This window comes from Bifidobacterium thermophilum, from assembly GCF_037482445.1.
GTDB lineage: Bacteria > Actinomycetota > Actinomycetes > Actinomycetales > Bifidobacteriaceae > Bifidobacterium > Bifidobacterium thermophilum_B.
On record NZ_JBBHLY010000012.1, the window covers coordinates 115,344 to 230,686 of the forward strand.

The 115,343-nt window shown below is 61.0% G+C and carries 82 protein-coding genes, 1 tRNA gene and 1 pseudogene (2 of these 84 cut by a window edge); 24 read left to right on the forward strand and 60 right to left on the reverse strand.

Annotated elements, in window-relative coordinates:
- From gltB to lepA, 4 genes are all read right to left on the reverse strand, one after another.
- On the reverse strand, positions 1-1,556 hold the 5' portion of the coding sequence (gltB, locus tag WD012_RS07540; RefSeq protein WP_339563133.1) for a glutamate synthase large subunit. It extends 3,016 nt beyond the left edge of the window; the window shows 1,556 of its 4,572 coding nt (coding positions 1-1,556); its start codon is at positions 1,554-1,556; its stop codon lies off the left edge, out of view.
- A gap of 179 nt (positions 1,557-1,735) precedes the next feature.
- Positions 1,736-2,347, reverse strand: coding sequence for a sugar O-acetyltransferase (locus WD012_RS07545; protein ID WP_339563134.1), 612 nt, complete (start codon positions 2,345-2,347; stop codon positions 1,736-1,738).
- A gap of 86 nt (positions 2,348-2,433) precedes the next feature.
- Complete coding sequence (hemW, locus tag WD012_RS07550) at positions 2,434-3,792, reverse strand: radical SAM family heme chaperone HemW (protein WP_339563135.1); 1,359 nt, start codon at positions 3,790-3,792, stop codon at positions 2,434-2,436.
- A 26-nt stretch (positions 3,793-3,818) separates the two neighbouring features.
- Positions 3,819-5,699: a translation elongation factor 4 gene (gene lepA / locus WD012_RS07555; protein ID WP_339563136.1), complete on the reverse strand. Its 1,881-nt coding sequence runs from the start codon at positions 5,697-5,699 to the stop codon at positions 3,819-3,821.
- 246 nt (positions 5,700-5,945) lie between these two features.
- On the opposite strand from lepA, the gene rpsT reads away from it, so the two are divergent.
- Positions 5,946-6,206, forward strand: coding sequence for a 30S ribosomal protein S20 (gene rpsT / locus WD012_RS07560; protein WP_339563137.1), 261 nt, complete (start codon positions 5,946-5,948; stop codon positions 6,204-6,206).
- A 209-nt stretch (positions 6,207-6,415) separates the two neighbouring features.
- Here rpsT and WD012_RS07565 read toward each other — a convergent pair whose 3' ends face one another.
- From WD012_RS07565 to WD012_RS07575, 3 genes are all read right to left on the reverse strand, one after another.
- Positions 6,416-7,138, reverse strand: a complete 723-nt coding sequence (locus WD012_RS07565) for a trimeric intracellular cation channel family protein (protein WP_339563138.1) — start codon at positions 7,136-7,138, stop codon at positions 6,416-6,418.
- 142 nt (positions 7,139-7,280) lie between these two features.
- Positions 7,281-8,408, reverse strand: a complete 1,128-nt coding sequence (locus WD012_RS07570; protein ID WP_339563139.1) for a branched-chain amino acid aminotransferase — start codon at positions 8,406-8,408, stop codon at positions 7,281-7,283.
- A gap of 211 nt (positions 8,409-8,619) precedes the next feature.
- On the reverse strand, positions 8,620-9,255 hold the full coding sequence (locus WD012_RS07575) for a 50S ribosomal protein L25/general stress protein Ctc (protein WP_339563140.1): 636 nt from the start codon (positions 9,253-9,255) through the stop codon (positions 8,620-8,622).
- A gap of 319 nt (positions 9,256-9,574) precedes the next feature.
- Here WD012_RS07575 and WD012_RS07580 point away from each other — a divergent pair, with 319 nt between their 5' ends.
- Complete coding sequence (locus WD012_RS07580; protein WP_339563141.1) at positions 9,575-10,585, forward strand: alpha/beta hydrolase; 1,011 nt, start codon at positions 9,575-9,577, stop codon at positions 10,583-10,585.
- Between the two features lie 325 nt (positions 10,586-10,910).
- Here WD012_RS07580 and WD012_RS07585 read toward each other — a convergent pair whose 3' ends face one another.
- Genes WD012_RS07585 through WD012_RS07595 form a run of 3 tightly spaced genes read right to left on the reverse strand, consistent with a single transcriptional unit; the run spans position 10,911 to position 13,808 of the window.
- Complete coding sequence (locus tag WD012_RS07585) at positions 10,911-12,320, reverse strand: NAD(P)(+) transhydrogenase (Re/Si-specific) subunit beta (protein ID WP_339563142.1); 1,410 nt, start codon at positions 12,318-12,320, stop codon at positions 10,911-10,913.
- A complete protein-coding gene (locus WD012_RS07590) occupies positions 12,317-12,640 on the reverse strand; it encodes an NAD(P) transhydrogenase subunit alpha part 2 (protein WP_339563143.1) in 324 nt (107 codons plus the stop codon). The genes WD012_RS07585 and WD012_RS07590 overlap by 4 nt, the downstream gene beginning before the upstream one ends.
- A gap of 1 nt (position 12,641) precedes the next feature.
- Positions 12,642-13,808 carry a Rossmann-fold NAD(P)-binding domain-containing protein gene (locus WD012_RS07595; RefSeq protein WP_339563144.1) on the reverse strand — a complete coding sequence of 389 codons (1,167 nt, stop codon included), beginning with the start codon at positions 13,806-13,808 and terminating at the stop codon, positions 12,642-12,644.
- A 200-nt stretch (positions 13,809-14,008) separates the two neighbouring features.
- Between WD012_RS07595 and WD012_RS07600 the strand changes: the two genes are divergently transcribed.
- Positions 14,009-16,051 (forward strand): AMP-dependent synthetase/ligase, encoded by a 2,043-nt coding sequence (locus WD012_RS07600; RefSeq protein ID WP_339563145.1) that lies wholly within the window; start codon positions 14,009-14,011, stop codon positions 16,049-16,051.
- 92 nt (positions 16,052-16,143) lie between these two features.
- Here the strand turns inward: WD012_RS07600 and era are convergent, their stop codons facing one another.
- The 7 genes from era to WD012_RS07635 form a co-directional block, all read right to left on the reverse strand.
- Positions 16,144-17,127 (reverse strand): GTPase Era, encoded by a 984-nt coding sequence (era, locus tag WD012_RS07605; RefSeq protein ID WP_339563146.1) that lies wholly within the window; start codon positions 17,125-17,127, stop codon positions 16,144-16,146.
- Positions 17,124-18,584, reverse strand: a complete 1,461-nt coding sequence (locus WD012_RS07610) for a hemolysin family protein (protein WP_339563147.1) — start codon at positions 18,582-18,584, stop codon at positions 17,124-17,126. The genes era and WD012_RS07610 overlap by 4 nt, the downstream gene beginning before the upstream one ends.
- A 72-nt stretch (positions 18,585-18,656) precedes the next feature.
- Positions 18,657-19,214, reverse strand: coding sequence for an rRNA maturation RNase YbeY (ybeY, locus tag WD012_RS07615; RefSeq protein WP_339563148.1), 558 nt, complete (start codon positions 19,212-19,214; stop codon positions 18,657-18,659).
- Positions 19,211-20,383 carry a PhoH family protein gene (locus WD012_RS07620; RefSeq protein WP_339563149.1) on the reverse strand — a complete coding sequence of 391 codons (1,173 nt, stop codon included), beginning with the start codon at positions 20,381-20,383 and terminating at the stop codon, positions 19,211-19,213. Before WD012_RS07620 ends, ybeY begins: the two co-directional genes overlap by 4 nt.
- Before the next feature lie 12 nt (positions 20,384-20,395).
- Entirely contained in the window at positions 20,396-20,734 is a 339-nt protein-coding gene (locus WD012_RS07625) for a histidine triad nucleotide-binding protein (RefSeq protein ID WP_339563150.1), read from the reverse strand.
- An 84-nt stretch (positions 20,735-20,818) separates the two neighbouring features.
- Positions 20,819-22,348 (reverse strand): hypothetical protein, encoded by a 1,530-nt coding sequence (locus WD012_RS07630; RefSeq protein WP_339563151.1) that lies wholly within the window; start codon positions 22,346-22,348, stop codon positions 20,819-20,821.
- 1,220 nt (positions 22,349-23,568) lie between these two features.
- Positions 23,569-23,656, reverse strand: a tRNA-Leu gene (locus tag WD012_RS07635).
- A 190-nt stretch (positions 23,657-23,846) separates the two neighbouring features.
- Between WD012_RS07635 and WD012_RS07640 the strand changes: the two genes are divergently transcribed.
- Together WD012_RS07640 and WD012_RS07645 are read left to right on the forward strand one after the other, a co-directional pair.
- Positions 23,847-24,644 (forward strand): 16S rRNA (uracil(1498)-N(3))-methyltransferase, encoded by a 798-nt coding sequence (locus WD012_RS07640; RefSeq protein WP_339563152.1) that lies wholly within the window; start codon positions 23,847-23,849, stop codon positions 24,642-24,644.
- Positions 24,645-24,773: 129 nt separating this feature from the next.
- Positions 24,774-25,643: a TrmH family RNA methyltransferase gene (locus tag WD012_RS07645; RefSeq protein ID WP_339563153.1), complete on the forward strand. Its 870-nt coding sequence runs from the start codon at positions 24,774-24,776 to the stop codon at positions 25,641-25,643.
- Between the two features lie 114 nt (positions 25,644-25,757).
- Here the strand turns inward: WD012_RS07645 and WD012_RS07650 are convergent, their stop codons facing one another.
- The 18 genes from WD012_RS07650 to WD012_RS07735 all read right to left on the reverse strand — a co-directional run bounded on the left by WD012_RS07650 (position 25,758) and on the right by WD012_RS07735 (position 51,018).
- Positions 25,758-26,372: a metal-sulfur cluster assembly factor gene (locus WD012_RS07650; protein WP_339563154.1), complete on the reverse strand. Its 615-nt coding sequence runs from the start codon at positions 26,370-26,372 to the stop codon at positions 25,758-25,760.
- 16 nt (positions 26,373-26,388) lie between these two features.
- Positions 26,389-26,988, reverse strand: coding sequence for a Fe-S cluster assembly sulfur transfer protein SufU (gene sufU, locus WD012_RS07655; RefSeq protein ID WP_339563155.1), 600 nt, complete (start codon positions 26,986-26,988; stop codon positions 26,389-26,391).
- Between the two features lie 128 nt (positions 26,989-27,116).
- Entirely contained in the window at positions 27,117-28,394 is a 1,278-nt protein-coding gene (locus WD012_RS07660; RefSeq protein WP_339563156.1) for a cysteine desulfurase, read from the reverse strand.
- Between the two features lie 24 nt (positions 28,395-28,418).
- A complete protein-coding gene (sufC, locus tag WD012_RS07665; protein ID WP_015450498.1) occupies positions 28,419-29,198 on the reverse strand; it encodes a Fe-S cluster assembly ATPase SufC in 780 nt (259 codons plus the stop codon).
- A 1-nt stretch (position 29,199) separates the two neighbouring features.
- Positions 29,200-30,459, reverse strand: coding sequence for a Fe-S cluster assembly protein SufD (sufD, locus tag WD012_RS07670; RefSeq protein WP_339563239.1), 1,260 nt, complete (start codon positions 30,457-30,459; stop codon positions 29,200-29,202).
- Positions 30,460-30,486: 27 nt separating this feature from the next.
- Positions 30,487-31,941: a Fe-S cluster assembly protein SufB gene (sufB, locus tag WD012_RS07675; RefSeq protein ID WP_422614387.1), complete on the reverse strand. Its 1,455-nt coding sequence runs from the start codon at positions 31,939-31,941 to the stop codon at positions 30,487-30,489.
- Between the two features lie 257 nt (positions 31,942-32,198).
- A complete protein-coding gene (locus tag WD012_RS07680) occupies positions 32,199-33,866 on the reverse strand; it encodes a CTP synthase (protein WP_339563158.1) in 1,668 nt (555 codons plus the stop codon).
- 261 nt (positions 33,867-34,127) lie between these two features.
- Complete coding sequence (locus WD012_RS07685; RefSeq protein ID WP_339563159.1) at positions 34,128-35,657, reverse strand: alpha-amylase; 1,530 nt, start codon at positions 35,655-35,657, stop codon at positions 34,128-34,130.
- A gap of 205 nt (positions 35,658-35,862) precedes the next feature.
- Positions 35,863-41,046 (reverse strand): type I pullulanase, encoded by a 5,184-nt coding sequence (pulA, locus tag WD012_RS07690; RefSeq protein WP_339563160.1) that lies wholly within the window; start codon positions 41,044-41,046, stop codon positions 35,863-35,865.
- A 380-nt stretch (positions 41,047-41,426) separates the two neighbouring features.
- Positions 41,427-41,876: a type II 3-dehydroquinate dehydratase gene (locus tag WD012_RS07695; RefSeq protein ID WP_339563161.1), complete on the reverse strand. Its 450-nt coding sequence runs from the start codon at positions 41,874-41,876 to the stop codon at positions 41,427-41,429.
- Positions 41,877-41,927: 51 nt separating this feature from the next.
- Positions 41,928-43,592, reverse strand: a complete 1,665-nt coding sequence (locus WD012_RS07700) for a bifunctional shikimate kinase/3-dehydroquinate synthase (protein WP_339563162.1) — start codon at positions 43,590-43,592, stop codon at positions 41,928-41,930.
- Positions 43,593-43,711: 119 nt separating this feature from the next.
- Positions 43,712-44,899: a chorismate synthase gene (aroC, locus tag WD012_RS07705; protein WP_339563163.1), complete on the reverse strand. Its 1,188-nt coding sequence runs from the start codon at positions 44,897-44,899 to the stop codon at positions 43,712-43,714.
- A gap of 131 nt (positions 44,900-45,030) precedes the next feature.
- Positions 45,031-46,239 carry an endolytic transglycosylase MltG gene (gene mltG, locus WD012_RS07710; protein WP_339563164.1) on the reverse strand — a complete coding sequence of 403 codons (1,209 nt, stop codon included), beginning with the start codon at positions 46,237-46,239 and terminating at the stop codon, positions 45,031-45,033.
- Positions 46,229-46,765: a Holliday junction resolvase RuvX gene (ruvX, locus tag WD012_RS07715; RefSeq protein ID WP_339563165.1), complete on the reverse strand. Its 537-nt coding sequence runs from the start codon at positions 46,763-46,765 to the stop codon at positions 46,229-46,231. Before ruvX ends, mltG begins: the two co-directional genes overlap by 11 nt.
- A gap of 8 nt (positions 46,766-46,773) precedes the next feature.
- Positions 46,774-49,449 (reverse strand): alanine--tRNA ligase, encoded by a 2,676-nt coding sequence (gene alaS / locus WD012_RS07720; RefSeq protein WP_339563166.1) that lies wholly within the window; start codon positions 49,447-49,449, stop codon positions 46,774-46,776.
- A 98-nt stretch (positions 49,450-49,547) separates the two neighbouring features.
- Positions 49,548-49,784, reverse strand: a complete 237-nt coding sequence (locus WD012_RS07725; protein ID WP_339563167.1) for a hypothetical protein — start codon at positions 49,782-49,784, stop codon at positions 49,548-49,550.
- On the reverse strand, positions 49,781-50,227 hold the full coding sequence (locus WD012_RS07730) for a DUF948 domain-containing protein (protein WP_339563168.1): 447 nt from the start codon (positions 50,225-50,227) through the stop codon (positions 49,781-49,783). The genes WD012_RS07725 and WD012_RS07730 overlap by 4 nt, the downstream gene beginning before the upstream one ends.
- 116 nt (positions 50,228-50,343) lie before the next feature.
- Positions 50,344-51,018, reverse strand: a complete 675-nt coding sequence (locus WD012_RS07735; protein ID WP_339563169.1) for a histidine phosphatase family protein — start codon at positions 51,016-51,018, stop codon at positions 50,344-50,346.
- Between the two features lie 120 nt (positions 51,019-51,138).
- Between WD012_RS07735 and WD012_RS07740 the strand changes: the two genes are divergently transcribed.
- Entirely contained in the window at positions 51,139-53,292 is a 2,154-nt protein-coding gene (locus WD012_RS07740; protein WP_339563170.1) for an acyltransferase family protein, read from the forward strand.
- Positions 53,293-53,369: 77 nt separating this feature from the next.
- Positions 53,370-53,735 (forward strand): phage holin family protein, encoded by a 366-nt coding sequence (locus WD012_RS07745; protein WP_339563240.1) that lies wholly within the window; start codon positions 53,370-53,372, stop codon positions 53,733-53,735.
- Between the two features lie 56 nt (positions 53,736-53,791).
- Here the strand turns inward: WD012_RS07745 and WD012_RS07750 are convergent, their stop codons facing one another.
- The 6 genes from WD012_RS07750 to WD012_RS07775 all read right to left on the reverse strand — a co-directional run bounded on the left by WD012_RS07750 (position 53,792) and on the right by WD012_RS07775 (position 62,675).
- Positions 53,792-56,311 (reverse strand): excinuclease ABC subunit UvrA, encoded by a 2,520-nt coding sequence (locus WD012_RS07750; RefSeq protein ID WP_339563171.1) that lies wholly within the window; start codon positions 56,309-56,311, stop codon positions 53,792-53,794.
- A 142-nt stretch (positions 56,312-56,453) separates the two neighbouring features.
- Positions 56,454-57,080: a 30S ribosomal protein S4 gene (rpsD, locus tag WD012_RS07755; protein ID WP_339563172.1), complete on the reverse strand. Its 627-nt coding sequence runs from the start codon at positions 57,078-57,080 to the stop codon at positions 56,454-56,456.
- 194 nt (positions 57,081-57,274) lie between these two features.
- A complete protein-coding gene (locus WD012_RS07760) occupies positions 57,275-57,922 on the reverse strand; it encodes a DedA family protein (RefSeq protein WP_339563173.1) in 648 nt (215 codons plus the stop codon).
- A 54-nt stretch (positions 57,923-57,976) separates the two neighbouring features.
- Entirely contained in the window at positions 57,977-59,092 is a 1,116-nt protein-coding gene (locus WD012_RS07765) for a sensor histidine kinase (protein ID WP_339563174.1), read from the reverse strand.
- A gap of 48 nt (positions 59,093-59,140) precedes the next feature.
- Positions 59,141-59,833, reverse strand: a complete 693-nt coding sequence (locus tag WD012_RS07770) for a response regulator transcription factor (RefSeq protein WP_339563175.1) — start codon at positions 59,831-59,833, stop codon at positions 59,141-59,143.
- Positions 59,834-59,975: 142 nt separating this feature from the next.
- Positions 59,976-62,675, reverse strand: a complete 2,700-nt coding sequence (locus WD012_RS07775; RefSeq protein ID WP_422614383.1) for a UvrD-helicase domain-containing protein — start codon at positions 62,673-62,675, stop codon at positions 59,976-59,978.
- A gap of 235 nt (positions 62,676-62,910) precedes the next feature.
- Between WD012_RS07775 and WD012_RS07780 the strand changes: the two genes are divergently transcribed.
- From WD012_RS07780 to WD012_RS07795, 4 genes are all read left to right on the forward strand, one after another.
- A complete protein-coding gene (locus WD012_RS07780; RefSeq protein ID WP_339563177.1) occupies positions 62,911-63,495 on the forward strand; it encodes a xanthine phosphoribosyltransferase in 585 nt (194 codons plus the stop codon).
- Positions 63,496-63,559: 64 nt separating this feature from the next.
- Positions 63,560-65,086 (forward strand): nucleobase:cation symporter-2 family protein, encoded by a 1,527-nt coding sequence (locus WD012_RS07785; protein WP_339563178.1) that lies wholly within the window; start codon positions 63,560-63,562, stop codon positions 65,084-65,086.
- A 70-nt stretch (positions 65,087-65,156) separates the two neighbouring features.
- On the forward strand, positions 65,157-67,256 hold the full coding sequence (locus tag WD012_RS07790) for a cation:proton antiporter (protein ID WP_339563179.1): 2,100 nt from the start codon (positions 65,157-65,159) through the stop codon (positions 67,254-67,256).
- 73 nt (positions 67,257-67,329) lie between these two features.
- The gene (locus WD012_RS07795) at positions 67,330-68,853 is read left to right on the forward strand and encodes an ATP-binding protein (protein ID WP_422614384.1); all 1,524 of its coding nucleotides are present in this window, start codon (positions 67,330-67,332) and stop codon (positions 68,851-68,853) included.
- A gap of 424 nt (positions 68,854-69,277) precedes the next feature.
- On the opposite strand, the gene WD012_RS07800 is transcribed toward WD012_RS07795, so the two are convergent.
- The 3 genes from WD012_RS07800 to WD012_RS07810 form a co-directional block, all read right to left on the reverse strand.
- Positions 69,278-71,683 (reverse strand): DEAD/DEAH box helicase, encoded by a 2,406-nt coding sequence (locus WD012_RS07800; RefSeq protein ID WP_339563181.1) that lies wholly within the window; start codon positions 71,681-71,683, stop codon positions 69,278-69,280.
- 101 nt (positions 71,684-71,784) lie between these two features.
- The gene (locus WD012_RS07805) at positions 71,785-73,194 is read right to left on the reverse strand and encodes an ATP-binding protein (RefSeq protein ID WP_339563182.1); all 1,410 of its coding nucleotides are present in this window, start codon (positions 73,192-73,194) and stop codon (positions 71,785-71,787) included.
- A 35-nt stretch (positions 73,195-73,229) separates the two neighbouring features.
- On the reverse strand, positions 73,230-75,800 hold the full coding sequence (locus tag WD012_RS07810; RefSeq protein WP_339563183.1) for a TerB N-terminal domain-containing protein: 2,571 nt from the start codon (positions 75,798-75,800) through the stop codon (positions 73,230-73,232).
- Positions 75,801-75,885: 85 nt separating this feature from the next.
- Here WD012_RS07810 and WD012_RS07815 point away from each other — a divergent pair, with 85 nt between their 5' ends.
- A complete protein-coding gene (locus WD012_RS07815; RefSeq protein ID WP_339563184.1) occupies positions 75,886-76,695 on the forward strand; it encodes a carbon-nitrogen hydrolase family protein in 810 nt (269 codons plus the stop codon).
- Between the two features lie 143 nt (positions 76,696-76,838).
- Here WD012_RS07815 and WD012_RS07820 read toward each other — a convergent pair whose 3' ends face one another.
- The 5 genes from WD012_RS07820 to WD012_RS07840 all read right to left on the reverse strand — a co-directional run bounded on the left by WD012_RS07820 (position 76,839) and on the right by WD012_RS07840 (position 81,492).
- Positions 76,839-77,249, reverse strand: coding sequence for an arsenate reductase ArsC (locus WD012_RS07820; RefSeq protein ID WP_339563185.1), 411 nt, complete (start codon positions 77,247-77,249; stop codon positions 76,839-76,841).
- Between the two features lie 157 nt (positions 77,250-77,406).
- Positions 77,407-77,937: a GNAT family N-acetyltransferase gene (locus tag WD012_RS07825; RefSeq protein ID WP_339563241.1), complete on the reverse strand. Its 531-nt coding sequence runs from the start codon at positions 77,935-77,937 to the stop codon at positions 77,407-77,409.
- 43 nt (positions 77,938-77,980) lie between these two features.
- Entirely contained in the window at positions 77,981-79,264 is a 1,284-nt protein-coding gene (locus WD012_RS07830) for an ABC transporter permease (RefSeq protein ID WP_339563186.1), read from the reverse strand.
- Entirely contained in the window at positions 79,251-80,531 is a 1,281-nt protein-coding gene (locus WD012_RS07835) for an ABC transporter permease (protein ID WP_339563187.1), read from the reverse strand. Before WD012_RS07835 ends, WD012_RS07830 begins: the two co-directional genes overlap by 14 nt.
- A 10-nt stretch (positions 80,532-80,541) precedes the next feature.
- Positions 80,542-81,492 carry an ABC transporter ATP-binding protein gene (locus WD012_RS07840; protein WP_339563188.1) on the reverse strand — a complete coding sequence of 317 codons (951 nt, stop codon included), beginning with the start codon at positions 81,490-81,492 and terminating at the stop codon, positions 80,542-80,544.
- A gap of 190 nt (positions 81,493-81,682) precedes the next feature.
- Between WD012_RS07840 and WD012_RS07845 the strand changes: the two are divergent.
- Positions 81,683-82,231 (forward strand): annotated as a pseudogene (locus WD012_RS07845) (DNA-3-methyladenine glycosylase); the annotation flags it as partial.
- Between the two features lie 216 nt (positions 82,232-82,447).
- Positions 82,448-82,876 carry a DUF488 domain-containing protein gene (locus WD012_RS07850; RefSeq protein WP_339563242.1) on the forward strand — a complete coding sequence of 143 codons (429 nt, stop codon included), beginning with the start codon at positions 82,448-82,450 and terminating at the stop codon, positions 82,874-82,876.
- A gap of 32 nt (positions 82,877-82,908) precedes the next feature.
- Here WD012_RS07850 and WD012_RS07855 read toward each other — a convergent pair whose 3' ends face one another.
- From WD012_RS07855 to WD012_RS07865, 3 genes are all read right to left on the reverse strand, one after another.
- Positions 82,909-83,283, reverse strand: coding sequence for a hypothetical protein (locus WD012_RS07855; RefSeq protein WP_339563189.1), 375 nt, complete (start codon positions 83,281-83,283; stop codon positions 82,909-82,911).
- A complete protein-coding gene (feoB, locus tag WD012_RS07860; RefSeq protein ID WP_339563243.1) occupies positions 83,284-85,251 on the reverse strand; it encodes a ferrous iron transport protein B in 1,968 nt (655 codons plus the stop codon).
- Between the two features lie 263 nt (positions 85,252-85,514).
- Positions 85,515-86,066, reverse strand: a complete 552-nt coding sequence (locus tag WD012_RS07865; protein WP_339563190.1) for a FeoA family protein — start codon at positions 86,064-86,066, stop codon at positions 85,515-85,517.
- A gap of 167 nt (positions 86,067-86,233) precedes the next feature.
- Here WD012_RS07865 and WD012_RS07870 point away from each other — a divergent pair, with 167 nt between their 5' ends.
- The 3 genes from WD012_RS07870 to WD012_RS07880 all read left to right on the forward strand — a co-directional run bounded on the left by WD012_RS07870 (position 86,234) and on the right by WD012_RS07880 (position 89,223).
- Positions 86,234-86,953, forward strand: a complete 720-nt coding sequence (locus WD012_RS07870; RefSeq protein WP_339563191.1) for an NAD-dependent epimerase/dehydratase family protein — start codon at positions 86,234-86,236, stop codon at positions 86,951-86,953.
- Between the two features lie 8 nt (positions 86,954-86,961).
- Complete coding sequence (locus WD012_RS07875; RefSeq protein ID WP_339563192.1) at positions 86,962-87,474, forward strand: RrF2 family transcriptional regulator; 513 nt, start codon at positions 86,962-86,964, stop codon at positions 87,472-87,474.
- 198 nt (positions 87,475-87,672) lie between these two features.
- Positions 87,673-89,223, forward strand: coding sequence for an MFS transporter (locus WD012_RS07880; RefSeq protein WP_339563193.1), 1,551 nt, complete (start codon positions 87,673-87,675; stop codon positions 89,221-89,223).
- Positions 89,224-90,142: 919 nt separating this feature from the next.
- Here WD012_RS07880 and WD012_RS07885 read toward each other — a convergent pair.
- A complete protein-coding gene (locus tag WD012_RS07885; protein WP_339563194.1) occupies positions 90,143-91,900 on the reverse strand; it encodes an ATP-binding cassette domain-containing protein in 1,758 nt (585 codons plus the stop codon).
- Between the two features lie 480 nt (positions 91,901-92,380).
- Here WD012_RS07885 and WD012_RS07890 point away from each other — a divergent pair, with 480 nt between their 5' ends.
- The gene (locus WD012_RS07890; RefSeq protein ID WP_339563195.1) at positions 92,381-94,504 is read left to right on the forward strand and encodes a DUF262 domain-containing protein; all 2,124 of its coding nucleotides are present in this window, start codon (positions 92,381-92,383) and stop codon (positions 94,502-94,504) included.
- A 127-nt stretch (positions 94,505-94,631) separates the two neighbouring features.
- Here the strand turns inward: WD012_RS07890 and WD012_RS07895 are convergent, their stop codons facing one another.
- Positions 94,632-97,946, reverse strand: coding sequence for a DNA/RNA helicase domain-containing protein (locus tag WD012_RS07895; protein ID WP_339563196.1), 3,315 nt, complete (start codon positions 97,944-97,946; stop codon positions 94,632-94,634).
- 245 nt (positions 97,947-98,191) lie between these two features.
- Here WD012_RS07895 and WD012_RS07900 point away from each other — a divergent pair, with 245 nt between their 5' ends.
- Together WD012_RS07900 and WD012_RS07905 are read left to right on the forward strand one after the other, a co-directional pair.
- Complete coding sequence (locus WD012_RS07900) at positions 98,192-99,370, forward strand: ImmA/IrrE family metallo-endopeptidase (RefSeq protein ID WP_339563197.1); 1,179 nt, start codon at positions 98,192-98,194, stop codon at positions 99,368-99,370.
- Complete coding sequence (locus WD012_RS07905) at positions 99,367-99,924, forward strand: DUF4411 family protein (protein ID WP_339563198.1); 558 nt, start codon at positions 99,367-99,369, stop codon at positions 99,922-99,924. The genes WD012_RS07900 and WD012_RS07905 overlap by 4 nt, the downstream gene beginning before the upstream one ends.
- Before the next feature lie 683 nt (positions 99,925-100,607).
- Here WD012_RS07905 and WD012_RS07910 read toward each other — a convergent pair.
- The 3 genes from WD012_RS07910 to guaA form a co-directional block, all read right to left on the reverse strand.
- Entirely contained in the window at positions 100,608-101,510 is a 903-nt protein-coding gene (locus WD012_RS07910; RefSeq protein ID WP_339563199.1) for a tetratricopeptide repeat protein, read from the reverse strand.
- A 320-nt stretch (positions 101,511-101,830) separates the two neighbouring features.
- Complete coding sequence (locus WD012_RS07915; RefSeq protein ID WP_339563200.1) at positions 101,831-103,213, reverse strand: amidase family protein; 1,383 nt, start codon at positions 103,211-103,213, stop codon at positions 101,831-101,833.
- 535 nt (positions 103,214-103,748) lie between these two features.
- Positions 103,749-105,311, reverse strand: a complete 1,563-nt coding sequence (gene guaA, locus WD012_RS07920) for a glutamine-hydrolyzing GMP synthase (protein ID WP_339563201.1) — start codon at positions 105,309-105,311, stop codon at positions 103,749-103,751.
- A gap of 1,149 nt (positions 105,312-106,460) precedes the next feature.
- Here guaA and WD012_RS07925 point away from each other — a divergent pair.
- Positions 106,461-108,938: a phosphoketolase gene (locus WD012_RS07925; RefSeq protein WP_339563202.1), complete on the forward strand. Its 2,478-nt coding sequence runs from the start codon at positions 106,461-106,463 to the stop codon at positions 108,936-108,938.
- A gap of 360 nt (positions 108,939-109,298) precedes the next feature.
- On the opposite strand, the gene WD012_RS07930 is transcribed toward WD012_RS07925, so the two are convergent.
- Together WD012_RS07930 and WD012_RS07935 are read right to left on the reverse strand one after the other, a co-directional pair.
- Positions 109,299-109,535 carry a hypothetical protein gene (locus WD012_RS07930; protein ID WP_339563203.1) on the reverse strand — a complete coding sequence of 79 codons (237 nt, stop codon included), beginning with the start codon at positions 109,533-109,535 and terminating at the stop codon, positions 109,299-109,301.
- Positions 109,536-109,783: 248 nt separating this feature from the next.
- Complete coding sequence (locus WD012_RS07935; RefSeq protein ID WP_339563204.1) at positions 109,784-109,921, reverse strand: hypothetical protein; 138 nt, start codon at positions 109,919-109,921, stop codon at positions 109,784-109,786.
- Positions 109,922-110,128: 207 nt separating this feature from the next.
- Between WD012_RS07935 and WD012_RS07940 the strand changes: the two genes are divergently transcribed.
- From WD012_RS07940 to WD012_RS07950, 3 genes are all read left to right on the forward strand, one after another.
- A complete protein-coding gene (locus WD012_RS07940) occupies positions 110,129-110,938 on the forward strand; it encodes a hypothetical protein (RefSeq protein ID WP_339563205.1) in 810 nt (269 codons plus the stop codon).
- Positions 110,939-111,072: 134 nt separating this feature from the next.
- Positions 111,073-112,758 (forward strand): phosphate acetyltransferase, encoded by a 1,686-nt coding sequence (pta, locus tag WD012_RS07945; RefSeq protein ID WP_339563206.1) that lies wholly within the window; start codon positions 111,073-111,075, stop codon positions 112,756-112,758.
- Between the two features lie 172 nt (positions 112,759-112,930).
- On the forward strand, positions 112,931-114,160 hold the full coding sequence (locus WD012_RS07950; RefSeq protein WP_339563207.1) for an acetate/propionate family kinase: 1,230 nt from the start codon (positions 112,931-112,933) through the stop codon (positions 114,158-114,160).
- Between the two features lie 226 nt (positions 114,161-114,386).
- Here the strand turns inward: WD012_RS07950 and aroA are convergent, their stop codons facing one another.
- Positions 114,387-115,343, reverse strand: the 3' portion of a protein-coding gene (gene aroA, locus WD012_RS07955) for a 3-phosphoshikimate 1-carboxyvinyltransferase (protein ID WP_339563208.1). The gene runs 444 nt beyond the window's last position; only the last 957 of its 1,401 coding nucleotides appear in the window; its start codon lies off the right edge, out of view; it ends in the stop codon at positions 114,387-114,389.

The following is a 115,343-nucleotide window of genomic DNA, read 5'->3' on the forward strand; positions in this document are numbered from 1 at the left end:
TGGGCGAATTTCTGGGTGAAATAGTCGAACAGCATACGGCTGCGCTTTGACAGCACGGCCGGCGGGGTGTCTGACCCCATGGAGCCCAAAGGTTCCTTGCCGGTGTTCGCCATAGGCGCGAGCAGAAGCTTCAGGTCCTCTTCGGTGTAGCCGAAAGCACGCTGGCGGCGCTGCACGGACTGGCCGAAGTGGCTGACGTGCTCGCGTACCGGCAGTTCGCTCATCTCGATCGAATTGCCTTCAATCCATGCGCGGTACGGGTGCTGCGAGGCGAGTTCATGCTTGATCTCGGCATCGGGGATGATCCGGCCTTCCTTGGTGTCGACCAGAAACATCTTGCCAGGTTCGAGACGGCCCTTGGCGACAATGTGCTCCTGGCCGATCTCGGGCACGACGCCTGCTTCCGAGGCCAGCACGAGATAGCCGTCATCCGTGACCTGCCAACGTCCCGGGCGGAACCCGTTGCGGTCAAGCTGGGCGCCCACCAGCGTGCCGTCGGTGAAGACGATGTCGGCAGGGCCGTCCCAAGGCTCGATCAGCGTGTTGTTGTACTCGTAGAACGCCTTGACATCGGGGTCGAGCGTATCGTCGTTCTCCCATGCCGGGGGCAGCATCATGAGCAGCGCATGCGGAAGGCTGCGGCCGGCGAGATGGAGCAGTTCCAGGCACTCGTCGAAGGTGCCGGAATCGGAATACCCCGGCGTGGCGATCGGCAGCAGCGGCTTGAACTCGCCGAGCAGTTCGGAGCTCAGACGGCCCTCGCGCGCGGACAGCCAATTGCGGTTGCCCTGGATGGTGTTGATTTCGCCGTTGTGGGCAATCAGGCGGAACGGCTGGGCCAGCGGCCAGCTCGGGAACGTGTTCGTGGAGAAGCGCGAATGCACGACGGCGATGGTCGTCTTCATGCGTTCGTCAAGCAGATCGGGGAAGAAGCTCGTCAGCTGCATGGTGGTGAGCATGCCCTTGTACGTGATGGTACGGGCGGAAAGCGAGGCGAAATAGATGCCGACCTCATGCTCGACACGTTTGCGGATACGGAACGTCTTGCGGTCAAGCTCGATGCCGGCGAGCCTGCCTGCCGGATCCGCGACAACCAGGGTCTTGAACGACGGCATCGAGGCCAGCGCCTGCAGGCCGAGCCCATCGGGCTTCGTCGGGACGACGCGCCATGCGAGGACTTCGAGCCCCTCCTCATTCACGATGTTGGCGATAGCCTGTTCCTGCTGCCCCGACGTGGCGATATCACGGTCAAGAAAAGCGATACCCGCCGCATAATGCCCGGCCTCGGGCAGTTCCATACCCGTTGTCGCGCGCATGAACGCATCCGGCATGGCCATGAGGATACCGGCGCCATCACCGGTATTCTCCTCGGCGCCGACCGCACCGCGATGATTGAGGTTGACCAGTACTTCGATGGCATCGTCGACGATCTTGCGTTCCGGACGCTTGTTCAACGTGGTGACCATGCCGACACCGCAGGCATCATGCTCTTGGGAAGGGTCGTACATGCCTTCCGGGCGATGAACCGTCAAATCTAGCGGGGCTTTGAACGTCACCGAAATCACCTCTCTTCAGGCAGGCTTTTGCCTGCGGCCAATACACTGCGTTTATAGGGTACAGCGCATGCCGCCCAAACATCACCGCATGTCCATATAACGGAGTTGAGCGCAAAAGTCAAGACCATGACTGCAATCCGACCGGCGGGACACGGATATGTACGTGTCCCGCCGGCGTGTCAGTAGTCTGTCACATCGAAACGGCGGTCCTTGAAATAATAGTCCCGGTCGTCTTCGGTGATCGCGCGTACGACGTGGCACGGATTGCCGACGGCGATGCAGTTGGCGGGAATGTCCTTGGTCACTACGCTGCCTGCCCCGATTACGACGTTGTCCCCGATGGTCACCCCGGGCAGTACCACGGTATTGCCGCCCAGCCAGACATTGTCACCGATGGTGACGGGGATCCCGTACTCATATCCGGAGTTGCGGCTCGCCGGGTGCACCGGATGGCCCGCCGTATAGATGGAGACGTTCGGCGCGATAAACACATGCGATCCGATGGTCACCGCCCCGACATCGAGAATGGTGAGATTGAAGTTGGCGTAGAAGTCGTCGCCGACCGTGATGTTCCAGCCATAATCGCAGTGGAAGGGCGGTTCAAGCCAGGCACGCGCGCCGACATGGACGAACAGCTCCTCCAACAGCCGCGGTACTCCCTCTGGCTGGAGATCAGGGGCCATGGTGTTGAGCTTATGGAGTTTTCGTTTGCACTCCTGATGCGCCTCGGGCAATCCATCAAGCCAGGCCTTGTAAGGCAGTCCTGCAAGCATACGCTCTCGCTGGTCCATGTCTCCTCCATTCCATCGAATGTGCGTCTGTGCGAAACCGGTATCGCCATGCTAGCTTCCTTGCAGTAAGGACATGCCCACAGCGTTCACGGCAGATAATCGAAGAGACGCTCGATGATGACATCGTTGAGCAATCGTCCCCGCAGCGTGGGCACCGCACGGGCCTGACGGGGTTCATGTGCGTTGCCGCCGGGTCTTGCCCCATACAGGGTCAGCAGTCCTTCGGCTTCAAGCCGGTGCCAGGCGTCCGCCGGAATCACCCCGTCGAAGCGGGAGGTGTCCAGCCCCTCGCGCAGACGCAGCCCGAGCATGAGCGTCTCCTCCATATCCGCGCGTGCCGAGATTCCCTCCGCGCCTTGCCATGGCACGCAGCCGGCCTGGAGCGATTGCGCCCACGCCCTGGGATGCAGGATATCCCACGCCCGTATGCCGACTGCCGAATTGCCCGCTTCGAATACCGCGTTCGCCTGCGCAAGCCCGTTTCCGGCTGTGTCGGCAGGCGCCACGCCGGCTGCAGCGGTTTTCCGGAACCCGGCATCGGCGTTGGAACGGCGGGTGGCGGATAGGGATGGTCCGTTTTCGCCCTTGACGGTGACGCCATGACGTAGCCCGTAGTGGGAGTGGGCCCCGGGTCCTATGCCCGCCCAATCCGCATTGCGCCAGTAACCGAGGTTATGCCTTGATTCATAGCCGGGGCGCGCCCAGTTGCTGATTTCGTACCAGGCCAGACCAGCTGATGACAGCCGTTCGGCGGCCATCTCGTATTTTGCGGCTTCATCATCGTCATCCGGACGCGGCAGTCTGCCCGATGCAATCAGACGGCCCATTTTGGTGTGCGGGGCGACGGTCAGCGCGTAGGCGGAAATATGGTTCACCCCAAGCGATACCGCGGCGTCGAGTGAGGCGGACCAATCCTCAAGGCTCTCCCCCGGCGCACCGTAAATGAGATCGACACTGGAGCGCATGCCGTTGTCGTCGGCTGCACGGATGCCGGCCTCGACATTCGCCGGGGTATGACGGCGATCCAATGTGCGCAGGACATGCGGGACCGCGGATTGCATGCCGAAGGAGATACGGTTGAATCCGCCTTGTGCCAGTTCGGCGATATAGGCATCGTCAACGGTATCAGGATTCGCCTCGGTGGTGATTTCCGCATCGTCTTGCAATCCCCAGATCCGTTGTACCGCCTGCAGCATGGCGACCAGATCACCGGAGGGCAGGATCGTCGGGGTCCCGCCTCCGAAGAACACCGAGCTTGCCGCGGGTTCCTCGACGCCGTGCTCCCGCTGCCATCGGGCGACCGATTCCATCTCGCGGATCGCCATGCCGGCGTACCGCTCGCGTGACGCACCGGCACCGAGATCCAAGGCCGTATACGTGTTGAAATCGCAGTATCCGCATCTGCGCAGGCAGAACGGCACATGGATGTACACCTCGAAGGTCATAGGGCCAGCCTCAGATGGATCGGGATTCAGTTGTCGGCCTTCTGGGCCGCGCGGATCTTGTCCTTCGTATCGCGGTCCGTGCCCGCCTCGCCGGTGGAAAGCGCCGCGATGAAGGCCTCCTGCGGGACTTCGACATGGCCGAGCATCTTCATGCGCTTCTTGCCCGCCTTCTGCTTCTCGAGCAGCTTGCGCTTGCGCGTGATGTCGCCGCCATAGCATTTGGCGAGCACATCCTTGCGCAGGGCGCGGATATTCTCGCGGGCGATGATCCGCGATCCGATCGCCGCCTGGATCGGGATCTCGAACTGCTGGCGCGGGATGAGCTCGCGTAGCTTCTTGGTCATCATGACACCGTACGAATATGCCTTGTCGCGGTGTACGATCGCGCTGAACGCATCGACCTTCTCCCCCTGGATCAGGATGTCCACCTTGACAAGGTCGGCCGCCTGCTCGCCATCCTCATGGTAGTCGAGTGAGGCATACCCCTTGGTACGGCTTTTCAGCTGGTCGAAGAAGTCGAACACGATTTCCGCGAGCGGGATCCGGTAGTGCATCTCCACACGTTCGGGGCTGAGGTATTCCATATCGCCCATTTCGCCACGATGCTCCTGGCACAGGTCCATGACCGAGCCGATGAACTCCTTCGGCGTGATGATGTCGGCGGCGACCATCGGTTCGACGATCCTCTTGATTTTGCCTTCAGGGAACTCGCTCGGATTGGTGACATGGTGGACGGACCCGTCTTCCGCAGTCACCTCATAGGGTACGCTCGGGGCGGTGGAGATCAGGTCGAGCCCGAATTCGCGTTCAAGGCGCTCCGAGACGATTTCCATGTGGAGCAGGCCGAGGAAACCGCATCGGAACCCGAAGCCCAATGCCACCGAGGTCTCCGGCTCATACACCAGTGCGGCATCGTTGAGCTTGAGCTTGTCCAGCGCATCACGCAGTTCCGGGAACTGTGCGTTGTCGATCGGGAACAGGCCCGCATACACCATCGGTTTCGGATCGCGGTAGCCGGGCAGCGGTTCGGTAGCCGGGCGGATTGCAGAGGTGATGGTGTCACCCACTTTCGATTGGCTGACGTCCTTGGCCCCGGTGATCACATACCCGACCTCGCCGGCGCCCAATGCCTTGGTGGGTGTCATGTCGGGGCTGATGACGCCGATTTCGATGGGATCGTGCGTCATGCCGATTCCCATCATGTGCAGTTTCTCGCGGGACTTGAGCTCGCCGTCGACCATGCGGATGTAGGTGACAATACCGCGATAGGAGTCGTAGACGGAGTCGAAGATCAGCGCGCGTGCCGGCGCTTGCGGGTCGCCGTGCGGCGCGGGGATATCCATGACGATGGTGTCCAGCAGATCCGCGACACCCTCCCCTGTCTTGCCGGACACGCGCAGCACGTCCTGGGGCTTGCATCCGATGAGTCCAGCGATCTCCTCGGCGTGCTTGTCGGGCTCTGCGCTCGGCAGGTCGATCTTGTTGAGCACGGGAATGATGGTCAGGTCATGATCGATCGCCATATAGAGGTTCGACAGGGTTTGCGCCTCGATACCCTGTGTCGCGTCGACCAGCAGCACCGCGCCTTCGCATGCGGCAAGCGCACGGGAGACCTCATAGGTGAAATCCACATGCCCGGGGGTGTCGATCATGCCGAGTGTATATTCGGTGCCGTCCACGGTCCACGGCACCCGCACCGCCTGCGATTTGATGGTGATGCCCCGTTCCTGTTCGATATCCATGCGGTCGAGGAACCGGTCGCGCATCTCACGCTGCGGGACGATCCCCGACAGCTGGAGGATTCTGTCGGCCACGGTGGATTTGCCGTGGTCGATATGGGCGATGATGCAGAAGTTGCGAATCAGCGACTGATCGGTAAAGCCGGGCTTGTTCTTCGGTTCAATCACTGAAAGTTCTCCTTCCCGGCGCCTGTCGCGCCGGCATTTGTCGACTGGTGTTGCCTTTTTGCCGATGCCTTGTCGCCGTTGCGGCGGTGTGCCGGCATCCTATTTGTCCTAGTCTACCGACTGTACCCGGCAAACGCATCTGCCTGCGTCATATGATACGCGCGTGCCGCCGGTCGCAAGTTATCCCGGTTCCGTGGTATCATAATCGCTCGTATGTCCTTATAGCAACCGTCGTTTGGAGTTACATTGGCAAACATCAAGTCGCAGAAGAAGCGCGTCCTGACCAACGAGAAGGCGCACAAGCGCAACGTGTCGGTGAAGTCCGGCCTCAAGACAGTCGTCCGTCGCACCCGTGAGGCTATCGCCGCGGGCGACAAGGCCGCCGCCGAAGAAGCGTACAAGCTCGCCGCCCAGAAGCTCGACAAGGCCGCGGGTGCCGGCGTGATCCACAAGAACCAGGCTGCGAACCGCAAGTCCGGTCTTGCCCGCGCCATCAACGCGATGTGATTTGGCTGCATGCCGCATCCGCCCGTGATGCGGCATGCATATGAGCCGGCAATCTCCGGTTCCACACGATGAGGGCCCCATGCTGTTCGATGCATGGGGCCCTCATCGTTCGCAGCTCGTATCATGTCGAATATGATGATGAAACGAGAGCATCATCCTCTGCTCTGCAAGTCGTGCCCGTCTCGCGGTGCCGCCTACCCGGCAGCCAATCAATTGCGGTCGACGCCGTCGTCTTGCCCATGCCGCCGGTGGATGGGCGAGACGATATCCACCGGCTTGTCGCGGGGCACTGCGCCCGGCAGCTTGATGTCGAACCGGACAGACAGCACGCGCATCAGGACGACCACGATGACAATGGCGATATCGAAGATGATTTCGCCTTGATAGGGAATAATCCCCCGGCCTTCGAGACGGTATGATACGACAGTCAGCATGCACCCGACCAAAGACGGGAACGCATACCAATGCCGGTCACGCACCGCCATCGGCACCTCATTGAGCAGCATGTCGCGTATCAGACCGCCCGCCAACGCGGTGAACATCCCAAGGAACACGGCGGTCATCCCGCTTGTGCCGTACATGAGCGCCTTCTGCGTCCCATTGACCGCGAACAACCCGAGCGCCAACGCATCGAGTACCAGCATGGACCATTTGAGCCGGTTCACTTCGGGATGGATGACCGCCACAATCAGTCCCGCGGCAAGGCAGGTCAGCACCATGGCCCGGTCCGAGATGCCGACAGGCGGTAGTGCACCGAGGATCACGTCACGGACGATACCGCCGCCAAGGGCGGTGAGCCATGCTGTCAGCACGATTGCAAACAGATCATAGCCCTTGCGAATGGCAGCGAGTCCTCCAAGCAGGCCGCAACAGAATACCGCCACGTATTCGATGCCCATGAAAAAGCCGTTGCTTTCCAATGTGACGGTCATGGTCACCTCTTCATTGCAATCAGTCGGATGCCGCGAGCGTGGTTACGGCATGTTCAAGTCGTACGTATACCAGAACAGGGCGACCCCCGAAGGGATCGCCCTGTTCTTCATGGCTTGTCGGCGTTGTCAATGAGAACGCGAATCAGCACACCTTCCACATCCAGTTGTGCGGATCTTCGATCTCACCGAGCTGGATGCCGAGCAGCTGGTTGCGCAGCTTCATGGTCAGCTCGCCCGAACCGCCATCGGCGACGGTCACATCGATCTTGTCGGACTTGAAGCGACCGATCGGCGTGATGATGGCCGCGGTGCCACAGGCGAACACCTCGGTGACCTCACCGGACTTGATGTCCTCGACCAGCTGGTCGAACTTGATCATGCCCTCGACCACATCATGGCCGTCATCCTGCGCCAGCTGGATGAGCGAGCGGCGGGTGACGCCAGGCAGAATGTTGCCGGTGAGCGACGGGGTCTCGAGGTGTCCGTCCTTGTGCACGATGAACATGTTCATGCCGCCGAGCTCCTCAAGGTAGGTCTTGGTCGCGGCATCGACGAAGCACACCTGCTCGCAGCCGTTCTTGATGCCCGTGTACTCGCCGAGCAGCGAGGCGGCGTAGTTGCCGCCGCACTTGGCGAAACCGGTGCCGCCGGGGCCGACGCGGAACCACTTGTCTTCGATCCAGATGCTCACCGGCTTCACGCCACCCGGGAAGTACGGGCCCGACGGGGAAGCGATTACGCAATAATCGACCTCCTTCGGCGCGCGCACACCGAGGAACGGCTCGGAGGCGAACATGAACGGACGCATGTACAGGGTGTACTCGCGGCGGGTCGGCACCCAGTTGGCATCACGACGGACCAGTGCCGCAACGGAACCGAGGAAATCGTCGACCGGGAGCTCAGGCAGGTACAGGCGCTTGGCGGAATTCTGGAAACGCTCGGCGTTCGCGTCAGGGCGGAACAGCCAGATCGAGCCATCGGCATGATGGTAGGCCTTCAGGCCTTCGAAGCATTCCTGTGCGTAATGCAGCACCGAGGCGCCTGGATCCATCTTCAACGGGCCATACGGTTCGACACGGCGATCGGACCAGCCTTCGCCTGCGGTCCACGTCATATGGGCCATGTTATCGGAGAAAATCTGGCCGAAAGCCGGCTTGTCGATCAGCTCCTGACGCTTGGCGTCCGAAGCCGGGTGATCGTTCGGCAGGACGGTGAATTCGTCGGCGAGCTTGTTCAGTTGCGCTGGATCATGATGTGATTGTTCAGTCATAGTAACTTCTTCTTGAATCAACCGTTATCACGGCTTTGCGTGTAATGCGCTGGCGCTTCTGGCGCCGGCTCTGGCATTTACTTTCGCACACGTCGGCGACGAGCATGCTTGAAAGTTCACAATATGAAAAAGCGGGGGCCGCCGATGTGGCAGACCCCCGCCTTATGTCACGGGAGGACGCGAATCACGCCGTCGTGCCTCTCCCCCACGCTCACTTGGCGTCGGTGGCGGCGTCGGCGGCCGGCGCGGCGTCGGCGGCAGGAGCCGCAGCCTCAGCGGTCTCGGCGGTGGATTCGGTGGCGTCTTCCGGCACCTCGACGGTGACGACAGACTCTTCCGGATCTTCGATGTCAAGCTCGGCGCCTTCCGGCAGGGCGATATCCTTCGCGAACACCTTGGTGCCGTCGGTCATACCGTCGACATTGACCACGATGCGCTCCGGCAGGTTGGAGACGTCGGCACGCACCTTGAGCTCCTGGATGTCGACGAACGCGACGGCGGCGCCCTTCGGCGTGCCCTCGACGAAGACCGGCACCTCGACGTCGATCTTCTCGCCGGCCTTGACCTCATAGAAGTCGACATGCTCGACGATGCGCTTGACAGGATTGCGCTGGACATCCTTGACGACGGCGATCTTGGAATCGTCGCCGAACTTGATGGTGAACAGCGCGTTGGTGTGGCGCAGCGCCAGCGTGGTCTCCTTCATCGGAAGGGTGACGAACACGGGGTCGTTGCCGCCGGCGTAAATCGTCGCCGGAATCTTGTTGGCCACGCGAAGACGTCGGGCGACGCCCTTGCCGAACTGGTCGCGGACTTCGCCTTCGAGGGTGATGGTATTGGTTGCCATGCTGGCTCTCCTTACTGGTTACTTGGTCGTCAGCCGGTCCGGAGGCCCGGGCCGGGTGTTGTTTCGGCGCGCCGACGCGCCGATTCCAAGCACCGGAAGTACTTTGCCATCAGCCGAGTCGATTACGGAGGTCGAACCTCCCTCGCCAAAGCGTGGCGGACAAGTCCGCCAAAGCAACAGATTGTATTATACACCACCGCCGGACGGAACTGCGCCCCGATGGCGGAACGATGGCGGAACCCCGCATCGCCCATTCAATCGGTGCGCCATGGACAGCCATACAATAGAAGGAGCACTGTAAGCGGGAGAAGGAATGCATATGTCTTTACAGACGACGACAACAGTCAGACATATCGGCCAGGGCGCCGCCGCCTCCATGGCTGCGGTCGGCACGGCCACGCTCGCCCTCGGCGGGCTGGCATACCGTTTTGCCTGCGATACCCGCTCCCCCCTGTTCGTCAAGAACAGCAAACGCGCCAACGAGGAAATCAGCGGACAGCTCCTGCAGAGCAATGATGCCGAGCAGCGTGCAGGCTCACGGTGGTTCGACGACACCCGACAATCCCTGACCACGTACAGCGAAGACGGGTTTCGTCTGCACGCATGGGTTCTGGATCCCGATTGCGCCCACCCGCGCCCGCACACGTATGCGATATGTTGCCACGGGTTTTGCGGCGAGCCCCGGGAGATGGCAAAATACGCCTTGCGATACGCGAGGATGGGATGCACGGTGATCATTCCCGCCATGCGCGCCCATGAACGAAGCCAAGGAAGATACGTGGGGCTCGGATGCCTCGACCGGCGTGATGTGATGTGCTGGGTCAATGTGATTGTACGTGCCGATCCTGACGCCTCCATCATCCTCCATGGCAATTCGATGGGCGCTGCCGCCGTGATGCTTGCGGCCGGTGAAGCCGATCTGCCTCGGCAGGTCGCCGCAGTCGTGGAAGACAGCGGATATGCGAGCGTCGACGACCAGTTGCGCTTTGTGGCGAAGACCATGCTGAACATGCCCCGCGTCATCGGGTTGCAGACCGTGGCCGCCATGAACTTCTCCGCGCGCATCCATACGGGATCGGACTTTCGCGCCGGAGATTGCCTGGCGGCGGCCCGTCGTATGCCCATCCCGCTGCTATGCATCCACGGCCTGGATGACACGATGGTGCCCCATGAGTTTATGGACAGAATTGCATCGGCGTACCGGGGGCCATTGTGCAGGACACTGGGCGTGCGCGGGGCAGGGCACACCCTGGCGGCGAGTACCGCGCCTGACGGGTATTGGCGCACTGTCTCACGGTTCCTGCAAACGGCGTTCGCCATGCACGCGTGACCCGCACCGGGGACGGGAGACAGGGCGCAAAGGAACGGCGGCGATTGCTGGCCTCGCTTTTGAATGAGGCCCGCAATCGCCGCCATATCACACACACGAACCGGCTTTTGGCCAGCCTATGTGGGCATCAGCTTGGAATGTTGTACATGCATATCTGAACTGCTGCAAAGCATACATGCTGCGTTCCGCCGCGGTCCCGATATGTCCACAACGTGGCCGTGGTTTTGGAACATGTGCGCCAACCACATCCGTATCACAACGCCGTGGGCCCGGGTCGGCCGTCATGTGCCGACCCGGGCCCACAGGCCCGCATACCCGGCGTATGTCAGGCAAGCAGCTCCTTGACTGCCGCGATAACCGCCTGGAGACCGGCCTTGGCGTCCCCGAACAGCATCTGCGTGTTATCTTCGAAGTAGAGCTCGTTCTCGATACCGGCGTACCCGCGGCCGCGGCCGCGTTTCATGACCACGACATGCTGCGCCTGGTCGACATCGAGGATCGGCATGCCGGATACCGGCGTTCCCGGCCGGCGCGCCGCCGGATTGGTGACATCGTTCGCGCCGACGACCAGGGCGACATTCGCCGAGGGGAACCGCGGATTGATGTCATCGAGGTCGACCAGCTCATCGTACGGAACGTTGGCCTCGGCCAACAGCACATTCATATGTCCAGGCATACGCCCGGCAACGGGATGGATGGCGTAGGAGACCTCCACGCCGTGCGCCTTGAGCAATTCGCCCAGGTCGGCGAGCTCACGCTGCGCCTGCGCCTGCGCCAGACCGAAACCGGGAACGAAGATGACTTTTTCCGCGTAGACCAGCTGTACCGCCACATCGTCCGCGGTGGTCTCCTTCATGGTGCCTTCGGGCCCTTCCTGCGATGATGCGGACGCCGATGCACCCCCGAACCCGCCGGCAAGCACGCTGTGCAGCGGACGGTTCATCGCCTGGGCCATGAGAATGGACAGGGTGACACCCGCCGCACCGACCAGGGCACCGGCGACGATCAGCGCGACATTGTCGATGGCCAGGCCGCTCATCGCGACCGCCGTACCCGTGCACGCGTTCAGCACGGATATGACCACGGGCATATCGGCGCCACCGATGGGAATGACGAATACCAGGCCATACACCAGTGCGAACAGTGTCGTCAGTACCGCCCACAGCAGACGCTGGCTGGGTTGGGCGCACAGCAAGACGAATGATACGACAGTCAATACGATGAACAGCACATTGAGCAGGCCCTTGCCCGGCAGAGTGAACTTTCGCAGGAACTTCACGCCCTGGAGCTTGCCTGCGGCAACCAGGGAACCGGTGAAAGTGACCGATCCGATGACCACGCCGAGGCCTGCGGTGATGAATACGACCAGGCTTGGCGCGGATTGCGGGGTCAGGATATCGTTGAGCGCGACCAACGCGGCTGCACCGCCGCCGACCGTGTTGAATATCGACACGAGCTGCGGCATGTCGGTCATCTTCACCCGCTTTGCGCTCACCACACCCGCCACGGCGCCGATGATGATACCGAGCACCAGCAGGGCGATCGCGATATTCGACCGGTATCCGGTGATGAACAGGTGGATGAAAGCCATGAGCACGGCGATGACCATGCCGGTTGCGGAAACCCGGTTGCCCCGACGGGCGGTCTTCGGCGAATTCATGAAATGCAGGCCGATGACGAACATCACGGCCGACAACAGGTATACGAACCAGGTTACGGTATCGATGGCGTTCACTTGCCGACCTCCTTGTGTTCGTCGTCATCCGTCTTCGACGTCTTGGAGCTCTTGAACATCTCGAGCATGCGGTCGGTGACGACATAGCCGCCGACCACGTTCATCGTGCCCAGGATCGCCGCGAGGAAGACGAATACGTAGGCGAGCGGCGTATCCGCCTGGGCTGCTACGATGACCACGCCGACGATGACGATGCCGTGGATGGAATTCGCGCCGGACATCAGCGGCGTGTGCAAGGTCGCCGGGACCTTGCCGATGACCTCGACGCCGATGAGCAGCGCCAAGACAAACAGGGTGATGGATACAACGAGCGGGTCCATGTCACTCCCCTTTCTTTTCCGATACGTTCGATTCGTCTGATTCGGCCCGGCGACGGCCGGCCACGACCAAGGCGTCGTCGATCTCGTCTCCCGGTGCGGTCTGGAGCCTGCCATTACGCACGAAATGGGACAGCACGTCCGCGACATTCCTCGACAGCAGGTTCGACGCGGTATTCGAGACCTCTGAAGCCAGCGTCGGGGCGCCGATGACGGTAACGCCGCCTTCGGTAACCCGGGTGCCGATTCGCGACCCCTCGACATTGCCTCCCAGTTCACTGGCGGCGCAATCCACGACCACGGCGCCACGGTGCAACGCCGCGACGCCCGCTGCGGTGAGCAACACGGGGGGCTTGCGCCCTGGAACCTTGGCTGTGGTGATGACGATGTCGAACTGCGCGGCCTTCTCATCCACGGCCGCCTGCTGCGCGGCCTGTTCCTGGGCGGTGAGCTGACGGGCATAGCCGCCTTCCCCCTGGCCTCGGGAGAAATCGAGTCCCAGATCAAGGAACTTGGCTCCCAGCGATTCCACTTCGGCCTTTGAAGCGGGGCGCACGTCATACGCGGTGACGACGGCACCGAGTCGGCGGGCGGTGCCAATGGCCTGGAGGCCGGCGATACCGGCGCCGAGCACCAGGACCTTGGCCGGACGAATCGTGCCGGCCGCCGTGGTCATCATCGGCAGGAACGAACGGTATGCGTTCGCCGCGACCAAAGCCGCCTTGTATCCCATCACGGAGTTCTGCGACGTCATCTCATCCATGGATTGCGCGGCGCTCAGCTGCCGCGGCAGACGCTCGATGGCCACGGCGGTCAGGCCGGCAGCCTGGAGCGAACCGATGTATGCGTCATCCGTGAACGAACCGAGCATGCCGATCACCCATTGCCCCGCATGCATCGCGGCGATCAGGTCGGCAGCTGGTCGGGATACGAAACCGAACGCGTCACACCGGGAAAGCAGCGTGGGGCGGTCGGCCACCGTCGCTCCGGCGTGCTCGTAATCGGCATCGGTGTATTGTGATGCGTTCCCGGCATCGTGCTCGACCATGCAGGCCACGCCTTTCTTGCGCAATCTCGCGACCATATCCGGTGTCAGTGCCACGCGTTGTTCTTGTTCCGTTGTCTCGTTGAAGACGCCGAACAGCACGCTGGCTTCTGGTTGTGCAGCCATAGCAGCCCTTTCTAGCTCCATTACTATGTACGCGTACAAGGTACGTGGCTAGTGTACCGTACGCGGGGCGGTCCGCCGATACGATGTCCGGCAATCGGCCGCAAGACGCACCGGGCTACGGCACCGTAAGGTGACGGGACGGATGATTTCGACTACTATCAAAAGGTTGATAGATGTAGCTGAAGGCCAAGGAGCAAGACGTGTCTCTACTGAATTCCGTCAAACAGCAGACGATGAGAATCACTCGGAAGGCGTTGCGCCTTGGAGGGGATTTCACCCATCCCGTCAGCGATGACCAGCCGGGCGACCCTGACTACATTGATGCCCAGGACATCGACGAAAGCGACATGCCGGTCAATCTGCCGAACAGCGCGGAATGGGGCCCCGGATATCCGACCACGACGTTCATCGACCAGAAGACCGGATGCCTGACTTCGACGACGGCGGGCAATCCCCCGCTTGACGACGGGTGGAGCATCTACGACATTTACGCCGACCGCGCCAAGCGCATGGGCGACAAGCCCCTGTACACCTTCAAGGTCAATGGCGAGTGGATTACGAAAACAGCCGACGAGTTCCTCCATGAGGTTCGCGTGACCGCCAAGGGGCTGCTGCACTACGGCCTGAAGAAAGGCGACGGGGTCGCGTTCATGTGCCGTACATCCTACGAATGGGATGTGTTCGACGCCGCGGTGATGGCGTGCGGCGGCGTGCTCGCCACGATCTATGACACTGATTCGGCGGAGCAGATCCGCAATATCGTCGACAACTCCGATGCCAGGTTCCTGGTCGTCCAGACCACCGAGATGCGTGACAAGGCCGACGGGGCGCTCGAGGAATGCCCGACGCTCGAGCAGATCTTCTGCTTCGAGACGGGCGGGCTCTATGAGCTGCAGGCCTATGCGGACGCGGTAAGCGATGAGGAGCTCGACGCGCGTATCGAATCCATCAGCAAGACCGACCTGTGCTCGATCGTCTACACGTCTGGTTCGACCGCGGCGCCCAAGGGTGTCGAGATGACCCATGAGGATTATTGCGCGACCGCCTTGAACCTCCCGGACTATATGCCTGACCTGCTGCACAATCCGAAGAACACGATCCTGCTGTTCCTGCCGCAGGCGCACTCGTTCGCACGCGCCATCAACTACATCTGCGTGGCCAGCCAGCTGCATATCTACATCGCAGAAGGCATCAAGACCATGATCGGCGATTTGCAGGTGTCACGTCCATCGGCGATGATCGTGGTCCCGCGTGTGCTCGAGAAAATCTACAACGCCGCCTCACAGAAAGCCGGTCATGGTGCCAAGGGCGTGATGTTCGCGGCTTCGGTCGTCACCGCGCAGAAGTATATGAAGGAAATCAGCGACCAGGGCAAGGCCTCCACGCTGACCCGCATCGAGCGCACGGCGTACGACCCGCTCGTCTATAAGTCCTTGCGCGAGGTGCTCGGCGGACGCGCCCAATGGATTGTGACCGGCGGAGCGCCGCTCGACCCGGATCTGCTCGCGTTCTTCCGCGGCGCCGGCATCCCCGTATATGAGGGCTATGGGCTGACTGAAACCACGGCGCCATGCGCGTTCAACCCGCTGGGTGTCCCGTTCCATGAGGGATCGGTCGGCATCCCGTTCCCCGGATTCTCGATCCGTCTCGCCAAGGACAACGAGATCCAGGTCAAAGGCGCTTCCGTCTTCCATGCATATCACAAGAACGAGGAGGCGACAGAAACCTCGTTCACCGAGGATGGATGGTATGCGACCGGTGATCTGGGCCACCTGGATGACAATGGTTTCCTGTATATCATCGGCCGCAAGAAGGACCTCATCATCACCGCCGGCGGCAAGAACGTCTCCCCCGGCCCGATCGAGGAGACGATCCAGCGATGCGAATTCGTCTCGCAGGCGCTCGTCCTAGGTGACAAACGGCCGTTCATCTCCGCGCTGATCACCCTCGATGAGGCATCGCTGCGTCCATGGCTCAAGGCGAAGGGACTCAATCCGGACATGACCATGCAGGAAGCCGCCGATAACGCGGTGGTACGCGCCGAAGTCCAGAAGTACGTGGATATGGCCAATGAAGGGGTCTCCCGCGCCGAATCCGTGCGCAAGTTCATTATCCTTCCGGAGGAATTCACGCAGGAGAACGGCCTGCTCACCGCTTCGATGAAGGTCATCAGGCCGAAGGTCATCAAGCGGTATTCGACCCTGCTCAATACGCAGATGTACACCAAGCGCAAGCAGCAGTAATACCGACGAAATGCCGGATTATGGTGGTGGCCCGCACACGGGTATCGTGTGCGGGCCACCACCATATTGATTCGGATTTCCCCGTCAAGCGGTCAGAATCCCAATCGTTCAAGTTTCTTCGGGTCGGATTGCCAGTCCTTGGCGACCTTGACGTGAAGGTCAAGCTTGGCCTTCTGCCCGACAATCCGGTTGACGGGTGTCCGCAGCTTCTTGCGGACCCTGACCAGATGTTCGGCCTTGTGCCCGATGATAATCGGTTTCTGCGAATCGCGCTCCACGTAGATGGACACCAGCACGTGAGCCTTGCCGTCGCTTTCGGAATCGTCCGGATCCGGATATTCGATGTCGTCAACGACGACGGCGAGCGAGTGGGGAAGCTCGTCGTCAAGCTCCTCGAGAAACGCCCCGCGTACCAGTTCGGCGATGGTCGATTCCGGACGTTCCTCGGTGATCTGGTCCGCCGGATACATCTGCGGGCCTTCAGGCATGTTCTCGATAAGCACGTTGCGCACTTCCGTGACATTGTCGTATTCGCGTGCACTTACGGGGACGATATCGGTGAAATCGGCGAATTCGTTGATCTCGATGAGTTTGGCCATGAGCTCCTGGCGATTGAGCTCATCGATTTTGGTCACGATCGCGATGAGCGGGATCTTCCAGGCGAATGACCCGTCCTCGCGTTTCTTCGCGAACTGGGCTCGCAGACGGCTCAGGATCCGCTTGTCGCCCGGTCCTATCTCCTGGTCGGCCGGGAGCAGGAACGCGATCTCATCGGCGTCCGCGAGCGATTCCTCGACGACATCGTTCAAGCGCTGACCGAGGAGCGTACGCGGACGATGGATACCTGGGGTATCGACAAGGACCAACTGGGCATTGTCCGTGGTGACGATACCGCGAATCGCTTTTCGCGTCGTCTCGGGACGGGAGGAGGCGATGGCGATCTGGGTGCCCACCAGCGCATTGATCAACGTCGATTTGCCGACATTGGGGCGTCCTACGACCGCCACGAAGCCGGATCGGTACACCTCATGCCCCTTGACCGGTTGTTGTCCGCTGTTGCTGGCGCTTTCGCTCATGCTGCTCCTTGTTCGTATCTGGTCGTGTCTGTCCCGACGGGTGTCGCGTGTTCCGGCTGCTGCGAACCACGACGTTCCGCCGCCGCATTGCCGGACTGCTGCCCTCCAGTGTCCTCGCTGGGCTCGACGTGTGCAGGCTCCACGACGATGGTTGAGACCTTCTTGCGGCGGCCGGCCGAATCCACTGCGGTCAGCCGCAGCCCGCGTGTCACCGCGGATGCTCCGACGATCGGGACCCTGCCCAGCAGTTTGGTAAGCAGTCCGTACACGGTGTCCACGTCATCCTCGTCGATATCGACTTCGAAAATATCCTCGAGATCGGCAATCGGCGTGCGGGCCGGCATACGCCACGTATGTTCGCCGACCTGGACGGGTTCCCCGTGCTGGGTGCGGTCATGCTCATCCTCCAGTTCGCCGACGATCTGCTCGATGGCGTCCTCGATGGTGACCATGCCGGCGATGCCGCCGTATTCGTCGACGACCACGGCGACATGCTGCCGGGTGCGTTGCATCTCGTGGAACAGGTCATCGACGGGCTTGGATTCCGGGACCAGCATCGGGTCGCGAATGATGCTGTCCACGTTGCGTGTAATCGCATCGGGGTTGAATGCGGTGGCACGTACCGCATCCTTGAGATACGCCATACCGACCAGATCGTCGACGTCCTCCCCGATCACAGGGACACGGGAAAAGCCGGACCTGGAGCAAAGCTGCAGGAAATCACGCAGATCGCGGTTGCGCTCGATGCAGATCATGTCCGTTCTCGGCACCATGATCTCTCTGGTGAGGGTCTCGGACAGGGTCAACACATTGCGCAGCATCTCCGAGACCTCGGGATCGAAGTCATTCGCCTCCACCAGGCGGTCGATAGTCGCCCGGCCTTGTTCCAGCTGAAGTTTCTCCAATTCCTCATCATCGGAAAGCTCCGAGGATTCGTGATGATGCCGTTTGGACACCTTGGCGCCGCCGACCGCCGCGAACGGGGTCAGCGTGACCGCAATCGACACCGCCCGCACATGGCGCAGCATGATGTCGACCGGTTTGACGGCACCGGCGGAACGCGGCCGAACCAGCATGGAGACGGCACCGATCAGGATACCGGCGATCACACCGCTGAGCAGTTGCACCCACAGCTGCCCGCCGCATAACGACACGATGGAGGCGACCAGCACGCCATCGGCGACATTGCACACGATCCTGACGAAGGCGCAAGACCCGGATGTCGCGAATCGATCCGCGATCAGCCCCTGGACCCGATGGATCTTATCGATCTTCTTCATCCGCGAGAACTGGGTGAGTTCCTGGTCGGTCTGGCATTCGAGAATGCGATTGTTCAAACTGGCGCGTGTCACACGCGAGACCGCGCCTTCGGCGGCCGCCATGGACAGTGACAGCCATACCAGCAGCGCCGCGACGATCGCAAGCACCACGATTACCATGATTGTCGTCATATCCATATGGTGTCTCCCCCTCCGAGGGTGTCATCTGCAATCACTGTTCTAGTGTTATATATATCTCATATACAGATGTCACTGGTGTCCACCGTGGCCGGCTGCATGCTCACCTGGATGTTTGGCATCATACTGTGCAAGAAGGTTCTGCGATCCGGCCGGCAATGTCGCAGCCGGCACATCCTTCTGACGAACGGCGAAATACGTGAGCAGCAGCTGGCGTTGCAGACCGAACATCTGCTGCTCCTGTTCCGGGGTGACATGATCATAGCCGAGCAGATGCAGAATGCCGTGAATGGTCAGCAGCATCATCTCCTGCATGGTACTGTGCCCGGCTGCCAGCGCCTGTTGTGCTGCCACCCATGGGCAGATCACGATATCCCCAAGCACGCCTTCCATCTCAGCGGAGCCATCACCAGGGCGCAACTCGTCCATAGGAAAGCTCATCACATCGGTCGGCCCTTCCAGGTTCATCCACCGTTCGTGGAGCTGGGCAATGGGATCGGGGTCGACAAACAGGATGGTCAGGTCGGACTGGATGCTGACGCGCATCTGGCTCATCACCCATACCCCGAGTTGGGAGAAGACCTCCGGATCGATTCGCCACACGGTCTCATTGGTCACGTCAACACTCACGCTTGGTCCTTTCCCATAGCATCCTTGCCGTCATACCGATCATTGACGGTCGCAACGGTACGAGTGGGGCGCTGACGGGCTCCGCGCTCCCCACGGTTACGTTCCGCTGCATGCGCCGTATGCCGGTCATACGCCTGGACGATTTTGCCGACCAGCGCGTGCCGGACCACATCGCCTGTCTCAAGATGGGCGAAGGCGATACCGCGGATGCCGTGCAGAATCTCCTCGATGGTGGCAAGGCCGGAACGCGGGACCGTCAGATCGACCTGTGTGATATCCCCGGTAATCACCATCTTCGTGTTGAAGCCGAGACGGGTGAGGAACATCTTCATCTGCTGCTCGGTGGTGTTCTGCGCCTCGTCCAGAATGACGAACGCGTCATTGAGCGTCCTGCCGCGCATATAGGCGAGCGGGGCCACTTCGATGGTGCCGTCATCCATCAGGCGGTGCAGTTGGTCTCCCCCCAGCATGTCCGAAAGCGCATCGTAGAGCGGGCGTAGGTAGGGATCGACTTTCTCGCTGAGCGTTCCGGGCAGAAACCCGAGATTCTCGCCGGCTTCGACCGCAGGACGGGTCAGGATGATTCGCCTCACCTCGCCATCCTGGAATGCACGGACGGCTTTGGCCACTGCAAGATAGGTCTTGCCGGTGCCGGCCGGCCCGATGGCGAAGGTGATGGTATTCGACTCGATGGTGTTGACATACGCGATCTGTCCGGCGGTTTTCGGCCGTACCGGCACTCCGGCGGCGAACGTGATGACACCGGGGATATGCGCCTTGCGGCGATTATCGGCGTGATGCTCGGCGTCCCCGATGATCGCGTTGCGCGGGAGCGCTGCAGATGCGCCGAATCTGCGGATATCCTCGACACGCTGTGTGCGCGCGCCGTTGCGGAGCACTCGACGGTCCAGCAACCTGCGAACCGTGTCGGCATCCATGGGAGCGGTATACGCTTCATCGATAAGCGTATGCATAATCTCTTCGGCTTGGGCGGCCTGGGCTTCGGTCTGTTTCGATCGTGACATGATGGCGACCCGGTTCCCCCGGACAATAATCGTCAGATCAGGAAACGCCTGTTCGACGACACGGATCACCTCATCGACCGGGCCGAACACCGAGACGGGATCAAGCTCGGGGGGGACCGTCACAACGCGTGTAGTGGTAGCCACGTGCAGGACACCCTATTCCGCGAACTTCTCGCCGGTCAGCACATGGGCGTGCACATGGAACACGGATTGCCCCGCGTCCTCGCCGGTATTGAACACGAGTCGATAGGCACCATGGAAGGCGTCATCGGCGATATGCTGGGCAACCTCGACGATATGGGCGAGTGTCTTGGGGTCAGCCTTGGCGAGTTCGGCGGCATTCGCGTAATGCTTGCGCGGCACGATCAGAACATGCACCTTGGCTTTCGGCGCGATGTCCTTGAACGCGTACACCGTGTCGTCCTCATACACCTTGGTGCTCGGAATTTCCCCCGCAATAATCTTGCAGAACAGGCAATCATCGGACTGGCTCATACACACTCCTTACCGAATGGGTCGCGGGCATACGATTCGTACGTCCACGACCCATCATATTGAGCGGTTCGGATAAGGTCACAATCACGAGACCTTGTAGAAGACGTACTTGAGGAAGTCCTGGTCCTGTGGCGATGGTGTCATGGTGACCGTTGCCAAGATGAGGAACGGCGTATTGTCCTGTGGCTTCTCGGAGGCTTGCAAGGCATCCCAATTGGCATTGAGTGGATCGGGATAGTAATCGAACTCGTACGGTATTACCATGTCGGCACTGATGCAATCAGTGTTCACATGATCAACGGTGCCGTCATCGCGTATGCACCCGAAGTAGGATTCTGGTGCTTGCACCCAGACCCCGCCCATCCCTTCGTCCCTTGCCGAAGTGTTAAGCTGTTCTACTCCGCGAGTATCAGATTCACCACTCGCCTGCATTCTGCCGGCGCTGTCAATGGTCATACAGTAATCGGGTGTTTCGCTCTTTATCTGGCAGTATTTGCCTGCAATCAGACTGAAATTCCCACGGTTGATGGCAGCCGTCACTTGGGCTGGAGTGTAGTTGCCTTTTGCCGTAGATGTTGCATTGGGCTTAGCTGAAGGCGAAGTGGCGTTCCCGCTATCGCTCTTCGAAGTTGATGATGACGATGCGTTCGCCTTCGCACTGGAGCCGGCTTTGGACGATTCGTTGGTATCCCCTTGTTTGATCGTCTTGGCGTCGATTGTGGTGAAGGTATCAAGACGCCGCGAATCGAGCGGATTTTCGACCAGGTAATATGCCGTGGCATCAGAAGGCGCTGGTTTGACGGCAAGGCGATGCTTCTCCCCCAAATATGAGATGAATGGGTTGATGGGGTCGGAGTCTGGCTCGGACGGCAAATCAGAGAAGGCCGCACGACGGGTTTTATACAGGCTCGGGTCACGTGCGACGATGTATGGGATATCGGCGTCGGGTTTGGCTTGCGACTTCGCTTTCTTCATCACGGCGGTATCGAAATACCCTGCGCGTTCAACGGCGGCGATGTCACCTCCCACGGGAACATAGACGTACCAGACATCATCCATCTGATAGCCTTTGCCTCCCGAAGCCGTGCAATCCTCAGTTTCGACGTCAAACCCCCAGTTCCAGCTCTTCCCGGTGCCGCAATATCCCATTTCGAGCTGTCTAACGGTTGTAATGTCAAGTGTGCCGGTATCCCCCATCATCAGGTATGAGGAACCGTCATACGATGTCACAGCGGGATCATAGGCGCAGATTGCCTGATACCATCCGCATGATAGCAAAGGTTGATGCGGAGCTTGGCTTGATGTAACCCTAGTGCACGAATCCCCTGTGCAGCCTTGGGCTTTCTCGTTGCCGATGGTGATGCAGCCGGTGTCGCTGCCCTTATGGCAGTAGGTGCCAGTGGTCGCCTCGATGCCAGATGGGTTGCCGTCATATCCCATGGAATTCGCGGAGCCATCCATATTGACGGTGAACAGGTCATGCGTGGCGCTTGCATTGACGCCGTAATATACCGTGACGGACTGGCCCGCGCTTGCCGCCGAGCCAAGCGCCGGATCGGTCGCCACCACCTTGCCGACATGGTCTTTTGTGGAGTATTTTGCTTTCAACTCCACTGAATCCCTTCGACTCCAATGATTTCTTGACCGTGTCGGGATCCTTGCCATAGTAATCGACGGGGATGCCATCGCCGTCTTGGACAACCGCGACCACAATGCCTTTCGATTTGTTCTTGACTGCGTTGCCATCCTTCGGGTAGGTCGCCAATACAGTACCCGCCTTTTTGGCTGATTTGCCGGAAGCGTCAATGGTCACTGCCTTGTAGGTGACAGGGACATGCATCGAGGCGAGGGTATTGACAACCGTCGAGGCTTTGGATCCGACTGTTCCTTGTGGCACTCCCGGACCTTGTGACGCCTTGATAACGATTGGAGTGTTGCGCCTGACACGCTGCCCCGGCTTGGCATTCGCATATCCAAGGAATCTGCCTGCAGGTTTGCCTGAATACTGCTTACTGACGCGCGTCTTGAATCCTTGATGCTGCAGGGCCTGTGCCATCATCTGCACCGTGACCGCTTGCTGGGAGGATTTGTTGTCCTTGGCGACGGCTGCCGTACTGGGCAACGCCACCGTCTCGTTTTCGTGGATGTGCCGATAGACCAGCAGCCCGCCGACACCTGCCGCAGCAACCAATATGATTGCGAGTACCGCGGCGAGGGCCCGTTTCGAAATTGCAGCAGCTCGCGTCTGCGCTGATGCCGAATTCGTCAGCGTCGGCGCAACGGCTGGCGCGGCGCTCGGCTGTGCGACGGAAGCATCCGGCTGCAGCCGATATCCGCACGCATCGCAGAATCGCCCCTGTTGGTTCTCGGACCCGCATGAAGGACACTTCATGTCTTGACCCCTCTCTCTCAATACAAACGACAGTATCGCATCGCGAAATCACAATTGGATTTACCACGAGACCATCTTCGTAACAGCCCACGAGCATACACGGCACGACGCACATACATTCAGATCACGCAAAGAATCCGGACAACATCATCCAAGCGTGCATAACGATATGCCCTTGTACGAAAGCATTTGTCATCCCATACAAACGAGTTACACCTGGAAGGCGTTTTTTGCGTAGACAGTTTGTGAAGAGACTGTCGCAGGTCAATTCACCGCTGTTTCTGGGGCTATTGGGTTATTGGTCAATAACCCCTATAACCCCACCACTGTTTCTGCCGACGATGAGGTGCCAGTGAACGTCGGCAGAAGCAGGTCGTGACATATGCTGCGGGATTTCTTATTGTGAATAACAAAAAAGGCTTCCTTTCGGAAGCCTTGCTTGTGTCCGGAGCGGGACTTGAACCCGCACGCCCGTTTAAAATAGGCACTAGCACCTCAAGCTAGCGCGTCTACCATTCCGCCACCCGGACATGTGCCTTGAAGCAACAGAAAGAAACTATAGCACGGCTCAAGCCTGACGCAAATCAAACCCCTCTTGGGCGTGTCGTTTTCCTGAGCGGCGACGATACATCCTGTGCCACTTGCGCAATCCAACAGCATGACCACCGCTGCCACACCGCACACAAGCCAGGAACCCGACCCAGTGATAGCCTTGCAACCATGACTGATCCGCTGTTTTTGTTGCACCCCGAATCCGACGACGCCCCGGTGAACACCGACTCGCTGCGTGAAGGATGGAACATCACGCTGCCCAAATCCATCAGACGCCACGCCATCCAAGCCATGCGCCTGCACGACGGCGACACGCTCCAGCTGTCTGACGGCAATGGCCTGCGCATCCACACCACACTAGTCGATGCCGAGCAGGGACAGGCGCAAGTCAGCGCGTTCAGCAAAGAGGAACCGCCTGTCACCCGACTCGCGCTCATCCAGGCGCTCGCAAAAACCGGCCACGACGAGCAGGCCATCGACATGGCCACCCAAATCGGGGTCGATACAGTCATCCCCTGGCAGGCGGATCGCTCCATCGCAAAATGGAAACACGGCCGCAGCGATCGCAAATGGTCGCAGACCATCGATGCTGCAACAGAACAGTCACGCCGGGCATGGCGGCCGCAGCTTGACGATTGCATCTCCAGCAAGCAGCTCGTGGCCATCTGCCGCCGGGCGATGGTATTCGGCGATATCGTCATCGTCCTGCACCAGGATGCAACCGCCAACTGGGAACAGATTGAACAGGCGGTCGCGCATATGGAACAGCGCTGCCTCGAAGACGGCCGCACCCGTACGGTCAATGTCGTCGTGGGGCCAGAAGGCGGAATCAGTGAGCAGGAAGCGCGTCAATTCGCCGATGCGGGGGCCATGTGCACGCTGCTCGGGCATAATATCCTGCGCGCTTCCACCGCAGGGCCGGTCGCCTTGTCGCTGCTGTCACGGGCCATGGGACGATACGCCTGACATCGCCCGACAAGGTGCCCGCATACTATGATGCAATAGAAGAACTGACGCGCCACGCCTTCGGGACACATCCTGACACCACGGCACCCGGCACGACATCACTATCGAGACAAGGGAGATCCTGTTTTCATGCGGCTGATCCATGTGGACAATATCGACGACGAGCGCATCGCCGCCTACACCAATCTCACCGAACTCCAGCTCCGCAACCGCCTTGAACCCGCAAAGGGACTGTTCATCGCCGAATCCCCCAAAGTCATCGACCGTGCGCTCGCAGCCGGCTGTGAACCGATTTCCCTGCTGGTGGAAGAGCCATGGATCGCTGGCATGAGCGACGAGTTCGACTACATCGACCAGCATTGGGGACCGGATATCCCCGTGTATGTAGCCAGCCCCGAGCAACTCAAGCGGCTGACCGGATACCGCCTGCACCGCGGTGCGCTGTCGGCGATGAAACGTTGGCCGCTGCCTAGCGTCGAAGAGGTCTGCCGTGGTGCCCGCCGCATTGCCGTCATGGAAAACATAGTCGACCACACCAATGTCGGGGCTCTGATGCGTTCAGCCGCCGCACTTGACGTGGATGCGGTGCTTGTGACGCCCTCGTGCGGCGATCCGCTCTACCGCAGGGCGGCCCGCGTGTCCATGGGCACAGTGTTTCAGGTGCCGTGGACGCGCATCGGTGGCGATGACACGCATTTCTGGCCGGTTCGCGGCCTCGCCCAGCTCCATGAGCTGGGGTTCACCACGGCGGCCATGGCTTTGGATGACGATTCCATCAGTCTTGACGAGCTTGTCCGTCGGCTCGACAATGATTCAGCGTCCCCTGACCATATCGACAGGCTCGCCTTGATCTTCGGCACGGAAGGCGACGGGTTGTCCCATCGTACGATCTCTCATGCGGATCTCACCGTGAAAATCCCGATGAGCCACGGCGTGGACAGCCTCAATGTGGCGGCTTCCAGCGCGGTCGCGTTCTATGCGACACGGGTGAAGCATTGATACGGCAGCGCGAGCAACCACGGCGATGCTTCCAGCCGCATCATAGGCGGCAAGGAGACATCACCGTGGTTAGCGTGCATATGTGACGGTATTGGCCGCAATCTATCGAGAGAATCAGTACTGCGGCATGGCGTCGAGGTTGAATCCGATGGCCGCCAACTGTTCCCTCCCTTCCGGCGTGATCTTGTCAACGGTCCAGCGCGGCTGCCACGTCCAGTCGATGCGGAACTCCTCCACGAGCCCGGCGAGCGTGCTGGCGCATTCGTCCTCGATGAGTTCCGTCAGCGGGCATGCCGGCGTGGTAAGGGTCATGGTGATGATCGCACGTCCGAGATTGTCGATCTCGATGCCGTACACCAATCCGAGGTCAATGACATCGATGCCGAGTTCAGGGTCGATGACCTGGTGAAGTGCCTCCTTCACATCCGCAGCGGTCGCGCGTCCGATATCGTCCACTGCGACCAACGGGATGTCATCCTCGCTGTCGGCTTCGTCATGCTCGCACTCGGCCTTGCTGTGCTTGCCGCAGGCGCAACGATCATCGTCTGATGCGGCTGCCGTATCGGACGGCTTGTTGTCAGGCGTGTCGTCGGCGTGTGTGCCGAGCGCACCCAACAGCTGCGGGTTGGCCATGACCTTGCGCGCGGCGTTGTCGTTGCCCAAGGCTTGGGACACGGTGTCGAAAATCGTGGATTGTGGTTCGGGTACCAGATTGCCTTGATCTGTCATCTTGCTCCTTATCGGCTCAGTCGGCTTCGCCGGCAGGTGTCTTGTCTTGCGAGGCCAAGGCCTTGGCGACGGCATCTTTCATACCTTCCCAGCCGAGCAACGCACATTTGATACGCATAGGATACTTCGAAACGCCTTGGAACACCACGGCATCCTCAAGCCGTTCGTTCTCGGCGTCATCGGCAAGCCCCTTGCCGCGGGATTCCATGAGCTTGTGGAATGTGGACCCGAGACTCATCGCCTCGTCAACGGTCTTGCCTTCGACCAGATCGGTCATGACGGACAGGCTCGCCTGGGAAATCGAGCAGCCGTGGCCATCCCATTCGAGCTGCTGAATGCGGTGGGGCTCCTGCGCGGAGACCTCGACGCGGATGGTCGCCTCATCGCCGCAGGTCGGATTGAACTGGTGGGATTGCCCGGTCTCGCAGTATTCGTGGTTCTGACGGACACTCGCCTCACCTTGGTCACGCGAGGGCTGCTCGGCCGCGGTGTCGTTCTCTTGGGCCAAATCCGGCGCAAAATGCGCTTTCCCGTGTGGATCGCGAGCCGCTTCGAGAATGACTTCCTGATACATCTGTTCCAAGTCGTCGCCGCTCATGCCGAAATCGTCGCTCATGCCTGTTCCCTACTCTCGTTCAACTGCTTGCGGGGGCATATCATACCCCCGCAAACGCGATAACGCCATACCTTCATGCCGGATACGCCTCAAGCACATATGTCTAGGCGCCCGGGACTGGAAACCGATCAGACCTTGAAGAACGGCCTGACCTTGGATACCGCCTCGACCAACGCCTGTGCATCGTCGACGCTGTTGTACACACCGGTGGACGCGCGGTTGGAGGCATACAGCCCGAAGTGGCGATGCACCGGCTGGGCGCAATGATGGCCGACGCGGATCGCGATGCCCAGCGAATCGATGAACTGGCCGACATCGTGTGGGTGGACACCTTGCACGTCGAACGCCACCGTGCCGATACGGTCGACGTTCTCACGAGGACCGAGGATTCGTACGCCATCGATATCGCCAAGTTTGAGCAGTTCGGCGGCGATGGTCCTCTCATGCGCCTCGATGTTCTCCATGCCGATGGCGCGCATCCAGTCGGCGGCGACGCCGGCGGCCACCACTTGGGCGACCGGCTGGGTACCGGCCTCGAATCGCGCCGGAGGTGCCATGTATTCGGCCGGCTTGTCCATCCATGCCAACTCGACCATGGATCCGCCGAAATTGGCCGGCGGCAGGGCTTCGAGCAGCTCGCGCTTGCCGTACAGGAAGCCCACGCCGGTTGGGCCGTACATCTTGTGGGCGCTCCACGCGGCGAAATCGACATCCATGGCGTGGAAATCGACCTTGAGATGCGGCACCGACTGGCAGGCGTCGAGGATGAACACGGCACCGACCTCATGGGCGCGGCGGACAATCGGCGCGATATCGGTGATGGCGCCCGTGGTGTTGCCCACATGAGTAATCGCGACGACCTTCGTGCGTTCGGTGATGACCTCATCGGCGGTGTCCGAACGGATGCGTCCGTCCTCGGTCAAATCGAACCATTTGAGCGTCGCACCCGTCCGATACGCAAGCTCCTGGAACGGCAGCAGCACCGAATGGTGCTCCGCCTTGGAAACCACGATTTCATCCCCGGGCTTCAAAGCGAACCGCTGGGCCGCCTTGCCTCCGCGACCGAGGCTCGCATTGCCGAAGGCGGCCGCCAACAGGTTGAGCCCTGCGGTCGCGCCTGCGGTGACGACGATTTCCTCCTCGCCTTCCGCGCTGTTGGCGCCGACCAGACGCGCGACCTTGGCGCGCGCCTCCTCGAACGCCAAGGTGCTGCGAGCGGCCAACTCGTGGGCGCCGCGATGGACACCCGCGTTGATGGTGCGGTAGAACTCGCTTTCGGCGTCGATCACGCACTGCGGCTTCTGCGAGGTCGCGGCGGAATCGAGGTATACCAGCGGATGGCCGTGGATCTCCTGGTCAAGAATCGGGAACTGCTGCCGAATCGCAGCGAAATCAACATCTGCCATTTCGATACTTGTCTTTCAGGTTGGTCAGGCCAATGCCGATTCGGTGCTGCCTTCCGGCAGGTATTCGTCGTAGCCGTTCTCCTCAAGCTCGTCCGCCAGCTCCGGGCCTCCGGTCTTGACGAAATGGCCGTCCGCGAAGACATGGACGATGTCGGGCTTGATGTACTTGAGGATACGCGTGTAGTGGGTGACCATGAGGATGCCGAGATCGGTGTTCTCCTTGGCGCGGTTCACGCCTTCGGACACGATACGCAGGGCGTCGACGTCAAGGCCGGAATCGGTTTCGTCGAGGATCGCGAATTTCGGCTTGAGCAGTTCGAGCTGCAGCACTTCGGCGCGCTTCTTCTCGCCGCCGGAGAAGCCTTCGTTGACGGAGCGCATGGCGAACTTTGGGTCCATGCGCAGCCGCTTCATCGCCTCGTTGAGCTCCTTGGTCCACGTGCGGATCGACGGTGCCTTGCCATCCACTTCCGTTTTCGCGGTGCGCAGGAAGTTCGTCATGGACACGCCCGGCACCTCGACCGGGTACTGCATGGCGAGGAACAGGCCTTCCTTGGCGCGTTCGTCAGGCGTCTGCTTGAGAATATCCACGCCGTCGAGCAACGCCTGGCCGGAATCGACCTCGTACTTCGGGTGTCCCGCCAGCGTGTAGGCGAGCGTGGACTTGCCCGAACCGTTGGGGCCCATGATCGCGTGGGTCTCCCCCGAGTGGACAGTCAGATTGACGCCCTTGAGGATCTGCTTGCGGCCTTCCTTGGTTTCCACCGAGGCGTAGAGGTCCTTGATTTCGAGAGTGTGCTGCATATTACTTTTCCTCCAATACGGCTTGCATGGCCGCGTTTTCGCCTCGTGCCAGGCGACGGTCGATCACGTTCATCAGATGCTGCGCGATCACGGGCACGCCGATTTCCTCGACGAGTTCCGCGAAGAATCCCTGGACCACCAGTTTGCGCGCCTCGGTTTCGCTGATACCCCTGGATTCGAGGTAGAACAGCTCCTCGTCATCGAATCGGCCGACGGAGCTGGCATGGCCTGCCCCGATGATATTGCCGTTCTCGATCTCCAGATTCGGCTCGGAATCCGCGATGGCGCCCGGCGTGAGCACCAGATTCCTGTTGAGCTCGTAGGAGTCGGTGCCGGGTGCCGTGGGCTCGATGAGCGCGTTGCCCACCCATGTGGAATGCGCTCCCTTGCCGCTCAACGCGCCCTTGTAGACGACACGGGACTTGCATTCGGGGTAGTTATGCACGACCATCGTCCGGTGCTCGATATGCTCGCCGGGATCGGCGAAATAGATACCGAGCATGTTGAGATCGCCCTGGGCACCGCCGAAATCCTGATCCATGCGGATGCGCACGACGTCACCGCCGAGCGTCACCACGGAATGGCGTAACGAGGCTCCCGCCCCGACACGGATACGATGGTTGCCCACATGCTTGGAGCCCTTGTCCCATTCCTGCACGAAGGTCGTGGAGATATGGGAATCCGCACCTGTCGCGATTTCCACGCCTTCGGCGATATGGGCGAGACCGTCATGCTCGACGATGATATCGCCGTGCGCGCGGTCCTCGGCCTCAATAACCAGATGCACCGCATCAAGCTCGTCACCGCCGCCGTGGATGCGTACGAGCACCGGCGTGTCGATCTCGCCGCGCAACCGTACCACGGTCGCCGTCTTGCCGCTGGCCCATTCGACCGCGGAAACACGGTCATTCGGCATCATCACGGTTCCCGAGGGCTGCTCCCCCATGGCGACCTGCGATACCTCGACATGCGAGGAATCTACGGGATTGCCTTCGGTATCGGTGACTTCGATGCTCGTCTTGCCGCTCGGTTCGAACACATCGAAGAATTCCTCGATGCGCTCGATTGGCGTGTATCGCCAATCCTCCTGCTTGCGTGTCGGCTGCTTGAAGGCGCTCACCTCGAAGGAACGCGGTTCACGGTCCGCGCTCGACGGCATGGCCGCCGGGAATGCATACGGGTCATGCGGGTCGGCCTGCGGGACCTTGATCTCCGTGTCCGTCGGCTGGGTTTGCGATTGTACGTCCTGCACGTTTTGCATTGTGTTCTGCTCTTGTTCTGCCATGGATCAGCCTACCGATCCTTCCATCTGCAATTCGACGAGCCGGTTGAGTTCCAGCGCGTATTCCATGGGCAGCTCGCGGCTGATCGGCTCGACGAAGCCGCGGACGATCATGCCCATGGCCTCCTTCTCTTCGAGACCACGGCTCATGAGGTAGAACAGCTGGTCTTCGGAGACCTTGGAAACAGTAGCCTCATGGGCCATCGACACGTCGTCCTCGCGCACATCGACATGCGGATACGTGTCGGAGCGGGAGAAATCATCCACCAGCAGGGCGTCGCACACGACCGACGAGCTCGAACCTTCGGCGCCATCAACGATCTTGACGAGTCCACGGTAGGCGGAACGGCCGCCGCCGCGGGAAATCGATTTGGCCACGATCGTGGAGCTGGTGTGGGGGGCGAGATGGATCATCTTCGCGCCTGTATCCTGATACTGCCCCTTGCCGGCGAAGCCCAGGGACATGGTGGAAGCTTTGGCATACGGTTCGGCGAGGATGCACGCCGGGTATTTCATGGTGGCCTTGGAACCGATATTGCCATCGACCCATTCCATCGTGCCGCCCTCACGGACATAGGCGCGCTGGGTGACGAGGTTGTACACGTTGTTCGACCAGTTCTGCACCGTGGTGTAGCGCACGCGTGCATGCTTCTCGACGACGATCTCGACGATGGCGGCATGCAGCGAGTCCGTGGAGTAGATCGGCGCGGTGCAGCCCTCGACGTAATGCACGTAGGAGCCTTCGTCCGCGATGATGAGCGTGCGTTCGAACTGGCCCATATTCGGCGTGTTGATGCGGAAATAGGCCTGGAGCGGAATGTCCACATGCACGCCTTTCGGCACGTACACGAACGAGCCACCCGACCAAGCCGCGGTGTTCAAGGCGCCGAACTTGTTATCTTCAGGAGGCACGACCTTGCCGAAATACTTGCGTACCAGATCAGGGTATTCGCGAACGGCGGTATCGGTATCGACGAAGATCACGCCCTGCTTCTTCAGATCGTCGCGGATGGAATTGTAGATGACCTCGGACTCGTACTGCGCCGCGACGCCGGAAACCAGCCGCTTCTTTTCGGCTTCCGGGATGCCGAGCTTGTCGTAGGTGTTGCGGATGTCGTCGGGAAGATCCTCCCAACGCTTCGCCTGTTCCTTGAGCGGTTTGACATAATACTTGAAATCGTCCGCGTTGAACCCGCTCAGATCAACGCCCCACGAGGGCATCGGCTTGTCGACGAAAGCCTTGTAGCCGCGCAGGCGCATATCAAGCATCCATTGCGGCTCATGCTTGTCGGCGGAAATGGCCCTGACGACGTTCTCGTCGATGCCTTTTTTCGCTGCCTCGCCGGCGGCGTCGGAATCATGCCAGCCGTAGTTGTAATCACCGAACTGGCTGATGATCTCGTCGTCCTGTTTGATCTTGTCCTCGTTGACGCGGGAACGGTCAGCCACATACTGGCTCATCTCCACGTCTTCCGCGGCGTTTGGTGTGTGTTCGCTCGCCACCGTACGCTGCCTCCATTCATTCGTTGTTCCAACCGCTAACCTAACAGACCGGGGCGGAAAACACTAGGGGTTGTCCGAACTACGCCTCATGCGAAACCGGATAGTGATATGGACGGGCGTGTCGAAACGAAAGCGCCTGCACATGGTCGTGCAGGCGCTTTCGGCATATGCCAGTCAGCCAAGTCGGCAGTTGGCGCAGTCGGCTATGACTCCGGTCAGTCCTGATCGGCCGCCTGATGGTCCAGGGCCGCCTTGACCAGCCCCGCGAACAGCGGGTGCGGGCGTGTCGGGCGGGACTTGAACTCCGGGTGCGCCTGCGTGCCCACGTAGAACGGGTGGACATCCTGCGGGAGCTCCACGAACTCGGTGAGCTCACCATCCGGGCTTTCGCCGGAAATCCGCAGGCCGCCGTCACGCAGCTGCTGCTTGTAGTTGACGTTGACCTCATAGCGGTGACGATGGCGTTCGGTCACATGGGTGCTGCCGTACAGCTGCGCGACCAGCGAGTCCTCCTCGAGGTTCGCCGGGTAGGAGCCCAGGCGCATGGTGTGGCCCATATCGCCGTGACCGGCGACAATGTCCTTCTGCTCTTCCATCGTGGCGATGACCGGGTTCTTGCAATCCGGCTCGAACTCGGTGGAGTTCGCGTCCTCAAGGCCGAGCACGTCGCGCGCATACTCGATGACCATGGACTGGAGGCCGAGGCACAGGCCGAGCGCCGGCAGACCAGTCTCGCGGGCGAACTTCAGCGCGCCGATCTTGCCTTCGATGCCACGGATGCCGAAACCGCCGGGGATCACGATGCCGTCGACATTGTTGAGCGCCGCCTTCGCGCCTTCCCAGGTCTCGCACAAATCGGCCGCGACCCACTTGACATTGACCTTGGCGTAGTTGGCAAAACCGCCGGCCTTGATTGCCTCGGTGACGGACAGGTAGGCGTCCGGAAGGTCGATGTACTTGCCGACGATTGCGACGTTCACCTCATGCTTGGGGTGGTGGACACGCTCGAGAAGATCCTCCCACTCTGCCCAATCGACATCGTGGAACGGCAGGCCGAGTTCGCGCACGACGTAGGCGTCCAGGCCCTCGTCGAACAGGATCTTCGGCACGTCGTAGATGCTCGGTGCATCCACGCAGTTGACCACGCCCTCGGAGTCGACATCGCACATGAGCGAGATCTTGTCCTTGATGGACTGGTTGAGCGGGCGGTCGGAGCGCAGCACGAGCGCATCCGGGGTGATGCCCAGCTGGCGCAGCATCATGACGGAATGCTGGGTCGGCTTGGTTTTCAGCTCGTGGGCGGCGGAGATGTAGGGCACCAGGGAAACATGCACGAACATGCAGTTCTCCGGGCCGAGTTCGCGGCGCACCTGGCGTGCGGCCTCGAGGAACGGCTGGGATTCGATATCACCGACCGTGCCACCGATTTCGGTGATGATCACGTCGACGTCGTCCGCGGCCTGGGCGCGCATACGGCTTTTGATCTCGTTGGTGATGTGCGGGATCACCTGCACGCACTGGCCCAGATACTCGCCTGCGCGTTCCTTGCGCAGTACGGACTGGTAGATCTGGCCGGTGGTGACGTTCGCCTTCTGGCTGAGGAAGACATCGAGGAAGCGCTCATAGTGGCCGATGTCAAGATCGGTTTCGGCGCCGTCCTCGGTGACATAGACCTCACCGTGCTGGAACGGGTTCATCGTGCCAGGATCGACGTTGATGTAAGGATCGAGTTTCTGCTGAAGGACGCGGATGCCGCGGCTGCGTAGCAGGCGTCCGAGTGAGGAGGCGGTCAGCCCCTTGCCGAGGGAGGAAACCACGCCCCCGGTGACGAAAATATGCTTGGTGACGTGTTCCGATGCATTGCCATGTTGTCTTCTTGCCATGGAACTCCAATCTATCATCTCGTCATGACCCGGCGTGTTTCGTTGAGTCGGCGAGAAAGACAGCTCAGTGAGAATCCCGATTTCTCAACCGTGAGACTAGATTGTGCGAGATGTTGAGAACAAAGTCTGAACATCTCGCATCAGCAGGCGTCTGCCAAGAGAAATTGAGATTCCGCGGCGGAAGCGCCTCTGTCAGCTGGCAGATCCGCGGTAACTGCGAGCCACGAACACCGCGGATCTGCCAGCCGGCAAAGAAATCAGTCAGTTTCCGTACCAATCCGGGTCGGTGGCGTTGCGGGCGGTGGTGCCCTGCCAGGTGGAGGGTGTGGCAGCGATATGGATGGCCACGGCCGAACCGGCGGGCACGGTCACGTTGAGTTTGCCGTCGATGCCGATATGCACCCTCGACGAGCAGTCGCCGCTCGCGTAGACATTGCAGTAGTCGCCGGCGGGCATCGACGTGGCATACGACACGGTGGCGTCGTTCTCGCCGTTGTTGATCACGATGTAGGCCCGGTCGCCGCGGCCGAAGCCGATGACATTATCGCCGTCATCATGCCAGTCGGTCATACGCGCCGACCCGGCGACATTATGCCAGCCGATCATGCCACGAATCGCGGTCCACCGCTGGGTGCATGTCCAATCGGATTCGGTGCCGCATGTGGTGTCCGGGACGGATGTCTTGGTCGCACCGGGGGCGCCGTCATCCGATTTCTCGTATTCGTAGCCGGAGAAGATGTTCGGCATGCTGTACGGGTAGGCGAGCATGAAGGCGTTGGCCAGCAGATAGGAGTTCTCGTCGCGGTATGTCAGGGTCATGCCGTTGCGTTCCGTATCCCAGTTGGTGACGAAAATCGCGGCGTCATCGCTCGGTACCAGATTGCTCGTAATGTCCTTGATTGATTTGGTGCCACCGACCAGTGAATTCGAGAAGAAAGTCTTGAGCTGGTAGGCGTACTGGAATTCGGAAACCTGTCCGGAACGCGTGTAGTTCTTCGGCTGGATGGCTGCGGCTTCATTCACATTGCCGATGACCTCCTGCATCCACCAGATGTCGTCCAGGGAACGTCCGGTCTTCTGCGCCACGAGCTTCTTGATGGCGAGAACGTCCGTGTTGGAGATGTGTTTGACGGCATCCACCCTGAAGCCGGCTACGCCGTAAGTCAAGAGTTTGGCGAAATACGAAGCGAGCGTGTCCCGTACATGGGCGGATGACGTGTCGAGGTCCTGCAATCCGGTGACACGGCAATTCTGCACGTTCTCCTGGTCGGTGTAATTGATGACATCGGTATCGCAGGTATGGAAATCCTTCGCCGTGTACCCGATGGCAGGAAAGTCGCCATCTGCATCGTACGAGCTGCCGCCCGTGCCGGTACCGCTGCCCTGGCCTACGCCGGTGGTGTGGTTGATGACGGCGTCGGCGATGACCCCCACACCCGCGGCCTTGCAGGTGGCGACCATGGATTTGAACTCCTGTTCGGTCCCTTCCTTGGAATTGAGGTTGTAGCTCACCGGCTGGTATGACGTCCACCATTGGGTCCCCTTGATGGATTCCTGCGGCGGGGAGACCTGCACGTACGCGACGCCTTCGGGACCGAGCGTATCGGTGCATTCCTTGGCGACCGATTTCCAGTTGGCCTGGAACATGGTCACGATGACGTCGCTGCGGTAGCTTGCCGGATCGAAATCGGCGGCGATGCCGGTAGGCGTGCGGAATGTCGCTACGGTAAGGCCTGCGCTGACAGCGATGCACAGCACGGCGACCAGTATGGTCCTGATGCGTTGTTTCATGGGTTCCTCCGTTGGATGGGCTGACAGCATTGTATGACGGGCGGCTACGCCATGCAAACGTTCGCATCCGGTGGTGGACGGTGCGTATATCGGGAGCACACACCAGTGCATGACAACGACAACGGGTGACGAACGTTGTCATACGTTCGTCACCCGTTGGTGGAGCCCGCCTGACACGGAGTCAGGCTAGGCATTGTGGGGCAAGTTAGTCACGGGAGGCACCGTGCTTGGCCTTGCGCTCCCCTGCTAGTGACATCGCGCCAGCCAAGGCCAGTGCGAGGCACACGAGGATGGCGCCGGCGACCGAAGCACCCGTCTTCGCGAGGTTCGCGGACGTGTCGGCGGCCTGCGCGGCAGCCTTGTTGCTGTCGGTCTTTGCACCGTTGGCGTTGCCGGAGTTGTTGCCCGGCTCATCCGTGGCGCTCTTCGGCGCGTAGGCGAGCACGGTCGCGGACAATGCGGCGGCGGTGTAGCCATCATCGGTGACTGAAGCGGTCTTCGCCTTGGCGGCATCGGTGGTGACCGAGCCGTCGGCGACGAGCAGCTTGTAGTCGCCCGCGGTCAGGCCGGAAACCTTGGTGTCGGTCTCATTGGCGTTGAGGATGACCACGTATGTGCCGGCATCATCCTTGACCTGATAGGCGACCACACCATCCTTGGCCTCAAGGACCTTGGTGTTCTGCGCAATCTGGTCGTAGCTGGACATACGGAACGCCGCAACCTTCTTGCGCAGGGCGATCAGGCCCTTGACATAGTCGGCGTTCGCGCCGTAGTTCGCGTCATTGAGACGATCCCAATCGATGGCGTTGACCGAGTCGCCGGACTTGTAGCTGTTGCCGTCCCCGTTCTTGGTGCGCAGGAACTCCTGGCCGAGCTGGATCTCGGAGATGCCCTGCGACAGGAACACCGCGGAATCGGCGAGTTCGGCGCGCTTGGTGCGTGTCGCCTCGTCGTCGTTCGGCACCGACTTGACGAGCTTGTCGTACAGCGTCAGATTGTCGTGGATTTCCGCGTACTGGACCACCTGGGAGGCGGTCTGGTAGTGGTCCTGCGCATTGCCGTTCCAGCACGTGGTGGCGCCTTCGCTCGTGTCATACGGGCAGCCGAGCATATTGTGCAGGATCAGCTTCTCCTGGTCCGCCTTGCCGGAAACGAAGCCGGTGTCGGTGTCGGAGAACACGGAGCCCTTGAGACCGTCACGGATCGAATCGTTGAAGAACGAGACAGTCGAACCGGTCTTGGTGCCGTTGAATCCGGTGTTGTCCAGCTCGTAGGCGTTGGGCTGGATGGACATCTTGGACTTGTCCATCGTGGAATTCATATCCCAGCCTTCGCCGACGATGATGATGCCCGGATCGATCTTGTCGAGGGCCGCGCGCACCGCCTTCATGGTTTCGAGATCCTCGAGACCCATGAGGTCGAAGCGGAAGCCGTCGATATTGTAGTTCTTCGCCCAATACGTGACCGAATCGACGATGTACTTGCGCATCATCGCCCGTTCGGAGGCGGTGTCGTTGCCGCAGCCGGAGTTGTTGACCATGGAGCCGTCCGCATTGTACCGGAAGTAGTATCCCGGGACAGTGAGGTTGAACGGGTTCGTCGAGGCGTCGGCCACATGGTTGTAGACCACATCCATGATGACGCGCAGGCCGTTGTTGTGCAGCCCGTTGACCATTTCCTTGGCTTCGACGATTCGCGTGGCGGGATCGCTCGCGTTAGACGAGTACGAGCCTTCCGGCACGTTGTAGTTCTCCGGGTCGTACCCCCAGTTGTAGTTGGAATCATCCAGCGCCTTGGTTTCGTCGACGCTCGCATAGTCGAACATCGGCTGGATCTGCACGTGGGTGATGCCAAGCTGCTTGAGGTAGTCAAGGCCAGTCGCCTTGCCTTGAGAATTCTTGGTACCAGCTTCGACAACACCGAGGTACTTGCCGCGGTTGGCTTCGGACACACCGGAGTTGGCGTTCTTGGTCAGATCGCGGATGTGGGTCTCGGCAATCACCGCGTTGGACGACGAGCCGAAGGACGGCATGCGGTTGAAGTCCTTGATGGACTTCTCCGTGTCGGACAGCACCACGGAACGCTTGCCGTTGACCACAGCCGCGGTCGCATACGGATCCGGCGAATAGTTCACCGTGCCGTCGGCGAAGGTGAGGCGGTACTGGTAGGCGGTATCCTTCAGGTCGCCGTCGATGGCGACGCTCCAGACGCCCTTGTCGCCCTTGGCCATCGGCGAGGTGTACGCCTGGTCGGCGTCCGCACTCGTGTCGGACTTGTAGACGACCAGGTCCACGCCCTTGGCGGTCGGAGCCCACACCTTGAAGGTGGTCTTGCTCTTGGTCCATGTGGCACCAAGATCATCACCGTCGTAGGCGTAGGTCTTGTCGAAATCGTCGGTGCGCACGATGGCACCGGCAACCGCAGTGGCGGAACCGATCTTATCGCCCTTGTCGTTGGTCACGGTCACGGTGTACGCGCCATCGACGGCGAGATCGTCCTTCGTGGTGACGGTCACGGTCGCCTTGTCGGCTTTCACATCGGCAACCTCAACGGTTTTGCCGTTTTCGTCTGTGACAGTCGCGGTCACCTCGCCGGAAGGTTCGCCGCTGAGTTTGGCGGTGATCTTCTTGGCATCGGCGATTTCCGCGCTGCGCACCGAAACGGTCAGGGACGGTTGTGCGGTGTAGACGGTCGGGTCGCCGGCGACCAGCCAGACCTCAGCCTTGCCGGTCTTGGTGGCGGAGTCGAACACCATGGAGTCGACCGGAATGAAGTGGTCTCCGCCATCAGGTTCCTTGACCCAGGCATCGCCACCGTAGCGGCGTAGCAAGCCGATGTCACTGGCTCCAGATGACGTGTCGGTGGGATACTTGTAGTTTTTCAGCGTCCACGTGCTGATTTCACCCCAGTCATCATGACTGGTGAGGTTCTGCTGCGAATTGACGCTGCCGGAACCTGACCACGTCCACAGGTCCCACTGCGGGGTCTTGTTCGTCGTGTCGCCGGCGTTGAAGTACAGGCCGTCGTCTCGGTAGTAGTGCACGGTGATGTCCACGTCATACCCCTTGCAGGAGCTGACGTAGTCGGCCGGGGCGGCGGTGAGCGTCTGCTCGAGGTCCGAGGCGGTACCGTCCACCCAGACCTCGGCGGTGCCGTCGGCAGCGACCTTCACATTGCGGTCGTTCTGGCCGACTTTGTCCCAATCGTCCTTGCCCTTGACGATGACACCGAAATCGGTGTACGTGCCGTCGAAGGTTACATTGGCGACTTCGCCCCAGCAATCGGTGCCGGAGAACTCGATCTGCTGGCCGTCAAGGCTCGCTGAGGTGTTGGAATTCGATCCCCACACCCACAGGGCACGCGCCTTGTCGCCGGCGGGCGCCTTGTAGTGGACGACGAGACGGGTCTTGCCGTCCTCGTGATACGCACGGGGAGCGCCGATAGTGCTGGCGTGGTCGGCGACCGTTTCCTGGATGATGCCCACGGCGGCTTCGTAATTCCCGCCGCCGGTCGGGTTATCCCAGTTGGATCCACCGTCGTTGAACACGTAGCTGATGTTCTTGCCACCCGTGTCGATGGTGTATTTCCAGTAGCCTGTACCGGAATCATACGTCATCGGCTTGTTGGCCGCGGCACTCCAGTCGCCACCGACACCGTAGTAGATGTTCGGCGTCGCATACTTCTCTGTGTTCTTGTAATACACCGTGAGTGTGGTGTCGGTGGGTTTGACGGCCTCGTCCTTGATCTCGACCTTCGGGTCGGATGGGTCGGTGGTCGCCGAGGCTGCCGGGTGACTGGCCTTGGTGGCGCCGCCGTACAGGGCGATCGCCGAACGTGCCGGGATGGTGGTCTTGACCTTGCCGTCGGAAACGGTCACGGTCTGGGAGCAATCCTGTACGGTAAACACATTGCAGTATTCGCCGTCCGGCAGCGTCGTGTCGTAAGTGACGTCAAGCGCCTTGGCGCTGTTGTTGAGCGCCAGGAAGCCCTTGGTGCCGCGGGAGAAGGCGATGCTGTCGTTGCCGTTGGACTGCCAGTCCTTGACCGGTGAGGTCGTGGCGTCGCCGACGTAGTTGTGGAAAGCGATCATGCCACGCGTGGAGGTCCAGCGCTGCTCGCAGTTCCAGTCTCCTCCGTTGGTGGCGCAGGCCTTGGCCATATCGACATCCGGGACCTTGGTTTCGGTCGCGCCGGGGGCTCCGGAGTCTTTGCTATCGAACTTGTACCCGGACATCAAGCGCGGGGTGCCGTAGCCATAGGCGAGCATGAACGCGTTGGCCAGCTGGTACTTGCCGCTGTCCTTGTACGTGATGGTGCCGTCGTTGCGCTCGGTGTCCCAGTTGGTGACGAATACGTTCGCATCGTTGCTTGATAGGTCGCCGCTCAGTCGCTTGGCCAAGTCCTTGAGCGAAGTGACGTTGTTGTTGAACGCCTGGCTCATCTCGCTCTTGAATCCGAATTCGGTCACCGTACCGTTCTGTGTATAATGCGGCGGCTGGATGCCAGCGGCTTCGGAGCCATTGCCGATGACCTCCTGGATCCAGTAGATATCGGCGGCGTTCTTGCCGATCTTCTGCGCAAGTTTGGCTTTCAGCGCGTGGAGGCTGTCGGTGTTGATGTGTTTGGCGGCGTCGATACGAAATCCGATTACGCCGTAGTTGTACATGCGGGCCATATAGTCGGCTTCGATATCCTGCACCTTGTCGGATTCGGAATCGAAATCAAGCATGCCAGACAGACGGCATTGCTGGACTTCTTCCTGATTCTTATAATCCGCAATCTGCTTGGTGCACGAGTGGAAGTCCGATGCAGTCAAACCGTCAGGATACGTGGATGTCGCGAATCCCGGGAACGAACCGGTATCGGGTGTGTACTCGCTGCCATTCGTGCCGGTGTAGGTAGTGACCTTGCCGTCCGTACTTGGGGCCGCGGTGTTGTTCATGACCACGTCGGCGATGATGCCTACGCCCTGCGCCTTGCAGACGGTGACCATGTTCTTGAATTCCTCTTCAGTGCCCAGCTTCGAATCGAGCTTGTAGCTCACCGGCTGGTATGAGGTCCACCACGAGCTTCCCGTGATGGATTCCTGTGGCGGGGACACTTCGACATAGCCCACGCCTTCGGGGCCGTAGGTGTCCTTGCATTCCTTGGCGATGGTGTTCCAGGTCTGCTGGAACGCGATGACCTGGACATCGCTGTTCACCCAATCCGCCGCGTTCGCCGCGGAAACATTGGATGAGGTGGTGGAGCTTGAGCCGGAGGAACCCGAGGTGTCTCCGGCCTGGGCGATGGACGGCAGGACGAGAGCGCCCGAGCCGAGGACCATCGCCGCGCAGACAGCGGCGCCGAAGGCCCGCTTGGCTGCTGAACTGAATCGTTGTATGGCCATATATCCTTCCAATTCTCAACTGTGAGAACGCCTCACACGGGTGACCGTACTGGATTGCACGCATCCTTGTGTGGCGGTGGTATGCCTCCCGTCACATCGGCTGTGACGGCCTACGGAGTTCCCGACATAGGGATTGCATACGTTTGTACTTAGACATTTCTATGATAACGTGAATATTTCGCGAGGACAACGCGGCAGCGAAACGCGCTGAAAATCAAGGAAACAGCCCGTTAGAGGCTGTATTGGCATTGTTATTTCACTAGTTGGACGTTCGCATCGTTGCGATTGCGCGGAAAACGTTGTCACAGCCAACGTCGGTTCAACGACTTGGGGCGGGAACCGGTCATGGCCCCGCCCCAAGTCGCATCAGGCATATCCGGCTATTCGCCCACGATATGGGCGATCGCCTCGAGGGCGAGCTTGTAGCCGAAGAATCCAAGCCCGGTGATTGTACCGGTCGCCACCGGGGAGATCACGCTGCGTTTGCGGAATTCGTCGCGTGACGCTGGATTGGAGATATGCACCTCCATCAGCGGCGCCCCGGCATCGCCGACCATGTGGGCGGCGTCGGCGAGCCCGTAGCTGTAATGTGTGAAGGCGGCAGGGTTCATCACCACGGGTATCGCGCCATCGGCGGCCTCATGCATCCAGTGGATCATCTCAGCCTCGTCATCGGTCTGCCGTACCTCGACATCCAGGCCAAGATCGCGCCCCCACTGTTCGCAATCCTCGCGCAGGGTCTCAAGGTCCTGATGGCCGTACACATCAGGCTGGCGGACGCCAAGACGGCCAAGATTCGGCCCATTGACAACAAGGACATGACGTGTCATGTGATTTCCTTTCTGCTCCAAACGGTATTGGGCGAGCGAACGTCTGCCGCGTCACTGTGCCGGGCGAATCCGTCCGAATGCCTCGTGGACCGCTTCAATCGGCGGATTGTCCAGATGGATCGGATGGCCGATGCCGTCGAGAATGACGAAACGCAAGGTGTTGCCGCGTGCCTTCTTGTCCCGGTGCATGAGCGCCAGGACGCTCTGCCAGTCACCACCGCCCCATGACGCCGGCAATCCCAAGGAACCAAGCAGATCACGGTGATAATCGACGAGTTCCTGGTCGATATATCCGAGGATATGTGACAGTTCGGCGGCGAACACACAGCCGACCGCTACGGCATTGCCGTGACGCCACTTGAAATGTTCGATCTGCTCGATGGCGTGACCCAGGGTATGGCCATAGTTGAGGAACTCACGCAATCCTGCCTCACGCAGGTCATTGGAGACGTGGTACGCCTTGACGGTGACCGTACGCTCGATCAGTTCGGCGACTACGTCCTCGAGCGGGGAACCCAGGAACGTGCCGCCGTCGAACGCACGCAGTTCATCGGCATGCTCCTCGAGGATGGCCAGGATCTGCGGGTCGCGGATGAAACCGGATTTCGCCACCTCGCCCAGGCCTTCGATGAAGATGTCGTTCGGCAGGGTCTCCAGCGCGCGCATATCGGCCAACACACCGGCCGGCGTATAGAACGAGCCGACCAGGTTCTTGCCTTGCGGCGTGTTGATGCCGGTTTTCCCTCCCGTGGACGCATCCACCATCGCCAGCAGCGAGGTCGGGCAGTTGACATACCGGATACCACGCATCCACGTCGCGGCGACGAAGCCGGCAAGGTCGGTGGCGGCCCCGCCGCCAAGGCCGACCACGGCATCGGAACGGGTGAATCCCTCATCACCCAGACGCTGCCATATGCCGTTGGCCACCTCGATGGTCTTGCCTGCCTCAGCGTCGGGAATCACGATGTCACTGACCTCGTAGCCTCCCTGGCGAAGCAGGGCGCGGGCGCGATCCGAATGCCGCTGTACCGGGGCCGTGTGGATGAGCGCGACCTTGACAGGCCTGTCCCCCAGCACCTCGGCGAGATGATTCGACGTCCCTACCCCGATGCGCACGTCATACGGCGTGATGGCCGCGCCCGTGACATGCACGTCATGCTCCATGACCATATCCATCACCTTCCTTGCCGCATGTTGCGGCGACGATCCATGGGTACGCACCTGCACATTCGCGATCTGACGGAATACCGGGTCACGTACCTCGTACAGGGCACGCCATTTCGCGTCGGCGTCCCCCGCCAGCATCGGACGGTTCCCGCCACGGCGGGCACGTTCCATCGCCTCACGTGGATCGGCCTGCAGGTAGACCACTTTCCCGCCATCGGCGATGTACGAGGACAACGCGTCCTGGACTTTCGCCGTCATCGGCGCTCCCCCGCCGAGTGACAGGATGCCACCCGCGGAATGGAGCAGATCTTGGATCACCTCGCATTCGAACGCGCGGAAACCAGGCTCACCGTATCGTTCGAAATACTCTGGGATGCGCATGCCGGAGCGATACTCGATCACCTCGTCGGAATCAGTGAAGCGTACGCCGAGCATCTGCGCCACTTCCCCGCCGATCCTGGTTTTACCGGCGCCGGGCATGCCGATGATGACGGCGACTGGAGGAACCGGTGTCGCGCCATGCCGGCGGGCGGTCCCTGCGTGCCTCATATTGCTGCGATCTGCATGGTCGCGCCTGCGCTCATGCCGGCGATGATGCTGGACCATATCACTTCACCTCATGTATCGCTGTTCACGGATGTCTACGTACGAACGGGCACCGTTGCCGCTCAACGCAGATGCTCCGGCCATGAGGCGATATAGGCCTCGGCATTGCGACGGGTCTCCGCGACGCTGTCTCCACCGAACTTCTCCAGGACGAACTTCGCCAAGGTCAGGCGGACCATGGCCTCGGCGACCACCGAAGCCGCAGGCACCGCGGTATTGTCCGAACGCTGGTTGATCGCCTGCGCAGGTTCACCGGTGAGCACATCCACCGTGCGAAGCGCCTTGGGAATCGACGGAATAGGCTTCATCGCGGCGCGGACGCGGAGTGGCTCGCCGTTGGACATGCCGCCCTCGATCCCGCCCGCGCGGTTGCTCAACCGGCTGATCCGGCCATCGTCATTGACGACGATCTCATCATGCGCCTGGGAGCCAGGACGGTCCGCCTCCTTGAACCCGTCACCGATCTCGACGCCCTTGATGGCCTGGATTCCCATGAGGGCGCCCGCCAAGGCAGCATCGAGACGCCGGTCAGACTCCACATACGTGCCAAGGCCCGCGGGCACGCCATAGGCAATCACTTCAATCACGCCGCCCAGCGTATCAGCGGCGGTTTTCGCCTCATCGATCCGCTCCATCATGCGCCGTTCGGCTTCCTTGTCCAAAGTGCGGACCGGAGATTGGTCCAATGCCTCGACATCGTCAGGAAGCGGAAGCGGCTGGTCCTCGTCGATGCCCTCCCCTCCGATGGAAATGACATGTGCCACGGTGCGGATGGACAGCGATTGTTCGAGGAACTTCGCAGCGACGGCACCCAAAGCCACGCGTGATGCGGTCTCCCGCGCACTGGAACGCTCGAGGATCGGACGGGCATCGGTGAACCCGTACTTGCGCATGCCGGTCAGATCGGCGTGTCCCGGGCGGGGACGGCTCAACGGCGCATTGCGACCTGTGGCCGGCAATTCATGGTCGAGTGGATCGGCACTCATCACCTCGGTCCACTTGGGCCATTCGGTGTTCCCGATCTCAATGGAAATCGGTGAACCGAGCGTGGAACCGTGGCGTACACCGGTCAGCAAACGGACCTGGTCCTGCTCGAATTTCATGCGGGCGCCGCGGCCGTAGCCCAGACGGCGACGGGCAAGCGCCTCGGAGATGTCCTTCGTGGTGACCTGCACGCCGGCAGGCAGCCCCTCCATCATCGCGACGAGCGCCTCACCATGCGACTCACCTGCGGTCTGCCAACGCAACATGTCGTCTCCTTTGCTGTCGGTATCTCCACGTTCTGTGCCACAACCTTGCGGCTTCTCGAATGATAGCGGCAACCCGTCCCTTGCGCGCGTGACTGTCTCCTATATGGACATCGCAGACAGGCACGCGAGTATCAGTACGCGTTGCTGTTCGAGCTCTTGTACTCGTCACGCAGCTTCCAGAACTCGTCCTCGGTCGCGGCGAATTTCGTCTCGCCCGTGGTCAGATTGACCGTGACGAAGTACAGCCAGTCGCCTTCAGGCGGGTTCATCGCCGCCTTGATGGCGGACTCCCCCGGATTACTAATCGGTGTCGGCGGCAGCCCCTGGTTCACTCGCGTGTTGTACGGGTTCGAGGCATCCGCCAGCATGGCGTCAGTCAGCTTGTCCGCGGTCGTCCCCAAACCGTAGGCGACCGTGGAATCCATGCCGAGCGGCATGTTCTTGGCGATACGGTTGAGAATGACACGTACGACCTTGCCGTAGTATTCATCGGAGTTCACCTCGGATTCCGCGATGGATGCCATGATCAGCATCTTCTGGCGGTCCGCACCGGTCGGGGCGCCGAGGGCATCGAGTTTCTCGATGCGCTTGTCGACCATCTCCTTGATGATTTCGCTTGCCGAGCCGCGGTTCTTCACGTTGTAGGTACCTGGCTCGAACCACCCCTCGAACTTGCCTCCGGCTTCGTCCGGCAGGATGCCCGCACCGCCGCCGTTGATCACCGCGTTGAAATCATCCGCGCTGATTCCCGACAGCCGTGCCGCATCGGCAATCACCTGGGACACCCGTTCGCCTGCCTTGACCTGCAAGAAACCGGTCGCCTTGGACTGGTCGGAGAGAATCGCGACGACGTCGGCCGAGGCCATATGCTTCTTGAGTTCATACGTTCCCGGGTACAACGTGCTGTTGTTCGCCGCGACCGCGCTGGTGAACGCGCCCTGCGATTTGACGATCTGGGCCTTGACCAGCTTGTTGCCGACCTCGGCCGGCCCTTCTCCGCTTTCCACGGTGAATTCCACCTTGCCGCTGCCCGGTCCCGGATAGTCGGCGGTCAACGCCTGCGACGCCTTCTCTCGGGCTTCACGCCAGGACCTGAGCTTGCTGTACCCAACACATGCGAGACCTATGATTACTGCGACGACAACGACAATGGCGATGATTCGTGTCAGCAGCTGGGTTCGCTTGCGCTCCTTGGACTTGCGGATCTCCCGTCTTGAGCGGGGGGCGTCCTGCGCCGCCCCTGAGTCGGCGTCATGCGGGGATCCGCCAGACGATACCGACGAATCGGGATCAGTCCATTGCGAACGTTCCTCGAAAAAATCTCGAAAATCATCTGCCATGTCCGTTCCTCTCCCCTGCCTTGTCGGGCTGCGCTTCATCGTGCCGCCCTCCTTCCGCACGTGCGGCATCCTCTGTCCTTGCGGTATCGAGGGCGGACTGCAGAATCAACACCGCGGACTGCTGGTCCACCATCGGCCTGTGCCCTCGAGCCGTGATACGCACGTCGCACAACTGTCGATGCGCGGTGACCGTGGTCAACCGCTCATCATGCAGTTCGACCAACGGGATGTCGCTGATATGCAACTGGCCGGTGTCACGATATTCAATCATGCGGGCGATGAGCTCATGGACCCACCGCCGGGCTTTTTTCGCGCTCTGCCCTGTATTGCCGCTCAGAAGCAGCGGCATGCCGACCACTACATGATCGACATGTTCACGTTCGATGATATCGATGACGTCATCGACGGCTTCCATGGCGTCGCCATGGACACGGATATTGCCAATCGGGTGTGCGAAGGTAAGCTCCGGGTCGGACAACGCCAGTCCGACCCGGGCTGCACCGAGATCGACTCCAAGCCACACCATGCGTGTGGTCAGCCTCTCATCGCCTCGTTACGCAACGACTCAAGCGCTGCATCGATCCTGCTCACGTCAGCGCCGCCGCCCTGGGCGAAGTCCGGCTTGCCGCCGCCACCACCGCCAAGCACCTTGGACGCGCCACGGACCAGATCGCCGGCCTTGATGCCCGACTTGCGGGCGGCGTCGTTGGTAGCCACGGCCACCATCGGCTTGTCGTCGGCATTGACGCCGGCGAGGGCGACGACAACCGGCTTATCCTCACCCAGACGGCCGCGGATATCGAGCACGGTCTTGCGCAGTGCATCGAAGGAGCCGAAATGACCGACATTCTTCGCGGCGACTGCCACCGGGGCATCGGAATGCTGCGCGTCGGCGACGATCTGCGGGATTGCCGCGGCAAGCTGGGACTCGTACATCGATGCGAGACGGCGATCGGATTCCTTGAGCTTAGCGAGCAGCGTGTTGACGCGTTCCGCGAGCTCATCCGGACGGGCATTGAGCTTGTCGGACAGCTGGGAGACCAACGCATGTTCACGTGCGTTGAATTCGTAAGCGCCCTGGCCGACCACGGCATCGACACGGCGTACACCCTGGCCGATCGAAGCCTCGGACATGATGCTGACCTGGCCGATCTTGCCGACATGGTCGACATGGGTGCCACCGCACAGCTCACGGCTCCAGCCGTCCTCGCCAATCGAGACGACCCGGACGATATCGCCATACTTCTCGCCGAACAGGTGCATCGCACCGAGGGCGATGGCATCGTCGAACTTCATCTCGGTCGTGGTGACAGCCAGATTGTCGCGCAGACGATCGTTGACGCGCGCCTCGACGGCGTTCATCACGTCCTTGCTCGGAGCCTTGGACCACTGGAAGTCGAAGCGCAGACGGTTCGGCGCATCCTCGGATCCACGCTGGGTCGCCTGCGGGCCAAGCTCCTCGCGCAGCGCCTTGTGAACCATGTGGGTGGCCGTATGCGAGCGGGCGATGGCCCCACGACGCTTGAGGTCGATATTGGCGTTCACGTCCGCGCCGACGACCAGGGTGCCTTCGGTCAGACGGCACTGGTGCACGATGAGATCCTTGATCGGCTTCTGCACGTCGTCCACTTCAAGTACGGCGCCGTCATCGGAGATGATCTCGCCCTGATCGGCGAGCTGGCCACCGGATTCCGCATAGAACGGCGTGCGATCGAGGATGACCTCGACATTCGCCGGCCCGGTCACCGCCGGAACGGAGCCCTTGCCTTCCTGCATGATGCCAAGGACCTTGGAACGGCTCGAGAAATCGGTATAGCCAAGGAAATCGATCGGCTTGGCAAGTGTCTTCTTGAAATCGTCGTAGACGCTCAGATCCACGTTGTGGCGCTTCTTCAAGGCGTCGGCACGTGCGCGGGACTTCTGTTCCGCCATGAGTTCACGGAACTTCGCCTCATCGACCTTGACGCCCTGCTCCTGGGCCATCTCAAGGGTCAACTCGATCGGGAAGCCGTAGGTGTCGTGAAGCTTGAACGCGTCCTCGCCGGAGACTTCGCCGTGCTGGCTCTTGGCCTGGCTCACGGCGACATCGAGGATGGTGGTGCCGCTTTCCAGCGTACGCAGGAACGCGTCCTCCTCGCCGTATGCGGACTCGCACACATCATGGAAGGTGTCCTTGAGCTCGGGATAGTTCGGCTCCATGGCCGCCTCGGACACCGGGAAGAGCGTGGGCAGCACATGGTCGCGCACGCCGAGCATGCGCATCGAGCGAACGGTGCGGCGCAGCAGACGGCGCAGCACGTAGCCGCGGCCCACATTGCTGGGGCGTACGCCGTCGGACATGATCATGAGGGCGGAGCGCACATGGTCCGCGACGACGCGGAAGCGCACGTCCGCATCCTCGTTCTCGCCGTATGTCAGTCCGGAGAGCTTCTGCGCGGCCTCGATGACCGGGAAGACCTCATCGGTCTCGTAGATGTTCTGCTTGCCTTGCATCAGATACGCAAGCCGTTCCAGACCGGCACCGGTATCGATGTTCTTGTGCTCAAGCTCGCCGACGATATGCAGGTCGGTCTTGGACTTGACGTTGTCGACCTCGTAGTTCTCGAACACGAGGTCCCAGATCTCGATGAACCGGGTCTCATCCGCGGCTGGACCACCATCACGGCCGTATTCGGGACCGCGATCCACATAGATCTCGGAGCATGGACCGCCGGGGCCGGGGCCGCCTGTGGTCCAGAAGTTGTCTTCCATGCCGAACACCTGCATGTGCTCGGGGTCGAAACCTTCATTCTTCCAGATGGAGCGGGCTTCCTCATCGTCGGTATAGGTCGTGACCCACAGCTTCTCCGGGTCGAAGCCGTACCCGCCCTTGTCCTGCGGGGTCGTCAGCAGCTCCCAGGCATAATGGATGGCCTCTTCCTTGAAGTAGTCGCCGAACGAGAAATTGCCCAGCATCTGGAAGAAGGTGCCGTGACGCGTGGTCTTGCCGACCTCGTCGATATCCAGCGTACGCACGCACTTCTGGTTGGATGCCATGCGCCTGGACGGCGGTGTCTGCTCGCCGAGCAGATACGGGATGAACGGCACCATGCCCGCGATAGTGAACAGGGTCGTCGGGTTCGGCGAGATCAGGGACGCCGAAGGCACGACCATATGGCCGTTCTTCTCGAAGTAGTCGAGGTAACGCTTTGCGATGTCTGCAGTGCGCATAAGCGAGATAACTCCTTGTTGTTGTTATGGGCCCGGCATGATTGGCGGCGGGCCCGGGAGAATTATTATGGCGCAGGATTCGTCGGCAGGGTATCTTGTTATTCCGCGATGCCTGAATATTGCCGGTTAAGCTCGGCCTCACGGGCCTTGCGTGCGGTGTTGAACTCTTCAATCAGCCCGGCGAGGGTGCGTTGCATGACATTGTCCTGGTCGGGGCCAAGCAGGAACTGCCTCGCCTTGTCTGGCGTGTTCGCCTTGACATAGGCCTGTGCTTTGGCGACTGCAACCACACCGATGGCCACGCCTACTGCAACCCAGAATGTTCGTTTCATCATGCCCCCTTGCCCTGGGAAGCCGCCGCCTTCGCCGTCGTGGCGGACGGCTTCGCGGAAACCGGCTTCACCGGTGCGCTCTGGTGCCCGGATTTCTTCGAGAAGAACGACTGGGCTGTGGATCTGACGGCGTACAGGGTCGACGCCGCCTTGATGACGGGCTTGCCGAGGAAGGATCCGTACAGATCGGTCAGGGCGCTGATGTTGCCCATGGTCGTCGACGCGGAATCGGAAATCCTGTTGACGTCGGCCAGGGATTTGTTCACCTGCTTGACCGTGGTCACGCCCTCGTCAAGTGCCGGAATGGCATGGTCTCCCGATTCCTTGACGGTCAGGGCGATCTGGTCGAACAGCTTGCCCAGACGGATCAGGGGGTAGATGAGGAAACCGACAAGAATCGCGAATGCGATTGCCGCGATCAGCCCGGCGACGTCTCCGACACCCATGCGAACCTCTTTCTGCTCACGCGCACCATGCGCTTACAATACCGCGTCCAGCCTAGTATCCGGGTGAGACGGCATGGTCTGCCCGCCCGGATGGCCGTACACCTGCCAGTCTCAGGCTACTCGTTATAGGACACTACGCTGAGAGCATGGGCGAACGGCTGCTCAGTGTCAAGGTCCATTCGTGTGACACTGCCATTGGCCGGGCGCCGGGACAGGTCATACCCCTCGGGTGCGAAGCGCTGCATCAGACTGAGCAGTGTATTGCCGTGCGAGATCTGCAGAACGCAGTCCCCGTCATGCAAATCCCGGTTCGATGCGATGAGCGCGTATCCTCCGGCGATACGCTCCCAATACTGGGCATCCGATTCGGCATCGTGGAACGGGTCCGCCTCCTTGAGAAAATCGCGTGTCGCGGACAGGCCGTACCGCTCTACGATGGCATGGTATGTTCCGGCACCATGGGGAGCTCCGGCTGCCCACCATGCCATCGACATGTCCTGCCCTTCGAAATACCCGTAGAACTGTTCACGGAAATGCATGTCGACGATCAGAGGAGGGCGGGGATTGCCGTGCTGCTCGTTGACATCGAGGATACGACGGGCGGTCTGTTCCGCCCTCGTGGTGTCGGAACAATAGGCGGCGGCGAATGGGACGTCGGCCAGCTTGTCTGCCGCGGTGTCCGCGTCGGCGAGCCCCTGCTCGGTCAGCGGGGAGTTCGACCAGCCTTGCAGGCGGTTGTACCGGTTGAAGAAGGTCTGCCCATGCCGGACCAGATAGATGTGAATCCTCATGCACCCCATGCTATCGCCGCCCGGCGCGCGGATCATCCCGTGGCCGGCGTGTCGCGGCCTGCTACGTCGTCGGTGCTCAGTAGAAATGTCTATCGCATCGGCACGAGGAAAGGGAGCACGTTGGCAGGTTCAGCCGGCATAGGCAAGAGCGCCGTTTCACCGCAGGACAGGCGAACAGTATCGAGATTCCGCGGCATCGACGGGCTTCGCGCCCTCGCGATCATCGCGATCGTGGTATATCATGCCTCTCCTTCCACGTTTGCCGGCGGGTTCCTTGGGGTCACCGTGTTCTTCGTGATCACCGGGTTCCTTATGACGCGCGGCATCGAGCATGCGATGCAATCGGGACGGTTCGATTATGCGGCGGTCATCCGCAAACGGCTGATACGGCTGTGGCCGATGCTGCTCTCCTCGATCGCGCTGACGGTGCCGCTGATCTATCTGTTCGCCCCCTCACTGCTGCCGAAAACACAGGCGGATGCGCTGCCGGCGGCCCTGTTTGCCATCAACTGGGTGTATATCTTCCGGGAAGTGCCGTATTTCGCTGCGGCAGGACTCCCCTCACCGTTCACTCCCCTATGGTTTACCGCGGTGATCATGCAATTCGCCATGGTGTGGACGGCGTTGCTTTGGCTGTTGCACCGGGTGTGCCGCTCGCGCGCATGGCTCCACGGCGCGGTGTGGCTCATGATCATCGCCTCCGGCGTCGCCATGGCCTGGGCTGCCGCGCACGGTGACGATACGGCTCGCGCATATTACGGCTTGGACACGAGGGCCGCGGAAATGCTGGTTGGCGCCGAGCTTGCGCTCATCCACGAAGACGTGGCGAGCATCCGTGATGCCCGACGTGCACCGCGGATGCCTGCACGGCTGTCGCATGCGCTCAGCTGGCAAGGCGGTCTCGGACCGGTTCGAGTCGGCGTGATGGATATCGCGGCGATGATTGCGCTCCTGATGCTGGCCGTCGGATGCTGTACCGTCCACGGCGATGACGCGTGGCTGTATCGTGGTGGGTTCGTCGGTGTCGCGCTGTTATCGGCGTGTATTGTCAACGCATGCACGTCGGCCGGCTCGCTGACCGACCTGCTGCTGGGATGCGCGCCCCTAACGGCAATCGGTTCCCGGGCGTTTGCACTGTATCTGATCCATTACCCGCTGCTGGAAGTGATGAACCCGGCGACGCGTACCGCCGATTTGCCTTGGTGGGGATGGCTGGTGGAAATCCTCATTCTGGTTGCTGCGGCGGAGTTGATGTTCAGGTTTGTCGAACGCCCGTTGACCCGTACGTATGGCGCCAGGGGCGAAGCCTCTTGCGGGCATCCGGCCGAAGCCGACGACGGTATGCGCGGGCAGGCTCCGTCGTCTGCCCGTACCGTTTCCGCCAGCGCCACTCCCGCCATGCCGGGATCGTCCCCGCTCCGGCGCGGTTTCAGCACCACGGTTGCCGAAGCGGTCTCCTCCCTGCGCCCTGCAGCCCGCGTGCTCGCCATGACGGGTATCATCACCGCGGTGGTACTTGGCCTGGTCCCCGCCAATTGGCGGGAAATCTCGTATCGCCGTGCGGTCATGCTCCGCCCTGAGATCGCCGAGCGGAGCAGCTCGTCGCTCCATGGTCCGCTTCGCCGCAGACCTGCGGCGTCTCCCCGCGCGAAGAAGCCCGACGGTCACGCTGCCGCATCCTCTACCCCGCATGCCGGCGGCACGAAGCAGCCGTCGCCAGCCCCCTCGGTGACGCCGAAAGCGGAAAAAATCCCCAAGGGCATGCCGCTCACCCAGTGGACATATGATGCCGCAGCGGGAGCATGTTCGGCGGACCCGCTGATTATCGGCGATTCCGTGGCTTTGGGCGCTGCGGAACCTCTGCAGCAGGTCATGCCGCGGGCCATCATCGACGCCCAGGTCAGCCGCCAGCTGGGAACCGCATCGGATATCTATGCCCAGCATGCTGCGGCGGGTACCGCCGGTGAAGCGGTGGTCGTCGCGCTGGGCGACAACGGTCCGATCCGCGACGAGTCCACCTTGCAAGACATCGTCGACGCTTTCGGCGGCAAGCCGGTGTATTTCCTCACGCTGCGTGTACCGGTGTCGTGGCAGGATCCCAATAACGCTGTCATCCGGTCCTTCGCCTCCCATCATGCCAATGTCGGGGTCATCGACTGGTACGGGACCAGCGAAGGCCACAGCGAATACCTGTATGATGACGGCACCCATCTGACGCCGCAGGGCCGTGATGCCTACGCCGTGATGATGCGCCAGGCATTCTGCGGGCAATAATGTGTTCCTAGGCGCTGTCGCACGTATTCGGCGGTTAGAGGCGCGACATCACCCGTAAGGTGCGGTAGACTGTGCCCATGAAACGCTTTCTCATCAATTGGCTGATCTTGACTATCGCGGCCGGTGTCATGGTGGCGGTGCTGCCCGGCATGCAGGCGAAAGGTGAACCTCCGATCCTGGGCATCGCCGCATTCTCGCTGTTCATGGCGTTGATCAACGCATCGATCAAACCGGTCGTGCACCTGCTGGCGCTGCCCTTCTCCGTGTTGAGTTTCGGGTTTGTCGCGTTGGTGATCAACTGGCTGTTCATGGAACTCGCCTCGTGGCTCGCCTTCTCGTTCTTCGACGTGGGCGTGGTCATCGACGGGTTCTGGTGGTCGGTACTCGGCTCGCTCATCATGTCCATCGTGTCGTCAATCGTCGGGGGCGTGCTGGGCGAATAACGGCTGCACAGATAGCAGCGGCCGATGCAGGCGCGGTTATTGCGGCATGCGTCAGATTACAGGTATCTGCCGGTAACGCTGGCAGGGGTGGCGGCAACCTGTTCGGCAGTCCCCGCGCACACGATACGGCCGCCGTATGAGCCGCCTCCCGGCCCCATGTCGATAATCCAATCGGCGTTCGCGATCATATCCAGATCATGCTCGATGACGATGATGGTCGCCCCACAGTCAAGCAGGTTCTGCAACACGCCGATCAGCACTTCGACATCAAGCGGATGAAGGCCGATGGTCGGCTCGTCGAATACGAACAGCGCATGACGCTGGTCCTTGCCGATCTGCCCGGCGAGTTTCAACCGTTGCGCCTCGCCGCCGGACAACGCCGGTGTGGCCTCCCCCAGGGTAAGATACCCGATGCCCAGGTCGTGGAGCGTTTTGAGCTTGGCAACTATCTTGCGCTGGGAGACAAGGCATCCCATGGCGTCATCTATGGTCATGGCCATGAGTTGCGGCAGGCTCACCGTCACCGGATGCCACTTGTCCTTGCCGGTAAACGTGCGGGTGATTTCCCACGCATCGTGCCCATATCTCGATCCCCGGCAATCGGGGCAGATGATCTCGACATCGGGAAGGAACTGCACGTCGAGCGAGATCGTGCCTGTCCCGTCGCAGGTCGGGCAGCGCAGCGAACCGGTGTTATACGAGAAATCGCCGGCATGAAGACCACGCGACCTGGCGGTATCGGTCGCTGCGAATACGCGCCGCAACGGGTCCAGCACGCCGGAGTAGGTGGCGACTGTCGAACGGATATTCGCCCCGATCGGCGTGGAATCGATGAGATGCACCTGTTCGATGCCAGCGGGATCGATGCCGCGCACATGTTCCGGCAACGCTTGACCTGCCGTATGCCGTTCAAGCGCGGGAATCAGGCTTTCCAATACCATGGTCGTTTTGCCGGAACCCGACACTCCGGTCACGGCGGTGAGCCTGCCGACCGGGATACGCACGTCAAGCGACGAGACGGTATGGATCGGGGATGTCGACATGGTGATGGCACCGAGGGCGAACATATCGCGTTCCGATGCGCGTTGCCTCGGATGCACCGAACGCGAGCCGTCGAGGAATCCGCCGATGTGGGATTCCGCGGTCGCGGCGACCTGGGCGACAGTGCCTTGCGCGATGACCCGCCCGCCGGCGTCTCCGGACCCCGGGCCTATCTCGATGATGTGGTCGGCTTGGCGCAGGACCCGCGCGTCATGGTCCACTACGACCACGGAATTGCCGTCGGCCAGCAGATCGTCGATCACGCCGAGCAAACCGTCGACATTCGCAGGATGCAAGCCGATCGATGGCTCGTCGAGCACATACAGCACGCCGGTGGTACGGTTGCGCACCGCACGCGAAAGTTGGACGCGTTGGCGTTCGCCGGTGGACAGGGTCGCGCCCGGCCTGTCCAGCGACAGATACCCGAGCCCGAGCTGCTGGAGACGGGCGATGGGCTCGCGCATGGTGTCGATGATATCGGTCGCCATACCGGCGACATCACCGGGCATCACGGACGGGATATCCGCAAGCCAGACGGCGAACTCGTCCAACGTCATCGCGCACGCCTGGGGAAGATCGATGCCTTTGATGATCGGGTCGCGTGCGGCCTCACACAGTCTGGTTCCACCGCATTGCGGGCAGGTCTGCTCTTTGAGGAACCGCGAGACACGTTTGACGGCGGATTCGCTGGTGGCGCGCGACAACGCGTTTTCCACCGACCTGACCGCGCTGTAGTACGTGAAATCAAGCTCGGTGGCGGTATCGGTACCTTTGTTATGCACGACGATGTGATGCTTCTCGGCCGGGCCATGGAACACGATTTCGCGTTCCTGCGCGTTCAGCTCACGGAATGGAATATCCGTGCGGACGCCCATCTGGCGGACGATGCCCTTCATCAGCGACCACATGAGCGTGCCCCATGGGGCGACAGCGCCATCGTCGATGCTCAGGGATTCATCGGGCACCAACGTCGACTCGTCCACGACACGTTGCACACCGGTACCGGAGCATGCGGGACATGCGCCATCGCTGTTGAACGCCATCTCCTCGGCGCCGCGGCCGTAGAACTGTTCATGGCATTGGGGGCAGACGATCGGACGCTCCAGCGCCACGTTCATGGTCGGCGGCACGCGATGGCCGTTGGGACAGGTATACGATCCGGTCCGTGAATACAACAGGCGCAAACCGTTGAGCAGTTCGGTCATCGTGCCGAACGTGGATCTGATGTCAGGGACCGCCGGCCGCTGATGCAATGCCAGTGCCGAAGGGACATGCTCTACCTCATCGACGTCGGCACGCTCCGATTGCGTGATGCGGCGGCGGGTATATGTTGACAACGCTTCCAGATACCGACGCGACCCTTCGGCGTAGAGGACGCCGAGCGCCAGCGAGCTCTTGCCCGAGCCCGACACTCCGGCGATGCCCACGAAATTGTTGAGCGGGACCGAGACATCAATGTCCTTGAGATTATGGACCCGCGCTCCCCTGACCTCGATGCTGTCCGGAACCTGCCGTCGCCTTGTCTTCTCCGCCATGTCTCCTCCGTCACAGAATCGCCCGGCCAATGCCTTGACTGTCAAGCCCGCCTATATGCGCCGGTATGCAGATAGCATAAGACCCCGCCGGTAAAAGCGGGGTCTTATGCTGTATGTCCTTGAAAAATGGAATGGATCCAGGTCAGCGAGCGTAGAACTCGACGACGTACTGGATGTTCACCTGCACCGGGATCTCTTCCGGAACGGGCTTGCGGGTCAGGGTCGCCTTCAGGGAAGCGAGGTTGACGTCGAGGTACGGCGGAACGGCCGGGAGCACGTCACGGTGGACGCCTTCGGCAGCAGCCTGGAACGGCACCATGGTCTGGCTCTTCGGCTTGACCTGGATGGTCTGGCCGGGCTTGACACGGTAGGATGGGCGATCGACGACGTTGCCGTCGACCATGATGTGACGATGCACCACGAACTGGCGGGCCTGGGCGGTCGTGCGGGCGAAGCCGGCACGCAGCACGAGGGCGTCAAGACGGGTTTCGAGATCGGTGAGCATAGCTGCACCGGTCTGGCCGGCGGTACGGGTGCCCTTGACGTAAGCGGCGCGAAGCTGCTTCTCGGAGATGCCGTACTGGGCGCGCAGACGCTGCTTCTCACGCAGACGCACCGCGTAATCGGATTCGGTGCGGCGACGGGTGCGGCCGTGCTCGCCAGGAGCGTACGGACGCTTTTCGAACAGGCGCTGGGCCTTCGGGGTCAGTGCAATGCCGAGGGCGCGGGAAAGACGCACCTGACGGCGGGAACGCTGAGCGTTAGTCATATTGTTCCTTTTCTGTCGTTATCTGAACGGAACGCGAAAGGTATCCCCTCGCGCTGAGCCGGCCTCTCCAGTGCTTCATCGTGCCATGCACGAACGGAGGACCGCTTCATACGGACCGCCGCCGACCCACTGACGGGCTAAGACTCCAGATAGTGCGTGCGGTTGCACACACGAACGTCTAACATACACCATGCTCACGACTGCGTGTCTCGGGCAAGCAACGCCCTGCGCACCGACACGACAAGATACCACACTATCAGCGCCGCCAGCAGCACGATGACGACGACCTGGAACCGGTCAAGGAACGACACGATCACCTGCCAACGCTGGCCCAACGCGTACCCAGCCATGACCAACGCGGTGTTCCATACCGCGGAACCCAAGACGGTCAGTCCGATGAATCGGGCCAGCCCCATACGTGCCAGTCCGGCAGGAATCGAAATCAGGCTGCGCACAACCGGGATGACACGCCCGATGAGCACTGACAACCCGCCATACCTCGCGAACCAGGTGTCAGCGGTATCAATATCCGAAGCCTGCACCAAGGGCATGATGTCGAACAACCGGCGGATGCGCTGCGATCCGATCGCAGCCGCGATCGCATACAGCACCAATGCGCCGATCAGGGAACCGGCGGTGGCCCAGACGATCGCCTCGACCAGCCCCATTTTGCCTTGTGACGCGGTCACGCCCGCGAGAGGAAGAATGACTTCCGAAGGAATAGGCGGGAACAGATTTTCAAGGAACACCGCCACAGCCACGCCGATACCGCCCATCTGCGACATGAGGGAGACCAGCCAGTCGGTTATGGAAGAGATGATGCCGCCTTGTGAAGCGGCCATGATGATTGTGTTATCCATGTCTGCCGAGCGTACCGGGCGCCTGCTTAGATAACGCTAAGCTTGCGGCTGTGCCACCGGAAAAGTCAGCAGCATGGTGGTGCCCTGGGGTCCCGTGGACTGCACGGCAAGCGTTGCGCCGTACCGGAATGCCGCGTCGCGGGCCAAGGCGAGTCCAAGCCCATAGCCTTGGTGTCCTGTTCCGGCGTCCTCGCGGGCGAACCTGCGGAACAGCCGTTCAGGATCCCCGCTGATTCCCTGGCCCTGATCGCTGATGCTGACTTGGACATACGGGTTCGTGCGCTGCCGGTGACGCAGATGCCGCATATGCCACAGATTGTCGGTACAATCCGCTGCCAGCCTATCGGTTCGCCGCACAGTCACCGAAATCCTGCTGCCGGCCGGGCTGTGGGCGATGGCATTGTCAAGTACGGCGACGAAGCATCGCCCAATACCCGTTTCATCACCCAGAACAGCACACTCTCGCGTGTCAGGCTCGACCGTCAGATCCATATTCACATCGGCACGGTCTGCCAACGGCCGCATATCGTCAAGCGCCGAACGCACGATCGACGGCAACCGCACCGGGTGCGCCTGTACAGCCCCTCGAGCGGCGGCAAGCAAATCGCTGAGAATGGCGTTCATCCTGTCGACATCTAGGCTGAGTTCGTCAAGCGGCTCGCTGATATCCTCGCCACGTTGCTGACGAAAACGAATCAGTTCGACACGCGTGGTGATGACGGCGATCGGCGTTTTCAATTCGTGGCTGGCATCCGCGACGAAATCGCGCTGCATGTGCAACGCCCGCTGAATCGGGGCAATCTCCTTACGGGAGTAGTACCATCCGGTGGCTGCGACCGCCGTGATTACATCGAGCACGAACAGAACCGTGAATCCTACCGCCTTGGCGGTATCGATGACCATCAGTCCGCCGCCAAGCTCCCTGACGAATTCCCCCACCCCGGTGCCGGCGCCACGTTCGTTGATTTCGTGGCGCGAGCCGAGAATCACACCGACCACAAGAATAAGCCCACCCAATGCGGTGACGGCGGCCATGGTGATGGTCATGTCACGGACCAGCGATCCGGCGACGTCGACATCCGGGTCGATATCCGCCACCGTGCGGTCGCGCCCGTTGCTCGGATCCTGCCCGGCGGTCAACTTGAAACTCATCGTGGTTCCTTTCCGTTCGCCCACGGCATCGATATCGGTGCCGTCATGTCATTCGGGAGTGCCGATACGGTACCCGCGGCCACGCACGGTGTCGATCATGTCTCGGGTGGTTTTGTTGCGAATATACGAGACATACACATCGACGGTACCTGGATCGGAGCCTTGGGCGAATACTTGCGCCAACAACTCGGTGCGGGTGAACACGTGGTCCGGGTCGCGGGCGAGCGTAGCCAGGAGACGGGTCTCGGTGATTGTCAACGGTATGGTATGCCCTTGCGGGTCCTCGACATCCGATGCTTCGGGTTTCAGCAGCCAGTCCCCGATGACGACACTGCGCCCTTGTGCCGTGAATCCCCGGAGCAATGCGCGCAGACGGGCCTGGAGTTCGGCCATATGGAAGGGCTTCGCCAGATAATCGTTGGCGCCGCTGTCCAGTCCGCGTACCACGTCATCCGTGGATGACAGAGCGGTGAGCATGAGCACGGGGATGCCCAGTCCGCGCGTACGCAGCAATGTCAACAGTTCGAGCCCGTCGCCGTCGGGCAGACGCCGGTCGACAATCAGGGCATCGTATCGGTTGTCCGCAATACAGCCGCGGGCTTCACCCAAGGAGCGTGCCCATGACATGCGATAGTCCACGGCGAGCATCTCCTGCAGCATACCGCCCAGCTGCCGGTCGTCTTCCACGAGCAGGACCGACGGCAGCAGCATCCTCGCAAGGTCATCGGCCGCCAATGCCATAGTGTCCCCTCTCCGACGACAGGTGTGTTCCACCGCCAATCCTATCGTGACTGCGGTCTGAACGCTCGTTCTGGACCCGTCACGCGCCCGTACCTTAGGCCGTCACACTGCTCGTGGCGTCGCGGGGCGGATGGCGAGCGGCTCACAGCTTCTCGATCGGGGCGGCGCGCAGCATCAGCCGCTTGACACCGTCGGACCCGAAGTCCACGGTGATTACCGAGTTGCGCCCTTTGTCCTGGGTTTCCAGCACGGTACCGAGGCCATACTTGTCGTGCGTGATCTTGTCGCCTACATTGAAATCGGCGATGTTCAGGCCGTTGTCCTTGCCCACCTGCGATGCGCCGGATGCGGGGCTCTTCTTGTGCGAGACGGCTGAGGTGTGCCGGGTGGTCACTTTCCCGGAACGCCCGGAGCCGGATGACGAACCATAGCCGTACGAGCCGCGGGAACCATACGAGGAGCCCGAACGCGACCCGTAGCCGCGCGACGAGGACGAGCCGGACCGCGATCCGTAGGATGAGCCGCCATACGAAGACCCGCCGTAGGAGGAGCCGTACGTCGAGCCGCCGGAACGCCGGGACGATGAGGAACGGCCGGAACCATACGAGCCGCGCGAGCCGTATGATCCGAAGGTGGATCCGCCAAAGCTGGTCGAGCTGAAATCTTCATCATCGCCCCAGCCGCCGAACTCGTCATCGTCCAGGCCGCCGGACTTCCAGCCACCGCCCATGCGCTCGGTGCTCGCCTCACGCCGCTTCCAATCGATGAGTTCGTCAGGGATTTCGTCCAGGAACTGGCTGGGCATCATATCATCGGCACGCCCCCACTGCGAACGGACCGCGGCGCGCGTCAGGTACAGGCGCTGCTTGGCGCGGGTGATGCCCACGTAGGCGAGCCGGCGTTCCTCTGCCAGTTCGCTGGTGTCTTCGAGCGAGCGGGAATGAGGGAACGTGCCCTGTTCCATGCCGGTGAGGAACACGACCGGGTATTCGAGCCCCTTGGCGGTGTGCAGGGTCATGAGCGTGACCTTGCCACTGTCCTCGTTCTCGCCGGGCAGCTGGTCGGAATCCGCGACGAGCGCGGTGGTTTCGAGGAAGCTTTCGAGGGTCGCGTCGGGCGTATTCTGCTCAAATTCGGCTGCAACCGATTGCAACTGCGAGAGGTTCTCCACACGGGAGGCGTCCTGCGGGTCTTCGGAGCGTTGCAGTTCCTCGAGCAGACCGGACTTGTCAAGCACTTCGGCGACGATGTCCGACGGCTGGTTCGCATGGTCGCGCGCGAAGGCGGCGAGATGCTGCATGGTGTCGCGGAATGCGCCGAGCGATTTCGCGGTGCGCGTGGGCAGCCCCTCGATCTGTTCCATATTGGCTATGCCTTGCCAGAACGGCGCCGCATGGGCGTCGGCATAAGCGGCGACCATCGCTTCGGCACGCGCACCGAGACCACGCTTGGGCACGTTGAGAATACGTCGCATATTCACGCTGTCGGCCGGGTTGACGATCGCCTGAAGATAAGCGATGGCGTCCTTGATTTCCTTGCGCTCATAGAACTTGGTGCCGCCGATGAGCTGGTACGGGATGCCCGCGTTGATCAAGGCCTCTTCAAGGGAACGCGATTGGGCGTTCGCCCGGTACATGATGGAAACATCGGAGTACTTGTAGCCGTCTTCGGCGACCAGACGGGCGATTTCGGTGGCGATCCACAAGGCTTCCTGCTGCGCGTTGTCCGCCGCGTAGCCTGTAATCGGTGCGCCCTTGCCGGCTGCGGTCCACAGCTTCTTGGGTTTGCGCCCTTCGTTGTGGGAGATGACCGCGTTGGCCGCGTCGAGAATCGTCTGCGTCGAACGGTAGTTCTGCTCGAGCATGATGGTATTCGCGTCCAGGAAATCCTTCTCGAAATCCTGGATATTGCTGATATCCGCGCCGCGGAACGCGTAAATCGACTGGTCAGAATCGCCGACGACCGTCACCCACGCCGGACCTACCCTGCCGGCGCCGATCACCGAGGAGTCCGGCTGCTCATGGGCGTCGATGCCCGCAAGCTCGCGGATCAGCACGTATTGCGCGTGGTTGGTGTCCTGGTATTCGTCGACGAGAATATACCGGAACTTATGCCGGTAGTAATCGGCGACATCCGGCTGGGTGCGCAGCAGTTCGACGGTACGCATGATCAGGTCATCGAAATCGACGGCATTCGCCGCGGCGAGACGATGCTGGTATTCCGCGTAGACCACGGCATACATCTGCTCCTCATTGCCGTATCGGCCCAACTGGTAGCCGCGCTGGCCGGGACGGTAATCCGGGGCGAACTGCTTGAGCTGACCCTGCCACGTTTGCAGATTGTTCTTGTAATCCGAGATCCTGGCGAGCATCGCACGCGGGGTATAGCGTTTGATATCGATGTTCAGGTCGGTGGCGATGAGCTTGACCAGCCGCTGGCAGTCCTGGGTGTCGTAGATGGAGAAACCGGAGTTCAAGCCGATGGCCTGCCCGTCACGGCGAAGGATACGCACGCATGCCGAATGGAAGGTGGACACCCACATACGCTGGGCGACCGGGCCGATGAGCGTGGTCAGACGCTCGCGCATTTCTGCGGCAGCCTTGTTGGTGAAGGTGATGGCGAGGATCTGGCTCGCCCAGGCGTTGAACTGGGTGAGGATCCACGCGATACGACGGGTGAGCACACGCGTCTTGCCGGAACCGGCGCCCGCGCCAATCAGCAGTGCCGGACCCTGATACTGGACCGCCTGCGCCTGCTGCGGATTGAGGCCGCCGAGCAGCTCCTGCGCGCTGCGAGCGAGAACTGGGGAATCATTGTCGAACACTGTCACCCTCCGAATCATGCCATCGCCGACTGTACGGCGCCCATAATTTCTACCACAGCCACAGGTCAGCACGACGCGCGCCTACTGCCGGGCGGATGTGCGGCGCTCGCGGTATGCTCTCTCCATTACACCCGTCCCGGCCAGGCTCGTCGCGTATGTCGTCATGCGCCCCCGAACCGTATGAAATACAGTGCCGCGAGGGTGGCCAGACAAGCCGGGGCCAAGGCTCCACAAGAGAACACGAGGCAGGTCAATGAAAGAACTCGAAGAGCGCATCCGTCGTGACGGTATCGTCAAGCCGGGAAATGTCCTCAAAGTGGACGCGTTTCTGAACCATCAATGCGATGTCAAGCTGTTCGACCAGATGGGCCGGGAATGGGCGCGGCTGTTCGCCGGCAAGCAGGTCGACAAGATCCTGACCATCGAGGCTTCAGGCATCGGCATCGCCTGTGTCGCGGCCCGGCATTTCGGCGACGTGCCGGTCGTGTTCGCCAAGAAAGCGCAGTCCATCAATCTTGACGGCGACCAGTATGTCACGAAGGTGTACTCGTTCACCAAGCAGCGCGAGTTCCCGGTCATCGTGTCCAAGCGCTTCCTGAACCCCGGCGAGCATGTGCTGCTCATCGATGATTTCCTCGCCAACGGCAAGGCGATGGAGGGGCTGATCGAGCTGTGCCACGAAGCCGGCGTGGTGGTCGAAGGCATCGGCATCGCCATCGAGAAGGGCTTCCAGGACGGCGGTGCGAAGCTGCGCGAGGCAGGCTATGACCTGCAATCGTTGGCGATCGTGGACTCCATGGACCCCGACACCGGCGAGATCGCATTCCGCGAAGCCTGACGGGTTGCGCACGGCAAATACACGAACAACACAGAAGAGACCAGGAAAGACAGGCAGGAGACATATGGGCAACCCCATCGAAACGCCGTCGGAAGACGACAAGACGGCAGCCGACGAGAACATGACGACGACGGCTACGACGACAACTCAGGACAACGCGACGCAAGGCAAACCTGTACAAGGCAACACCGTGCAAGACACTGCCACGAAGGAGAACACGCCGGACACCACGGCCGCCGCCGCATCAATCGACACGGCGAAAGCGGCGACATCCAACCCGCTGACCGAATTGGATGGCAAGATTTCCTTCTGGAAAGGTATCCCCTTCGGCCTGCAGCACGTGATGGCGATGTTCGTGGCGAATCTTGCCCCGATCTTCCTTGTGACAGCGGCCGCGAAGATGAGCCCGGAACAGTCCGCGATGATCATCCAGAACGGTCTGCTGGTCGCCGGCCTGGGCACCTGCCTCCAGCTGTACCCGCTGTGGCGTATCGGCAGCCGCCTGCCCATGGTCACCGGTATTTCCTTCACTTACGTGGCGGCCGCCATCGCCGTGGTCAGCGACAAAGGGTATGGCGCGGTTGTCGGCGCGGTGATGGTCGGCGGTCTGCTTGAACTTGTACTCGGCCTGACCGCACGGTTCTGGCGCCGTTTCGTCCCGCCGATCGTGTCGGCAATCGTGGTCACCTCGATCGGTTTCTCACTGCTCAGCGTCGGCGCGACATCATTCGGCGGCGGCTCAGGAGCCAAGGATTTCAGCAGCTGGCAGAACCTGACCCTCGGTCTGGTCTCTCTGGTCGCCTGCCTGGCGTTCCAGCTGCTGATGAAAGGCACCGCCAAGCAGCTGTCGGTGCTCTTCGGCCTCGTGGTGGGCTACGTGGTGGCCTTGTTCATGGGCAAAGTCGATTTCTCCGGGTTCCAGAACCTGGCGGTGCTCAGCGCGCCGCATGTCATGCCGTTCAAGGTGCAGTTCGACGCGGGTGCGATCATCTCCTTCGCCCTGTTGTACGTGGTTTCCTCGGTTGAAGTGCTCGGCGACACCGCCGCGTTGGCGAAGGTCGGTCTCAACCGTGCGCCTTCTGAGCGTGAAACCGCCGGTGCAATCGCCGGTGACGGCCTGATTTCCAGCGTTTCCGGCCTGTTCGGCTGCCTGCCGTTGACATCGTTTGCACAGAATATCGGGCTCGTGGCGATGACCAAGGTCGTCAACCGCAAGGTGATTCTCTCCGGCGGCCTGATTCTGGTGCTCGCAAGCTTCGTCCCTGGCATCGCTGCAGTGTTCAACTCGCTGCCGCAAGCAGTGCTGGGCGGCTGCACCATCATGATGTTCGGCACAATCGTGCTCTCAGGCTTCCAGATGATCGCCGAAGCAGGTTTCACACAGCGCAATATCGCCATCGCGGCGCTCAGCCTGACCATCGGTATCGGCTTCACGCAGGTGCAGGGCATCTTCTCCCAGTTCCCCGCACTGTTCCAGTCGATTTTCGCGAGCAACTGCATCGCGCTGGCCTTCGTGGTCGCGGTCATTCTTAACGCGGTACTGCCCAGCGAAGAGCATTTCCTCACGTCGAACGGCAATACCGAGAAGTGACACAGCGCGGCTCATGTGGCCGATAGCTGAGCGAAGACTCAGATAACACCCGAATGAGGGCAGGTGGACGATGGAACTGCTGATTACCACGTTGCTGCTGATTGCCGCAGTGCTGGTGAGTGCCGTGCTGGACCAGATCATGACGCGCCTGTCACTGCCGCTCGTGCAGATGATCATGGGCGTGGTCATTATGCTGGTGGCTCCGACCGCGCTCGACACGCACCTGGATGCCGAACTGTTCCTGGTGTTGTTCATCGCGCCCCTGCTGTTCGATGAATCCCGGCATATCGACCGCAGAGCCTTAATGCGCAATCTCGGCGGGATCCTGTCGCTGGCAATCGGTCTGGTCATCGCGATCACGCTCGGCGTGGGGTTCGCCTTGCATCTGGTGGAGCCGAGCATCCCGCTTGCCGCCGCCTTCGCTTTGGGCGCGACTTTGGGGCCGACCGATGCCGCAGCGGTCGCTTCGCTCTCCGGGAGCGTGGCGCTGGATGAACGCCAGCGCGCGACACTTTCCGGGGAGGCGCTGTTCAATGATGCGTCCGGTGTGGTGTCGTTCCAGTTCGCGGTCGCCGCGGCGACAACGGGGGCGTTCTCGCTGTCGCAGGCGACCGGAACTTTCGCCATCTCCTTCGCCGGTGGTCTTGCATTGGGTGCCGTCGCCGGTCTGCTTGCCGCGCTTATCGGCGACGGTGTGCGCGCCATCGGTCTTGACGGTACCACGTTCCATGTGGTCTACGAGCTGATCATCCCCTTCGCGGTCTTCCTCGGCGCCGAAGCGCTGCATGTCAGCGGCATTCTCGCGGTGGTCGCGGCGGGCCTGGTGTTCACGCTGCTCCCCCACCGCCGTTCCACCGCCCGCGCCAAACTCGAAGTGGTGTCCTCCGGCATCTGGCAAACGCTGTCATTCATCCTCAACGGCGTGGTGTTCCTCATTCTGGGCATGCAGCTGCCCGCGGCGCTGCTGCCGTCGTGGAACGGATCGGTCGCCACCGGGCAGCTGCTGTTGCTGACCGCCGTGGCGACCATCGTCACTCTCGGCATTCGATGGGTCTGGCTCATGGCGATGGACCTGCTGCGCAATCGGCATGCCACGCGCCACGACTGGCGTTGCATGGCCCGGGACGCCGCGATTATGACACTGGGCGGCCCGAAAGGCGCAGTCACCTTGTCCATCGCGATGACCATTCCGGCCACGCTCTCCAACGGTTCAGCGTTCCCGCATCGCGATGACCTGCTGTTCATCGCATCCGGTGTCATTGTAATCACCCTGCTGTTGGCGAACTTCGTCATGCCGCTGCTCGCTCCGCAGACCGAGCATAAGGATGATCGCGCACTCTTGGAAGCGCGGCGTGCAATCGCCGAACATGTGGTGGAAGGGCTTACCGGCCGGCTGTCAAGCGAGCATACCAGGGAGGGAGCGTTCGCCACCGCGTTCGTGCTGCGCGGATACCAGGCGCAGGTGTGCGAGCTTGATGACGAGCTTGACCCCGTCACCTCATACGCGGTACGGGTGCTCATTGACGAGATCGGCACGCTGCAGGAACAGTATCTTGACGACATCGCCGCACAGGGCGGATACGATGAGGCGACCGTCGACCTGTGCCGTCAGGCGTTGCAACGGGCGGCACAGATGATGCATGGGGCCCGCCGTGACGGCAAGCCGGTCAGGCATATCCTGTCCGCCATCGGGCACCGATTCGCCGTTCGCGGCATGCACCGTCCGTCCGACCGGCATCTTGGCAGCCCAGCGGACCAGCGGCAGTTCATCGCGCTGGTCACCGCGATCCAGCAGCGTACCGACACGTATCTTCGTGATATCGCCGAGTCGCCGGAACCATTGACCGACGACCAGCGTGTGCGGGCGAAAGCGGCTCGACGGCTGACGCAACGAGGCACTCCCCTCGCCCATGCCAACCGTGCGCTCAACCCCGCCCCAGACGGCCATATGACAGATGGCACGGCTATACGCCCGGGTAAACCCGCACCGCGCATGACCGCCGGATGCCGCGAACTCATCCAGGACGCCCAGGCACAGGCGCACACACTGGAGTTGGAAGCGATCGCCGCGCTACGCGACAACGGTTCACTCACCCACGACCAGGCATCCCGCTTGCGCCACGACGTGGTCATCATGCAAATGGCCGATTCCGCGGGCGAAGGCGACTGAACGGCTTATCGGTCTCGTATCCTCACTGCCGTGTTGCATACCGGTCACCTTGCATTCTTCTTTCTGTGAGATAATGTGCGGTGACGGGGTACACCCGGCGGCGAAGGGAAGCCTTATGGACCGTTACACGAGCACGATGACCGAGCTCATCGGTCTGATGCGCATCATCGGCAATGACACCCAGCAGTGCGAGGTCAAGGAATGCAAGCGCAAGATGTCCTCGACCATCACCGAGACGCTGTCCGCGTTCTCCAACGGCTCCGGCGGCTGGATTATTCTCGGCTTGTCGGAGAAGAACGGGTTCACACCGGTCGAGGGGTTCAACGCGCGCGCCATGCAGGAGGCGCTCAGCCAGGCGTGCGAGCGGCTTACTCCCGTGGTGCGCCCGGTGATTGTCACCTGCCCGTTCGAGGGAACCAACCTGGTGTTCGCGCGGGTCGACGAGATGCAGCCGCGACTCAAACCGTGTTTCATCACCGCGCTCGGCCCGCATGACGGGTCGTTTATCCGTACGGGCGACGGGGACCGGCACATGACCGCATATGAGGTCGATCGGCTTATCGAGGAGCACAACCAGCCCACGTATGATCTCGATCTTGTTCCACGAGCGACTATCGATGACCTTGATCCGGCCCTGGTCCAAGCGGTAACCGGCAATGCGCGCGAACGGCACCCGCATGTGTTCGCCGGACGCAGCGACGAACAGGTGCTGTGCGATCTGCAAGTGTTACGCCATGACGACAGTGATACCTCCCAAGTCGGCGGCATGTTACGCCCCACACTCGCCGGTCTGCTCGCGCTCGGCAGGTACCCGCAGAAATACTATCCGCGGCTCGGCGTGTCCGTCGCGGTATTCCCCGGCACCAACGCCGATGACGTCTTCCGCGGTGACGAATCGTTGATTGCGACACAGCATGTGGTCGGGTCCATTCCGGTGATGATCGAGGACACCACGGAATCGCTGATGCGCTGGATCGGCGCACGCAAACCCGAATACCCGCCGGACGCCCTGCGCGAGGCGATTGCGAACGCACTCATCCACCGCGACTACTCCCCCGACGCGCAGGGCACGCCCGTGCATGTCAACGTGTTCACCGACCGCATCACCATCACGAATCCCGGCGGATTGTACGGCACTGTCACGCAGGAGGTACTTTCCAAACGTCCCCAGGACGACGGGCCGACGATGACATCCACGCGTAACCAGTTCCTGTTCACGCTGCTCGAACTCACACCGTCACCGCGCGGCGGCATGGTCGTGGCCTCCGAAGGCGACGGGTTCCGGCAGATCTTCTCCCAGCTGCGAGAGGCGGGTATCGAACCGGCGGCGGCACGCAACGAGCATGGCATGTTCACGATGACGTTCACGAAACGCAAACTCCACACCGTCGACTCGCCATCCGAGGTTTCCCGGGCGATTCTGGACCTGTTGGAACGCCATTCGGCGATGAGCGCGAAGGAGATCATCCGCGAGCTGCATCTGACGCCGCTTGCCGTGGCATCCGGGCTGCGCGAGCTCGTGCGCGCCGGGGAGGTCGCTCAGGCGCATCCGGCGGCCGAGGACGGGACCAAACGCTACCGGCTGCGCGGGCGGTGAAGCGGCATTGCCGCACTGATTCCCTTTCCGGTCGTTTCGAGATCCCAACGGGTTCCATACCTGGACAGTCACGCATGGACGTGCTTAGTGCGGAAAAGTAACCATGGCCAAGCATCACAAGAGGAAGACAAGCAGCACGGCGTATTGTTGGAATCATGCGGATTGTGAGATGCGCCGCACGCACTGCGCACGTATGTTCGAGGCCTTGGCGCCCGCACTGCGGAATTCCGTCAAGAATTCTCACGGTATGGAAAAGATACCGTTTTCTGGTGGTATCAGTGGGGTATGGCATAGGAGTATCAACCGCGATATTCCGCCATTTGTATCCCACCCGTACCGATGCATGTCGCGTGATGGACACGATGCCCCTCCACCGCTGCGGTATTGATCGACGATATCGATGCCACGGAACAGTCATCGGGGGTTACCGGATGAACCGCTCCCACTGACGTACGCGCGCCCGCATGCCGTCGAGGTCGAGCACGCCGCATGCGAAGCCCTTGCGCACCAGCTGCGGCGGCAGGAAGCGGTCGTACTTGTTGAAATCCGGGATCTCATCGGGGTGCATGAGCGTCAGCGGATCGGCAAGTTCGCGGGCGGCCTGTATAACCGCCGCGTAGAACGCCTGCGCGTCGGCGTCCATGGTGAAGGTCATGTAGTAGGGCGAGCACGCCTCCAGGCCCTTGAGCCCAAGCCCCGGCGCGCACCGCAGAAGCAACAGGCGTTTGAGCGCGAGGAACGCGTACGTGCCGAGCCAGGGGAACAATGCCCACATGTTGCCGCCCAGATGACGCAACGGTTGGTCGGCGAGCCCCATGGCCGCCGCATCGACGCGTGCCTGCTGCAGCCGGGCCGCGGCGTTGCGCATGAGATACGGGTAGGTGGTCTCCGGCGGTTCCAGAAGCACCTGTCGCATGCGTTCGAGGATCACCGTGTTGATGTCCCCGGGCACGTCGCCGAAATAGGCGGGCACTTTGCCTTTGACCATGGTGCAGTAGACGATATGCCGTTTGCGGTCCACCTCGTCGACCACCCACACATGGCCGGCGATGGCGATTTTCTCGCCGGCGGGAGGCGGGGCCACGAGCGTGCCGATCTCCTGCGATTCGCTGCGCACACTGTACTCCTCGTTCTCCTGGAATACCGCGTAGAACTTGAAGTTGCTGGTGATGCGCTCCCCCGCCACGCCGACAATCAGGCCGCCGCGTTCGGTGGTTTCTATATGGTCGATGCCGATCAGGTGACGTAAGAGGATCCGGTAGTCGTCCTGCGTGACACGTTTGAACACGGCGAGCGAAAGCACCTGGGATGCCAGTTGCGCAGGCGTCATCTCGCCTCCTGACGCGAGCGTGCTCATGGTCTGGTGGTACAGGAGACTGTAGGGCAGGCCGTCAAGCCGGGGCGGCTCCACCCAGCGGCGTTCCACATACAGTTGGATGAGCGCAATGCCCTGGATGAGTTTCCACGGGATGATATCCGGTGCCATCTCGCGCGATTGTGGCGGATCCTCACGCATGACGAACCACATTTCCTGCGGCTGGTCGCGTCTGCCGGTGCGTCCCATGCGTTGGAGGAACGAGGAGACGGTGAACGGCGCGTCGATCTGGAACGCGCGTTCGAGCCGCCCGATGTCGATGCCCAGTTCGAGGGTCGCCGTCGTGACGGTGGTCATGCAGCTGTTCTCGTCCTTCATCTCCTCTTCGGCGCTCTGCCTGATGGGCGCCGAGAGGTTGCCGTGGTGGATGAGAAAACGATCCGCCTCATGCCGTACCTCGCAGTACTGGCGCAAGGTGGTGGTCACAGCTTCGGCTTCCTCGCGGGAATTGCAGAATACGAGGCATTTGCGGCCGCGCGTGTGTTCGAAGATGTAGCCGATGCCTGGGTCAGCGGCCTGCGGGGCGGTGTCGGAGGCGGGTTCGGATTGGGCGAGCGTGCCGGTGAGCCGCTTATTCCGCCGTTCGTACGGGGATTCAAGCGAGGATTCAAGTTGGGATTCGCCGGCAAGCGTCGCTTCCGCCTGTTCCAACAGTGGTCGGGTTTCGCCGTCAACCGCATGCGGGTTTCGTGCGAATGCTGGCATGCGTAGCCCCCGTTGCGAGGCTTGCAGGCCGCTATTGAAGAAATGTTCCATGGACAGCCGCCAGGTCTGGCCACTGGCACCGATATTCGGCACGACCGTGCCCTTGCCGGTTCCGGCGCTCAAGAATTGCGCTGCCTGCTTCGGGTCGCCGATGGTGGCGGACAGCCCGATGCGGCGCGGGTTGACGCCGGCCATGCGGGACAGCCGTTCGATCAGGCACAGGGTCTGGCCGCCACGATCGCCGCGCATCAACGCGTGCAGTTCGTCAATCACGATGAAACGCAGGTCGCCGAACAGCGCGGGAATGGCCGCATGCCGGTGCAAGAGCATCGCCTCAAGCGATTCGGGCGTAATCTGCAAAATCCCCGAGGGGTGTTTCATGAGCTTGCGCTTGCGGGATTGCGAGACGTCACCATGCCAATGCCATACGGGTATGTCGCCTTGCGCGCACACTTCATTGAGCCTGTCGAATTGGTCGTTGATCAGAGCTTTGAGCGGGGCTATATACAACGCGCCGACTGATACCGGCGGGTCTTCGGCCATCAGAGTGAGGATCGGGTAGAACGCGGCTTCCGTCTTTCCGGATGCGGTCGAGGCGCTGAGCAGCACGTTCTGGTTGGTGCCGAAAATCGCTTCACCTGCGGCGACCTGCACGCCGCGCAGGCTTTGCCATCCGTGCTCGTAAATCGTGTCCTGGATGAACGGCGCGTACCGGTTGAACACATCCATGCGCGGCTCTCCTTTGCTCATTGCCTCATTGCCTTATCGCCTCATCGCCTTACCGACGACAACCTACTGTATATCTGTACTCCATATCAGTTACACACTCGTCTTGCCAAGGTGCGAGAAGCTCAGATCGTGAACTGGGCGTACTGCCCGCCCGCCTGAGGGCTCATCCCGTCTGACGGGTCGCCCTGCGCGTAGGAGAATTCGTTGGATGCTAGCAAATCGGCGGGTTTCTTGTCGGGATGCTGGTAGAGGATGTCCAACAGCTCGATGAAATCACGGATCACCTCGCGCGGCGTAATATGCGAATCCGCCCCAACCCGCTCATATTCCACGCGGATGAACATCGCGAGGTCCTCGTCGCCCAATACCGGCTCATACCCGTACAGCCGGGCGTGGATGTCGGCGAGTTTGCCCGCGAGCACGAGCATCTCCTCTGGGCCCAGCGGGTCGAGGTGAATGACCGGGGCCAGCAGGTCGCGCGACCCTTCCTTGGAGAACCGCCCGTCGGCGAGCCGGCTGCGCAACGCCTCATAGCTGTAAATGCCGCGATGCCTGTCCTCAACGCATTGCGGGGTGCCGCACATGATAATGCCCAAGTGATGCGCTTTGCCCTGCATGGTGTCGTTGTACATGGTGAGCATTTTCTCGTAGTTGTTCTGCCGACTGATGGCGTTCGGGATTTTGTAGATGTTGACCAGTTCATCGATCATGACAATCAGCCCGTGATAGCCGGCCTTGACGAGGAAATCGGCGAATAGCTTGAGATAGTCATACCAGTTGTCGTCGCCGATGATGACGCCGACGCCAAGCTCGCCACGCGCCTCGGTCTTGGTGGCGTATTCGCCGCGGAACCATTTGAGCACGCGCCCCACGGTCTCGTCATCGCCTTGCTGGCTGGCATGGTAGTACATGGTCAGCAGGCGCGCGAAATCGAAGCCGTGGACCATATCCTGCATGGATGCGATGGTTTCTGCGATGGTCTGGTCCACGCGGGCCGCGAATTCGGGGTCGTCAGGGCCGGGCATAGCACCGGTTTCGCCGGCGAGCGCCGTGGCCGTGTCTGTTTGTACGGTGGCGATCCACCGGTCGAGGATAAGCGGGAGCGTTCCGCCTTCCGGCCGTGTTTTGGTGGACATGTTGCGCATGAGTTCGCGGTAGGTGGCAAGGCCTTGCCCTTTGGTGCCTTGCAGGCGGCGCTCCGGGGAGAGGTCGGCGTCGACGACGACGAAACCGCGGTCCATGACGTGGGTGCGGACGGCTTGCAGGAGGAAGCTTTTGCCGCTGCCGTAGCGGCCTTCGATGAAGCGGAATGCTGCTCCCCCGCCTTCGATGATGTCGACGTCGTGGAGGATGGCTTCGATTTCGCGGCGGCGGCCGACGGTGATGTAGGGCAGGCCGATGCGGGGTACGACGCCGCCTTTGAGGGAGTTGATGATGACGCCGGCGATGCGTTTGGGGACTTGTCGGCGTGGCGTAGTCTGCCCTGCTCCCGTGCTGCCAGGGGTGTTGGCAGCCGATTCTGTATGGTCCATGTGTGCGTCCTTCACGTTGGTATGGTGGCGTGCGGCTAGCGTGCCAGCCATTGCCGCAGGTCGTCTTCGTAGTCTTCGATGATAACGGGCCGGTCGCCGTCGAATTCGATGACGGTGTCGCCGATCTCGTCCATCATGCGTTCGTTAATCCGGTCTACCAGCATACTCAGGCTTTCGTGCCGGCGACGCAGCTCGTCCTCGTATGGTTCGCCGTTGAGCAGTGAGCGAACAAGGAAGCGTTCGGGATCGTCGGTTCCGGGGTGTGCTGCGGATTGCTCTTCGGGTTTCGCGGTGGGGTGCGCTGCGGGTGTGGGAGTCGTCGCAGGTGCGGCCTGTGGAGTGGATGGCAGTGTCGGCAGTGTCGGCGGATTGGCTGGCTGCGCTTCCTGCTGCTCGGTGGGCTGTGCCGAAGACTTATGTACCGCAGGTGCTTGTACCGCAGTCGGTTGCGATGCGGCTGGCTCGCCGATGGTCTCCGCCGTGCCTTCGGCCTGCGTGTCTTCGTCGACGATGAGCGCGTCCCGTGTGAGGTCGGCGTCGTGGCGGATGCCGGCGAGCGCCTGCATGTCGATGGTGATATGCGGTCGGGCGGCTTCTTCGCGTTCATGTTCGATGGTCTCGATTGTCCGGGCGATGACCGGTGTCAGGCTTGCGGCGAGGCTGGACGGCGCGGGCGCTTTCATGGGGTGGCCGAAGTGGTGGTGCAAGCGCAGTTGCCTGTCGATTTCGCGGGTGATGTCGCCGAGCGTGCGGTTCGTAGAGCCGTTCACGTTGTAGGCGTGCAGATGCCAGCCACCGCCAGGGGTCCACTGGTAGAAACGGATGGGGTCGAGGGTCACGGTTTGCGGTTCGTGTCGGGTCAGGCGCATAAGCCCATAGTCGGGCTGCGGCTGGTAGCGTTGCGTGTCGAGGTAGATGGCGTCCCAGAACAGGGATGTTGGAGCTTGTGGCAGCGGGCCAAAGCAGGTTTCGGCGAGACTGCCGGCGTGGGCGGCTTTGAGGTGCTCGTCGATGGCGGCGCAGATGCGTCGTAGGGAGTAGCGCACGATGTCGGCGTGGCGTTTGACGAATGCCGAGGTGTCCAGGTGGTATCCGGACAGGTGCATAGCCGCGTTGAGGTAGTCGTCGTCGCTGGCGGACTCGGGGTGCGTGACGGTGTCGATCATCTCGTCGTAGGCGATGACCGGGAAGGTGTCCGCGCTGATGTATTCGGTGAGGTTGCGGTCGATGAGGTAGTCGCGAATCCACATGTCGATGGTTTCCGCGTAGCGTCGGTCCTGCCAGGCGTAGCTGTGTGCGATGCGGGCGAGTTGGCTCAAGCCTTGGTCGGCGTCGGGTTCGATGCCGCAGATGATTTCGTAAGCGCGGACTTTGGAGAACGCTATGCACGTGTCGTACCAGTCGCGTTCGCGCGGCGAGGGGCCGGCGTCGCCGTCGATTCTGGACCGGTCAGGGTGGTCTGCCTGGTCGGTGCGGTCGAGAAACCGGGTGCGCCAGGCGAAATATCCGCGTAGCTGGTGGTTGTCCATATCCCGGTAGGTGGGGTGCTGCCAGCGGAAGATGCCATGCCAGTCGTAGTCGTCGCGGTAGTCGGCGACGGATGCGCCTTGCAGGTAGAAGTCGAGGGCCCGGCCGAGTGTCACGTCGCGGAAGGTGTAGTGGGCGCGGATGGCTCGCATGTGGCGCAGGCGTGCGGGCAGGATGCTTTGCCGCGGGTTGCTTTGCCGGGAGTTTGGTTGCCGTGTGTCCGCCGGGCGAGTCGGGCGCAGTGGGCGCACTGAGCGAGACGGGCGCGCGGCGAGGTCTGATTCCTCAGGCATGATGATGGGCTGGTCGCGGTATGGGCGCGGTATGGCTCGCCCTGCGGGCTGGTTCGGATGCGCTGGTTGGGCTGACGCGGGCTGGGTTGCTTCGGATGTTATGGAGTCGTTGCGCCCGTACACCGTTCCGGTATCTGTGGGATCGGGATACGGTTCGTGGCCGCCGGGCTGTCTAATCGGACGACGGCGAGTGCCGGCAGACAGGCTACCGGCATCCTCGACATGCCCGAAAACGCCGGATACAACGGTCCTGTCCGATGCGGAAGCGCCCGATGCGGCGGGTTTTTCGGGGATGGGCGTGTCCGTGTACACCGTGTCTTGTATTCGCACCTGTCTCGAGGCGGTATCATCCGTCGAGACGGGTTGCTGCGATGAATCTTCCAGCGCCGCTATAGGGTTCGTTTTCGTGTCGTGCGCCGAGGATCGCGTTGCTTGCGCGTCGACATCTTCTGCGGGCAGGGATGCCATCGCATAGGATGACGTCAGATAGTCAGACATGGTTGGCAGATCAACCGTCCCATCAAGTTTGATGAACATCCACGTGTCATGATCGGCTTTGATGGTCGGCCCGAACCCAGGACGGGCGAGCAACGACGCGATATGCGTTGGATCGCAGCGGACGACGAGATCATGCCCGCCGATCAGCATGGCGTATCTCCTGCCGGTCGCCGGGTGGTCGAAAACCAGACTACCCGGCACACGCCCGCCCGGGCGGGGTTCAGTATGCAGCCGCTGTACCGCAAACCGCGCAATCTCCTGCGCGAAATCCCGTGTTCCTCCCGTCATAGCCATACCGCCGAGTCTAGCGTGGACGCCTCACCGTGTGAGACGGATGTTGTCGCAACCGCATCGCGGCCGATACGATACCGGTATGAAAATCGCGCTGGCACAAATGGGCATGACCCGCAGCATCGAAGACAATCTCAAGACAAGCCTTGCGATGATCGCCGATGCCGCCCGCAGCCATGCCGATATGGTCGTCTTCCCGGAAATCCAGTTCTCCCCGTTCTTCCCGCAATACCCGGCATCATCTTCTCCCCTCGACGCGGGCGGGTACACGATGCGGCTCGACGACCCTGCGATCGAAGCGATCCGCAAAGCGTGCGCGGACAGGCGGATCATGGCATGCCCGAACGCGTATCTTATGGAGCCTGACGGCCGCCGGATCGACACCACGCTCGTCATCGGCGCCGACGGATGCCTGCTCGGCAGACAGGGCATGGTGCATATCGCGCAGGCGGAACGCTTCTACGAGCAGGATTATTACTCGCCGGACGATGCGATCCGCGTCATCGACACCCCGTTTGGCATGATCGGCGTCTGCGTGTGCTTCGACCGGCATTACCCTGAGACAATCCGCACGCTCGCCTTGCGCGGCGCCGACCTCGTGGTCATCCCCACCGCAAACACGAGCGCCGAACCCGAGGAGATGTTCCTTCAGGAGGTGCGTGTGCAAGCGTTCCACAACAGCGTGAATATCGCGATGTGCAACCGCGTCGGCATCGAGGATGCGATGTGTTTCGACGGGCGGAGCGTCATCGTCGGGCCAGACGGCGAAGTGCTGGCGCTCGCCGGCGAGAGGCCTTGCCTGCTGACCGCCGATATCGATCTTGATGCCGCCAAGGCGATGCGGGACGCCAAGCCGTACACGAGTCTGCGGCGGCCGGGATTGTACGCCTGAACGCACTTTCATGCGTTAGGAAGCTCTTATTACGTTTGAAAACGTTGAAAACGTTTGCGATCGTTCTATAAGGCCCGAGACTCGAGGCTCAAGACTCAAGGCTGCATGCCGGGGCCGAGGCCGCGGTTCGGCGGATGCGGACGTCAAGCCTCGTGTTGCAGCAGCCGACTACGCAGATTGCGGATATCGCGTTCGATTTCACGGATCGTGGCGGTGAATGCCGCGTCGTCCTTGCCGGTCGGGTCTTCGAGCCCCCAGTCCTCGCGCGATCGGGCGGGCAGCAACGGGCAGGTGACACCGCAGCCCATGGTGACCACGACATCGATCGGCGGCAGCTGGTCGAGCGTCTTGGGGTGCTGCCCGTTCGCCGGCATATCGATGCCGTACAGGCTGCGCATGAGTCGCACGGCGTCAGGGTTGATTTCGGATTTGATGGTGGTACCGGCGGAATATGATTCGAACGCGTCCGCGGCGAGCGCCCGGCCCAACGCTTCGGCAATCTGGCTGCGGCAGGAGTTGTGGGTGCAGATGAATGCGACTTTGGGCAGTGTCATCGGTTCCTCGGCTTTCTGGCTTCTTGACGGTTGATGATTGTCGATTGGCAATTAGTGATTGTGTGTGGCCTATCGTGGTGGCGTCGGGTGCTGTTTGATCGCGGTGCGCGGTGTTGCCGCCGGATTCCTGTCGGCCGGTCACGGGTAGGACTGCCGCTCAGAAGGTCAGGCGCATCTCATGCCAGGGCACTCCCCCGTGTGTGGATGCGGACATGCCTTCGTCTTGGAAACCGAAAGCCGCGTAGAACTGCACGAGCCGGTCCTTGCAGGTGAGGACCACGCCGCGACGGCCTTGCTCGCGTGCGGTTTCGATTGCGTGGCGCAACACGCGCCCCGCATAGCCGCGGTGTCGGTAATCCGGGTGAGTGTCCACGCCGAAGATCATCTGCCACGCGCCTTGCGGATTGTGCATGCCGGCATCGTCGTACATCTCGTCGAGCAGATGCGGCTGGTCGGTGACCATGCCGTTGACGAAGCTCACGAGTTGTGTGCCCATGTCAGGGCCGTGTTGGGCTTCCAACAGCCAGAAATGGTCGGGGAACACGGCGAGTCGGCTGCTGATTGACGCGCGACTGGCCGCTTCCGCCGGTGGGAAGCATATCTGTTCGAGCCGGTCGATGGCATCAAGGTCCTGCACGGTTGCCGTGCGGATTGGCAGCAGGGCGAACGGTGGGGTCGGTGTGCTCATGCGGCCAATGGTATCGCGTCTTGGGGCCATGATCGTCTCATGGTCATTTTCGTCTTGCGACGAACCGCGAGATAACCAAGCCCACTGCGATGAACGCGAGCGCGAACAATGCCATGAGACCGGTTGCACCAGCCCACCGACCGATGTCTGGCGTGCTGGTCATCGCACTGCCTTGCCCGCCGAACGCCTCATACACGCCGTCCACGTACCACCAGCCGGGCAGTAGGCGTGCAAACGCTTGCAATGATGAGGGCATCAGCCATTGCGGCAGCCATGCGCCGGACAGGAACGCGGAAGCGAGCGCCACGGTGTTGACGATGCCGTTCATCGCGGCGGTAGAGACCCGGCATTGGCCGATGAGGAACCCCAGCGCACTGACTGTCAGGGAGAATACGAACGTGCCGATAAGCGAGAGCAACAATGGCCGCCACCCGATGCCGGCAAGACCGCCTTGGCAGACTGCGGAGCAGGCGATGGCGATACCGATGCAGCACAGCCATACCACGGCTGACGCGCCGCAGCAGACGAGCAGCACCTGCGCCCAGATGCTATGGCCGGGTTCGGCTGACACACCAACCCTGCGCATGGTGGTCGGCTTGTTGAACGCGGTGATGATGACGATCACGATGAACGCGATGTTGAGCATCAGCGGGTAAAGCATGGTGGCGAGGGTTGCGGCAAAGACCCTGCCGCTTGCGGCGAGGCTTCCCTCGGCGGACGAGCCATGCGCGTGGCTGTTGGATGCCGCTTCCACTTGGACGGATTGGCCGTTTTCCGCGCGTGCCTTGGCCACGGTGGCGGCGGCTTGGGCGAGCGTGGTGTGCTGGTCGGCGAACAGGGACGACCGCAGTGATCCGAGGAACCCGTTGATTTGGATGGTGAGCATCCGGGCAGCGGCAGAACCGGTGGAATCAGTGCCGCTTCCTGAGCCTGCCAGGCTCAGCGTGGGCAGGGTGCCTTGCGTTCGTGCCGCCTTGGTGAACGATGCCGTGTAGCCTTGCGGGACGATGACGATCACATCGACGTAGTCGGTGGCGATGGCGTCTTGGATGGCCTGCGTAGTGTCCTCGATTTCGACGATGTGGGCCGAGTACGAGAGATACGAACGCAGTGCGGCGCCTGTGGCATGACCGCCGGCGCTGTCACGGTCGATAATCGCCAGGGATGCTGTAGGAGGCTCGTAGGTGCTGGTCTGGTCGTCGCCGTTGGAGCCGAGTCCGATGCCGATGCCGAGCATGGCGGCCATAACCCCGGTCGCCAGCAGGTAGACCAGCAGTTGGAACATGTTTGCGCGCAGAACCAGCCATGCTGCTTTACAGGTGGTCATAGCTCACCTTCCTCAGTTCGAATGCGGCCACACCCAGCGCGATCGCCGACATGGCGGCGATCACTCCTACAGTGCGGGCGAATGGGGCGAGACTGTCGTAATACAGCAGGTCGTAGAACAGGTTCGTCACCTGTTTGGCGGGATTGAGGTATTGCAAGCCCGGCACGGCGCGTTGCACACTGTCGGCGAAGGCCATGTTGCCGTACAGTCCGGTGAAAATCGACAGAATCAGGGAGAACGCGACACTGATGCCGCTTTTCACGCCGAGCGAGATGACCGGGATTGCGCCGAGCACCAAACCAAGGCAATTGGCCATGCCAGAGCCGATTGCAATGGCAAGGATCGCAAGCCCCTCCCTCCCCGGGAAAGACACGCCCAAGGCGATGCGCATATATGCGTAGACGACGAGCATGCACAGGAAAGTCGCCAGCCATGAGGACAGCAGGACCGCACCGATGCGCGCGAAACGCGACAACGGGGATACACTGACCCTCGCCCCCAAGGGCGAGAGATTGGCTTGCAGAGCGCTGAGCATGTTGCAAGTCATCGACATGGCCATAAGGATGCTCATCGCGAGGATTGCGACATGGTAGCGCACCATGCCCTCAGCATGCCTGATACCGGATGCCTGTCGGGTGATCTCTTCAAAGTTGGCGCCCGCCAGAGAAGCGATCCACGCGCCGTCCGCCAGTTTCGACGGGTCATTGGCCGCCGCCTGCGCGATCGCCTGCGCGATGACCCGCGAACGCTCGTTGTACTGTTCGACCAGCGTGCCGAGGGTGATCAGGGACCATGCCTGACCGTCGGAGCCGCCGGACTTGGTCTGGGCGATATCCGTGGCAGCGTTCCGCGAAAGCGTAAGTCTCAGGTCGCCGGAATCCTCAACCGACAGGTAGGCGAGCGCCTTGCCCTGGCGCAGAAGAGTTTCGGCTTCGGCCACATCGGCGGCGTCGATCCGCTTGAACAGTGTGATATCGCCGTCCTTGCCGGCGGTGGATGACGAGCCTGTGGGTTCGGACGATGTGCCTGCGGACGTTGAGGATGTCGAGAACGCGTTGACGAACGTGTCCGCGCCTGGGTTCGAGTTCCAGGTGTTGTCGGCGACGACGGCAACAGGGGCAACCTCAAGGGTTACGTCTCCGGAGGCGATGGTGCCGAATACGCTTTGGATGAGCGTGGCGAGGATAATGGGGAACGCGATTATCCAGAACAGGACGGCGGGTGTACGCAGCGAGCTTTTCAGCTCCATGACGAAGGTATGCCACATGACGGTCCCCTTAGTCGCGCAACGCCGTGCCGGTCAGGTCGAGGAACACGTCGTTGAGTGTCGGCGGCTGTGAGGTGACACGCCCGGGACGGATGCCCCCGCGCCGCAATACGTCAAGCACGTCGACCAGGTTGTGTTCGCCATGCTTGCAACGGATGTCCAGCGTATTGCCGTCCGCTTTCGATTCGAGGACGAACGGAAGGTTGCGTATGCCTTCGGGCACGCTCCCGCCTAGGCCGGCGGCCTCGATGGTGATGCGCTCGCCGGTGGCGATCTGGGCTTTGAGCTCGTCCGCGGTACCGAGCGCCAGATGCCGGCCGTGGTCCATAATCAGGATGCGGTCGCAGATAAGTTCGACCTCCTCCATGTAGTGACTGGTGTAAACGACGGTCGCGCCCTGACGGTTGAGGCGTTTGATGCCTTCGAGAATCGAATTGCGGCTTTGCGGATCGACGGCAACGGTCGGCTCGTCGAAGAAGATGAGTTCCGGCCGGTGGGCGATCCCGCAGGCGATGTTAAGCCGGCGAAGCAGGCCCCCGGAGAGTTTCTTCGGCCGGTAGCGTCTGAATTCGGTGAGTCCGACGAACCCGATTGCCTCGTTGACCAGCTGCTTGCGGCGCTTGCGGTCTTTGACATACAGGGAGCAGAAGTAATCGATGTTCTCCTCGACGCTAAGCTCATCGAATACGGCGACCTCCTGGGGCACAATGCCGATCCGGCGGCGAAGCTCATATGCGGACGGGGTCATCTGCTCGCCCAGCACACGGATGTCGCCCGCCTCGAAATCCAGCAATCCCAGAATACAGCTGATCGCCGTGGTCTTGCCTGAGCCGTTCGGTCCGAGCAGCCCGAAGATCTCTCCGCGGCGCACCTGAAGGTCGAAGCCGTCAAGCGCGAGCATGTCCCCGTAGCGTTTGACCAGGTGCCTGACGTTCAAGGCGGTGTCGTTCGTATCGTTCATGATTTCATTGTGTCATGCCGACACGCCGGACATAGGCAAATTAGGCGAGGATTCGCGGGCCCGTCAATTGCCGTCCATATCAAGGATGACGATGGTGGCAGCCGACGCGCACGCGCCGGGCGAGAGGAGGCATATGGCACGGCTCAGCGACGAAATCGACGACGAGAACGGCAACAGGAGCGCATTCCCCATGGAATTGCTCTCCCAGGGCGCCGACCATGCGGCCGTCGGACTGCTCGGCTGCCTGCTGGTACGCGACTGGCCGGACGGCACCCATAGCGCTGTCCGGATCGTGGAAACTGAGGCCTACGACCAGAACGACCCGGCAAGCCACACCTATCACGGGCGTAGCGAGCGCAATCGCGCGATGTTCGGCCCGGCCGGCCATGCCTACGTGTATTTCACGTACGGCATGCACTACTGCGTCAACGTGACCGCCGGCGCGGACGGCTTCGGATGCGGCGTGCTCATCCGCGCGGGCGAACCGGTCGAAGGCATCGAACATATGACGCAACTACGTGGCGGACGCACGGGCGCCCAACTGACCAACGGGCCGGCGAAACTCTGTCAGGCGCTCGCCATCGACACATCCTTGTACGGCCATGATCTGCGCACGCCGCCGCTGCGGTTGATACGGGCGTCGTTACGGGAGGGCGAGCGGATCGCCTGCACGCCGCGCATCGGCATCAGCAAGGCGGCGGACCGGCCCAGACGCCTGATTATCATGGGCAACCCGTATGTGTCGAAAAGCCCGTTGAATGCGAAAGCCGTGCCGCTGGACACAGCCGGGCCGATGCACGGAGCACAAGCGAAAGGGACACAAGCGATGCAAACAAGGCAAACACGGCAAACGATTGCAGACGACAACGCCGACGCACAACGTTCACAGGAATCGGCCATATCGCAATCCCCCGCCGCGCAGCAACCCGGCAGCGCCCACATAACGGAACCGGATATGGAACCCGGCAACGACACCGGCGACGGCAACACCAGCTGCGATGTGAGAATCCGCCGTGTATACGAGGAACCATCCGCGGACGACGGGCTGCGCGTGCTGGTCGACCGGCTGTGGCCGCGCGGCAGGTCCAAGCAAAGCGCGCACGTGGATGTGTGGATCAAGGACATCGCCCCATCCAAGGAGCTGCGCACATGGTTCGGGCATATCCCCGAACGGTTCGACGAGTTCGCCTCCCGCTACCGCGAAGAGTTGGACGCCAACCCGGAAGCGGTCTGCCACCTGCGCGAACTCATCGACGGTCATCCCCGCGTCACGCTTCTGTATGGCGCCAAAGACAACGAGCGCAACAACGCGGTCGTCCTGCGCAAGTATCTGCTCGACACGCAGGTCTCGCGGCAGGCGGCAAGCGTCAGGAAGTCAGCGTAAGCCGGCCAAATCCTTGAAACCCATACCACCATTCATGTCCCATGTTTCACCCGACGCCACAGCCCCGCCGCCCGTCCAGGCATCGTATGCCGGGCGGGCGTGCGGCGACGCAGTTGGATCGGTTTGAGCGGGCAGCCTGCGCATAGCGGCGAATTCGGGTCGGGCGTGCAGCCGCCCGTGGCACAGCCGTGCGAGCCGCGCCACGTAACCAGATCGATCGTGCCTTCAGCTTCCAGGCTTTCGGCAATCTGTCTGACGAAATCCACAGGCATGCCAAGTACGCGAGCGCACGAAGCGATATCAAGCCCCTGCCGGATCATCGCCGCAACCCTGCCGCGGACGCCGGTAGGCATGTGGCGAACGGCGTGTTTGGCGGTTTCCGCGGCTGCATCTATTCCAGTACTCATTCACATCACCAGTCTGAGCAGTTGGAACGCGACCACCGCAAGCACATACGCGACCACCAGTCCCAGCGCGACGCTGCCGGCCGCAACACGCCCGCCGTATTGGCGTTTCAATTCCGCCACCGTCGCCAAGCATGGAGTGTACGCGAGTACGAACAAGAGGAACGCAATCGCCGCGGCGCGCCCATGCCCGCCCGAAGATTCATCGAATGATTCGCGCAGCTTGCTTCCGAGCGCGCCCTGTCCCTGCTGTTGTTCGGACTGGTCGTCTGTGCCGGAGATGCTGTAGGACTGGGACATCGAGCCGACCACCACCTCCTTGGCGACGAACCCGGTGAGCAGGGCGGCCGAGGCATGCCAATCGTCGAATCCGGCGGGCGCGAACACCGGCGCCACCGCATCGGCGACCACACCGTAAGTCGAATCATGCACATCCTCGACGTTCCCGAAACTTCCCGCACCTGCCGTTGCGGGAACGGAGGCGAGCAGCCACAGCACGATGATCACGCTGATGATGATCGAGCTCGCTCCGCGCAGGAAGCCCCACAGCCGGATGAGCACGGACCGGACCAGCGCCACGGCTTTCGGCCACTGGTAGGGCGGCAGCACCATGGCGAACGGTTCGGGTTTGAGGTCACGGAACACGGTGTGCCGCAGTAGCACGCCGATCGCCAGAATCAGCACGATCGAGATGACATACATGAGGAAGACGACCAAGCCCGCCGTGGAGTGGAAAAACGCGTACGCGAGCACAAGATATACGGACAGTCGCGCAGAACACGAGGCGAACGGTATCAGCATGCCGACCATGACGCGCTGTCGTGAATCAGTGAGCGTACGGGTGGCCGCAAGTCCTGGCAGATTGCAGCCGAAACCGACGACAATCGGCAGGAACGCACGCCCGTCAAGTCCCAGGGCACGCATCAGACGATCCATGACGAACGCGGCGCGCGCCAGATATCCGCAATCCTCCAGCAGGGACAGCATGATGAACATGATGCCCATCGGCGGGATGAACGTGGCCACGGTGATGACACCGTCGAGCAGACCGTCCACGATCAGCCCGTGCACCCAACCGCTTGTGGCGCCCGGGCCGAACAGTGACATGATCGCGTCGATCCCATCGGTCAGCCATCCGCGCACAGTCACGTCGAACCAGTCCTGCATCGGGCCGGCGAGCGTGGTGGTCGCCTGGAACACCAGATACATGACCGCGAGGAACACCGGCACACCCAGCCACGGGTTGAGCAGGACGCGGTCGATACGGTCGGAGACGGTCTGCCGCCCGGCATGGTCCAGGCCGAGCCGGTGGATGATGTCGGCAGCCCAGTCGAAGCGGCGGTCGGCGCCCTCACGGACCATGGTTGCAAGCTCTTCGTCGTTGCCGGCGTGCATCAGCTGCAAACCGTGCGGCAGCGGGGTCCCGCCGAAACTGTCGGAGACCGCGCGCATAAGCGAATCGGTTCCTTCGCCGGTGCGCGGGTCAATCGCGATCACCGGCACGCCGTCAAGCGCCTGTGACAACGTTTGCGGATCGATATCGTCGCCTTGGCGGCGGGCCAGATCGTTCATTGACAACGCGACGACAACGGGCATGCCAAGTTCGAGCACACCCGCGAGGAAGTACAGGGATCGGACGAGATTGGTGGCGTCCAGCACGGCCACCAGCGCATCCGGCGTCGGCATGCCGTCGATTCCCGCGGCGGCTTGCGCGGCGACCCGCTCATCCGGCGACTGCGGCAGCAGCGAGTAGGTGCCAGGCGTGTCGATAATGTCCCAGATACCCGCGGACGATTCGGGAATGCCCGGTTTGCCGGTCATGTCAAGCCGTCCACGCTCGACAAGCACCGTGGTGCCCGGCGCGTTCATTACGCGCGCGCCTGCACCCAGCAGCGCGTTGAACAGTGTGGATTTGCCGACGTTGGGGTTGCCGACAAAGACCACACGGCGGGCCGTCTCGCCGCTCACCATATGCCCGCCGCCGGAACCGTGATGGCAGTTCGCATCCGCGTCAGCACTGGGCGCGCGGCCAAATCGAATGGCATCGAACAGCCGTTCCAGCCGTCCTCGGGCGGGGCGTCCCTGCTGCATGCCGGCGGATGTGAGCCCGCATCCGTCAGCGCACGTGTCGACGTTGTGGCCGGCATGGCAATCGTCATGGCAATCGTCATGATGGTCGGCATGATGGCTTGCGTGACAGTCGCAGCATGGCGTATCCGGCGTGGTATTGGTGGTCATGACTCTTCTCCGCCTTCATGTTCATCGTCGCCGCGTACCGTCCGGGCAGCCTGAGTGATCTGAGTGGCTTGGGTGGTCTGAACCGCGCCGTTTGTATGGGTCATTTGGGCCATCGGGGCCAGGCACACCGGCCGTACGCTGATTGCCCGCGCCGTCGCCCCATCAATGGCGATCCTGCCGGTGCCAATCGCAAGCACCCGCCCGCCGAAATTCGACCGTTGGGTGACGCGTGTCACGCCACCGACGCGGATCCCCAGCTCGAGCATGCGCAAGGTATGCCGTTCATCCATGCTGATGCCTGTGATGCGCATATCCCGACCGGTCGGGCAATCCTCCAGCGTCATCATGTCATCCTGCGCCACGGCGGGCGCGCCTGCTCGGTCGCCCGGCTGCACCCTCATGCCCTTGCCGGCCCATTGGGCGGGCGGCCTGCGGTTCGTCCTGATTTCCTTCACGGTTCGACAATAATCGATACGATGGCTAAACGCCATCGCTGTTTCCGGCGGGCGTATGCGGCTGATGCGATGAAATGCGACGGCGCGCACCATGACTCCCCCAGCCTTTCACGCGAACTGAGAGTCCAGAAGTCTCGCCGGCGCCCCCACGCTGTTTTCCCTCGGCGTATCGTCACGCATGCCGTCGTTCTCCGCTACCATATTCATGGAATTATTTTTTCCACGTTTCATGCCGGTATACCCGACGGAAAGGAATAACCATGACCGACACCACGCCACACCACGCCCCCGCAAGCCAGGCCGGCGCCGCATCACCAGGCGGACAGGCACCCGCAAGTACGACACACACGCCGGCAAGAATCGTCCTGCTTGGCGGCAACGGGTATATCGGGCGCGCCGTCACCAGGGAATGGCTCGCCCGCGACCCTGATGCGCTCATCACCGTCCTGTGCGGCTCCGGGCACAACGAGCTCAACGACCCGCGCGTCACCACCATCAAGGCGGACATCCACGACCGGCAGGCCGTCAGCGAAGCACTGCCCACGCGCATCGACTATATCGCCGACTTCATCGGCGGCCCGCGCAACGACCCGGACAGCCTGCGACGCGACAACGACGAACCCGCCGACACCATGCTGCAAATCGCCCGCCAGCGGAAAGTCAAGGCCATGGGCTTCATCGGCGGGACTTTCGGACCGAAAACATTCGTCAGCACGAAACGCTCCATCATCGAACGGCTACGCCGCGAAGGCTCCCCCATCCCGCTGGCCGTCGTGGAACCGACCGTCGTCTACGGGGCCGGGCGGCACGACGCGATCGCGCGGGCGATCCCGCTCCTCAAATTCTGCGGTCTGTTCAACCATTCGATGAGACCCATGCGCGTCGAAAACGTCGCCCGCACATTCGTCGACCGCATGCTGGCCGCAGGATCAGGCAGCGCGGAATCCAGCACGACGGCAAGTCAGCCTCAGGGACGATAATCACAGGCATGCGCATCAGCAAGGCATTCGAGCACGGGGTCTGCGTGCTCCTGATTCTCGGGTCGCAACGCGGCCACACCCCGTTGACCAGCGACACCCTGAGCACGCTTCTACGCGTCTCCGACTCGTCGCTGAAGAAGACGCTGCGCAGACTCACGGTCGCCGGGCTCATCGTCTCGACACCGGGCAAGGATGGCGGGTATACGCTTGCCCGGCCGTTGTCGACCATGAGCCTTGCCGATGTATTCGCCGCCTGCGAAGGCGAGCCGACGGTCAAAACGCCGTCGTCGGCGCTCGCCGAGCGGATCTTCCCCGACGCAAGACACGTCCGACAGGTCGAAACGCTGATCGGGCAGACTATCGATGACGCCTCGCAGGCCTTCACGCGGCGGCTTGCCAAGGTCAGCCTCGACCGGATGCTGAAAACCGAAGCGGTGCATGAGGGCAGCGTGGATTGGGAAGACAAGGCTGCAACCACCGCGGTCAGCCGGGCGGACACCACCGACGACGACGTCCAGTAACACAGTAGTCCACCCCGGGCGCGTAGAGTGGACGCGTCTTTCCGCGCTGGATGGGCCCGTTCCCATGTGATCGGCCGCGGAGCCCGCCACTGGATCGAACGCCCGCGCCCACGGTTCAGACCAGGCCGCCTGCACGGCCCGGCAACGCTGATCGACCCGGCATGGCATCCACCGTCAACTGCGAACCCAAGGAGCATCATGTCGCGACCTTCCATGCGCCCAGAATCAGCACCTGACACCGCCGACAGGGCACAGACCCAGCACATCGCGGATTCCGTGACATCTGGTGCGGCAGGTCAAGCCAGTCCAGCCCGCTCAGACACCGCCACCCCGCACTCGCAGGACGCCGTCAGGCAGCTTCCCCCGGAATCATACGTACCCTGGCGCACCCGCGTGGCGATCGCGTCGATCGGCATGCTTTCCTTCGTCGGTATTCTCACCGAAACCTCGATGAACGTGACCTTCCCGACCCTCATCTCCAGTATGCACGTGTCATTGGCGACCGTGCAGTGGCTGACGACGGGCTATCTGCTGCTCGTGACCATCGTGATGAGTAGCACCGCGTACGTGCTCAAACGGTTTAACCCGCGCACGCTGTTCTTCTTCGCGCTCGCGATGAGCGTCGCCGGCGCGCTGATCTGCCTAGTCGCCCCCAGCTTCGCCCCTCTGCTGGCGGGACGTATGCTGCAGGCCGTGGCCACAGGAATCGCCACTCCCCTGATGTTCCAGACGATTTTCACGAAGATCCCCGTACACAAGCTGGGCGTGTACACCGGGTTCGCCGCGGTGATCATCTCCCTGGCCCCGGCATTGGGACCGACATACGGCGGCATTCTGACGAGCATATGGTCGTGGCGGGCTATTTTCGTGGGCGTGCTGCCGCTGCTCGTGGCCATCGGCATCGCCGGCGCGCTGAGCGTAAGCGGCAAGGCGCCGGGAACCGCCGGCCGCCGGTTTGACATGGTGGGTCTGCTGGTCCTGTCGTGCGTGTTCCTAGGGCTATTGCTCACTTTCAATCAGGCCGGTGTGTACGGCTGGCTGTCGTGGCAGTTCGGCGTGGGGTTGCTCATCTGCCTTGCTCTGATCGCGCTGATGACTTGGCATGCCGGGCATGGCGAGCGCAAGCTGTTCGACTACTCGATTCTGGGCAATCGGCTGATTCGCTTGCGTCTGTTCGGGTATTTCGGCATGCAGTTCATCAACATTGGCATGTCGTTTATTCTGCCGTTGTATGTGCAGGATGTGCTCGGCGGATCGGCAATGGCCGCTGGCTTGATGCTGCTGCCGGGCGCGCTGATCGGCGCGGTCGCCTCCCCGGTCGCAGGCCAAGAGTATGACCGTTCCGGTTTGCGCCGACCGATCACCGTGAGCATCGCCATGATGGTGCTGGCGCTGGTGTTGCTCGCCGGGTTCGCCGGATCGCTGACCGTGGTGCTCATGGGCGTGTTCTACGCGTTGCTGCGTATTGGGTTCAATATCGGCTTCGGCATCACCATGTCCGATGCGAGTACGGTGGTCGCCCCGCGTCAGAAATCCGACCAGAATTCCTTGTTCTCGATGATGCAGCAGTTCGCCGGGTCGCTCGGCACCGCGGTCATGAGTGCGGTGATCGCCGCGCAGACGCTACGCATGCCTGTAAGTTCTGCAACCGTGAGCGGCAGCCGCATCGATTTCATCATCCTGCTGGTGTTGGCGCTGGCGATCGGCGTGGCTACGGCACTGTCCTTCCGTGTGCGGCGGGAAGCGTAAGCCGGCTGGCGCGGCAGCGACCGAGCCAAAACCGTCTTCCCCGTCGGCTCCTGTCTGCATGCACCGGACTGATACAACGGAATACCGCGTGCACGCACCGCCATCTGCTGTATCTGTAGTACCTGCTCAGAACTATCTCGTCTATTTGTGTGCGTCATCGCCTGATTCGCGAGTAGCATCGTTGATATTCCGAGGCCGATACTTGCGATATCGACTTTCAGGAACACTGATAGAGCAGATGCGCTCCGGGAAGTACTACAGTAAGGCGAGATGCACGCCGAAAGTACCGCAGATAAGCGAAGTACCGTCAGCAAAGCAGTCTCGCCTACCCGGTTGGCTGCTTTCCAGATATCATGCCATGCGACTCGTGCGACAATCCCATTGCACCGAAGCCAGATAGCCGCCGGAATAATACTACTGAGCGGCGCTACCAAGCCCCTGTGCGACACCGCAGTCACACCACAGCGAGATATCCGCCCCACAGACTCCACCCGTCCAGTGATCTCGCCGCCATGCGACACCGCGACTGTGTGAGCCAATCCTCACACATCGGCCCCCAGCGCGATCAAAACCGCGAATCCCAGCTACCGGACCGGCCTTCGTGTGAGCCAATCCTCACACAACGACCCTCGGCACCGCCAAACCAGCCGATTCCAGCCAACAGACCCGTCACCGTGTGAGCCAATCCTCACACGATGGGCGTGAACGGCTTTGGAACTTCTCAATTCGACTCACCCAACCTCGAGCGTGTGAGCCAATCCTCACATGATAACGATCGACGCGCTGGAATCAGCCAAATCAAACCATCGACCCGACCGGCGTGTGAGCCAATCCTCACACACCGGTCCACGGCACCGTCAAACCAGCCGATTCCAGCAACCAAACCGGCCGCCCTGTGAGCGAATCCTCACACACTCACCTACGCGTGCACCTGCCACAGCTGGGTGACCGCCTCGCGCAGGAACGGCATGTCGTGGCTGACGACGATAACCGCCCCGCGATACGCGGCGAGCGCCCGGGCGAGCGCCTGTCTGGAATGCAGGTCGAGGTGGTTGGTCGGCTCGTCCATGATGATCAGATGCGGGTTGCGCGTCATGCCGAGGCACAGGAGCAGTTTGCGCAGTTCGCCCGGCGAAGGTTCGCTGGTGGCGGCGATGATGCGGTCGGGGTCGGCATTGAGTTGGGCCATGGCTGAGAGCACATTGCCGCGATCCGCGGGACTAAGCTGCGCAAGCTGGTCGAGCGCGGCGTGCGCGTCGTCACTTGTGGTGTTCTGCGCGATGACGAGCCGCGGCACGTCGGATGGTTGCGTGTCGAGTCGTGCGAGCAACGCGTTGAGGATGGTGGTTTTGCCGGCGCCGTTCGGCCCGATGATGCCGATATGGTCGTTCGGGCCGACGCTGAGCACCGGAATGCGCACGCCGCCCGGGGTGTGCCAGGCGTGTGCGGTCACGGGGATATCCGGCGCCGCCCCTGTTGCACCCGCCGATTGCGCGATATCAATCGGTTTCCCTGATTTTCCAACTTCCGCCGTATTACTACTCTCACCGCCCACACCTGCAACACGGTCGTCAGATTGCACCGAAACCCGCGCTGCCGATTCCCCGAACGGAGTAGCACCCGCGTCTAGCCGGACGAGTTCCGTCGCATGGCTGGGTTCGATGCGGGCGAATGCGGTCAGGTCCCCGTCGTAGCGTTTCGCGGCGACTGTAATGGAGTCCGCCGCCTGCCGGGCGGCCTCAACGCGGGCGTCGAGTCGTGCCTGCGCTGAACCGGCGGATCCGTCGACACTGGTCATTTTGGCGAGTTTTGCGGCGTTGCGAGCATCATGGTCTTTGCGGTCGATGGAGCGGTTGGCCCGCCATGATGTCGCGGCGAGCGCCGCCTCATGCCTGCGTGATGCGCGTTCGTGTTGCAGTCGTGCGGCTTCCTTGTTCGCTTGGTCGAGCGCCCGTTGTTCGCCCGCCTGCTGGGTTTGCGCGTCGGCGAATGCGGCCGTGTAGTTGCCGGGACGCACGATGACCTGGGTCACGTTGTTGTGTCCGATATGACGGCGTTCGAAGCAGGCGCACCGCATGGCAACTTGGTCGATGAGTTCGATGTCGTGACTGACGACGATACCGACGCGTCCCCGGCGCGGTGCTGGAAGCACGGCAGGCGCTGATGCAGGCGAATCAGCGCCTCCGCCTTGCCCGGTGAAGTCAAGCATGGCATGCGCGATGGTGTCGCGTGTCGGCGCGTCGACGTGGTTGGTCGGCTCGTCAAGGATCAGCACGTCAGGCTGCGAGGCGAGCGCGCAGGCGATTTGCAACCGTTTGCGTTCGCCTCCCGAGAGCGTGTCGTACCGGTATGGCCAGTCGTCCGCGATACCGAGCGTGTCGCGGATCGCTATGGTTTCCGGACTCCAGTCACCGGCAAAATCATCCAGATTGGCCGGTACAACGGCGACATCCTGCGGACAGAAGGCGATGACTGCGCCAGACGGGCTGACTTGCCCGCGTTCCGGTGTGAGCGCGCCTCGCGCGATATGCATGAGCGTGGATTTGCCGATGCCGTTGTCGCCGAGCACGGCGGTCCAGCCGGGTGCGAACGTAACGGTGACGTCTTCAAAGATCGGTTCCGGCGCCCCGGGGTACGTGTATGTGATATGTGACAGATTCAATGCTGCGATAGACATGCTGTGGTCGATATTGACAGAGACGCTGGACGGGGGCATCGGCGCTGGCATGTGACACCACAGTCGCACCACAGCCAGATAACCGCCCCGCAGCCTCCACCCGCTAAGTAATCTCGCCGCCACGCAACACCACGACTACACAACGAGCAGTTACGGCTGCGCAACGCCCATACCAAGCCGATACTGAGCCGCCGTGCGACATCACGCTCACACCGCAGCCGCATAATCACAGGCACATCCTCCGTAAGCGGCGATATCAAGCCGCCATGCGACACCGCAGTCGCACCACAGCGAGATATCCGCCACGCGACTCTCATTCACCGGGCAATTCCACCGCCGTGCGACACCATTATCGCACGCCAGCGAGTTTCCGCTCTGCAAGCCCTACCCCACACCACACCCCGCCAACCACACCCCACACCAATCACCCCACCCCGGAATACCATAGAACCAAGGCGCCACAGAAGAAGGAGGCCAATCATGCGGGCAACACAGGCAAGGTTCCTGGATCTGCTCGGAGCGGACAGGACCCAGTTCATCATCCCGGTGTATCAGCGTGAGTATTCCTGGGACCGCCCGCAACTTGAGGATTTGTGGAATGATGTCACGCTGGCGGGCAAGGACGGCATGACCCATTTCATCGGATCGTTCCTGTATATTCCCGAGGAAGACAGCACTGCGACCAGCATCCACCGCAAGCTCCTCATCGACGGCCAGCAGCGCATGACCACGCTGTCCTTGCTCCTCGCCGCACTGCTCGATTATTTGGATGAGGATGATTCCCGCGCGCAATTCCTCACGGACCTCTCCCCCAAATCCTTGCGAAAAAGCTACCTGTTCAACGATGACTATCGCGGTGAATCTCGGTATAAGCTCGTCCTGTCGATGGACGACAAGGCGACCATGCAATCCCTAGTGGACGGCACCAAATTGCCGCAGTCACCGATTCGCCGTCTCGTAGAAGCCAAAGCGTTCTTCACCGGCAACATCCGCAGCGGGCGAGTCTCCCCCGAGACATTGTGGAACGGCCTAAACAAGCTGGTGATCATCGACACGGAGCTCAATCCTAATGAAGACAACGCTCAACTCATCTTCGAGTCGATGAATTCCAAAGGCAAGCCCCTCACCCCAATCGACCTCGTACGCAACTTCATTCTCCTGTCACTGCCAGCCGGCAGACAGAAGGAGCTCTACGACCAGTATTGGAGCCATATCGAACACCTGTTTGGGCAAGATGCCGAGAACGAATTCAACGCATTTCTCTGGTATTGGCTGTATTTGAAGATTCCAGAGCGCAACCCGAAGCAGGATAACGCCTACCACGATTTCAAGTACTACGTCCAAAACCATGGCCTCGACCGAGAGCCGGAAATCATACTGTCCGAACTGCTCGCGTATGCGTCACGATACGCCCGTCTGTTCCTTGGACAGGAGCCCGACCCCGGTCTCAAACGCAGCTTCGACCGGATCAATACTCTTGGCGTAAGACCCGTCCGCCCGCTCCTGATGTGCCTGTACACGCTGATGGACGAGCGCAAACTCACCAAGGATGAGTTCGGCAACCTGTGCGACACCGTCGAATCCTTCCTGTTCCGCCGCATGGTGGTAGGCAAATCCACACAGGGCCTGAACAAGATGTTCGCCGGCATGTACCGCAGGCTCGATGATGCCGATAATCCGCAAGAGTGTCTGACAGCGCTACTGCTCGCGCCCGAGAACAACGCTACCGGCTACTTCCCGGATGACGGCGAGTTCGCCGAAGCGCTCACGACACACGACATTTACAACGGACTCAAGAAAGGCAAACAGTATCTGCTCGAGTGTCTGGAGGATTCGTATCATCCAAAGGAACACATTCATTCCGGTATGTACCAGATTGAGCATGTCATGCCGCAGACCATCGATGATTCCGATGCTTGGAAGACCATGCTCGGCCCGGACTGGCAGAACATCCACGACACGTTGTGCCACACGCTCGGCAATCTCACGCTCACCGGCTACAACCAGGAATATTCGAACAAAGCGTTCCCCGACAAGCAGAACCTCCAGCCTGGCGGGTACAAGTACAGTCCGCTCAGTCTGAACCGGTATATCGCCGATTGCAGCGTGTGGAACGCAGAGACCATTCGCCAACGTGCCGAGATGCTCGCTGATAGGGCCTGCAAGATATGGCCGCGCCCCACGTTGACGGAGAACATCATCGATCAATACCGTCCAAGACCGAGAACGACAACCCGTTCCACAAGTTGGACAATCGAAACCTCACAACCGGAACTCGCCCCCGGCGGCAAATGCCGCGAGCTATTCGAGCAGCTCCAGCAAGCGCTACGGGAAGCACGACCCGACTGGACGCTCGGCGTGAAAAAGAACTACGTGGGCTATTACACCGATAGCGGGAAGGCACTGCACATTGTCATCAAGGCACTCCCCAACTCGAAAAGCCTCGGCATTGGCCTCAACGCAACCATTGACGACCTTGACGATCCGAACGGCTACGCACAGGACAAGCGACCGCACGGATTCGAGGCGGGATGCCTGACACGGGTTGATCTGCGAAGCGCAGAAGATATTCCTGAGGTGATGAAGCTGATTAACCAGTGCTGATTGAAGGTTGTGCTACGGCAGCAAGTAGGCTACTCGCGGTAGCAGCACAACCGGTTCCGCGTCCTATGATCTGCCATGCCATCACAGGACGCGGAACCGGGAAAATCAACACAATGGACTACTCAAGTCAGGACAACGTTTGCAGTTCGTTCTCCGCGCTTTCATCATCCGCTGACGCTGCGCTGTGTTCCGCTTTGTATATCTTCACCATGCGCTTCCATCGAGCAAGATTCTTGGCATCCTGCTCTTTTCTTTCCTGAAGATAGCCTTGGTACTCCTCCAAAAGCTTCTCCCGCAACTGCTTATCGACCGCAAAGATATACAGTCCGTGCACCCCGCGCTTCATCAGGACATTGAACTGGTTGCGGATATTGCGAATTCGGTCCTCCTGTGATGCCTTCTTCTCCTTGGCGTACTGGTCGCAACTGGCATCAGGATCATATATCACCTTGCCGTCACGGTACTTGACAGACGGCCCAATGATGACACCGGCGATATTGAGATCGAATCCCTGAATGGTATAGGTCGAGCCCACTTCGAAAACCGTGTGCTCCTCTTCAGCCCATGAACGCTCTTCGGCAACACGATGTTTCGTTGAAGACCAGCGGTCCGAAAGCGATGCCAACGATTCGGTAACACTTTGTGGAGTCTCTTGGTAGATGCTGGTCTTATCATGTGATTCTTTAGTATCTGACTGTGTCTTTCCCGAAGTGTTGCCACCAAGGGACCCACTATATTTCGTGAATTCCATATTCCACGGCATGCAGAATCGATCATCTGGCATGGACGCGATAACGTCATCATCCGGGACACCCACATTCTTCGCCCCAATGCCGAAAGTCTCGACCAATGCACTTCCCATATACTGCGCGCATGCATGAACAGTACTGTCAATCTCTTGCTTCATGTCTCCAGAAAGGCCAGGCTGCCAATCCCCGTTTTCATCACGGTACATTTCGACATTCCAAAAGCCGCACGGATCGTTTTCATTTACTTTGCCTGACGTGTAAGGCCAGTCATACGTAGCGACGACTCTCGATAGACCGCCTTCATGCCTGTTGAGGTGATTCGGCCTCGCCTTCGTATAGATTGCTTGGAAGAGCTCTACCGGAGACTCGAAGATCTTGATTTCATACGGTTGCCGCACCCATTCAATCGTCGACGTCTTCGGCGCTGAATACGATCCGTCGATATTCCTATAATTCTCCTCCTGCGGTTCCCGCATTTCGCCTGGATCAGCAGGGATGTGACCGATGACGCCCCATGCTGATGTGCGATTATCATCCTGATGCTCGGCGATGAAATCGTCAATCCACTCGATGGTTGCATCATCCGCGCTGACGCGCATCTGCGCTTTCAGGACGATATTCGTCACATCGACGGTGAGCGGTTTCCTGTCGACCTTCTCAGGCTGCGATGGAACATCCATGTTGAGTTTCTTACGAGACCAGTAATCGATATCGGGTGTTTTCATCTGAACGATCGGCAAGTCCACACTCCGCGACCTGCTGTTCGCAGCGTCTGCGGCATTCTTCCGCAATGGGTCGGCAACTGCAAATTCCGCGGAAGCAAGGTCACGCCATCCTTCAGGGAAGAGACGCGCAATCAGGTCAGGACTCCAGTCACAACGCTCCTGAATAATCTGGCTCGGGTCAAAAACAGCGACCGTGACCTTGGAACGCATGATGATGTCGTACAGCTGGTTGCCGCCTTGGTATGACTGGCTTGATCTTGTCTGAAGCAGGTGTGCCTCGTCGACAAGCGCCACATCGGCAATTTCAGCCGGCTTATCGTAGTCGTAAAGCGTTACTTTCGCATCATCCTGATATTTGTTGCCTTCCTCGATTTCGACTTTCGAACTCTTCTCGTTGATGAACCCGATTGCCTTGGTCACTTCTGCCACAGTTTTCCGGCCCGTGACGCTGGAGGTATTGACCTTATCCATCCCGAGTTTCTTTGCGATATTCCGGTAGACGGTGAGCTGCTGGTCATGGTTGACGATGAGATCCACTTCACTCTTATCGCGAGCGCCCCGCATATCGCCGAGTTCCTCGTTCAACCGATAGAACAGATGACTGAGCAGGACGGTCTTGCCGGTTCCCGCCGCTCCGGCAACCAGAATCAGCGAATGTGCGGGAGCATCCCCGGATTTTTCTGCCTGTGAGAACGCCCGCAACTTGTTTTCGACAACATCCATGATGAGTCGTGCAGCTTTCCGCTGCTCATCGGTGAGGTTATGGAACGGGGATGCTTTGAACAACGCCGAGTCGAAAATGACCTGTTCATCAGGAAACAGTTCGGGGCTGTCCGGGTGCTTTTCGCTCCAGAAATTGCCGAGTCCACGCCAGATGTCATGAAATATCTGGGTGGTCATTTCGGACTGATGATAGTTGCTCTGCGGATTACGACGGCGGTTCATCAGTTTCTTGACGTCCGGGACACCGACCATATAGTCAATGAGACGGTCTTCGATATCTTCCGTCATCGACTTCGTGAAAAACTGATCACAGATAAGCACCTGCTTGTAGGAGCCAGGTTTTTCGGCGAGTCTTTTCGCAACTTCAGCCCAATCGGATCTGCCCGAAGGATCCGAGTTCAGATGTTCCTTAACACGACGGGCGATGTCATTGGTCTCCCCCACATACACGGTATAGCCGCGCTTCCACTTATAGCGATTCCCATCAACGCCTTTCGGCAAGCTCCGAGAATCCTTCTCTTGCGAATCCGCTGTAATCTTAGAATGTTCACGGCTTTCAAGAGAATCCTCGATATCGCTGCTATCGGGATCAGATGAGGCAATATATCGCCGAACAGCATTAGCGTCTTCACTGTCAGGGTTGAACCAGATCTTCCTGCCGTCGACAGTATCGTATTTCAGCGTAACATCGTACGCGCCGGTCTCTTCGTTGCCATAGACGATGTACACGACTGGATAATCAACTGTTTCGATACGCCGACGATTGAGATATTTCCGAGAAGCAGCAGAGAACGACTGGCCTTTCGTGTCGTCTTTCAAACGCTGAATGGCACGATTGGCGAATGCCAGCGAAGCTGACTCAACAATGGAATGATCAAGAAGTTCCGCATCATCAGCTTGCTCCTGAACGGCGTGCTGGTACCCCTCCGCGAAGAAATGAAGCAGCTCCGTCTCTAGTTCCGCCTTTAATGGCTGTTCGTATTCTCCGACATCCACACAGCGGTCATAATCCATTTGGATGAACGATGGCGTCTGGTCATCACGTTTGCCGGTGTGCCGGTTGAGGAGGTGCTTCAGTTGGTTCTCGAGTTCTCCGGCAAGCTCAGATTCATCGATAGTCGGCAGTTTTTCGGGGAGATTATCGTGAGAGTTCATGCTATGACCGTCCTTGACGCTACCGCCCAAGGATACTTGGGAATTGTTGTGATTCCCTACAGTCCCAACCAAATCCGACTGTTCAGCCATTATCTCTCCCTCTGAGCCAACTCTTTGGAATCATTGTAGCGGCAATGATGCGCGTCTGTATGAATTTCGACTTCAACTATTCATGTGAAATAGTTCGATGTATCGATGTACCGGCTATAACGTGAGATTGATGAATTATAGCTGTGTCGTCGAAGGCATAGTAATCAACCTACTATTTTGCAATGATGCGTCACCCCTCTCCCCTAAACTAATACCACCATCGAAATCACCAGCAAGGAGGCGCCATGAGTACTACCGCGCAAGTATCCGTGCCTGCTTCCATTTGGAAATGGGTGACGACCATCGGGTCTTCCCGCAAACTTTCCCCTGAGGATCATCGCCGTATCGACCGCTGGATGTCCGGCAACGCTACGCCGACAGTCAATCAACTCGTCAAACTGAGCAGCAAACTGGAAGTACCATTCGGATATTTCTTCCTCGCCGAACCCATTGATGATACACCCGCAATTTTCGCTCATCGAACCTTGAGAAATTCTGCCATCAGCCGTCCTTCCCGGAATCTGCTTGATACGCTGGGCAGCATGCAAGCCATCCAAGACTGGATGAGGCAGGACGCCATCGACCACGGTGAAGCGCCCATGCCCTTCGTAGGCTCTTGGCACCTCCAACACGCCGATGCCGCCAAACTCGCAACGGCAATCCGGGAACAGCTCGGATTGACGACTACTTGGTATTGTCAAAACGACCATTGTCTGCAAGCGGACAAAGCCTTCACAACTCTGCGCAAGCATTGCACCGACGCAGGAATCATTGTGATGCTCAACGGCATCGTCGGAGACAACACGCATCGCACGTTGGATCCGCACGAGTTCAGAGCGTTCGCGCTGATCGACGAATATGCTCCGCTGATTTTCATCAACCGTGCCGACAGTGTCAATGGTCGAATCTTCTCCCTTGCCCACGAAATCGCGCACATCTGGCTTGGCAAAGAAGAAATCTACAACGACGAATATCAGCAAACAGACAACTCCCCGATCGAAGTACTCTGCAACGCAGTGGCGGCGGAGCTGCTCGTCCCGCAGCAGGAATTCAGCCGCCAGTGGCAGACAACGCAAGCTGACGGCGACACTGGCTACACCGCGATAGACAAACTCGCGCAAGTATTCCCAGTTTCCCATGTCGTCATCGCAAGGCGTGCACTGGACAATCGTTTGATTCTCCAGGATGTCTACGACCATGTTGCCAAGGAATCCGCTGAACAGTGGGAGAAGCATCGAAAGTCCTCTTCCGATGCTTCCGGCGGCAACTATTTCCGCACGAAACAATCCAGGTTGGATCATCGCTTCGTTGAACATCTCGCCGCCAGTGTCTCTGAAGGACAGACCTCCTATACGGATGCATATCGGTTGACTGGCACTAATCGGAAAACCTATCCCAAGCTGCTTGAGACTGTAGGGGCATGACGATGACAACCATGGGCACGACCTCCGAGAACAATCCGCGCTACCTCATCGACACAAACTGTCTGGTCACGCCTTACAACGATTATTATCGGCTGCGCTATGCCATGTCTTCTTCTTTCTGGAAACGACTGAAAGAACTCGTTGACCAGGAAGAAGTCGGAATTCTTATGCAGGTCGAAAAGGAGATTCTCGCTGGCAGTAAGGACAACGACGCTTTGAACGACTGGATGCAATCAGTCAAACAAACCATCATCAATCCGCTGCTCGACTTGTCGGTACTTGCCGTGTATCAAAGCATAATGCGATATCTCGCCGATGAGAGGAATGAATTCTCTCAAAAAGCGCAGCGATCTTGGATGTCCTCAAAAATCGCCGACCCATGGTTGATAGCGACCGCGAAGTGTTTCAACGCAACAATCATCACCTTTGAAAAATCGGTCGGAAGAGTCAAGGGACAACCAGCAGCAAAGGTAAAGATACCAGACATTGCGACAGTATACGGCGTCCGTTGCATCTCACTTTTCGATTTCATGGATGAGGTTAGCGGATTTTGAATCGTGTGCATGAGCGTATCTCTTTTGTCCAACTGCGCATGGAAACACAGACATTGGTTTTCGAGCATGCGCTAGAGGACAGATGTGCCAGGCGTCGGTTCCCCCCGCAAGACACGGCACAGCGCACCCAGCATCATTGCTCGGTGCTACCCGCAGACTGCCCGGACGCATTCGCGCGGTGGGAGTTTAGCCCGATTCCGTCCATCTGCCAAAATGCTCCCGGGAGAACTCGCGGATTTCGGGATTTGGTGATTATCTCCCTAATGAGAATGTTGGAATTCCGCGGTTTTTGCACATCGGCAGGAATCCGTGGTTGGGAGATTATGCGTCGAATGGCCCATCTGCGGTAAACTCCCGGGAAACACGGAACTTTACCCGCCAAGCGACCGAATCGCACTCATCACCCACAACAGCACGGGACTTTACCCGTCAAACGACCAGTTTGCTGTAATCTCCCAAAATCTCCCAAGATTCCCGGCGAGCCCCAACGCCCGCATGGGAAATCATCTCAAACACACCCGTCAACGGACAAAATCCCACACACCAACCCGGATACCAGCACTCGTGCCAGCAAGTGCTGACACACGCCAACCGGCACGATACCGCGCACCAGCCCACACAGCCGAGCAAGCACCGGACAAGTACCAGCACCTACCAGGCAGCGCCCGCCAACACCGCCCCGCCTACATCGAAGCCGCCGTAGGATCAGAATCCAACTCCGCCCGCAGCGCGGCAATCTCCCGCTGCACACCGTCCAGGTGTTGTGCAGTACTGTAATACGGTGTGTCACGCCGCCCGTGTGCCAAATCACGGTAGTGGATAATCTCCAGCTTCTCGTAATACTCGAGCGCCTTGAGCGGACTGCGCTTGACTCCCCTGCCATCGCGGTACGCGAGCGCCAGCCGGCGGTACAGGGATTCCTCGTTCTCGGCGAACCAATCCTGCATGTCGTCATCAGTGACCTCGTCGAGAATCTCGAGATACGCCTGCACAGCTACCTTCTCGTTGCGCGGCACGCCGTAGCCGTTGAAGAACATGTCGGCCATCTTGTAGCGCGCTTCAGGATTCGTCGGATCGGCAAGATACGCCACGTTGTAGCAGTTGCAGGCTTTGATGTCATCACGCTCGGTCCCGTGGGCGTACTGGTAGCAGTAGCCCAAGTTCAGCGTCGCCCGGATTCCGCCACGTTCCGCAGCAGCCTGATAGTATTCGAAAGCCTTGGCGTAATCCTGCTCGCCGAGCACGCCATCGTAATAGTACGAGCCGAGCAGGGTCATGGCGCCGGTGACGCTGAGCGACAATTCAGGCAGATCATCGCCGGAATCCGGTGCGGTACGAATCACCTCTTCCAAGGTGGAACGCACGAAACTCGCCGCACGCCCGCCGGCTACGCTTCCGGCATCCTGCATGATCCGATGCGCGGTGGGCACGAACAGATTCTGCACAACCGCCCACACAGGCACCCCACCCTGCTCGTTGATCTGCCGTTCGATGTTCTGCAGCGTTTCAACGGTCACCGGCCCCATCTCGTCATGGCTCAGCGACTCTTCGAAAGACATGTTCTCATCATCGTCGAAATCGTCCACGCTCTTCCCTTTCCCTTGTTGGTTCCCTTGCTAGTTCCCTTGCTTGCGGCTGCATCATGACGCGTTGCACTGCCTCATGTTGCAGAACTTGCGGCCCTTCGCCGACCGGGCGCCGCGCCTATTGCGGCATCCGTTATTTTTCTACTCTACGCGATAGCAAGGCTGATTCCAACTTCCTCATGATTGTGCGGCTGTAGACCTGGACCTGCGACTTGCGGTTGCGGGTCTCGAGCTGACCGTGCTGCCGTGCTGCGATAGTGCCGTGATGCCGGCGGAGGTTGCGACTTCTGCCTCGACTCGTGTCCGTCCGCCGCGTAACCTCACGCCGATAGCCGGCGACGCAGCTCCTTGCCGAACGCCACCAACGCCTTATCGCTCCCCGCCGGACCGATCAGGCACACGCCGCACGGCAGTCCCTGCGCGGTTGCGATAGGCATGTTCAAGGCGGGAAGCCCGCCGATGCCGGCCAAGGAGGTCAGTCGCATCGTCTGTTGACGGGTGCGTGCCGCGGTTTCGGTGTCATCCTGCTGCGCAAGGGTCGGGGCAACGGTGGCAGCTGTCGGCATGAGCAGCACCTTGTTGCCGACCAGCGACCTGACCATCGCGCGCGACTGTTCAAGCCGTTCTAATCCCCGGCGGTATGCGGCTTCATTGATTAGCGCGTCATTGCGGAACCGCCCCGCGATATCCGGGGCAATCGCGTCCATATGCCCGCTGACCCAGTCCCCGTTGGCTTGCCACGCCTCGTAGCCGCGCACTACGGAGAAAATGTCAAGGAACCCGTCGAACATGTCGACGTCGAGCGAGAGCTCATCCCACGTGCCGTTCCGGGCGGCTGCTTTGATTGCGGCGGTGACGGCAGTGTCCGTGGTGACGGCATCCATGCCGGCGGAGTCCGTGCCGGCACTGGTTGCCGCATCGGCTGCCTTGCTGACTGCCTCATCGTCTGTAATATTCGCAGCAGCCTTGGTACGATGATGCGCGTCAGCCGCCGTGCTGCGCATACGTTCGCAGGAACGCGCGAACGCTTCGGCGACATCCGCGTCAACCATCTGCCTAGGCAACACGCACACCGCCACCTCGCCGGACAATGCCGCCGAATCCCGGTCAGGCAGCATAGCTTGCGCCACAGCGTCCATGATCTGCGCGTCACGGGTCATCCAGCCGACCGTGTCGAACGAGCCAGACAGCGGGTGGATGCCTTCACGGCTGATTCGGCCGTGCGTGGTGCGCAATCCCCATAATCCTTGATACGCGGATGGAATGCGAATCGAACCTGCGGTATCGGTACCCAAGCCGATGGCCGCCTGCCCTGCGGCGACAGCGCTCGCGGGCCCCGACGACGATCCGCCGGGCACACGCCCGGGAGCCCTTGGATTCGGCGGCGTGCCGTAGTGCGCGTTGACGCCAGCCAGAGAGTAGGCGAATTCATCCGTGCGCGCGATGCCGATAATATCCGCTCCGGCGTCAAGCAAGCGCTGGACGGCCGGGGCAGAATGCTCCTGAACCGACGCATCGGCCAGATATGCGGGATTTCCAGCCCCGACTCGCTGCCCGGCGACTGCATACAGGTCTTTCACAGCGACGCCCATGCCGGACAGCGGACCTGGTCGGGCGGCGGCAACCAGCGGCGTGCCGACAACACGCCAGATTGTCGGGTCGATGGCGGAACTGTGGTTCGCCGCGTGTGCTGTATTCGCCATAGTCTCCGTGTATCCGATACTCGTCGTCGGTGCGATATTCGCTGTGGGTGTGGCGGCATTGCTCTCCCCTACATGCCGGTCCGTGTGCCGATCTGTGCGCTGATCTCCATGCCGTTGCGATGCCCCGCGCGGAATCTGCCCTCTCATACCGTTCCTCCCGTCTCAAGTCCTGCGTATCCCGTTCGTCGGACGAACACCCCGCCCTAAATCCGAATATTGCCCCCATCCTAGGCCCGCTACATCAAGGGTGTGTGACGAAAAGACGTGTGACGAAAAGCGCGCGTCGAAAGGGCATGTGACGATATCAAACTTATCAATGAACCACAATCTGCACGCGAGACCCGCCGCGAGACCCCGCAGATACGGCAAGAGAAAGCAAGAGGCTCGGAAACCGTTGCAATAGCGGCTTCCGAGCCTCTTTGGGGTTACTGGAGTGTACTGGGATTATCTGAAATCATCTGAGATTCGCGGCTTTTCCCGCAGAATCCCGGGGATTCCGGCGATACGCTGTACCGAGCGCAACACAACCCCGGTGTCACTCCCATTCGATGGTTGCCGGCGGCTTGCTGGTCACGTCAAGCACCACGCGGTTGATGCCACGGCATTCGTTGGTGATGCGCGTGGAGATGGTGGCGAGCACATCGTACGGGACGCGCGACCAATCGGCGGTCATCGCGTCCTCCGAGCTGACCGGGCGCAGCACGATCGGCGAGCCGTACGTGCGTTCGTCACCCTGCACGCCCACGGAATGCACGTCGGCGAGCAGAACGACCGGGCACTGCCAGATATCGCGGTCAAGACCTGCCTTCGACAGCTCCTCGCGGGCGATGGCGTCGGCCTCACGCAGCAAATCAAGACGTTCGCGGGTGATTTCACCGATGATACGGATGCCCAGGCCAGGGCCGGGGAACGGCTGACGCCAAACGATATCGTCCGGCAGACCGAGCTTGGTGCCGATGGCGCGCACCTCGTCCTTGAACAGCGTACGCAGAGGTTCAATGAGCTTGAACTTGATGTCCTTGGGCAGGCCGCCGACATTGTGGTGGCTCTTGATATTGGCCGCGCCGTCGCCGCCGCCGGACTCGACGACATCCGGGTACAGGGTGCCCTGCACGAGGTACTTCACTTCGGCGCCGTTCTTGCCGGCTTCTTCGATGACCTGACGCTGGGCCTTCTCGAAAGTACGGATGAACTTCTCGCCGATGATCTTACGCTTGCGTTCCGGCTCGGAGACGCCCTTGAGCGCGGTGAGGAAGTCCTCGGATGCGTCGACGGCGATGAGCTTGATGCCGGTCGCCTTGACGAAATCATGCTTGACCTGCTCGGCCTCGCCCTTGCGCAGCAGACCATGATCCACGAACACGCAGGTCAGCTGGTCGCCGATCGCCTTGTGCACGAGAGCCGCGGCAACAGCGGAATCCACGCCGCCGGACAGGCCGCAGATCACCTGGGCGTCCCCGACTTCCTCGCGGATCTTCTTGACCTGGTCTTCAATGATGTTCGACGCGTCCCAATCGCGGTCGAGGCTTGCGCACTTGTGCAGGAAGGTCTCAATGAGTTCCTGGCCGCGCGGGGTGTGCTTGACTTCCGGGTGCCACTGCACACCGTAGAGTTTGCGGGATTCGTCCTCCATGGCGGCGACGGGCGCGCCCTCCGTGTGGGCGAGCACCTTGAAGCCCTCAGGGGCCTTCTCCACGGCCACACCGTGGCTCATCCACGTGGTCTGTTCAGCGGGAGAACCAGCGAGGATGCCTTCGGCGTCGTCAATGCTGGTTTCGGTCTTGCCGTATTCGCCGAGTGCCGCCTTGTCAACGGTGCCGCCCAGTTCGTAGGCCATGACCTGGAAGCCATAGCAGATGCCGAGCACCGGGACGCCGGCCTCGAAGATCTTCTTGTCGATGCCAGGGGCGCCGGGCTCGAACACGGAGGCCGGGCCGCCGGACAGGATGATGGCCTTCGGATCCTTGGCGAGCATCTCGTCGGCGGACATGGAATGGGGCACAAGCTCGGAATACACGTTGGCTTCGCGCACGCGACGCGCGATAAGCTGGGCGTACTGCGCGCCGAAATCGACGACGAGCACTGGACCTTTCGCCATAGGTGACTCTCCCTATCTATAACAATCGACTGATCACAACAACATACCTATTGTTGCGTGGCAAGCCGACAATGCCACGGTGGTAATGCGGCAAACTCAGAAAGCCATACTGGATGCGTGAGCAAAAAGCGACGGCCCAGTCTCACCACAACCAGTTACCACCCAGCACCGGATCCCAAAGCCGTGTAAACCGCCCGCCGTGCGACAATCCAATCACACAACAGCCAAATACCAGCCAGCGCTTGCCCCACCAGACGCCATACCCGCCCATCGTGCGACAACCCAGTCACACCGCGGCTAGATACCGATCAGATTCAGACCGCCGCATGGGAAGATGACCGACGTGCGCCTGCCAAGTCGCGCAGCAGCCCGATACCGGCAGAAATCAGGACGACGCCGGGCCAACACGGCAGCCGTGCGACAACCCAGTCGCACAACACGCGGATATCGGCCCTCACCGGTCCACCGGATGCCATACCTGGCCAGCCATGCGACATCTTGGTCACACTACAGCTGGATATCAGCAAACCCGAAACCAACCAGCCACACAACCCGCCCGCCGTGCGACAACCCAGTCACACCGCGCCCCAGTACTGACCGGCACCGGCACATCAACCACGTAACCAGCCCACCATGCGACAACCCAGTCGCACAGCGTGCGGATACCAGCCATCACCAGCCAGTTGAATGCCATACCCGCCAACAGTGCGACACCGCAGTCGCACAACAGCCGAATACCGGCCGGAATCATCCTGCGCCCCAGTCGCACAACACGCCGATATCATCCGGACCCCACCATCGCCGCAAGCGAACATGAACAGAACACGCCACGCGTCAACACGCCGCCATGTTTTCTGCCGAAATGAACGTACAGAATGTTCAGCAACCCTGACTTTCCTTGATGTTCCGCGGTTTTCGACGAGATTTCATCTTCCGTTCACCTTCACATCTCCACCATCTCAATCTCACAATACATAAAAATATGGCAACAGTTTCGAACACACACGCAAAAAAACGTGCAAAAGTCGTGTGCTCCACATACGATTGGTCGCGACAGGGAGAGAAGTCCGCAGACCGCAAGGCCTGAGGAGTTCTTGCCCGAACGTAAACAACCAATCGCACGAACAGTGCAGGAGTACAGGAGTACACATGACGAATCCTGTTATTGGCACCCCTTGGAAGAAGCTTGACGCTCCGGTTTCCGAGGAAGCCCTCGAAGGCGTTGACAAGTACTGGCGCACCGCCAACTACCTGTCCATCGGCCAGATCTATCTTCGCAGCAACCCTCTGATGAAGGAGCCGTTCACCCGCGAAGACGTGAAGCATCGTCTCGTCGGTCACTGGGGCACCACCCCGGGCCTGAACTTCCTCATCGGCCACATCAACCGTCTCATCGCCGATCACCAGCAGAACACCGTAATCATCATGGGCCCGGGCCACGGCGGCCCGGCCGGTACCGCTCAGTCCTACCTGGACGGCACCTACACCGAGTATTTCCCGAACATCACCAAGGATGAGGCTGGCCTGCAGAAGTTCTTCCGCCAGTTCTCCTACCCGGGCGGCATCCCGTCCCACTACGCTCCGGAGACCCCGGGCTCCATCCACGAAGGTGGCGAGCTTGGTTATGCCCTGTCCCACGCCTATGGCGCTGTGATGAACAACCCGAGCCTGTTCGTGCCGGCCATCGTCGGCGACGGCGAAGCCGAGACCGGCCCGCTGGCCACCGGTTGGCAGTCCAACAAGCTCATCAACCCGCGCACCGATGGTATCGTGCTGCCGATCCTGCACCTCAACGGCTACAAGATCGCCAACCCGACCATCCTCTCCCGCATCTCCGACGAAGAGCTGCACGAGTTCTTCCACGGCATGGGCTACGAGCCGTACGAGTTCGTCGCCGGCTTCGACGATGAGGACCACATGTCCATCCACCGTCGCTTCGCCGACCTGTTCGAGTCCGTCTTCGACGAGATCTGCGACATCAAGGCCGCGGCTCAGACCGACGATATGACCCGTCCGTTCTACCCGATGATCATCTTCCGCACCCCGAAGGGCTGGACCTGCCCGAAGTTCATCGACGGCAAGAAGACCGAGGGCTCCTGGCGCGCTCACCAGGTGCCGCTGGCTTCCGCCCGCGATACCGAAGAGCACTTCCAGGTGCTCAAGAACTGGCTCGAGTCCTACAAGCCGGAAGAGCTGTTCGACGACAAGGGCGCTGTGCGTCCGGAAGTCACCGCCTTCATGCCGAAGGGCGAACTGCGCATCGGCCAGAACCCGAACGCCAACGGCGGCCGCATCCGCGAGGAGCTGAACCTGCCGAAGCTCGAGGACTACGAGGTCAAGGAAGTCTCCGAGTACGGCCACGGCTGGGGCCAGCTCGAGGCCACCCGTCGTCTCGGCGTCTACTGCCGCGACATCATCAAGAACAACCCGGATTCGTTCCGTATCTTCGGACCGGACGAGACCGCTTCCAACCGTCTTGCTGCCGCTTATGAAGTGACCAACAAGCAGTGGGATGCCGGCTACCTGTCCGCTCAGGTTGATGAGCACATGGCCGTCACCGGCCAGGTCACCGAGCAGCTTTCCGAGCATCAGATGGAAGGCTTCCTCGAGGGCTACCTGCTCACCGGCCGTCACGGCATCTGGAGCTCCTACGAGTCCTTCGTGCACGTGATCGACTCCATGCTGAACCAGCACGCCAAGTGGCTCGAGGCAACGGTTCGTGAGATCCCGTGGCGCAAGCCGATCTCCTCCATGAACCTGCTGGTCTCCTCCCACGTGTGGCGTCAGGATCACAACGGCTTCTCCCATCAGGATCCGGGTGTGACCTCCGTGCTGCTGAACAAGTGCTTCAACAACGACCACGTGATTGGCATCTACTTCCCGGTTGATTCCAACATGCTGCTGGCCGTCGCCGAGAAGTGCTTCAAGTCCACCAACATGATCAACGCGATCATCGCCGGCAAGCAGCCGGCCGCCACCTGGCTGTCCCTCGACGAGGCTCGTGCCGAGCTCGAGAAGGGTGCTGCTGAGTGGAAGTGGGCTTCCAACGTCAAGTCCAACGACGAGGCCGACATCGTCCTCGCTTCCGTCGGCGACGTTCCGACCCAGGAGATCATGGCTGCTGCCGACAAGCTCAACAAGCTCGGCATCAAGTTCAAGGTCGTCAACGTGGTGGATCTGATCAAGCTCCAGTCTGCCAAGGAGAACAACGAGGCGCTCACCGATGAGGAGTTCGCTGACCTGTTCACCACCGACAAGCCGGTTCTGTTCGCCTACCACTCCTATGCCCGCGACGTGCGCGGCCTGATCTACGATCGCCCGAACCACGATAACTTCAACGTTCACGGCTACGAAGAGCAGGGCTCCACCACCACGCCGTACGACATGGTGCGCGTCAACAACATCGACCGCTACGAGCTGACCGCTGAGGCTCTGCGCATGGTTGATGCCGACAAGTACGCCGCTGAGATCGACAAGCTGGAGGCCTTCCGCGACGAAGCCTTCCAGTTCGCGGTCGACAAGGGCTACGATCATCCGGATTACACCGACTGGGTGTGGCCGGGCGTTGATACCGCCAAGCAGGGCGCCGTCACCGCTACCGCCGCAACCGCTGGCGACAACGAGTGATTGACGCGTCGCGAGACGCATGAGGCATAAGCCTTAAACTCAGGAGGGGCATCGGGAACAATCCCGGTGCCCCTCCTGCCGTAATGTCGGGGAATCGCAAACAACATCGGAAAAGACAGACCGATATTATCCGTTTTCAGAGGCTCACCGTGTTACGCATGCCGCGACATACACAACCGGCAAGAACACGAGGAATGATGGCAGATCCTCCGGCATCTACCATGTTGAGCATGCCAAGGCATACTTTAGATGCCGGACACACAACACCAAGCAACTCTCCCCCTAGGCATCCGTCGTGTTACGCATGCCGCGATATACGCGACTCAGCAGAACATACCTCATGGATGGCAGCGTCTCATACTATCTATCAATCTGCATATGCCTTGACATGCGCAACGTGACGCTCGGAAACAGACGAACGTCGGGGCACACGCCTCCGCGACATGTGACGTATACCTTGTAACCATTGATGATCATGTAATAGCCTTCACGCCGGAGCACGGGAATGGCACGATCATCATCCACAATCATGCCGCGCGACCGCAGCAACGCGGTGAGATCCGAATAATCCTTGAAGCGCTTGTGTAAACCGGTCATGCCGCCCCTCCTTGCGGTGATCTCCAGTTCGCATAGAAGCACCAAGGCCGCCCCGGTTTCCCGAAGCGGCCTCAGCGAGTCGAACTTAGTTCGCCTTATTTCGCAAATTCAGCTTGCCATACCAATCAGGCGACTGTCAACCAAAGACACGCCGACCTCGCCATTCGCAGATAAAGGACGCTTCATACTTCTACCTCATATCACTGCCCTATCGCCATGATAAAACAACTCAGCCATATCATCCACCGCTACCGCCGCATGAACAGGTGCACGCCCGAGCCCGCCACCGCCCCGTGTCCGGAATCCATCTCGTCAAGGAACGTTTTCAAATCCATATCGGTGCTCTCCTCGAACATCGCGGTATGCCACCAATTCTCAGAGTTCAAGTTCACTTGAAGTCACATCGGCATCCTGCACAGACTACGGGTCTTGCGGTCACTCGATGACGCACGTATCCGTTACCTGCCCACGATTCGTCTACTGTTTACCCGATGTTAGTCCTCATTCAAGTCGCCAAGATATAATATTTTCTACGATGCAGCTTCTGCTATACACAGCACATTGCACAGCACATTGGAAGAGAGCCCGCCGTCATGGATGACGCATCAGAAAATATCATTCCGCCCCAGCAATGCTCGCCGACCAGCCCTACGGCACCGGTTACCGCTCCGGACACCGTCGGCGCCACACCGCCGGACAGACAAGACTGGGTGCAGGAGACCAGTAAGACAACAAAGGAGAAGATTCTGTATGCCAGATTCGACTTCAGTAACACATTCACCCGCGTCTTCAATTTGCTGGCCTTTATGCTCTGTGTCATCATGCCCCTCATTGCCATCGTTCCGGCAATCCTCATTGGAGGCTTTGATTTCCCGATGAGCGAGTGGGGGACGCTTGACCGCTTCTATTACATCTGCGCACTGTTGTGTGTGCCCATACTCACGGTAACAGCGGTGATGTGCTGCGCCTTGCTGCGAGACGGCTTCCAGCACAAGTCCGAAACCGGGCCCAATCTGCGACCCTTCGAAGCCGTGATAGCCATCCTGGCCATTGTTGCCGCGCTCATCGCCGCTACACACTTCTTCTTCATCCCCGCGGTCAAGGACATCCCTTACGTCGGCAATCCGGAGCGGGTCACACTGACCAACATCAGCACGTCCAGACAAGAGGGATATGACCCGAATTGCGGCACATACGGATGCCATACCACCTACTACCATGTTCGAGGGACGGACGCGAACGGTAAGCAGGAGGGCGTGGAGGTCGACTCGGCGCTATATTACCAGTGCGACGCCGCCGCTCACACGGTGAAAGGAGGCAAACTCATCATCTCCCGGCTGCCGAATACGCACCTTGAAATCTCATACTCCTGTCCGTATGTCGACAGCCCGCTGAGACAGTAGCGGAGAAAGGAACAGCGACAGCTCCTCTTTCGACACAGCGGCATCCCGCGAAACACAACGACCGTACAATAGAACGGAACGATGATGCCCAAGCCTCGTGCACGGAAGCGCGCAGGCAAGATCCAAGGAGCAACATGTCGGAACGAGTGATTTATATCGCAAGTCCAGAAGGCGGCAACGGCCGCAACGTCGTGGCGTATGGGGTGCTTGACGCTCTGACCGCCGTGGCACGCACCGGGGTGTTCCGCCCGATCGCATGTCGAAAAAGCCCCATCACGCAAGCGCTAGTCGAAGCGTCGAACGCGGGCCAGAGCCTCGAGGATGTACGTGGGGTGTGCCCCAAGTATGCACGCGAGCACCCGCAGTGCGTCCGGCCTGACATCGTCTCCGCCTACTACGACACTGTGAAAGCCAGCGGCGCCGAGGCCATGGTCATCGTCGGCACGGACGCCTCCCACGTGTTCAACCCGCACAGCTTCGAACTTGACGTCGATATCGCCGCGGACCTCAAATCCCCGGTGTTCCTGGCGGTGTGCACTATGCGACGCAATGGCGAGGAAGTGCTCGCGACCGTCGAATCCTGCCGTCAGGCGATCGAACACGGCGGCTCGGCCGTCGTCGGCGTTTTCGTGACCGGCTGCACGCCTGAGAAAGCCGCCGATGCCCGTCAGGCCTTGTCCGGGCTTGATATTCCGGTGTGGACGATTCCCGCGGTCGATTTCCCCGATCCGGAGCATAACGATGCCGCCGAACGCGCGCTCAAAGCATTCTGCGACAACGCTCCCGCCGACGAGGTCCGGGCGGCAATCGGCACCCCCTTCTCCCCTGCCACCACGCCGTACGCGTTCCAGAACAAACTGCTGCATGGCGCCAAGGAGTCCGGCGCGACCATCGTACTACCGGAAGGCGAGGAAGGCCGCATTCTCGAAGCCGCGGATTATCTGCTCGAACGCGAGGTCGTCGATCTGCTGATTCTCGGCGAACGCGATGACATCCTCAAGCATGGCGACGAGCTCGGACTCAAGCACCTGTCCAAGGCACACTTCCAGAGCATGAACGATGAGACCGTTCTCGCTCCTATGATTGACAAGCTGTGCGAACTGCGTGCCAAGAAAGGCATGACGCCCGACAAGGCGCGCGAGCAGCTCAAGGATCCGAGCTATTTCGGCACGATGCTCGTCGTGCTCGGCAAGGCGGACGGGTTGGTGTCCGGCTCGGTCAATTCCACGGCGAACACCGTGCGGCCTGCCTTGCAGGTCATCAAGACCAAGCCGGGTAATTCGCTGGTGTCCGGCGCGTTCCTCATGTGCTTCAAGACGCATGTCGCTGTTTTCGCGGACGTGGCGATCACACCGAACCCGGATGCCCGTCAACTCGCGGAAATCGCCATCGAATCGGCGCGCACGGCCAAGAGTCTCGGCATCGAACCGCGGGTGGGCATGCTGTCGTATTCGACGCTCAGCTCGGGCAAAGGACCGGATGTCGAGCTGGTTGAGGAAGCCACCGCATTGGTGCGTGAGCAGCAGCCGGATCTGCCCCTGGTCGGGCCAATCCAGTTCGATGCCGCGTGGGAGCCGGAGGTGGCCGCAACCAAGGCGCCGGGCAACCCAGTCGCCGGGCATGTCAACGTGTTCGTCTTCCCGGATCTAAGCGCCGGCAATATCGGGTACAAGGCAGTCCAGCGCGCGTCGGGCGCCCGTGCGATCGGGCCGGTGCTGCAAGGCCTCAACCGACCGGTCAACGACCTGTCTCGCGGCGCGACCGTGCAGGATATCATCAATACCATCGCATTGACGGCGTTGCAGACGAAAGAAGACTGACCGGGCGGGCTGGCCCGGAGCCGGAGTTGCCGGGCAAGCCCAGTGACGAGGGGCGTACGCTCATGGATCCGCCATGGCGTACGCCCCGATTTGTAGCCGCTCGCGAGTAAAGTCAGCTATGGTAGCCGTGCAGAACCGCACGGATCGTACACAACAATGGAGGATGCCCACTATGGCGAAAACCGTCCTTGTCATCAATTCGGGTTCCAGCTCGATCAAGTACCAGCTGGTCGACCTCGAGACCGGTGAAGGTCTCGCTTCCGGCCTCGTCGAGAAGATCGGCGAGCCGACCGACGGCCATTACAAGCACGAGTACAACGGTGAGAAGCATGAGCTCGAGGAGCCCATCCACGATCACGAGCAGGGCCTGAAGCGCGTGCTCGGCTTCTTCGAGCAGTACGGCCCGAAGCTTTCCGAGGCTGGCATCGTGGCTGTCGGCCACCGCGTGGTCCAGGGCGGCTACATCTTCCCGAAGCCGGCGCTCGTCACCGACAAGACCATCAACCAGGTCAAGGATCTCGCCGTGCTCGCCCCGCTCCACAACGGCCCGGAAGCCAAGGGCGCCGAAGTCATGCGCCAGCTGCTGCCCGACGTGCCGCAGGTCTTCGTGTTCGATTCCTCCTTCTTCTTCCAGCTGCCTGCCGAAGCCAGCACCTACGCGCTGAACAAGGACATCGCCGAGCAGTACCACATCCGCCGCTACGGCGCCCACGGCACCTCCCACGAGTATGTCGGCTCCGTCGTCCCGGAGATCATCGGCAAGCCCGCCGAAGGCCTCAAGCAGATCGTCCTGCACATCGGCAACGGCGCTTCCGCCTCCGCCCAGATTTCCGGCAAGCCGATCGATACCTCCATGGGCCTGACCCCGCTCGAAGGCCTCATGATGGGCGGCCGTACCGGCGATATCGACCCGGCTGCCGTCTTCCACCTGATCCGCAACGCCCACATGAGCGTGGACGAGCTGGACACCCTGTTCAACAAGCGTTCCGGCCTGACCGGCATGTGCGGCCACGCCGACATGCGTGAGGTCCACAAGCTCGTCGCAGCCGGCGACAAGGACGCCAAGCTCGCCCTCGACGTGTACGTACACCGCATCATCAAGTACGTGGGCGACTTCACCGCACAGATGGGTGGCGTCGACGTGATCACCTTCACCGCCGGTGTCGGCGAGAACGACGAAATCGTGCGCAAGATGGTGTGCGATCGTCTCGCCCCGTTCGGCGTCAAGCTCGACGAGGAGAAGAACAACACGCGTTCCAAGCAGCCGCGCGTCATCTCCACGCCGGACAGCTCCGTGGTCATCGCCGTTGTGCCGACCAACGAGGAGCTCGCCATCGCCCGCAAATCCGCGACCATCGCAGCGGAGGGCAAGGACTCCTACGGCAACGAGTTCACCCGCTGAATTCGCCGGTCACACTGATCGGCCGGTCTCCGGCGACTGACCGCTGACACAGCTGAGGGGCTGTGAGCATGCTTGAACATGCTCACAGCCCCTCACTCATATACGTACGCAAACAAGCGCCCAGTACCGTTTTTCTGCTTCTGCCGACGCTGACTGCCTGTTCAGCGTCGGCAGAAGCAGAAATGGGAGCGGTCACCAGCGATCTGCATGACCGCAATGATACGAATCAGCGTTGTGCGAGCATATCCGCCCACATGCCAGGGAAATCGGGAATCGTCTTGCGCGTGGTCGCGATGTTGCTGATTTCGATGCCCGGCACGGCAAGCCCGATCATGGCGGCGAAGGTCGCCATACGATGGTCGGCATAGGTTTCCATGACCGCAGCATGCAGTAAGGCGCGCGGAACGGGCTCGATTGCCAGCCCATCCGGCAGCTCCCGGGCCTTCCCGCCGATGCGCGTGATCTCCTTGACCAGCGCGGCCAGACGATTGGTCTCGTGACCGCGCAGATGCCCGATGCCATGCAAGGCGGACGGCGTGTCGGCAAGCGCGGCCGCGGCGGCGATACTCGGGGCGATCTCCCCCGCCGCGGACATGTCGTAATCCCCAAGCCCGCGGATGGTGCCGTTGCCGGTCAAAGTCAGCGTTCCCGACCGGTGGGCGTACGACGCGCGCGGGTCGGTTTCGGCTTGCCGCATGGCTTCGTCGAATGGCGTGCCGTCGAGGGTGATGCTCGCGCCCATATGTTGGAGGATTCCGGGCAGCAGTCCCCCAGGCTGGGTGGTGATATACGGCCAGTTCGGTATGGACACGCTGCCGGAAGCGATCATCGCCGCCTCGAGGAAGGGCGCGGCATTGGACAGGTCGGGTTCGACGGTGACATCTGCGGGCAGTGCAAGCTGCGCTGGATTCACGATCCAGTGTCCCGGCTCGGGCATGCTGATATGCCCGCCCGCGGCTTCGACATCATGCATGGTCATGCGGATATGCGGCATGCTGGGCAGGTGTTCGCCGGTGTGGGTGAGATCGAGCCCACCGGAGAGCCGCGAGCCGATGAGCAGCAGCCCGGATATGAACTGGGATGATGATGACGAGTCGATGGCGACATGCCGGCACTGTCCGTCAATATGCGCATGCTGTGGCGGAGTGATGGTGAACGGCAATCGTCCGGACTCACCCTCGTA

Bases quoted from the DNA above. Each gene is read 5' to 3' on its own strand.
- WD012_RS07660 (WP_339563156.1), bottom strand. From the start codon at position 28,394: ATGGCAGATGTTGATTTCGCTGCGATTCGGCAGCAGTTCCCGATTCTT.
- WD012_RS07850 (WP_339563242.1), top strand. From the start codon at position 82,448: ATGGAACCCGGCAACGACACCGGCGACGGCAACACCAGCTGCGATGTG.
- WD012_RS07780 (WP_339563177.1), top strand. From the start codon at position 62,911: ATGAAAGAACTCGAAGAGCGCATCCGTCGTGACGGTATCGTCAAGCCG.
- WD012_RS07805 (WP_339563182.1), bottom strand. From the start codon at position 73,194: ATGGACCATACAGAATCGGCTGCCAACACCCCTGGCAGCACGGGAGCA.
- WD012_RS07770 (WP_339563175.1), bottom strand. From the start codon at position 59,833: ATGGCATTGGCGGCCGATGACCTTGCGAGGATGCTGCTGCCGTCGGTC.
- WD012_RS07915 (WP_339563200.1), bottom strand. From the start codon at position 103,213: ATGGCGAATACAGCACACGCGGCGAACCACAGTTCCGCCATCGACCCG.
- WD012_RS07695 (WP_339563161.1), bottom strand. From the start codon at position 41,876: ATGACACGTCATGTCCTTGTTGTCAATGGGCCGAATCTTGGCCGTCTT.
- sufU (WP_339563155.1), bottom strand. From the start codon at position 26,988: ATGAGCGACGATTTCGGCATGAGCGGCGACGACTTGGAACAGATGTAT.
- WD012_RS07840 (WP_339563188.1), bottom strand. From the start codon at position 81,492: ATGAACGATACGAACGACACCGCCTTGAACGTCAGGCACCTGGTCAAA.
- WD012_RS07835 (WP_339563187.1), bottom strand. From the start codon at position 80,531: ATGTGGCATACCTTCGTCATGGAGCTGAAAAGCTCGCTGCGTACACCC.
- sufC (WP_015450498.1), bottom strand. From the start codon at position 29,198: ATGCAGCACACTCTCGAAATCAAGGACCTCTACGCCTCGGTGGAAACC.
- sufD (WP_339563239.1), bottom strand. From the start codon at position 30,459: ATGCAAAACGTGCAGGACGTACAATCGCAAACCCAGCCGACGGACACG.
- WD012_RS07900 (WP_339563197.1), top strand. From the start codon at position 98,192: ATGAGTACTACCGCGCAAGTATCCGTGCCTGCTTCCATTTGGAAATGG.
- WD012_RS07610 (WP_339563147.1), bottom strand. From the start codon at position 18,584: ATGGATATGACGACAATCATGGTAATCGTGGTGCTTGCGATCGTCGCG.
- WD012_RS07735 (WP_339563169.1), bottom strand. From the start codon at position 51,018: ATGAGGATTCACATCTATCTGGTCCGGCATGGGCAGACCTTCTTCAAC.
- WD012_RS07875 (WP_339563192.1), top strand. From the start codon at position 86,962: ATGCGCATCAGCAAGGCATTCGAGCACGGGGTCTGCGTGCTCCTGATT.
- WD012_RS07905 (WP_339563198.1), top strand. From the start codon at position 99,367: ATGACGATGACAACCATGGGCACGACCTCCGAGAACAATCCGCGCTAC.
- WD012_RS07820 (WP_339563185.1), bottom strand. From the start codon at position 77,249: ATGACACTGCCCAAAGTCGCATTCATCTGCACCCACAACTCCTGCCGC.
- sufB (WP_422614387.1), bottom strand. From the start codon at position 31,941: ATGAGCCAGTATGTGGCTGACCGTTCCCGCGTCAACGAGGACAAGATC.
- WD012_RS07570 (WP_339563139.1), bottom strand. From the start codon at position 8,408: ATGACTGAACAATCACATCATGATCCAGCGCAACTGAACAAGCTCGCC.
- WD012_RS07815 (WP_339563184.1), top strand. From the start codon at position 75,886: ATGAAAATCGCGCTGGCACAAATGGGCATGACCCGCAGCATCGAAGAC.
- WD012_RS07890 (WP_339563195.1), top strand. From the start codon at position 92,381: ATGCGGGCAACACAGGCAAGGTTCCTGGATCTGCTCGGAGCGGACAGG.
- WD012_RS07800 (WP_339563181.1), bottom strand. From the start codon at position 71,683: ATGAGCAAAGGAGAGCCGCGCATGGATGTGTTCAACCGGTACGCGCCG.
- mltG (WP_339563164.1), bottom strand. From the start codon at position 46,239: ATGGCAGATGATTTTCGAGATTTTTTCGAGGAACGTTCGCAATGGACT.
- WD012_RS07950 (WP_339563207.1), top strand. From the start codon at position 112,931: ATGGCGAAAACCGTCCTTGTCATCAATTCGGGTTCCAGCTCGATCAAG.
- WD012_RS07830 (WP_339563186.1), bottom strand. From the start codon at position 79,264: ATGACCACCTGTAAAGCAGCATGGCTGGTTCTGCGCGCAAACATGTTC.
- WD012_RS07825 (WP_339563241.1), bottom strand. From the start codon at position 77,937: ATGAGCACACCGACCCCACCGTTCGCCCTGCTGCCAATCCGCACGGCA.
- WD012_RS07565 (WP_339563138.1), bottom strand. From the start codon at position 7,138: ATGACCGTCACATTGGAAAGCAACGGCTTTTTCATGGGCATCGAATAC.
- WD012_RS07750 (WP_339563171.1), bottom strand. From the start codon at position 56,311: ATGGCGGAGAAGACAAGGCGACGGCAGGTTCCGGACAGCATCGAGGTC.
- ruvX (WP_339563165.1), bottom strand. From the start codon at position 46,765: ATGGTGTGGCTTGGAGTCGATCTCGGTGCAGCCCGGGTCGGACTGGCG.
- rpsD (WP_339563172.1), bottom strand. From the start codon at position 57,080: ATGACTAACGCTCAGCGTTCCCGCCGTCAGGTGCGTCTTTCCCGCGCC.
- WD012_RS07895 (WP_339563196.1), bottom strand. From the start codon at position 97,946: ATGGCTGAACAGTCGGATTTGGTTGGGACTGTAGGGAATCACAACAAT.
- WD012_RS07775 (WP_422614383.1), bottom strand. From the start codon at position 62,675: ATGATTCGGAGGGTGACAGTGTTCGACAATGATTCCCCAGTTCTCGCT.
- WD012_RS07745 (WP_339563240.1), top strand. From the start codon at position 53,370: ATGAAACGCTTTCTCATCAATTGGCTGATCTTGACTATCGCGGCCGGT.
- WD012_RS07870 (WP_339563191.1), top strand. From the start codon at position 86,234: ATGACCGACACCACGCCACACCACGCCCCCGCAAGCCAGGCCGGCGCC.
- WD012_RS07785 (WP_339563178.1), top strand. From the start codon at position 63,560: ATGGGCAACCCCATCGAAACGCCGTCGGAAGACGACAAGACGGCAGCC.
- WD012_RS07865 (WP_339563190.1), bottom strand. From the start codon at position 86,066: ATGGTGCGCGCCGTCGCATTTCATCGCATCAGCCGCATACGCCCGCCG.
- WD012_RS07595 (WP_339563144.1), bottom strand. From the start codon at position 13,808: ATGGCTGCACAACCAGAAGCCAGCGTGCTGTTCGGCGTCTTCAACGAG.
- WD012_RS07645 (WP_339563153.1), top strand. From the start codon at position 24,774: ATGCGGCTGATCCATGTGGACAATATCGACGACGAGCGCATCGCCGCC.
- WD012_RS07625 (WP_339563150.1), bottom strand. From the start codon at position 20,734: ATGAGCCAGTCCGATGATTGCCTGTTCTGCAAGATTATTGCGGGGGAA.
- WD012_RS07685 (WP_339563159.1), bottom strand. From the start codon at position 35,657: ATGAAACAACGCATCAGGACCATACTGGTCGCCGTGCTGTGCATCGCT.
- WD012_RS07575 (WP_339563140.1), bottom strand. From the start codon at position 9,255: ATGGCAACCAATACCATCACCCTCGAAGGCGAAGTCCGCGACCAGTTC.
- WD012_RS07700 (WP_339563162.1), bottom strand. From the start codon at position 43,592: ATGAGGCACGCAGGGACCGCCCGCCGGCATGGCGCGACACCGGTTCCT.
- WD012_RS07930 (WP_339563203.1), bottom strand. From the start codon at position 109,535: ATGACCGGTTTACACAAGCGCTTCAAGGATTATTCGGATCTCACCGCG.
- WD012_RS07590 (WP_339563143.1), bottom strand. From the start codon at position 12,640: ATGGACCCGCTCGTTGTATCCATCACCCTGTTTGTCTTGGCGCTGCTC.
- era (WP_339563146.1), bottom strand. From the start codon at position 17,127: ATGAGCGAAAGCGCCAGCAACAGCGGACAACAACCGGTCAAGGGGCAT.
- aroC (WP_339563163.1), bottom strand. From the start codon at position 44,899: ATGTTGCGTTGGCAGACCGCAGGTGAGTCGCATGGTGAGGCGCTCGTC.
- WD012_RS07925 (WP_339563202.1), top strand. From the start codon at position 106,461: ATGACGAATCCTGTTATTGGCACCCCTTGGAAGAAGCTTGACGCTCCG.
- WD012_RS07650 (WP_339563154.1), bottom strand. From the start codon at position 26,372: ATGACAGATCAAGGCAATCTGGTACCCGAACCACAATCCACGATTTTC.
- WD012_RS07640 (WP_339563152.1), top strand. From the start codon at position 23,847: ATGACTGATCCGCTGTTTTTGTTGCACCCCGAATCCGACGACGCCCCG.
- WD012_RS07885 (WP_339563194.1), bottom strand. From the start codon at position 91,900: ATGTCTATCGCAGCATTGAATCTGTCACATATCACATACACGTACCCC.
- guaA (WP_339563201.1), bottom strand. From the start codon at position 105,311: ATGGCGAAAGGTCCAGTGCTCGTCGTCGATTTCGGCGCGCAGTACGCC.
- feoB (WP_339563243.1), bottom strand. From the start codon at position 85,251: ATGGTGAGCGGCGAGACGGCCCGCCGTGTGGTCTTTGTCGGCAACCCC.
- WD012_RS07790 (WP_339563179.1), top strand. From the start codon at position 65,157: ATGGAACTGCTGATTACCACGTTGCTGCTGATTGCCGCAGTGCTGGTG.
- pulA (WP_339563160.1), bottom strand. From the start codon at position 41,046: ATGGCCATACAACGATTCAGTTCAGCAGCCAAGCGGGCCTTCGGCGCC.
- WD012_RS07760 (WP_339563173.1), bottom strand. From the start codon at position 57,922: ATGGCCGCTTCACAAGGCGGCATCATCTCTTCCATAACCGACTGGCTG.
- hemW (WP_339563135.1), bottom strand. From the start codon at position 3,792: ATGACCTTCGAGGTGTACATCCATGTGCCGTTCTGCCTGCGCAGATGC.
- WD012_RS07795 (WP_422614384.1), top strand. From the start codon at position 67,330: ATGTGCGGTGACGGGGTACACCCGGCGGCGAAGGGAAGCCTTATGGAC.
- WD012_RS07855 (WP_339563189.1), bottom strand. From the start codon at position 83,283: ATGAGTACTGGAATAGATGCAGCCGCGGAAACCGCCAAACACGCCGTT.
- WD012_RS07730 (WP_339563168.1), bottom strand. From the start codon at position 50,227: ATGGGTGTCGGAGACGTCGCCGGGCTGATCGCGGCAATCGCATTCGCG.
- WD012_RS07680 (WP_339563158.1), bottom strand. From the start codon at position 33,866: ATGGCAAGAAGACAACATGGCAATGCATCGGAACACGTCACCAAGCAT.
- WD012_RS07725 (WP_339563167.1), bottom strand. From the start codon at position 49,784: ATGATGAAACGAACATTCTGGGTTGCAGTAGGCGTGGCCATCGGTGTG.
- alaS (WP_339563166.1), bottom strand. From the start codon at position 49,449: ATGCGCACTGCAGACATCGCAAAGCGTTACCTCGACTACTTCGAGAAG.
- WD012_RS07545 (WP_339563134.1), bottom strand. From the start codon at position 2,347: ATGGACCAGCGAGAGCGTATGCTTGCAGGACTGCCTTACAAGGCCTGG.
- WD012_RS07940 (WP_339563205.1), top strand. From the start codon at position 110,129: ATGGATGACGCATCAGAAAATATCATTCCGCCCCAGCAATGCTCGCCG.
- WD012_RS07810 (WP_339563183.1), bottom strand. From the start codon at position 75,800: ATGACGGGAGGAACACGGGATTTCGCGCAGGAGATTGCGCGGTTTGCG.
- WD012_RS07765 (WP_339563174.1), bottom strand. From the start codon at position 59,092: ATGAGTTTCAAGTTGACCGCCGGGCAGGATCCGAGCAACGGGCGCGAC.
- WD012_RS07580 (WP_339563141.1), top strand. From the start codon at position 9,575: ATGTCTTTACAGACGACGACAACAGTCAGACATATCGGCCAGGGCGCC.
- pta (WP_339563206.1), top strand. From the start codon at position 111,073: ATGTCGGAACGAGTGATTTATATCGCAAGTCCAGAAGGCGGCAACGGC.
- WD012_RS07880 (WP_339563193.1), top strand. From the start codon at position 87,673: ATGTCGCGACCTTCCATGCGCCCAGAATCAGCACCTGACACCGCCGAC.